Origin of the sequence: Capnocytophaga genosp. AHN8471 (assembly GCF_016806945.1) — a bacterium.
Taxonomy (GTDB): Bacteria; Bacteroidota; Bacteroidia; order Flavobacteriales; family Flavobacteriaceae; genus Capnocytophaga; species Capnocytophaga periodontitidis.
In genome coordinates, this window is the sequence record NZ_JAESPJ010000010.1 from 57,672 (window position 1) to 149,094 (window position 91,423).

General features: G+C 38.3%; 82 protein-coding genes and 4 pseudogenes (1 of these 86 running past the window's edge). 36 read left to right on the plus strand and 50 right to left on the minus strand.

The features are described 5' to 3' along the window. The 11 genes from JMN12_RS04755 to JMN12_RS04805 all read right to left on the minus strand — a co-directional run. Positions 1-967, minus strand: partial view of an FtsX-like permease family protein gene (locus JMN12_RS04755; protein ID WP_198466287.1) — the 5' portion only. The gene continues 218 nt to the left of window position 1, outside the view; only the first 967 of its 1,185 coding nucleotides appear in the window; the start codon lies at positions 965-967; the stop codon falls past the left edge of the window. 25 nt (positions 968-992) lie between these two features. After that, positions 993-1,637 carry an ATP-binding cassette domain-containing protein gene (locus JMN12_RS04760; RefSeq protein ID WP_225879451.1) on the minus strand — a complete coding sequence of 215 codons (645 nt, stop codon included), beginning with the start codon at positions 1,635-1,637 and terminating at the stop codon, positions 993-995. After that, positions 1,627-3,282, minus strand: a complete 1,656-nt coding sequence (locus JMN12_RS04765) for a DUF4836 family protein (RefSeq protein WP_009750802.1) — start codon at positions 3,280-3,282, stop codon at positions 1,627-1,629. The genes JMN12_RS04760 and JMN12_RS04765 overlap by 11 nt, the downstream gene beginning before the upstream one ends. Positions 3,283-3,293: 11 nt before the next feature. Next, on the minus strand, positions 3,294-4,541 hold the full coding sequence (locus JMN12_RS04770; RefSeq protein WP_203084236.1) for an efflux RND transporter periplasmic adaptor subunit: 1,248 nt from the start codon (positions 4,539-4,541) through the stop codon (positions 3,294-3,296). Between the two features lie 75 nt (positions 4,542-4,616). Continuing rightward, a complete protein-coding gene (locus JMN12_RS04775) occupies positions 4,617-5,021 on the minus strand; it encodes a hypothetical protein (RefSeq protein WP_203137576.1) in 405 nt (134 codons plus the stop codon). An 11-nt stretch (positions 5,022-5,032) separates the two neighbouring features. After that, the gene (locus tag JMN12_RS04780; protein WP_203081926.1) at positions 5,033-5,479 is read right to left on the minus strand and encodes an SMI1/KNR4 family protein; all 447 of its coding nucleotides are present in this window, start codon (positions 5,477-5,479) and stop codon (positions 5,033-5,035) included. A gap of 46 nt (positions 5,480-5,525) precedes the next feature. Next, positions 5,526-6,068: a hypothetical protein gene (locus tag JMN12_RS04785; RefSeq protein WP_203081925.1), complete on the minus strand. Its 543-nt coding sequence runs from the start codon at positions 6,066-6,068 to the stop codon at positions 5,526-5,528. A 28-nt stretch (positions 6,069-6,096) separates the two neighbouring features. Then, complete coding sequence (locus tag JMN12_RS04790; RefSeq protein WP_203081924.1) at positions 6,097-6,510, minus strand: SMI1/KNR4 family protein; 414 nt, start codon at positions 6,508-6,510, stop codon at positions 6,097-6,099. A gap of 30 nt (positions 6,511-6,540) precedes the next feature. Further along, positions 6,541-7,383: a hypothetical protein gene (locus tag JMN12_RS04795; protein WP_203081923.1), complete on the minus strand. Its 843-nt coding sequence runs from the start codon at positions 7,381-7,383 to the stop codon at positions 6,541-6,543. Between the two features lie 18 nt (positions 7,384-7,401). Then, complete coding sequence (locus JMN12_RS04800; protein ID WP_203081922.1) at positions 7,402-8,001, minus strand: hypothetical protein; 600 nt, start codon at positions 7,999-8,001, stop codon at positions 7,402-7,404. 146 nt (positions 8,002-8,147) lie between these two features. Next, on the minus strand, positions 8,148-10,409 hold the full coding sequence (locus tag JMN12_RS04805) for a GH92 family glycosyl hydrolase (RefSeq protein ID WP_203137588.1): 2,262 nt from the start codon (positions 10,407-10,409) through the stop codon (positions 8,148-8,150). A 208-nt stretch (positions 10,410-10,617) separates the two neighbouring features. Here JMN12_RS04805 and JMN12_RS04810 point away from each other — a divergent pair, with 208 nt between their 5' ends. Together JMN12_RS04810 and JMN12_RS04815 are read left to right on the plus strand one after the other, a co-directional pair. Then, positions 10,618-11,403, plus strand: coding sequence for a DUF3108 domain-containing protein (locus JMN12_RS04810; protein ID WP_034555623.1), 786 nt, complete (start codon positions 10,618-10,620; stop codon positions 11,401-11,403). Between the two features lie 82 nt (positions 11,404-11,485). Further along, complete coding sequence (locus JMN12_RS04815; protein WP_203137590.1) at positions 11,486-13,909, plus strand: tetratricopeptide repeat protein; 2,424 nt, start codon at positions 11,486-11,488, stop codon at positions 13,907-13,909. Between the two features lie 69 nt (positions 13,910-13,978). On the opposite strand, the gene JMN12_RS04820 is transcribed toward JMN12_RS04815, so the two are convergent. Then, positions 13,979-14,845: a lysophospholipid acyltransferase family protein gene (locus tag JMN12_RS04820; RefSeq protein WP_009750807.1), complete on the minus strand. Its 867-nt coding sequence runs from the start codon at positions 14,843-14,845 to the stop codon at positions 13,979-13,981. 156 nt (positions 14,846-15,001) lie between these two features. Between JMN12_RS04820 and JMN12_RS04825 the strand changes: the two genes are divergently transcribed. From JMN12_RS04825 to JMN12_RS04890, 14 genes are all read left to right on the plus strand, one after another. Further along, positions 15,002-16,888 (plus strand): ABC-F family ATP-binding cassette domain-containing protein, encoded by a 1,887-nt coding sequence (locus JMN12_RS04825; RefSeq protein WP_203137593.1) that lies wholly within the window; start codon positions 15,002-15,004, stop codon positions 16,886-16,888. 3 nt (positions 16,889-16,891) lie between these two features. After that, positions 16,892-18,352, plus strand: coding sequence for a lipase (locus JMN12_RS04830; protein WP_203081918.1), 1,461 nt, complete (start codon positions 16,892-16,894; stop codon positions 18,350-18,352). A 7-nt stretch (positions 18,353-18,359) separates the two neighbouring features. After that, positions 18,360-20,021, plus strand: coding sequence for an MBOAT family O-acyltransferase (locus JMN12_RS04835; protein ID WP_203137595.1), 1,662 nt, complete (start codon positions 18,360-18,362; stop codon positions 20,019-20,021). A gap of 226 nt (positions 20,022-20,247) precedes the next feature. Next, positions 20,248-21,612: a stage 0 sporulation family protein gene (locus JMN12_RS04840; protein ID WP_203081916.1), complete on the plus strand. Its 1,365-nt coding sequence runs from the start codon at positions 20,248-20,250 to the stop codon at positions 21,610-21,612. Further along, on the plus strand, positions 21,599-22,078 hold the full coding sequence (locus JMN12_RS04845; protein WP_009750813.1) for a gliding motility lipoprotein GldH: 480 nt from the start codon (positions 21,599-21,601) through the stop codon (positions 22,076-22,078). Before JMN12_RS04840 ends, JMN12_RS04845 begins: the two co-directional genes overlap by 14 nt. A gap of 83 nt (positions 22,079-22,161) precedes the next feature. Further along, entirely contained in the window at positions 22,162-24,483 is a 2,322-nt protein-coding gene (locus tag JMN12_RS04850; RefSeq protein WP_203081915.1) for a penicillin-binding protein 1A, read from the plus strand. Positions 24,484-24,580: 97 nt separating this feature from the next. After that, positions 24,581-25,891, plus strand: coding sequence for a lytic transglycosylase domain-containing protein (locus JMN12_RS04855; RefSeq protein ID WP_203081914.1), 1,311 nt, complete (start codon positions 24,581-24,583; stop codon positions 25,889-25,891). 30 nt (positions 25,892-25,921) lie between these two features. After that, positions 25,922-26,797 (plus strand): geranylgeranylglycerol-phosphate geranylgeranyltransferase, encoded by an 876-nt coding sequence (locus JMN12_RS04860; protein ID WP_203081913.1) that lies wholly within the window; start codon positions 25,922-25,924, stop codon positions 26,795-26,797. A gap of 288 nt (positions 26,798-27,085) precedes the next feature. Continuing rightward, positions 27,086-28,192 carry an efflux RND transporter periplasmic adaptor subunit gene (locus JMN12_RS04865; protein ID WP_203081912.1) on the plus strand — a complete coding sequence of 369 codons (1,107 nt, stop codon included), beginning with the start codon at positions 27,086-27,088 and terminating at the stop codon, positions 28,190-28,192. 99 nt (positions 28,193-28,291) lie between these two features. Further along, positions 28,292-29,125 (plus strand): carboxypeptidase-like regulatory domain-containing protein, encoded by an 834-nt coding sequence (locus JMN12_RS04870; protein ID WP_203137597.1) that lies wholly within the window; start codon positions 28,292-28,294, stop codon positions 29,123-29,125. Positions 29,126-29,130: 5 nt separating this feature from the next. After that, positions 29,131-29,685 carry a hypothetical protein gene (locus JMN12_RS04875; protein ID WP_203137599.1) on the plus strand — a complete coding sequence of 185 codons (555 nt, stop codon included), beginning with the start codon at positions 29,131-29,133 and terminating at the stop codon, positions 29,683-29,685. A 109-nt stretch (positions 29,686-29,794) separates the two neighbouring features. Next, positions 29,795-31,192: an efflux transporter outer membrane subunit gene (locus tag JMN12_RS04880; RefSeq protein WP_203081909.1), complete on the plus strand. Its 1,398-nt coding sequence runs from the start codon at positions 29,795-29,797 to the stop codon at positions 31,190-31,192. Positions 31,193-31,245: 53 nt separating this feature from the next. Further along, complete coding sequence (locus JMN12_RS04885) at positions 31,246-34,407, plus strand: efflux RND transporter permease subunit (RefSeq protein ID WP_203137601.1); 3,162 nt, start codon at positions 31,246-31,248, stop codon at positions 34,405-34,407. 179 nt (positions 34,408-34,586) lie between these two features. Beyond that, complete coding sequence (locus JMN12_RS04890) at positions 34,587-35,789, plus strand: OmpA family protein (protein ID WP_203137603.1); 1,203 nt, start codon at positions 34,587-34,589, stop codon at positions 35,787-35,789. Positions 35,790-35,886: 97 nt separating this feature from the next. Here JMN12_RS04890 and JMN12_RS04895 read toward each other — a convergent pair whose 3' ends face one another. Continuing rightward, positions 35,887-38,904, minus strand: coding sequence for a VIT domain-containing protein (locus JMN12_RS04895; protein ID WP_203137606.1), 3,018 nt, complete (start codon positions 38,902-38,904; stop codon positions 35,887-35,889). A gap of 58 nt (positions 38,905-38,962) precedes the next feature. After that, a complete protein-coding gene (locus tag JMN12_RS04900) occupies positions 38,963-40,714 on the minus strand; it encodes an ABC transporter ATP-binding protein (protein ID WP_203081905.1) in 1,752 nt (583 codons plus the stop codon). A gap of 249 nt (positions 40,715-40,963) precedes the next feature. Between JMN12_RS04900 and JMN12_RS04905 the strand changes: the two genes are divergently transcribed. Beyond that, positions 40,964-41,356, plus strand: coding sequence for a PUR family DNA/RNA-binding protein (locus tag JMN12_RS04905; protein ID WP_203137608.1), 393 nt, complete (start codon positions 40,964-40,966; stop codon positions 41,354-41,356). Between the two features lie 60 nt (positions 41,357-41,416). On the opposite strand, the gene xerD is transcribed toward JMN12_RS04905, so the two are convergent. The 4 genes and pseudogenes from xerD to rplU form a co-directional block, all read right to left on the minus strand. Continuing rightward, positions 41,417-42,328 carry a site-specific tyrosine recombinase XerD gene (gene xerD / locus JMN12_RS04910; RefSeq protein ID WP_203081904.1) on the minus strand — a complete coding sequence of 304 codons (912 nt, stop codon included), beginning with the start codon at positions 42,326-42,328 and terminating at the stop codon, positions 41,417-41,419. Positions 42,329-42,338: 10 nt separating this feature from the next. Further along, complete coding sequence (locus JMN12_RS04915) at positions 42,339-43,421, minus strand: BT_3928 family protein (RefSeq protein WP_198473719.1); 1,083 nt, start codon at positions 43,419-43,421, stop codon at positions 42,339-42,341. A gap of 132 nt (positions 43,422-43,553) precedes the next feature. Then, positions 43,554-43,814: a 50S ribosomal protein L27 gene (rpmA, locus tag JMN12_RS04920; protein WP_002679833.1), complete on the minus strand. Its 261-nt coding sequence runs from the start codon at positions 43,812-43,814 to the stop codon at positions 43,554-43,556. Positions 43,815-43,848: 34 nt separating this feature from the next. Continuing rightward, a pseudogene (gene rplU / locus JMN12_RS04925) lies at positions 43,849-44,154 on the minus strand (50S ribosomal protein L21); the annotation flags it as partial. Positions 44,155-44,607: 453 nt separating this feature from the next. On the opposite strand from rplU, the gene fmt reads away from it, so the two are divergent. Next, positions 44,608-45,534 carry a methionyl-tRNA formyltransferase gene (fmt, locus tag JMN12_RS04930; RefSeq protein WP_203137610.1) on the plus strand — a complete coding sequence of 309 codons (927 nt, stop codon included), beginning with the start codon at positions 44,608-44,610 and terminating at the stop codon, positions 45,532-45,534. An 84-nt stretch (positions 45,535-45,618) separates the two neighbouring features. Here fmt and JMN12_RS04935 read toward each other — a convergent pair whose 3' ends face one another. The 4 genes from JMN12_RS04935 to JMN12_RS04950 form a co-directional block, all read right to left on the minus strand. Next, complete coding sequence (locus tag JMN12_RS04935; RefSeq protein WP_203137612.1) at positions 45,619-47,145, minus strand: LptF/LptG family permease; 1,527 nt, start codon at positions 47,143-47,145, stop codon at positions 45,619-45,621. A 36-nt stretch (positions 47,146-47,181) separates the two neighbouring features. Continuing rightward, positions 47,182-47,823 carry a LolA family protein gene (locus tag JMN12_RS04940; RefSeq protein WP_034555601.1) on the minus strand — a complete coding sequence of 214 codons (642 nt, stop codon included), beginning with the start codon at positions 47,821-47,823 and terminating at the stop codon, positions 47,182-47,184. Between the two features lie 118 nt (positions 47,824-47,941). Beyond that, positions 47,942-48,976 (minus strand): cytochrome d ubiquinol oxidase subunit II, encoded by a 1,035-nt coding sequence (gene cydB / locus JMN12_RS04945; RefSeq protein ID WP_203137614.1) that lies wholly within the window; start codon positions 48,974-48,976, stop codon positions 47,942-47,944. A 12-nt stretch (positions 48,977-48,988) separates the two neighbouring features. Next, entirely contained in the window at positions 48,989-50,335 is a 1,347-nt protein-coding gene (locus JMN12_RS04950) for a cytochrome ubiquinol oxidase subunit I (protein WP_203137616.1), read from the minus strand. Between the two features lie 193 nt (positions 50,336-50,528). Here JMN12_RS04950 and JMN12_RS04955 point away from each other — a divergent pair, with 193 nt between their 5' ends. After that, positions 50,529-51,443, plus strand: a complete 915-nt coding sequence (locus tag JMN12_RS04955; RefSeq protein WP_203137618.1) for a dimethylarginine dimethylaminohydrolase family protein — start codon at positions 50,529-50,531, stop codon at positions 51,441-51,443. A gap of 151 nt (positions 51,444-51,594) precedes the next feature. Continuing rightward, positions 51,595-52,845: a glutamyl-tRNA reductase gene (hemA, locus tag JMN12_RS04960; protein WP_198473727.1), complete on the plus strand. Its 1,251-nt coding sequence runs from the start codon at positions 51,595-51,597 to the stop codon at positions 52,843-52,845. 107 nt (positions 52,846-52,952) lie between these two features. Here the strand turns inward: hemA and JMN12_RS04965 are convergent, their stop codons facing one another. Next, the gene (locus JMN12_RS04965) at positions 52,953-53,696 is read right to left on the minus strand and encodes a murein L,D-transpeptidase catalytic domain family protein (RefSeq protein ID WP_088594906.1); all 744 of its coding nucleotides are present in this window, start codon (positions 53,694-53,696) and stop codon (positions 52,953-52,955) included. Positions 53,697-53,965: 269 nt separating this feature from the next. Between JMN12_RS04965 and JMN12_RS04970 the strand changes: the two genes are divergently transcribed. The 10 genes from JMN12_RS04970 to JMN12_RS05015 all read left to right on the plus strand — a co-directional run bounded on the left by JMN12_RS04970 (position 53,966) and on the right by JMN12_RS05015 (position 62,407). Next, positions 53,966-55,825, plus strand: coding sequence for a sensor histidine kinase (locus tag JMN12_RS04970; RefSeq protein WP_203137629.1), 1,860 nt, complete (start codon positions 53,966-53,968; stop codon positions 55,823-55,825). A gap of 5 nt (positions 55,826-55,830) precedes the next feature. Continuing rightward, positions 55,831-56,568: a LytR/AlgR family response regulator transcription factor gene (locus tag JMN12_RS04975; RefSeq protein ID WP_203137632.1), complete on the plus strand. Its 738-nt coding sequence runs from the start codon at positions 55,831-55,833 to the stop codon at positions 56,566-56,568. A gap of 293 nt (positions 56,569-56,861) precedes the next feature. Beyond that, on the plus strand, positions 56,862-57,329 hold the full coding sequence (locus tag JMN12_RS04980; RefSeq protein ID WP_096087914.1) for a hypothetical protein: 468 nt from the start codon (positions 56,862-56,864) through the stop codon (positions 57,327-57,329). A 19-nt stretch (positions 57,330-57,348) separates the two neighbouring features. Then, entirely contained in the window at positions 57,349-57,963 is a 615-nt protein-coding gene (locus tag JMN12_RS04985) for a hypothetical protein (RefSeq protein ID WP_203137634.1), read from the plus strand. A gap of 5 nt (positions 57,964-57,968) precedes the next feature. Further along, positions 57,969-59,528 carry a DUF3137 domain-containing protein gene (locus JMN12_RS04990; RefSeq protein WP_203137636.1) on the plus strand — a complete coding sequence of 520 codons (1,560 nt, stop codon included), beginning with the start codon at positions 57,969-57,971 and terminating at the stop codon, positions 59,526-59,528. 77 nt (positions 59,529-59,605) lie between these two features. Beyond that, a complete protein-coding gene (locus JMN12_RS04995; protein ID WP_088594900.1) occupies positions 59,606-60,163 on the plus strand; it encodes a LemA family protein in 558 nt (185 codons plus the stop codon). 84 nt (positions 60,164-60,247) lie between these two features. Next, positions 60,248-60,874, plus strand: a complete 627-nt coding sequence (locus tag JMN12_RS05000; RefSeq protein ID WP_203137638.1) for a hypothetical protein — start codon at positions 60,248-60,250, stop codon at positions 60,872-60,874. Positions 60,875-60,876: 2 nt separating this feature from the next. Next, positions 60,877-61,458, plus strand: a complete 582-nt coding sequence (locus tag JMN12_RS05005) for a hypothetical protein (protein ID WP_009750844.1) — start codon at positions 60,877-60,879, stop codon at positions 61,456-61,458. 113 nt (positions 61,459-61,571) lie between these two features. Beyond that, complete coding sequence (locus JMN12_RS05010; protein WP_096087910.1) at positions 61,572-62,018, plus strand: Panacea domain-containing protein; 447 nt, start codon at positions 61,572-61,574, stop codon at positions 62,016-62,018. After that, entirely contained in the window at positions 62,015-62,407 is a 393-nt protein-coding gene (locus JMN12_RS05015; RefSeq protein WP_096087909.1) for a hypothetical protein, read from the plus strand. Before JMN12_RS05010 ends, JMN12_RS05015 begins: the two co-directional genes overlap by 4 nt. Positions 62,408-62,419: 12 nt before the next feature. On the opposite strand, the gene JMN12_RS05020 is transcribed toward JMN12_RS05015, so the two are convergent. The 17 genes from JMN12_RS05020 to JMN12_RS05100 form a co-directional block, all read right to left on the minus strand. Then, positions 62,420-63,415 carry a sensor histidine kinase gene (locus tag JMN12_RS05020; protein WP_203137648.1) on the minus strand — a complete coding sequence of 332 codons (996 nt, stop codon included), beginning with the start codon at positions 63,413-63,415 and terminating at the stop codon, positions 62,420-62,422. Beyond that, positions 63,412-63,639 (minus strand): succinylglutamate-semialdehyde dehydrogenase, encoded by a 228-nt coding sequence (locus JMN12_RS05025; protein ID WP_203084298.1) that lies wholly within the window; start codon positions 63,637-63,639, stop codon positions 63,412-63,414. The genes JMN12_RS05020 and JMN12_RS05025 overlap by 4 nt, the downstream gene beginning before the upstream one ends. A 41-nt stretch (positions 63,640-63,680) precedes the next feature. Beyond that, positions 63,681-64,901, minus strand: coding sequence for an ABC transporter permease (locus JMN12_RS05030; protein ID WP_095899066.1), 1,221 nt, complete (start codon positions 64,899-64,901; stop codon positions 63,681-63,683). A gap of 50 nt (positions 64,902-64,951) precedes the next feature. After that, entirely contained in the window at positions 64,952-65,665 is a 714-nt protein-coding gene (locus JMN12_RS05035) for an SH3 domain-containing protein (RefSeq protein WP_198474814.1), read from the minus strand. A 156-nt stretch (positions 65,666-65,821) separates the two neighbouring features. Continuing rightward, positions 65,822-66,517 carry an SH3 domain-containing protein gene (locus JMN12_RS05040; RefSeq protein ID WP_198474817.1) on the minus strand — a complete coding sequence of 232 codons (696 nt, stop codon included), beginning with the start codon at positions 66,515-66,517 and terminating at the stop codon, positions 65,822-65,824. Between the two features lie 76 nt (positions 66,518-66,593). Further along, positions 66,594-66,770, minus strand: a complete 177-nt coding sequence (locus JMN12_RS05045; protein ID WP_198474819.1) for a KilA-N domain-containing protein — start codon at positions 66,768-66,770, stop codon at positions 66,594-66,596. Between the two features lie 26 nt (positions 66,771-66,796). Then, the gene (locus tag JMN12_RS05050; RefSeq protein ID WP_198474821.1) at positions 66,797-67,495 is read right to left on the minus strand and encodes an SH3 domain-containing protein; all 699 of its coding nucleotides are present in this window, start codon (positions 67,493-67,495) and stop codon (positions 66,797-66,799) included. Positions 67,496-67,519: 24 nt separating this feature from the next. Further along, a complete protein-coding gene (locus JMN12_RS05055) occupies positions 67,520-68,410 on the minus strand; it encodes a KilA-N domain-containing protein (RefSeq protein ID WP_203137650.1) in 891 nt (296 codons plus the stop codon). A gap of 40 nt (positions 68,411-68,450) precedes the next feature. After that, positions 68,451-69,146 carry a hypothetical protein gene (locus JMN12_RS05060; RefSeq protein ID WP_002668422.1) on the minus strand — a complete coding sequence of 232 codons (696 nt, stop codon included), beginning with the start codon at positions 69,144-69,146 and terminating at the stop codon, positions 68,451-68,453. A gap of 93 nt (positions 69,147-69,239) precedes the next feature. Then, positions 69,240-70,103, minus strand: coding sequence for a hypothetical protein (locus tag JMN12_RS05065; protein ID WP_203137652.1), 864 nt, complete (start codon positions 70,101-70,103; stop codon positions 69,240-69,242). A 40-nt stretch (positions 70,104-70,143) separates the two neighbouring features. Next, entirely contained in the window at positions 70,144-70,848 is a 705-nt protein-coding gene (locus JMN12_RS05070; protein ID WP_203137653.1) for a YARHG domain-containing protein, read from the minus strand. Between the two features lie 128 nt (positions 70,849-70,976). Continuing rightward, on the minus strand, positions 70,977-71,960 hold the full coding sequence (locus JMN12_RS05075) for an alpha/beta hydrolase (RefSeq protein ID WP_203137655.1): 984 nt from the start codon (positions 71,958-71,960) through the stop codon (positions 70,977-70,979). A 33-nt stretch (positions 71,961-71,993) separates the two neighbouring features. Beyond that, positions 71,994-72,833 (minus strand): type II CAAX prenyl endopeptidase Rce1 family protein, encoded by an 840-nt coding sequence (locus JMN12_RS05080; RefSeq protein ID WP_203137665.1) that lies wholly within the window; start codon positions 72,831-72,833, stop codon positions 71,994-71,996. A 12-nt stretch (positions 72,834-72,845) separates the two neighbouring features. Next, complete coding sequence (locus tag JMN12_RS05085; RefSeq protein ID WP_009750860.1) at positions 72,846-73,370, minus strand: TetR/AcrR family transcriptional regulator; 525 nt, start codon at positions 73,368-73,370, stop codon at positions 72,846-72,848. Between the two features lie 116 nt (positions 73,371-73,486). Next, positions 73,487-74,233: an ABC transporter ATP-binding protein gene (locus tag JMN12_RS05090; RefSeq protein ID WP_198466238.1), complete on the minus strand. Its 747-nt coding sequence runs from the start codon at positions 74,231-74,233 to the stop codon at positions 73,487-73,489. Continuing rightward, on the minus strand, positions 74,234-75,463 hold the full coding sequence (locus JMN12_RS05095) for an efflux RND transporter periplasmic adaptor subunit (protein ID WP_198466237.1): 1,230 nt from the start codon (positions 75,461-75,463) through the stop codon (positions 74,234-74,236). A gap of 71 nt (positions 75,464-75,534) precedes the next feature. Beyond that, the gene (locus JMN12_RS05100; RefSeq protein WP_198466236.1) at positions 75,535-76,866 is read right to left on the minus strand and encodes a TolC family protein; all 1,332 of its coding nucleotides are present in this window, start codon (positions 76,864-76,866) and stop codon (positions 75,535-75,537) included. Between the two features lie 291 nt (positions 76,867-77,157). On the opposite strand from JMN12_RS05100, the gene hemC reads away from it, so the two are divergent. Beyond that, the gene (gene hemC, locus JMN12_RS05105) at positions 77,158-78,039 is read left to right on the plus strand and encodes a hydroxymethylbilane synthase (protein ID WP_198466235.1); all 882 of its coding nucleotides are present in this window, start codon (positions 77,158-77,160) and stop codon (positions 78,037-78,039) included. A gap of 21 nt (positions 78,040-78,060) precedes the next feature. Continuing rightward, positions 78,061-79,491: an asparagine--tRNA ligase gene (gene asnS / locus JMN12_RS05110; RefSeq protein ID WP_034555604.1), complete on the plus strand. Its 1,431-nt coding sequence runs from the start codon at positions 78,061-78,063 to the stop codon at positions 79,489-79,491. 65 nt (positions 79,492-79,556) lie between these two features. Here the strand turns inward: asnS and JMN12_RS05115 are convergent, their stop codons facing one another. Both JMN12_RS05115 and JMN12_RS05120 read right to left on the minus strand, forming a co-directional pair. Continuing rightward, positions 79,557-80,138: a hypothetical protein gene (locus tag JMN12_RS05115; protein ID WP_009750866.1), complete on the minus strand. Its 582-nt coding sequence runs from the start codon at positions 80,136-80,138 to the stop codon at positions 79,557-79,559. Positions 80,139-80,290: 152 nt separating this feature from the next. After that, on the minus strand, positions 80,291-80,659 hold the full coding sequence (locus tag JMN12_RS05120) for a DUF1573 domain-containing protein (protein WP_002681708.1): 369 nt from the start codon (positions 80,657-80,659) through the stop codon (positions 80,291-80,293). 168 nt (positions 80,660-80,827) lie between these two features. On the opposite strand from JMN12_RS05120, the gene JMN12_RS05125 reads away from it, so the two are divergent. The 3 genes from JMN12_RS05125 to JMN12_RS05135 are packed head-to-tail and all read left to right on the plus strand — an operon-like array spanning position 80,828 to position 84,444. Then, positions 80,828-81,682 carry a hypothetical protein gene (locus tag JMN12_RS05125; RefSeq protein ID WP_203137668.1) on the plus strand — a complete coding sequence of 285 codons (855 nt, stop codon included), beginning with the start codon at positions 80,828-80,830 and terminating at the stop codon, positions 81,680-81,682. Next, positions 81,675-83,963 carry a DUF5682 family protein gene (locus tag JMN12_RS05130; protein WP_203137670.1) on the plus strand — a complete coding sequence of 763 codons (2,289 nt, stop codon included), beginning with the start codon at positions 81,675-81,677 and terminating at the stop codon, positions 83,961-83,963. The genes JMN12_RS05125 and JMN12_RS05130 overlap by 8 nt, the downstream gene beginning before the upstream one ends. A 4-nt stretch (positions 83,964-83,967) precedes the next feature. Then, on the plus strand, positions 83,968-84,444 hold the full coding sequence (locus tag JMN12_RS05135) for a DinB family protein (protein ID WP_034555607.1): 477 nt from the start codon (positions 83,968-83,970) through the stop codon (positions 84,442-84,444). A 92-nt stretch (positions 84,445-84,536) separates the two neighbouring features. On the opposite strand, the gene hisS is transcribed toward JMN12_RS05135, so the two are convergent. The 6 genes and pseudogenes from hisS to JMN12_RS15175 all read right to left on the minus strand — a co-directional run. Continuing rightward, positions 84,537-85,913 (minus strand): histidine--tRNA ligase, encoded by a 1,377-nt coding sequence (gene hisS / locus JMN12_RS05140; RefSeq protein ID WP_203137672.1) that lies wholly within the window; start codon positions 85,911-85,913, stop codon positions 84,537-84,539. Positions 85,914-85,923: 10 nt separating this feature from the next. Further along, positions 85,924-86,316, minus strand: coding sequence for a nucleotidyl transferase AbiEii/AbiGii toxin family protein (locus JMN12_RS05145; RefSeq protein ID WP_227002901.1), 393 nt, complete (start codon positions 86,314-86,316; stop codon positions 85,924-85,926). A 41-nt stretch (positions 86,317-86,357) separates the two neighbouring features. Then, a pseudogene (locus tag JMN12_RS05150) lies at positions 86,358-86,587 on the minus strand (IS1595 family transposase); the annotation flags it as partial. A 116-nt stretch (positions 86,588-86,703) separates the two neighbouring features. After that, the gene (locus tag JMN12_RS05155) at positions 86,704-87,738 is read right to left on the minus strand and encodes a hypothetical protein (protein WP_088594874.1); all 1,035 of its coding nucleotides are present in this window, start codon (positions 87,736-87,738) and stop codon (positions 86,704-86,706) included. Between the two features lie 53 nt (positions 87,739-87,791). Beyond that, entirely contained in the window at positions 87,792-88,310 is a 519-nt protein-coding gene (locus JMN12_RS05160; protein WP_203137674.1) for a hypothetical protein, read from the minus strand. A gap of 725 nt (positions 88,311-89,035) precedes the next feature. Further along, positions 89,036-89,221, minus strand: a pseudogene (locus JMN12_RS15175) (DUF3828 domain-containing protein); the annotation flags it as partial. A gap of 228 nt (positions 89,222-89,449) precedes the next feature. Here JMN12_RS15175 and JMN12_RS05170 point away from each other — a divergent pair. Further along, positions 89,450-89,677: a hypothetical protein gene (locus tag JMN12_RS05170; protein ID WP_203137676.1), complete on the plus strand. Its 228-nt coding sequence runs from the start codon at positions 89,450-89,452 to the stop codon at positions 89,675-89,677. An 18-nt stretch (positions 89,678-89,695) separates the two neighbouring features. Here the strand turns inward: JMN12_RS05170 and JMN12_RS05175 are convergent, their stop codons facing one another. Next, the gene (locus JMN12_RS05175) at positions 89,696-90,175 is read right to left on the minus strand and encodes a hypothetical protein (RefSeq protein WP_088594870.1); all 480 of its coding nucleotides are present in this window, start codon (positions 90,173-90,175) and stop codon (positions 89,696-89,698) included. 1,057 nt (positions 90,176-91,232) lie between these two features. Beyond that, a pseudogene (locus JMN12_RS15525) lies at positions 91,233-91,418 on the minus strand (DUF3828 domain-containing protein); the annotation flags it as partial. Between the last annotated feature and the right edge of the window lie 5 nt (positions 91,419-91,423).

The following is a 91,423-nucleotide window of genomic DNA, read 5'->3' on the forward strand; positions in this document are numbered from 1 at the left end:
GATAGAATCGCGCAATTTGATGGGGTTGGTAGCCTATATAATATAGATTTACTATTTGTTCTTTGTGTTTTTGAATGATTAGATTTACGCTGAGCAAGATGAAAGCAACCGATAGTACTATGATAATCAGTGCGATGCCTACTACAAAGAGCAAGGCAGAATGGAAAAAGAAACTCATTTTGCTGAGTTCTAATTCGTCTTTATTAATGGAGAGATTGTGAGTGTTAAAATATTGCAACACGCGTTCATCGGAGGGGTTTTCAAACTCTACTAACAATCGGCTGGTGTTACTCACTTCAGTTTTGCCATACTCTTTATTTGCCCAATCTAAAAAACTTTGGGGTACTAATATAGAGTTGATTTTGTTAGAAAATCCTACAATTCTGCTGGCGTAGTTGTCGTTTTTACCATTGCCGCTCACTTCTAAATTGAAACGCACTTGCGAAATAGTATTTTTAGAAAATACGGGTAGTCCTTGGCTTTCGGCAAAGCCAAAGTTATAGAGGTTTAGATAGCTCTCAGGGATGATAATAGGCACAAACCTACTGCCTTCAGTCCATTGCCAATCATCGGGTTGAACATCGAGGTATTTATCGGGGATGCTTTCAAAAAAGAGATCGGTGTAGAAAAGGGGAATATTATCGTCTTTATCAGTATAAGCACCTATTTTGAAAGTTGCAGGGGTAAAGTGTGAAACACTCTTTACAAACGGCTCTTGTTTGAGTTTTTCCATCTCGTTTTTATCGAAGTAAATACCTTCTTTATCAAGAGTCTTGAAAATGGAAATATTTTTGCTCACTACTGCGTATTTACTTGCAAATACATCGGTTTGATGCTGTAGTAACGGCTTTACATCAAAATATAACTGACAAACGGTGAGCAGTATACACACTCCTATACAAAGTGTGAGGGCATAACCTATGACTTGTGATTTAACAAGTGTGTTTTTTTGTAGTTTGTATAACATTTTTTACAATTAACAATTAACATATTTAATTTCTAAAACCTAAATTGAGTTTTTTGTTATAGTGGAAAAAGTTGTTGTCTTCCAAAGAAGTGAGGAGTAGGCTGGCGTTGCGGGCTTGTAGTTCTTCCTCTATAATTTCTCTTAGAATAGCGGTGTTGCTATCGTCTAAATGACTAAAAGGCTCATCTAATAATAGTAACTCAAAAGGCTGACACAAGGCGCGCAAAAGGGCGATGCGCTGGCGTTGCCCTAAAGAAAGTGTTTGTACCAAAGTGTCGCGTTTGTGGGAGAGCCCTACACGCTCTATGAGGCTGTTTATTTGGTCTTCAGTTTTGTAGTGGGTGAGTTTGTTTTTCAAGATGATATTCTCAAAAGCGGTGAGGGTAGGGAAGAGCCTTAAATCCTGATATACATAACTCAGTTTATCAATGCGATAGCGAAGAACTTCTTTTTTGTTAAACACCTCGTTGTAAGTAATTTTGCCATCGTAACTAAAACTTGCACCATAGATGAAATTCAAAAGTGAGGTTTTGCCTTGCCCCGATTGTGCCCTGATGAGGTAACACTGACCCTGTTCAAAAATTACTTCTGGCTGTAAATATATATCGGACGACGGTATTTCGTCGCCCGACATATAGGTGGGTTTTAAATGTTGTAGCTTAATTTTCATAGTTTATTACTTTGTCTATCGACTTGAAGAAAGTATTCAAACTGTTCTTTTCAATCCCTTTAAGGTGATAAATAATTTCAGCTGAAGAGTTGTCGATGCGTTTGCACTCTATGTTAGTGGAATGTTGAGTAAATAAATCGAAAGCTAAACTGCCTTCACGGCTGTTTTTTTCTCTAATTATATCAACATACTCTTGTGGATAATCCTTAGGTTCTAAACTCATATAGAAATAGGCGAGATCTTTGCTTACGTGTTTGCCAAAATCGGACTTCACTGCGTTGTTGCTCACACCGCCTTTTAGGAATGCTTCTACACCTTTAGGAGAATTACTGCCGTAGAAAGCTTTATTGTTATAAGCAAAATAAAGCGTGAGGTCTTTTTGAAGAGGGAGTTTGTAATAACCGTTTTCTAACGCTAAGTGAGCAAGTGCTACCCCTTTGTCGAGGAGCGTTTTATCGCCTATATTGAATGAGAGTCCAAAAACAGGAAACATTCTTTCTTTTTCTACTTCTTTGTATTCATAACCATCTTCACTTTGCTCATCTTCTACTAAATCATAGCTGATATATTTTTGATTTTCAAAACCTTCAATAGCTAACACAAAGCTACCACCAAAGAAGTTGAGCACATTGTCCTTAGTAAGCCCCTGAGTGTTGAGCAGTTTCACGAGGTCGTCCTCATTGAGTTCTTTGCCAAATTGAGCTTTTAAGAACTCGTAGTAGTTTTTCACATTTACAGCGCCACCTATGGCTATAGGTAATTTTTCAGGGAAGTTTTTCAAGATATCTTTATCAAACGAGATATCGTACAAGTCGTATTTTTTTAAGAGTTTAGCTGTTTCTTGGTTGTAGATGCTATAAGTAGTGAGCTTGATATCATCTTTACCGAAATCTATAAAGCCATAGAAATAAGAGTCTTTTTGCATATTGAAGAGACTTTTGTATAAAGAAGCTGCAATTCCATTGAGGAACATACTGTCGTCTTGCATAAAGCCTCCAAAATTCAACCATACGTTGATATCCTTCTGTCCGTCTAAGAAATCAGAAAAACCTTTGATATCAGTAATTTGCTCTGATTTACTTTGTTCATATAGTTTTTTAAGCACTACATCAACTCTTGTACTATAATTATCGTTTACAAGGAAGAGCATTTTCTTGTTGTCCCAACTGAGGGATGCTCCTTCATTAAAATAAACGATGTTTAAAGCACCTTCTTTTTTGATGTCCAACTGAAGTTTTGTAGCTTGAGAGACTCTGTTTAGCAAGTCTTTAAATTTAGCGTCATCGCTTAGTACTGCAGTTACACCTATATAAGGGTTGCGGCTATCACCTCCGTATTTTTTACTGTCGCATACAAAAAAGAAAGCGTTCTTTTTAAAGTCAACTCCTGAAGACTTAGGGTCTTTTAGAATTTCATTAAAAATTTTACCCATTTCCTTGTTGTCGTTGCTGATTTCCTCTTTGAGTTTTTGGAAACTCTTGAGTTGTTGTAATTCCTCTACATCGGCTTTTTGGTAAAGCGATTGCAAGTCGAATGAAACGACTACCATAGCATCTTTAGGGATTACTTTTAAGTTCTCACTTTTCTTAGAACAGGAAGTAAATCCTAAGGCTAATACACCTAATAATAAAATAAACTTTTTCATAGTATTAACTGTTATTTGTTATTTGTTAGTTGAACGGTATCTCCATTTTTTAAACTTTTACTCACAACGTTATAAGGTCCTGTGATGATAATTTCGTCTTTGGTGACACCTGAAAGGATTTCGATATGCACATTGTCCTGAATGCCTGTATTTACAGCGCGAAGTTCGGCTTTACCGTTTTTGAACACGAATACCGCTTCTTGTTTTTTATCAGCGTCTTCTTTAGGTGTTTTAGGGTCGATTTCCGATTTTTTCTTTACAATAATAGCACTGATAGGAACTGCTACTATATCTTTTTTGGTTTTAGTGAGTATATCAACAGTAGCAGTCATTCCTGGGCGGAAAGGAGAATAGCCCGCGGGCTTGCCTTCTAAAAGGTCTTTGTAAGAAGTTTCTTCTATATGTATTTTTACTTTGAAGTTTGTTACTTGGTCTACACTAGTAGTGGCATTGGCAGTGTTCGCAATATTGGTAACCCTACCTTTGAACACGCGTTTGAGGTAAGCATCGACTTCTACATTCACTGAGTCGCCTACGCTTATCTTCACGATATCATTCTCATTTACATCTACTTCTACCTCCATATTGTGAAGGTTAGCCACGCGCATAATCTCAGTTCCCGTCATTTGCATCGTACCTACTACGCGCTCGCCTAACTCTACACTGAGTTTAGAAATAGTGCCATCAGTAGGTGAGTAGATAATTGTTTTTTTGAGGTTATCTTGGGCTTCCGATACACTTGCCATCGCGCTTTGTACATTGAAACGAGCCGACTCGCGAGAGGCTTTGGCAACCTCATAGGCTGATACAGCTTTGTCCCAATCGGATTTAGAGATAACACCCTTTTCGTACAATACTTTGTTGCGTTTGTAACTCTCTTCGGCTTCTTTGAGCGTTGCGGCTGATTGTTGTAAGCTCGCACGTACGGTTTCTAAACTCGCCGCACTGCGTTTTACTACTGATTGGTAAATATCAGGATTGATACGCACCAAAAGATCGCCTTTTTTGACCATTTGCCCTTCTTTTACAGGGAGTTCTATAATTTCTCCTGATACTTCTGACGATAGTTTGATTTCCAATTCAGGCTGTATTTTTCCTGTAGCAGATACTTTTTGGACAATAGTTGTAGGGGTAATTTTTTCTGTTTCAACAGTTAAGACATCGCTGTTACCACCAAACCAGCCTGCTTTTTTCCCGACAATTAGTACGATTAAAAGTAAGACAACGGATAAAATAATGAATATAGTTTTTCTTTTCATAACAATCAAGTTGTTTTTCAAAGGCAAAGATATAAAACAATTAGCAAATGAGCAAATTCTGTGGAATGAGGTTTCTTATTCTATAGGGTAACATATTACAATTTTATCACCCGATAGATAGAAAATAGTATCATTCTTTTCCTCTTTTATATAGCCAATATATTTTTTGTTAGAGTATATAGTGTCAATATCAAAACTATTTAACAAGGCTACATCCTCTTTAAGTTCTGATAATGTATATTTTAAGAAGCCATTAGCCCTATTCCAAGAAATTTCTTTTAACTTTCCGTTCTTATCGTAGCGCGAAATGGTTTTGATAAGCAGCCTTCCGTAATCACTTTTTATAAAACCATCAGGATTATATTGATAAGTGTTACTCATTTTCTCGGCACAGATAACCTCAAAATCCCTTTTAGGTTTGTTACAGCTTATGAGTAAAAGGGTGATAATTAGAGGTAAAAATATTATGTTTTTTTTCATTAATTATTGTATTATACTATTGATATCGAATCTATTATAAAAGATTCAAAGTCCTTTGCTAATAGTTCTTCTTCATTAGTATCGTGATAGAATATTTTTACTTTGTTCTCTGAATCTACAAAGATAATATCCCCATTTCCCTCTATGGATATAACATATCCTGATTGGATACTATGGCAAACATTTGTTTCTTTATAATAGTCTCTTATAGATTTTGTATAATCTAAAATGGTCTCTTGATTTTTATTATTAGGGTCTTTAGAACAAGGTAACAAATCTACCCCTATATAAGCCCCTCCATAGGTCAATAGTACATATTTGAGAGCATCATCTATTGTAATACCCAATTCTTTCTCAGTATAATCAATATCCTTAGCATCATTTTTATAGCGAATGAAAAGCTTTCCTACTTCTGAGGAAAGATAGGAATCTACCTTATTTTTAAAATTGCTTGTCATTACCTATATTTTTTTAGTTGTTTTTCTATAATTCTGCTACTTATTGTTATGAACATTGCCAAAAGCCTGCAACAACCTCCTTAGTCTCTTTATGTTGGTATAAGTATATAGCTCCAAAGCAAAGAATATCCACTAACTCATCTATATATCCTTCTTCATTTATAGAAAGAAAAAAGGAATATGATTCATCTATATTCTCCCAAAACCAAGCATTATTCTGTATAAAAATAGGAGTTCCTTTTACTTTAATAAATTCAAAATCAAACTCATCATCACCATAATCAGAAATAGAAGCTTTTACCCCTTCAAAATCTTCCAAAGATTTTTCTATATTATTTCCCATAGGAGAAAAAGTATGCTCTATTACTTTTATGGCTATATTAGGAAATCTATTATTTTCAAGCAACATCTTGAAATCCTTAGCTATACAAATAGATAACATCTTATTCTCTTTCTCAGGATGAACAAGTGTTGCATAGAAAGCATATCCTTCAGGGATTTCAGTTTCTATATTTATGGGAGGGTTTCCTCCTATACGTCCCTTAATATTTTCGTTATAGGGAATACATTGTGCATATAATGGGGTCATTCTATTACTTGTTACTATGGTTATTTCTCTATAATTCTGAAACTAAGGCGCTACCAAAAAAATCTTTTATGGAATTAGCAACAATAGTTATTTCGTTGATATCTAAATCTCCCAAAGGACATTTGAAAATAGCAAATTCTTTTTCCAAACAAAAGCCATAACAAATTCCTCCTCCATCAGTGCCAATACCTAAAAACTTTTTGGATAGATATTTCTGAATTTGGTATTCTGCATTTAGTGCTGCTAAATCTTCTACTTTCCAAAATGAAATATAGTTTTCCCCTATATATCCCTCCCCACCATTACTCCATTTTAAAAACTCTAAATAATCTTCTGGAAATGCAATATGTAATTGCTTCTCTACTATACCTATATCATTTAAATTCGTTCCTTTGTTACTATTCCAGCCTATTCTTTCTAAGTCCTTTATAATATTTTTCATTTCTATATAGCATTAATTGGGGCAATAAAGCTAAAATACTTTCACCCCTCTTCCTTTCAGAGTTGAAAGAATCTTTTCATTAGGATATATCTTTCCACAGCTAAAAAGACTCAATTTTTTCAAAGATTTCATTTCTAAAAGAAATTCCCAACTGGAAATATATTTGCAGGTATTAATCCATAATTCTTGAAGACTATCCATTTCAGCCAACTCACTTATATCTGTAAGATGAGAGAGTGTAGCTATTTGCAAATATTCCACCCCTCTAATCTTAGAGATGCCTTTGAGAGAGGTAATCTTACCACTATTAATACTCAAATGATTAAGATCTTCCAACCCTGATAACTGATCCAAAACATTTGTATCATTTACAGCATAAAAAATAATATTATCCAATCGTTTGTAAGACAATAGCTCATTCATTACCTCATCAGTATATTTACATATAATGCTTCTGAGCTTAGGTAAGTTTTTTTGCTTGAACTTAATACTACCTTGTAAAACAGATAAGTATAACAAGTTAGGAAATATTTCATCCTTCATTGTCCAATTCAATTTTTCTGTTTCTAATGCAATCAGGTTTTTAAAATGATTCCAGTCAATTTTCTTAATTAATTGAGGTGAGATTATAAGGTATTCCAAGTCTGGGAAGTCATAGATAGAAGCAGGAAGATCCGTTTCATTTTTTCTTCTTATCTCCAATTGTTTTATAGTTGAAGGAAAATTCCTTTCATTCCATTTTTGTAACTGTCCCTTTTCTATAAAATCCTTATACACATACATAGTATTAAAGCTATCTTCATATTCCCAAACTATATAATCTTTCTCTCTAATGTATTCTTTTCTTATCGTAATATCATTTACTTTTTCCATTTAGCTTTATTTTTATAGTTATATTAAATCATTGATAGTAATTCCTTTAGGCACATATTTAGCCGCACTATTAAGCATAAAGTTCTCTTTTGTACCATTATACATCATAATTGCATCAGGAAGGGCTACTAAATTGCTTTGAGGTTTCTCATTTATTTCTTTTCCTCCATTAGGGAGAGAATAGTACCAATACACTTTTTCTCCTAGTTTTCTAAGAATATTATAAACCTTATTTTTCCATTTCTTTTCTTTCTCATCTTCTGTGTGATAAGAATCGGCTATTCTACCGTGTTGCAAGCAACCTTTCTCATAAATATCTGGATGAGAACGTAAAAATTGCATTTGAGCTCTTCCTAAACAATCAAAATGATAATAATTGCCATACATTTTATAGTTTTTCTGTAGTTCTTCTTTATTTATTAAATCAAAGTTAACTATAGAGAAGAATTTGCTATCAAGTATAGAAACGTCCTCAAAAAGTCTTTTTTCTATATCTGCTTCAAAAGAAGGTGTTGTATCTAAAAAATAAATATTAGGATTAAACTCCCTCAGTGTTTTACAAAATAAATGTTCGTCATTAGGAGTCATAAATAGCTGACAATCTCTTGTCTTTTCCATATTTTTCTCAGTTATATTTTAATAAGTTTTTCTACTATTTATATGTGAAAAATACTTCTCTCTTCGGTTAAGTTATCGGGATAGCCACTTTCATCTATTAGGGAAATGAATTTCTAGTTCTTATCTTGTAATTTATCTATCGTGATTTACCTAAAAAACGTCATTTTTCCATTCTCTCTAAACGCTTCAAAAGGAACTTCAAAACCTTCTATTTTCTTGCCATTGAGTTGAACGTATTCTACCAAGTTATCAGTACTGTTGCGAGCTACGGATTTAATTAAAAACTTTTTACCTTCAGGTAGTTGCAAAGTCACTGTTTTGAATAAAGGATTTCCTAAAATATAAGTATCATTAGCAGGAGTTACAGGGTAAAAACCTAAGGCTGAGAACACATACCAAGCCGAAGTTTGTCCGTTATCTTCATCGCCGCAATAACCGTCGGGGGTAGGGGCGTAGAGTTTTTCCATTACCTCACGCAGTTTAGCTTGAGCCTTATGAGGTTTGCCAGCGTAGTTATATAGGTAGATAAGATGTTGGATAGGCTGGTTGCCGTGAGCGTAGTTGCCCATATCCATAATTTGCATTTCGCGTATTTCGTGTATGGTAAATCCGTAGTACGAATCGTCAAACAATGGTGGCATTTCAAATACTTCGTCTATCTTTTTCTCAAAAGCCTCTTTGCCCCCCATCAGTTGTATGAGTCCCTCAAAATCCTGAAATACCGACCAAGTGTAGTGCAAGCTATTTCCTTCAGTAAACGCATCGCCCCATTTCAGTGGATTAAATGGTGACTGGAACTTGCCGTCCTTATTTTTGCCTCGCATCCACTTAGTTTCAGGGTCAAATACATTTTTATAGCGTTTGGACTGTTCGTAGTATTGTTTAGCTATATCGGCTTTGCCCATTTTTTCTGCCATACGCGCAATGCAATAATCGGCATAAGCGTACTCAAGGGTGCGGGCTACATTTTCGTTAATCTTCACATCATAAGGTACATAACCCAAACTGTTATAGTAATCTACCCCTTCACGACCTACTGATTTCACTGGTCTGCCATCGTTTTGGGTAGCATTCTTTAGCATTGCCTCTAAAAGTATTTCGGCATCAGCAGCCTCTATATTTCCTTTTAGGTAAGCGTCGGCAATGATAGAAGCTGAGTTAGAGCCTATCATACAATCCCTATGTCCTGGGCTTGCCCACTCGGGTAACCAGCCCGATTCCTTATAAGCGTTTACCAATCCCTTCATCATCTGTTGGTTCATCTCGGGATACAACAGGTTAAACAGCGGAAATACAGCGCGGAAAGTATCCCAAAAACCATTGTCGGTGAACATATAACCTTTTTCTATCTTACCGTTATACGGACTGTAATGCACCATTTCGCCTGTTTTGTTGTACTCGTAGAAAGTGCGTGGAAAGAGCAGAGTACGGTACAAACAAGAGTAGAAAGTGCGCAAATGGTCTATATTTTCGTCCTCCACTTGTATTTTGCTGAGTTCAGTTTCCCAAAGAGCAAGAGCCTTTTGTTTGGTTTGTTCAAAAGTGTCGTTGCCTAATTCTGTTTGCAAATTCAACAAGGCTTGTTCAGGTGAAATAAACGACGATGCTACTTTTACAGTTACCTGTTCGCCTCTTTTAGTGTGGAAACCTATTACTGCTCCTGTATGTTCGCCCTTACTTTCAGTGTTTTTGGATAGTTTAAAACCGTTACTCCACGTTTGTACACTCTCAAAATCTTTGTCGAAAGTAAGCACAAAGTAATTGTGAAAGTTCTCGGGTACTCCCCCGCTGTTGTTGCGCGCGTAGCCTATAATCTTGCGCTCTTTGGGCAATACCTGTACCATTGAGCCTTTAAAATAAGCATCGAGAAGCAAATAAGCCTTATCGCTTTCGGGAAAAGTAATGCGAAACTGTGCAGCTCGTGAAGTAGGTGTAATCTCTACCGATGTATCATAATCAGCTAAGTACACTTTATAGTAGTGAGGTTGAGCTGTTTCAGCTTTGTGCGAAAACCACGAAGCTCGCTCTTCTTCTTTGATTTTCAAATCACCAACTATGGGCATCAATGCAAAAGCTCCATAGTCGTTAATCCACGGACTTGGTTGGTGAGTTTGCTTAAAACCTACAAGTTTATCAGCGTGATATTGATATGCCCAGCCATCGCCCATTTTGTTTGTTTGAGGTGTCCAAAAGTGCATACCCCAAGGCACAGCTATTGCGGGATAAGTATTACCATTAGAAAGACTAAACTTGGAATCCGTACCCATCAGAGGGTTTACATACTGAGTATAAGAAGTTTCGGGTACAATAGGGGTATCGTCTTGTTGTTGAGGTTGTTTGTTTTCTGAAGTAGGAGAGGAACAAGCAAACAAACTCCCTAAAAAAATGGTTAAAAATAATTGTTTCATAAAGCTGTTTTTTATTTGAAGGCAAAGGTAATAATAAAAATTGAATAAACAAGTTTTATAACTTACTTAATCTCAATATTATCTCTTGTGTAAAACTGGCACATTAATTGCTAACTTTCTCAAAATTGAATCTAACCCCCTGATTATACATCACAAAATGTTAAACAAAGGCTTCATTTTTGAAGGTCAGGGTACTAAAAAGAAACTTATGAAAAACAAATCTTTATTCATTGCTCTTTTCTCTTGTTTGCTGGCACCATTGTCGGCACAAACTTCAGATTTGCCTTTTAAAGGAGGCGAATGGTTGCGTTTTAAAGTAAAATATGGTGTTTTTAATGCGAGTATCGCTACAATGTCGGTCAAAGAAGAGATGTATGGAGGTGAAAAAGTGTATCACGCTACCGGAAAAGGGGCGACTACAGGTTTAGCACGTGTATTTTTTAAGGTAGATGATACTTATGAGAGTTATTTTGGCATCACCGATGGCAAACCACGTCTTTTTATCCGTAATATCTACGAAGGTGGCTATACTAAATATTTAAAAATGTACTTCAATCATACCGATAACAAAGTGAAAATCCACAATATGGAAAATGGTAAAGATACCGAAATTTCCTTCCAACCAGGGCTTCACGATGTGATTTCGGCTTTCTACGCTCTTCGTCATCACCCCGATATCGAAAATATGAAAGTGGGGGGACAAATTTCTTTGGATATGATTTTCGATGACGATGAAGTGTATAAATTCAAACTCAAACTCCTCGGTCGTGAGAAAGTAAAAACGCATTTTGGTACTGTAAATACGCTTAAATTCTGCCCTTTAGTGCAAGATGGTCGCGTGTTTAAAGAAGAAGAAAGTATCACGATGTGGATTACTGACGACAAGAACAAAGTGCCCGTAAAACTGCGCGCCGCCTTACGTGTAGGCTCATTAGTAGCTGAACTCGACGGGTTTAACAATCTCAAAAATGAAACTGATTTGAAAAAAAAATAAGTGCATTGTATAGATAGTTTATTTTTTTTACGTATATTTGTGCCCTCAAACAATATAATCTCAAAAATAAACAAATTATACTATGAAAAACTTGTTTTTAGCAGTCTCTGTTTTTCTTGCCTCTTTAGCGTATGGGCAAGATACAAGTGTGAAAAAACTGATGAAACTCGCCGAGAAAGGCGATGTGAAAGCCCAGTCGGAATTAGCCGAAGCTTATCTGAAAGGCAAAGGGGTAAAACGCTCTTTTCAAGATGCTGCCTTATGGCTTGAAAAAGTAGCCGAAACAGGCGATGCACAAGCGCAATACCAGCTTGCCCACCTCCATCTCGATGGTAAAGGAATGCCTAAATCTGAAGAAAAAGGTACTGAATGGCTCGCTAAAGCAGCCGAAAATGGCAACCAAAAAGCCGAGCAAGAACTCGCACTTTGTTATCGCGATGGTCGCGGTGTTCCTCAGTCTACCGAAAAGTACTACGCTTGGATTGAAAAGAATGCCGATAAAGAAAAAGCTGAAACTTTGCTCGACCTTGCTAAAGCGTATTATGCGGGTGATGGTGTGACTAAAGATGTGAACAAAGCTAAATTTTGGGCTGACAAAGCTGCTAAAAAAGGAAATAAAGAAGCTGAACTTCTCCTCGCTACTTGGGTGTACGAAATCAACCCTTCTAACCCCGAAGCGATACAACGCTTGATGCAAGTAGCTGAAAAAGGTGATACTGAGGCACAAGCAATGATAGGTGAGTCTTACCTCAATGGCAAAGGGGTAGAACAATCTGAAAGTAAAGCGATAGAATGGTTTGAGAAGGCAGCAGCCAAAGGCAATGCTACAGCACTCTATCACTTGGCTAATTTCTACTTCTATGGCAATAGTCCACTTATAGGTAAATTCCCTAAAAAAGCACTCGATTACTACACTCAAGCAGCTAATAAAGGCAATGTAGATGCTCAACGACAATTAGCAGTATGCCTCTATAATGGTATTGGAGGAACTGCTTCTCAACGCGATGCTTTCAACTGGATTCTCAAAGCGGTGAATGCCAACCCTTCTCCTATAACCGAAAACAACTTAGCTGTATGTTATGCTACAGGCAATGGCACACGGCAATCAGTAGCTCAAGCAGTAGAACTCTTCCGAAAAGCTGCTGATGCAGGCGATGTGGCAGCCCAATACAATTTAGGAGCTCTCTTGCTTGAAGAACCACAACAAGATGTGAAAAAAGCCTTTGAATATCTCGAAAAAGCAGCCGCTCAAAACCACCTACTCGCACTTAAAAAATTAGGTGATTTGAATTTCACAGGGAAATATACAAATCAATCTTACGCTCGTGCTTTTGAGTACTACAATAAAGCTGCAAAACTTACTCCTACTCCTGAAAATCAAATGTTAGACTATTTCTATCAAGGGCAAGCTGATGCTTATGCCGATGTGCTTTTCACCCTCTCTCAATGCTATGCCGATGGTAAAGGTGTAAAAAAATCACCACGTGAAGCTGCTAAATGGGCGATGAAAGCTGCCGATTTGTCTCATAAAGGAGCTTTTGATTGGTTACTCAAAAAAGTAGAAGCAAACGATCCTAAAGAAAATCCTGATGAAATCCTTACCGTTGCCGATGGATATTTCTATGGTAAAGGAGTGAAAAAACAAAACGATAAGGCTTTCCCTTTATATGAAAGACTTGCTAAACAACAAGATAACACCCAAGCGCAAAAACGCTTGATTGAATACTATTTCGAGGCAAAAAACCCTCAAAAAGACGAAGAAAAAGCAGTCTATTGGAGCGAACGTGTTGCTAAAAAAGGCGATGCCGAAACACAATCTAACTTAGGTAAATACTATATGACTTTTGTTCCTGATGTAGCTCCTGCACCTAAAGAAAAACCAGCCCCTGCGCCTAAGACTCCCGCTCCTGCTAAAGGTAAAACTACTACAGTAACTACAGCTGCGTCAACTACAACTGCTACACCTACAACACGTACCAGAGTGCGCCCTTCTGCACGCCCTACAATAACAGAAAATACTCCTGTTAAGACGCCAGCAGTGAACAACCGTAAAGTAACACACAATGCTCCTGCACCTAAAACACCTATGAAACGCCTCAATGAACACAAAGGGGTACTTTGGCTCTCTAAAGCTGCCGAACAAAACAATGTAGCGGCACTCACCGAACTCGGTGCCTACTACGAAAGCAAACAAGATTTCGGTCAGGCGGTAACTCAATACCAAAAAGCTGCTCACCGCGAATATGCTGAAGGGCAATACAAATTAGGAAATTGTTATTACAATGGTAGTGGTTTAGAACGCTCTAACGAAAAAGCCGCCGACTATTATAAACGCGCAGCCCGTCAAGGTTATGCCCCTGCACAATTCCGCTTGGGTAATTGCTATTATCACGGCGAAGGTATCCAGCAATCTGATGCTCGTGCTATTGATTGGTTTGATCAAGCCTGCGATAGTGGAGAAAAACAAGCCTGCGATATGCTAAAAGTTGCAGTGGCTAAAAAATAAATATTCACAACACTACAAATAAAAAAGCTGTCCAACTCTGGACAGCTTTTTTATTATTTTCATCTTGTATTACCTCATCCTTTTAAATCTATTGTGTGTCCATAAGTAGAACTCAGGACGGTCATAAATTTGTCGGGTTACACGTTCAAAGAACATATCTGTGATTTGAAAATCGACGTAATCGTTAGGTACTTCAGCTAAAACTTCAAAAGTTGTTTGGTAATACCCGCGTTTTAGTTTTTCTATTTTAGCAAATACAATCACCGTATTCAAAGCCTTACCCAAGCGTTCTGCCCCAGTGAAAACAGGTACATTCAAACCTAAAAACGGACGTAAATAGTTCTTTTTGTTGTTTGGAATCTGGTCGGAAGCAAATCCATAACAATATACATCGTGAGCATCTTTGTGTTTTTTCATCTCGCGGTGAGCAGTGTAGCGCGGTAGCAAAAAGCTGTGATGTTTAGTGCGTATTTTCTGTAAAAGTTTGTCAAAATAAGGGTTGCTTAGCGGGGTATACAGAGCGTACGATTTGTGTTTAAGGAAGTAAGCCAATGAAAGTAACCATTCGTAACTTGCGTAATGACTGCACATAAACAAGATGTTGCGTTCCTCATTTTCGTATTTCTTCAAAACTTCCAAGTTAGGAAAAACCATACGTTTTTTCATTTCTTTTTCACTCATTCCGTACGATTTTACCATTTCTAAAAGAGTATCACAAAAGTGGTGGTAGAATTTGCGTTCGATGTCTAAAAGTTCAGTTTCAGTTTTAAAAGGGAAGGCTGTATGCAAGTTTTTGCGTACCACTTTTACTCTGTATTTCAATAGAGTATATAGTATAAAGTATAAAAAATCCGATATGCCATAGAGCATCCAGAAAGGCATTCGCGAGAGTAGCCAAATAAGTGGGAAGGCAATAATATAAATAAATAAATTCATTAGAGGTTCAGTTTCAAGCCGCAAAGGTAAAAATAATTTGTCAAATAGCCAATTTGCTAATTTGCTAATTCACAAATTATTCGTACTTTTGCCCCCGTTTTTAAATTATTAATTGTCAGTAGTCAATTGTCAATTATCAATTGCTAATTATTCTCTATGCTGAACGTTCACAATCTATCTGTTTCTTTTCAAGGTGAATACCTCTTCGAGGATGTCGCTTTTATGCTCAATGCAGGCGACCGTGTGGGGCTTATCGGTAAGAATGGAGCGGGTAAATCTACAATGCTCAAACTGCTTTCACGCGAACTGAAACCCGATACTGGAGGAATTGCTACCGATAAAGATGTGCGCATCGGTTTCCTTAAACAGGATATCGATTTTGTAAAAGGGCGCACTATCTTAGAAGAAGCCTATCAGGCATTTACCGAAATAAAAGCATTAGAACGCCAGTTAGACGATATCCATCATCAAATAGAAACTCGCACCGATTACGAGAGTCAAGAATACCACGATTTGCTCGATAAGCTAAGCGATTATACACATCGTTTCGATCTCATCGGGGGCTATCAGTACCAAGGTGAAACCGAAAAAGTATTACAAGGTCTTGGCTTCCAGCGTAGTGATTTTGATAAACTCACCGATAGCTTTTCAGGAGGTTGGCGTATGCGCATAGAGTTAGCAAAACTACTCTTGCAAAACAACGATGTATTGTTGCTGGACGAGCCTACAAACCACTTGGATATCGAGTCGATTATATGGTTAGAACAATTTCTTACTACTTATAGTGGGGCAGTGGTAATTGTCTCTCACGATAGGATGTTTTTAGATAATGTTACCAATCGTACTATCGAGATTTCAGTAGGCAAAATATACGATTATCCTAAACCCTACACTCAATTTTTGGCATTGCGCCAAGAAATACGTGAGCAACAACTCGCTTCACAAAAAAACCAAGAAAAGAAAATTCAGCAAACCGAAAAGCTGATTGAAAAATTCCGTGCAAAAGCTACTAAGGCTTCTATGGCGCAATCGCTGATGAAAAAACTCGACAAGATAGAGCGCATAGAGGTAGATGAGGAAGATAATGCTGTGATGAATGTGCGTTTTCCTGTATCGGTAACTCCAGGAAAAGTGGTACTCGAAATAGACGATGTATCTAAAAACTACGGTGAAAAACAAGTGCTTAGCCACGTGAGTTTACTCGTAGAACGCGGCAGTAAAGTGGCCTTTGTAGGACAAAACGGACAAGGAAAAACTACCCTCGCTAAGATGATTGTAAGCGAAATTCCGTACGATGGAACTATCAAGTTAGGTCACAATGTGCAATTGGGATATTTTGCCCAAAATCAAGCCGACTATTTGGATGGTGAACTTACCGTACTCGATACGATGTTCAACGCTGCTAACGATAGCAATCGTATGAAAATCCGCGACATACTCGGCTCTTTCCTCTTCCGTGGTGATGAGGTAGATAAGAAAGTGAAAGTGCTTTCAGGAGGTGAACGCAACCGCTTGGCATTGGCTAAAATGTTGCTGTCAGATTTCAATGTCTTGGTAATGGACGAGCCTACGAACCACTTGGATATCAAGAGCAAAAATGTACTCAAAAAAGCACTTCAGCAATTCGAAGGAACGCTCATTATCGTGTCGCACGACCGTGATTTCTTGCAAGGACTCACCGATAAAGTATACGAATTTAAAAACCAACACCTCAAAGAATATTTAGGCGACATCGATTTCTATTTAGAACAACGTGCTGCCGCCAATTTTCGCGAAATAGAACAACCTAAAGAAACTACTACTACTGCTAAAGCTGCTCAAACTCCCGAAAAACGCTCTTTCGAAGAACAAAAACAACAGAAAGCAGCTCAAAACAAACTCAATAAAATAGAACGCAACATCACCGACCTCGAACAGGAACTCAAAGTGATGAACGAGCAAATGGGGCAAGGCGTACAAACCGATGCGTTCTACAAACAGTACGAACAGAAAAAACAACAGTTGGAGGATTTAATGACCGAATGGGAATCTTTAATGAGTTAATCTATGCAACCTAAGAAAATCTTACTCTTTATCGTGGGACTACTCGCTGCCCTTTTTGCGATGACCTTTTTCAGTCGTTATCACACCACCGCCAACGGTATGGTGCGTGAAGGTATTGCCTTTGGTGATGCAATGTTGCGCTATCCTACCCCCGATATTTTAGGAGAACTCTTCAAAGCTGATGAAAAAGAAAACAACAAACTCGATGAACTAATCAAAGAAACTTCGGGAAGTATCGTTGATGAAAAAACAAAAAATTTAACAACGAACGATACTATCGAAAAAGATTCTCTACACACTTTAGATACCAATGTAGAAGGTAAAATCTATTACCCTGGAAATAAAATTGACTATATCAAACGCCTCAAAGCTAAACTTCGTCAAGGCGTTTGCCAAATTGTACATTACGGCGACTCTCAAATAGAAGGCGACCGTATCACTGCCTATATACGCAACCGCTTGCAACTCTCCTATGGTGGAGGCGGACCTGGTTTTGTTCCTATCAAGGTGGTCTATAGCCAAAATAGTGTAGAAATAGTCTCTTCACCTAACTGGATGCGCTATGCTTTCTTTGATCGCAAACAGCGCAAAACTGTGAAACACAATAGTTACGGACTTTATGCTACTTATTCGCGCTTTACACCTTATGTGAAAGATACTGCTTTGTTGAAACCTACAAAAGCATCCTTTACAATCAAACCTTCTAAAAAATCCTACGCACGCCTGCAAAACTATACCAAATTTGGGTTGCACTATGGTAATGCTACCAGCCGAACTGCTATTAGGGTATACCAAGGAAAAAATGTAATTAAAATTGATACTCTCATCGCCGATGGTAAATACCATAACTACCAACTGAATTTTGCAACTACCCCCGATGAGTTATATATAGAATTGGAAGCACGTGTAAGTCCTGATTTCTATGGAATTACCCTTGATGCTGCTTCGGGAGTGCGCGCCGATAACGTGGCAATGCGCGGTGAAGCAGGACGTATTTTCACCCGTATGAACTATGAGAATTACCGCCAAATGTCTGCCGTTCGTAAACCCGACCTCTTTATTTTTGAGTTCGGAGGTAATACCATTCCTTATATGAAAACCGACCAACAGCTGAAAGACTATGTTGAAGGACTTATTTTCAATATGAAATGGGTGAAACGTGCCAACCCCAATGCAATGTTTATGCTCATAGGTAATGGCGATATGACCACCTCGCGCAACGGCAAGCGCATCACTTATCCTTATGTGCCTAAACTCAACGATTTGATGAAAGAAGAGTGTATGAAAAACGATATCGCCTACTTCAGTATGTATGAGGCAATGGGTGGCGAAAACTCTATGATTACGTGGGTAAAAGAAGGAATGGCAGCTGCCGATTATGTCCATTTTAGCCCTAAAGGAACTAAACTTATTTCAGAAGTGTTTTATCAGTGTTTACACAACGACCTCACAGCGGTAGAATAACAGATTTATGACAGACTTTTTCAACAATTTCTTTATGTTTAATCCTGAGCATCCGCTTACTTTTGTGCGGATAGACTTCTGGATATTCTTTGTCTTGGTGTATGCTGTCTTTGCTCTGATTTACCGACGCCGACACCTGCGCAATCTGTTTTTGCTAATTGCTAGTTTCTATTTCTATTACAAGGCGAGCGGCCTTTTTGTGTTGCTGTTAGTATTCAGTACTGTTACCGATTTTTATCTGGGGCACTACATCTATCGGCAAGCCGAAGAACGCCGACGCAAAATAGCTGTAACCGTGAGTGTTTGTTTAAATTTATTAGTGTTAGCATATTTCAAGTATGCTTATTTCTTCACCGATACTTACAATGCACTCTTCCACACCCAGCACCAAACGTTTAACTATTTAGCCTATTGGGCAAATGGCTTTAGCAATCAAGGCTATTTCACAGTTGATAAAATCATTTTGCCTGTAGGGATATCTTTCTATACATTCCAAACGATTAGCTACACAGTAGATGTATACCGTAACAAGGTAACTCCACTGAACTCTATACTCGATTTTGGTTTCTATGTGAGTTTCTTTCCTCAACTCGTAGCAGGGCCTATCGTCCGCGCCGAAGAGTTTGTACCTCAAATTCTCAAGAAAACTGTTGTTTCTAAAGAAGAGTTCAATAAAGCGATATTCTTCATTCTCAAAGGGCTCATTAAAAAAATGATTTTTGCCGATTTTATTGCTTTGCACTTCTTAGACAAAATATTCGATGCCCCTTCTATGCACACGGGTTTTGCCAATATTCTGGCTCTCATAGGCTATTCGTTGCAAATCTATGGTGATTTCTCTGGCTATACCGATATTGCTATAGGGGTGGCACTGCTAATGGGTTTTCATTTGCCTATAAACTTCAATTCGCCTTACAAAGCCTTGAATTGTGGTGATTTCTGGAAACGTTGGCATATCTCCCTTTCCACTTGGCTGAAAGATTATTTGTACATCCCATTAGGAGGTAACCGCAATAGTACCATAGGCACTTTCGTCTTCTCTTTGCTTTTTGTAGTGATTTTGGTAGTAGCGATCAACAATCTCGCTTTCACCCTCATCACAGGGCTACTTTTAATAGCAGGTTCTGCGGTTGCGTTCTTTTATAAACCCTTTGAACGCTACCTTACTACCAATATCAATATTATGATTACAATGCTCATTGGAGGATTGTGGCACGGTGCATCGTGGAAGTTTGTTATCTGGGGCGGACTCAATGGTTTAGGAGTTGTGGCTTATAAGTATTGGCGTAAGGTGAGCCCGTATGAGAACAGTAACTTGTGGGTAGTACGCGCTTGGAAAATAGCTTTTACTTTTGTTTTTATCACTTTCACACGTGTGTTTTTCCGAAGCAACGATATGGAAAGTATAAAACAATGGTTTGACCAAGTCGCTCATAATATGGACTGGGGTTCGGCTATGCAAGTGATGAAGTACAACAATATTAGTTTAGGAATCATCCTCATAGGCTATATCACCCACTGGCTACCCCAACGCTGGAAAGACTATACCGAGCACGTTTTTGCCGAAAGCCATTACGTAGTAAAAGCCGCCATCGCCTTAGTGGTAGTATTGATATGTTATCAAGCCTATTCCACCGATATACAACCATTTATCTATTTCCAGTTTTAATCAAGAATTAGGTTTTAGAAATCAATAATCAATCCTTTTTATCTGTCTACTTTTCCCCGAGACCCTCCAGAATCTTCCAAGATTCTTCGAGGTTCTCCCTATAATATTCTCTCTACTTTTCTCTAATTTGCTAATTCACAAATTTGCTAATTTCTAAATTATTCGTATTTTTGCCGATTGAAAGGGCTCTTATACCCTCTCTATTAATGTAATAATCCATAGAAAAATGAGTTGCAATACTTGCACACACAATACGAACAATAGCTGTAATACAAACTGCGGAGCGCGAAGCTTTGGCACTGCCAAATTATCAGTTTTTGATTGGCTGGCAAATACCCAACTCCTTGGCGGACAAGAGTATTTTGATTGCGTCGAGGTGCGCTTCAAAAATAGCCGCAAAGAGTATTTCCGCAATGTTGATAAATTGCCCCTCCAAATGGGTGATGTAGTAGCCACCGAAGCCCCTTCAGGACACGATGTAGGAGTCGTAACCCTTACAGGTGAATTGGTGCGCTCACAAATGAAAAAACGCAAAATCGATTGGGAAGGCGATATACCTCGAGTGTATCGCAAAGCTAATCAGCACGATATCGATGTATGGCAACAGTCACGCGCCAAAGAAATAGAAGTCCAAAAACAATCGCGTGAATTAGCAATTGCCTTAGGTTTAGAGATGAAAATCTCCGATGTAGAATTCCAAGGCGACGGCTCTAAAGCAACATTCTACTACACAGCCGAGGGGCGTGTCGATTTCCGCCAGCTCATCAAGGATATGGCAAAAGCCTTTTCTGTGCGTATAGAAATGCGACAAATAGGTTTCCGCCAAGAGGCAGCCCGCTTAGGTGGAATAGGTTCTTGCGGTCGTGAACTCTGCTGCTCTACTTGGCTTACCGATTTCAGAAGCGTTTCCACTTCAGCAGCACGATACCAGCAATTGTCACTCAACCCTCAAAAACTTGCAGGCCAGTGCGGTAAACTCAAATGCTGCTTGAACTTCGAACTCGATACCTATCTCGATGCTCTGCAAGATTTCCCCCGCACCGATGTAAAACTCCACACACAGCGCGGTATGGCATCGTGCCAAAAAATAGACATCTTCAAACGCCTAATGTGGTTCACTTACGACGAAAATCCTATCACTTGGCACAAACTCTCAGTAGATAGCGTAAAAGAAATTATCGAACTCAATAAAGAGGGAGAACCTATTGAAGAGTTAGAAGAGTATGCTATCGTTACTGATTTGTCTTCACGTAAAAGCACTTCAGCTTATGAAGGTATTGAACTCGCTCCAGTAGAAGAAGATAGTATCACCCGTTTCGATGCCCCTAAACGCAAAAAGAACAAGCATAACAACAAAAAAGCGAGCAATAATAACAGTAAGCCTCAGCGAGATAACAAAACCCAACAAGCACAATCCCAACCCCAAGGGCAGTCTAACAAAAAGAAACAATCGCTCAAGCCTAAAAATAACGGCAATAATAACAATCCTAATGCTAATAACAACCCTAATACCGCTAAGAAAAAATCCAATAATAAAAATAACAAACCCAAAGCCTCTAATGCCGATAAACCTAAAAATGAGAACGCTTAGTGTATTACTCCTATGGCTAACCCTCGTGTCTTGCCATAGTAATGTGGAATACAGCCAATATGTGTCTTTGCCTAATGGTTGGACTAAAAACGAACCTGTAACCTTTCTTTTAGAAGCAAACGATACGTTGGCTAAAAAAAACTTGTTCATAATGTTGCGTAACGATGAGCATTACGAGTTTAGCAATATCTATTTGATTGCCAAAATGGAAGTGCCCAATAGCGATAAGGTAATTGTCGATACGTTGCAATACGAAATGGCAACCCCCGAAGGTAAATGGTTGGGAGATGGCTATTCAGCAGTGAAAGAAAGCAAATTGTGGTACAAAGAACAATTCGTTTTCCCTGCTAAAGGTAAGTACAACATCAAAATAGAACAAGCAATGCGCAAAATAGGTGATGATGAAGGAATACCAATACTCAAAGGAATCACCGAAGTGGGGCTACGCGAAGAAACTAATAAATAATTGCCTAATACAAAAGAGTTTTATATAGTCTCAATTTCGTGTAAATTCGTGAAATTCGTAGGAGACTTAAAAAATAATAAACTATGAAAAAAGCAAACAGCACAAACAGCAACAACAACAGCCGCAAACCTAAAAAAGGACTCAGCACAGTCGTGAGATGGTTTTGGTATATCTTTATAGCGGGCGTGGTAGGAGTGATATTACTCTTTACTTCAGCTTCTTTAGGCTTGTTGGGCGAAATGCCCGACTTCCAACACTTGGAAAATCCCGAAACCAATTTGGCTACCGAAATCGTTACCGCCGATGGTAAATCGTTAGGAAAATTCTATTTAGATGAAAACCGTACGCCTATCCGCTTTAAAGATTTACCTAAACACTTAGTCGATGCCCTCGTCGCCACCGAAGACGAACGTTTCTATGAACACTCAGGAATCGACGTGCGTGGTACGTTGCGGGCAATGGTCTATTTTGGCAGAAAAGGAGGTGCTTCCACCATCTCACAACAATTGGCAAAACAGCTTTTTCATAAAGAAAAAACCAGAGGTTTAGCACGTTATACTCAAAAAATAAAAGAATGGGTGATCGCTACACGCCTTGAAAAACAATATACTAAAGAAGAGATATTAGCAATGTACTTCAATATCTACGACTTCAATAACAATGCCGATGGTATCCGTTCGGCTGCTAAAATCTACTTCGATAAAGAACCTAAAAACCTCAAAATAGAAGAAGGCGCAATGCTTGTAGGGATGTTTAAAAACTCTGCTCTCTACAATCCTGTGAAAAATAAAGAAGGAGTAACTAACCGTCGCAATGTGGTACTCGCCCAAATGGCTAAGAACAACTACATTACCCAAGAACAAAAAGATTCCTTGCAAAAGTTGCCATTGAAAATCAAGTTTACCCCCGAAAGTCATAACGACGGGATGGCAACCTACTTCCGTGAGTACCTGCGTTCTTATATGAAAACCTGGATAGACCAAAACCCTAAACCCGATGGTACTAAACACAACCTCTATCTCGACGGATTGAAAGTCTATACAACCATCGACTCTAAGATGCAGGCTTATGCCGAGGCTGCTGTGAAAGCTCATATGAAACAACTACAAAAAGCCTTCGACGCCGAGAATAACCCTAAGAAAAATGCTACCTATCCTTTTGTAAAAGTCTCTAAAGAAGAGTATAAAAACCTAATGGAACGCGCAATGAAAAACTCTAATCGCTGGATACACCTTAAGTATTTAGGCTATTCCGAAAAGGAAATCCGCGAGTCGTTTGATAAAAAAGTAGAGATGCGTGTCTTCAGTTGGAAAGGTGAAAAAGATACCATTATGACCCCACGTGACTCTATATTGTATTATAAAGCTTATTTGCGTACAGGTATGATGTCTATGGAACCTCAAACAGGACACATAAAAGCGTGGGTAGGAGGTATCAACTACAAGCATTTCCAATACGACCAAGTGATACAAGGTGCTCGCCAAACGGGCTCTACCTTCAAACCTTTTGTATATGCCACCGCTATCGACCAATTGCACTATTCTCCTTGTATGGAACTCCCTGATATCCCAACGTGTGTAGAAGCTCATAAGTACGGCAATGTGCAAGCGTGGTGCCCACGTAACTCTACAGGTAATTTCACAGGTAAAATGATGACCCTCAAATACGCTTTGGCAAACTCAGTAAACTCTATTACTGTAAACCTGATGGATAAAGTAGGCCCTATACCCGTGATCAATTTGGTGAAAAAACTCGGCATCACTTCCAATATGCCCGAAATGCCTTCTATCGCCTTAGGTACCGCCGATGCAACTGTCTTCCAAATGGTAGGGGCTTATGGTACTTTCGCCAATGAAGGGGTATATGTAAAACCTGTGTTGGTAACGCGTATAGAAGATAAGAACGGTACAGTACTTTTTGAAAACACCCCTGAAACTCACGATGTAGTAAGTGCTGAAGTAGCTCGTGCTGTTGTAAACTTGATGGAAGGGGTTACACGCTATGGTTCAGGAGCGCGCTTGCGTACCAAAGGTGCAGAAACTTATAATACCATTTACAAAAATGTAATGACAGGATATCCTTATCAATTTACGAACCCTATTGCAGGTAAAACAGGTACCACTCAAAATAATAGCGATGGTTGGTTTATCGGTATGGTGCCTAATCTTGTTACCGGTGTTTGGGTAGGAGGTGAAGACCGCGCGGTACACTTCCGTACTACTGCCTACGGTCAAGGGGCTACAATGGCACTCCCCATATTCGGCTATTATATGAAAAAATGCTATGCCGATAAAGATTTGAACGTTTCTAAAGGCGCTTTTCCTGCCCCTCAAAATAAAGAAATTCCTATAGATTGCAATAAAGAAAAAGAAGGAGATACTGAAGACCCTGAAATCGATTTTTAAAGTTTCTTGAGCGAATATTTGTCTCTTTGTAATATTTTTAGTAGTTTTGTCGCCCTTATTGTAATAAACTAAAAAACGCACTTACATTATTAAGAATATGAAATTTAAAAAATATACACTCACTACCCTCGCCTGTTTGCTCTTAGGTAGTATGCCAATACAGGCGCAAAACTCTCAAAAAGACACAATAAATAGAAATCCTAAACGCGAAGGATTACACAAGTTTAACGATAATCCCAACATAAAAAAATACGATGAAAAATGGCTGAAAGAACTGTCTAATTCCGATTTGTTCTTTCAAATGAGCGAAGATGTAGCCGCAACCCCTACTGATGTAGATTACAGTGAGTTGCCTACTGAAGTACTCAAAGAGCGCTTGCGTAAACTGAATGAAAAAACACCTTTCAACGTGGAGTATAACCCTATATTAGAACAGGTGATCAAATCGTTTTTGAAAAATCGCCGCTCTTCCTTAGAACGCCTGATGAGCCTCAGTGATTACTATTTTCCAATGTTCGAACAGGAAATGAGTAACCAAAAAATTCCTCTTGAAATGAAATACCTCGCCATTATTGAATCAGCCTTAAATCCTAAAGCCCGCTCTCGCGCTGGGGCTACAGGCTTGTGGCAATTTATGTATGCTACAGGTAAAAGCTATGGCTTAGAGGTAAATAACTATGTCGATGAACGCAGCGACCCCGTTCGTTCTACTAAGGCCGCTGCAAAATACTTAAACGAACTCTATAAAATATTTGGCGACTGGGATTTAGCTCTCGCTGCCTATAATTCAGGACCTGGCAATGTCACTAAAGCTATACGCCGATCTAACGGAAAGACTAACTATTGGAATTTGCGCCCCTATCTTCCTCGTGAAACAGCGGGTTATGTGCCTGCTTTCTTGGCAACACTCTATATTTTTGAATATGCTAAAGAACACGGCTTCAAACCTCAAAAACGCGCCAATCATCTCTTCCAAACTGATACCATTCGTGTAAAACAAGCCATTCCTTTCAAGGATATAGCCGAAATTACAGGTATGGATGTACAAGATATTCAGTTTTTTAACCCTTCTTACCAATTAGATGTAGTGCCTTATGTAGAAGGGCGCAACTATGCGGTGCGCTTGCCTATTTCAGAGATAGGTAAATTCGTATCCAATGAACAAGCCATCTACAACTATCTAAACGAACAAAAAGCTCAACGTGAACAAGTTCTTCCTGAAGTAACCAAAGGCGAACAATACGCAGGAGGTAAATCTACTAAAAAAACAGTTTATACGGTGAAAAAAGGCGATAACTTAGGTAAAATTGCTAGTCGCCACGGCGTGACAATCAATAATATCAAACGCTGGAACCGAATGAAAAGTAATAAAGTACGCGTGGGACAACGACTTTCTATATACAAGTAATATAGAAGTTAGAAATAACAGTTAGATAGTATGAAGAGAAGAGCTTTATTAAAATTATTGGGGCTTTTTTCGGTAGTGCGTGGCTACAATATCGCGATGGTTTGTGTAGCTCAGTACTTAGCCTCTATCTTCGTGCTCTCCAAAAAACCTTGGCGTGAAGTCCTTGCCGATACACACTTGTTGATGCTCGTCATAGCAGGAGCTTTGGCTATCGCTGGAGGGTATATTATCAATGGTTTTTACGACAAAGATAAAGATTTGATTAATAAACCTACCCAAACGATGATCAACCACTTAGTGAGTCAGAATACCAAACTTACCCTCTATTTTTTGCTCAATTTTCTCTCAGTAATAGTAGCTAGTTATGTGTCGTTTAGAGCAGTGATTTTCTTTTCAGGTTATATCTTCACAATGTGGCTTTATTCACACCGTATCAAAAAACTATTGCTTTGGGGCAACCTCACTTCAGCAAGTTTAGCTATTATCCCCTTTTTTGCAATATTTGTGTATTATCGCAATTTCGAAACCGTGATTTTCGCCCATGCTATACTCATCTTTCTGTTAATGCTCACCAAAGAGTTTATCAAAGATTTGCAAAACATCAAAGGAGATCTCACTCACAACTATGCTACAATTCCCGTGGTCTATGGTGAGAGTTTTGCTAAAAAACTCATCACCTTGAACGTATTGCTCTGCTTTCTGCCTATCTATTGGCTACTTCATAGTTTCCTCATATTCAAACTGACGTACTTTCTCTACTTCACAATGCTTTATTTATTGTTTTTTGTAGCCTTTCTTTGGAAAAGCCAAACCCAACCTCAATACAGAGCCTTACACAATATGCTTAGAGTGATTCTCGTAATGGGAGTCTTTAGTGTAATATTAGTAAAGCAAATCAAAGGTTAAAAAAATACATCTCGTACTTTACACTTTTCGTCGATAAAATCAGCCTTTCTGTCGATATTATTTGCCTAAATCCTCTCTTCATCTTACCTTTGCACCATAAATTTTAAAACAGTGCATTTGTCTCATTTGCTAAACTTTAACAAAAGATTAACGCCATCCCACACTTGCCTATAACTATTTTTGAAGTATTTTTGCCAATAACCCTCACCCTCCAACTCCATCTACCTCACCCGACTTGTCAGCCCCGTCCGACTTGTCCTAACACTAACAACTAATAATTAAAGTATAATGAATAAAATCTTTTTAACAGCAACAACCGCTATCGCATTGGTAGCTTGTAATAATGGAAATCAACAGCAACAACAATCAAATGGACCTGAGGCTTATCCTGTGATTGTAGTAGGGGAGCAAAATACGGTTTCTCAACTCTCTTATCCAGTAAATATTGAAGGTATTGTAAACAGCTCCGTGCAGGCCAAGATTTCTGGTTATATCACCAAAGTATTAGTAGACGAAGGTCAGGCAGTAACCCAAGGGCAACCCTTGTTTCAGCTGGAAACACAAACCCTTAACCAGTCGGCAGCCTCAGCCAAAGCAGCTGTAGATGCGGCTAAGGTTGAGGTAGATAAATTAGTGCCTTTGGTAGAAAAAAATATCGTGAGCCCCGTGCAATTAGCAACTGCCAAAGCCAACTTGCAACGCGCTCAAGCTGCCTACAACGAGGTGGCGAGTAATATTGGTTTTGCGGTAGTGAAAGCACCTGTAAATGGAGTAGTAGGAGCAATCAACTTCCGCGAAGGTGCTTTAGTAACTGCCAATAATACCGTACTCACTACCGTTTCTGATGTGAAAGAGGTATATGCTTATTTTTCAATGAACGAAAAAGAATACCTCGACTTTTTAGCTAACACCGAAGGCAAAACTACTGCCGAAAAACTCAAAAACCTGCCTGAGGCTTCTTTGGTATTGGCTAACGGAAAAGAATATGCCGAGAAAGGTAAAATTCAAGCAGTAACCGGACAAATCGACCCCTCTACAGGTAGCATACAGTTCCGCGCTACTTTCCCTAACCCTAACAAATTGCTCACTAATGGCAATAGTGGAACGATTAAAATACCTCAAAATTTCAATAATTCACTTGTAATTCCTGAGGTAGCCACTTTTGAACAACAAGGAAAAGTATTTGTATATCGCGTAGCCGAAAAAGATACCTTGCGACAAACCGTCATCACACTTAAAAACCGCGCCGATAACTATGCAGTTGTAGAAAGCGGACTCAAAAAAGGTGATACCATCCTCGCTCAAGGTCTCAATAAAGTACGTACGGGTACCGTGATCAAACCTCAACCCATTTCAATGGACAGCCTCGTAAAGAAAATACAACCCATCTTTTAGTGAAAAGTTGCCCCTCGTCATTCGTAACTCGTAACTCGTCGTTCGTAACTCGTCATTCGTCATTCGTCATTCGTCACTCGTCATTCGTAACTTGTTATTATGAAATATTTGTTGTTATTACTCTTTTCTCTGCCTCTCACAGCACAAGTTAAGGAATCCCAAGGCGGAGGCATAAAGGATATAGGGAGAATTCCTAACGAGCCACCTCTTTATCTCATTGATGGAAAGAAATTGAGTAGATGGAGCTTGAAGACTAAAAAGCTACAACCCGAAGATATAGCCGAAATCTTGGTGTTTTTTAGAGAAGAAGCTAAAAATCTTTTTGGCAGTAGTGCAAAATATGGAGCGGTATATATCATCACTAAGGACACTTTTCGGAAAGCAGAAGCTCTTGTCAATAATCCTCCCAATAAACAACTCAACAGAAAAGAGCAACATTATAGAGAAATTGGAGAATTCTATCAAACGTATCGCCTTATAGTGGTTTCAGGGAAAGTTACTGATAAAGAAGGCAATCCTCTGGCTAATATCAAAGTGCGTAACAACGATAGGGGGACTCGAACCTTCACCGATAGCATAGGCAATTACACTATCAATGCCCACCGCTGGGATGCGATACAACCTGAAAATATAGAGGATTGTTATCTCGTCGTAAAAGAAGCAAGAGAACAAAGCCATAACTTTGTACAACACTCTCCTATTGAAAGCAGGAACAACGACCCAAGAGCCTCTACACCTTCTATAAGTTTGAAAACGCCTTGCGACAAGTTGTTTGTTCTCGACGGATTGCCTATAGAAAAAAAGGAAGAGTTTCTCAAAAAAATACGACGGAAGAAAATAGAGGAAATAATAGAAATAGATGGACAATTAGGAGTTCCTTTGTATGGTGCAGAGGGCGTGTATGGCGTAATCATTGTAAACACTAAAAAATAAAAGTTATGACCCGAATTACTATATTTCTATTCTTTTTTACGCTTTCGGCTATGGCGCAAATTACTATAACAGGCAAAGTTACCGACTATAAAGGGAAGCCTCTTGCTAATATTCCTGTAAGAACAGATGTAATTACTTATACAAAAGACGGGTATTATGCAGCTAATGAGGTAAAAACAGATGCCAATGGTATGTATAAGATACAAGCAAAACAGTGGGATACAATCCACTTTGACAATATGGACTGTTATATTGTGTTTAAAGACACATCTCACCAAGTATACAACCATACTATGGATAGAACCTATAGGAATAGTAATATTTGTATTGAATATACTTATCTTTGTGGAATCCTTTTTATACGTAATGATAAGATAGTTGAAGAAAAAGATAGAGAAGCATTCAAAGAAGAACTCCGAAGCGGACAGTTTTACAAGTATTCTGTAATGGAGAAGCAAGAGTTATTTGAGCAATATGGCTATCTCAGTCAATATGGATTAGTAGCTTATACCAAGGATTACTATAACCAACATAAAAAGAATAAGAGTAAGAAGAAATAAAATATTTTTGATATGACCCGACTTACTATAATTCTATTCTCTTTTACACTTTCATCAGCCCCGTCTGCCTTGTCTGCCCCGTCTGAACCCCTAACCCCTAACAACTAATATGTACAGAATTATTTATAAATCAGTTGCTATAGTAACTATAGCCCTTACCCTTACCGCTTGTGCAGGTCGCAAAACTTACGAGCGTCCCAATGTCGTGAATGAAAAACTTTTCCGTACGGACAATATCCCTACGGATAGTCTTAGCAGTGCCAATGTCTCTTGGCGTAACATCTTCACCGATGCCACTCTCCAACAGCACATCAGCAAGGCGCTTTCTAATAATCTCGATGTGCGTGTAGCAATGCAAAGTGTAGTTTCAGCACAAGCCTACCTCAAGCAAAGTAAGGCTGCTTTTATTCCTACCCTCTCAGTAGGGGCAAACTACACCCGTAGCACCAGCTCTATCAATGCAGCGGGAGGTCTGGGAGAACGTACTTATAACAACCTATTTGATATCACAGGTAGCGCTTCGTGGGAAGCCGATATTTGGGGCAAACTCTCCGCCCAAAAACGCGCCTCCTATGCCTCTTATTTAGCAACGGTCGAAGCTCAAAAAGCAGTGCAGTCCGAAGTGGTAGCAACTTTAGCGACAGCTTATTACCAATTGTTGATGCTTGACGAACAGAAAAAAGTACTCGAACAAACAATTGAGTTCCGCACCAAAAGTTTAGAAACTACCAAACAACTCAAAAATGCAGGTTCTACTACCGAAGTAGCGACCAAGCAAATCGAAGCACTTGTGTACAACGCACAAGCACAACTTATTACAATCAACAATAGTATATGGGCATTAGAGAATACGATATGTGTACTCCTCGGTGAAGAACCTCATCACATAGAGCGAAGCACCCTTGCCGAACAACAATTTCCTACTGAATTTCGTCAGGGATATGCTGTAAGTTTGCTCGAAAATCGTCCTGATGTGGCACGTGCCGAACTCAACTTGCGCAACGCTTTCGAACTCACTAATGTAGCCCGCGCTGCTTTCTATCCTACCCTCACCCTCAGCGCTCGTGGTGGTATCAGCAGTACTGAACTCGACACTTGGTTTTCAGCCAAATCGATGTTTGCTAACTTTATAGCGGGATTGGCGCAACCTATCCTCAATCGCCGACAAATACGCACCCAGTACGAAGTGCAAAAAGCGGCTCAAGAAACCGCTTTGCTCAACTTCAAAAAGGCAATTCTTTCAGCAGGCAAAGAAGTCTCCGATGCAATGCACCAATTCAACTCTCAAGACGAGTTTATCCAACTCAAAACTAAAGAGATGGAAGCCTATCAAAAAGCAACTGATTTCTCTAAACAACTCTTTGATAGCGGTATGGTGAATTATTTGGAGGTGATCACTGCCGAAGTAAACCGCCTCAATGCCGAGCTTAGTGTAGCCAACGCACAATTCACTCGTATGCAGTATGGTATCACCCTGTATAAAGCCCTCGGAGGTGGCTGGAAATAATTGGCAAATTAGTAAATTAGCAAATTAAAAAGAAGAATCTATAACTTAAACTTATGATAAAAAGTTTTATAAACAGACCGGTACTATCAACGGTAATTTCTATTCTGATAGTAATTTTAGGGATTTTAGGGATTGTATCCTTACCTATTTCCCAATACCCCGATATTGCCCCTGTAACGGTACAGGTATCGGCTAACTATGCAGGTGCCAATGCCGAAACAGTGCTTAAAGCAGTGGTGATTCCCTTAGAAGAACAAATCAATGGGGTTGAAAATATGGATTATATTACCTCATCGGCTTCTAATAGTGGTTCAGCAAATATTACTGTGTATTTCAAACAAGGCACCAATGGTGATATTGCAGCAGTAAACGTGCAAAATGCAGTGTCGCGTGCGAACTCTATTTTGCCATCGGAGGTAACCCAATCGGGGGTAACGGTGCGCAAGCAGAGTTCAGGTAACCTGATGTTCCTCACTTTCTTTTCTGAAAATAAAGAGTTAGACGATGTGTTCTTGCAAAACTACTTGAGCATCAATGTGATTCCTGCGATCAAACGTATCAGTGGGGTAGGGGATGCCAGTGCTTTTGGAGGTAAAACCTATTCTATGCGTATTTGGTTAAATCCGCAAAAACTCCAAGCCTATGGGCTCAACCCTACCGAGGTAACTGCTGCAATTTCAGCTCAGAGTAGAGAAGCAGCTGCGGGTACTTTGGGGCAAAACAGCGGTAGTAGCTATGAATATGTAATTAAATATAAAGGAAAATACACTCAAGTATCTGAATACGAGAATATAGTGCTTAAAGCCTTAGATGGCGGACGTGTACTTCGCCTCAAAGATGTGGCTACGGTAGAACTCGATGCCTTGGGATATACAGGATTTTCTGAAAGTAAAGGTCGTCCTGCGGTGGCTATGGGTATTTCCCAAACCCCAGGCTCTAATGCTCACGAAATTATCCAAAATATCGAAAAACTCTTAGAGGAGCTAAAACCTTCTTTCCCTGAAGGGATTACTTATACGATCAACTACAACGCCAATACGTTCTTAGATGCTGCCATTTCTAAAGTGGTGTCTACCCTCTTGGAGGCTTTCTTGTTGGTGTTCTTGGTGGTGTATATTTTCTTGCAAGACTTCCGCTCTACGCTCATTCCTGCTATTGCGGTGCCAGTGTCTATCGTGGGTACTTTCTTCTTCTTGAACCTCTTTGGTTATTCTATCAATATGCTCACCCTCTTTGCCTTGGTATTGGCTATCGGTATAGTGGTGGATGATGCGATAGTCGTCGTCGAGGCAGTACACGCCAAGATGGAGCAAACTCACGAGAAAGCGAAACCCGCTACCATTTCGGCTATGAACGAGATTACAGGAGCGATTATTTCTATCACTTTGGTAATGGCAGCAGTGTTCGTACCGGTAACCTTTATGGGCGGTACTACGGGGGTGTTCTACAAACAATTTGGGGTAACTCTGATTGTAGCGATTGTCATTTCAGCAATCAATGCGCTCACCCTCAGTCCGGTACTTTGCTCGCTCTTCCTCAAACCTCACGGTGATAAAGAATACGAAGAAAAATCGTGGTTTGGCAAGTTCTTCCACAAGTTTAATGTAGCTTTCAATGCAGCAACTTATAAATACGGACAAACTTTTACTTTCTTCCTTCGCCACAAATGGGTAACCTTAGTGCTTTTACTCTTAGCAGGAGGTGGTATCTATTTTGCCAATAAAAGTATGAAATCGGGCTTTGTGCCCAGTGAAGACCAAGGGTTTGTGATGATGGATGTGTCTATGATTCCTGGGGCATCTATGGAACGTGTCGCCAATATTATGCGTGAAGTAAACGAAAGTCTTTCCAATATCCCAGGGGTGGAAAATGTTACCTTTGTAACGGGGCGTGGTATGATTTCGGGCGAAGGTAGTAACAATGGTATGGGCTTCTTCAAGCTGAAACCTTTCGAACAGCGTTCTAAACTCCCTGGTCAAGACATTCAGTCAATTATCAATAATGCCTTTCGTGCAGTAGCTAATGTTAAAGATGCCAATGTGATTTTCTTCCAACCGCCTTCAGTACCTGGTTTTGGTATAGGTGGTGGGGTATCGTTTGTGCTCTTGGATAAATCCGGAAGTGATATCAGTGAGGTGAACAAAAATGCACAACAATTTTTAGGTGCTTTGATGCAACGCCCTGAAATAAAATTTGCTCAAACCTCTTTCAATGTAAATTATCCACAATACCAAATGGATATCAATGTAGAGCGCGCTATGCAATCGGGTATTACGGTGAGTACGATTCTTTCTACCTTGCAGAACTATATAGGTGGTTTTTACGCTACCGACTTTACCCTTTACGGAAAGCAATACCGCGTAATGGTACAATCGTTGCCCGAAGCGCGTAAAGACCTCAATAGCCTCAACAACTTGTTCGTAAAAACAGGTAGTGGCACAATGGCGCCTATTACCGAGTTCGTAACGCTCACACGTACCTTTGGACCTCAATCGCTCAGCCGTTATAATTTATTTACTTCGGTATCTATTTCGGCTCAGAACAACCCTGCCTATAGTACGGGTGATGCCCTAAAAGCAGTACAGGAGGTAGCAGCCCAAACCCTTAATGCTAATTATAGTATCGATTATACAGGTTTAACACGTGAAGAACAAACCGCAGGCTCACAAACCATACTCATTTTTTTGCTCAGCTTGGTATTCACTTATTTTATCCTTTCAGCACAATATGAGAGTTACTTATTGCCATTATCAGTGCTCTTCTCATTGCCTTTTGGTATCTTTGGAGCTTATTTAGGACAGTGGCTTTTCGGCTTGGAAAACAATATCTATTTCCAAATCTCTCTTATTATGCTAATGGGACTCTTGGCGAAGAACGCAATTCTAATTGTAGAATTTGCTGTACAGCGCCGCCGTATGGGTGAGAGTCTCTCTAAAGCAGCCATCAATGCTGCTATGGCGCGTTTGCGTCCTATCTTGATGACCTCCTTTGCCTTTATCGTTGGTTTGATGCCATTGGTATTTGCCTCAGGAGTAGGTGCCGAAGGTAACCGTTCAGTAGCTACAGGAGCTGCGGTAGGGCAGTTGATAGGTACTTTCTTTGGATTGATAGTCATACCCGTACTCTTTGTTGTTTTCCAAGATTTGCAAGAGCGCATAAGTGGTTATCGCCACAAATCCGACGAAATATTCGTGACCCCAACTGATGAATATTAGTCCAAAAAACACTTTATTTTTTAACAAAAACAGAATGTTTTTCTAAATTAAATGTAAAAGAAAAGTTAAAAAAAAGAGATTAGAGCGTTTTTGTAGCTCAAAAATGAGGTAGTTATAAAAAATAGTTATACATTTGCCCCATATTAATCGTGAATAAGTTTTTTTTAAACGTTATTTTTATGAAAAGAACTCTTTTAAGTGTTGCAGCAGTGGTTGCAACTTTCGTAAGTGCTAACGCACAAGAAATGCTAAGTAAGAGCAAATTTTTTGACAACTGGCAAGTAGGTGTAAAATTTGGTGGTTTCTCCGATACTACTCGTGAAGCTTTCTTTAAAAACACCCGTGCTACTTTTGGAGCTGAGATTGGTAAACAAATCTCTCCAGCGTTCCGTTTAGGCGTTGAAGGTATGGCGTATGTACGTCCAGTAAACTTTGACGAATCTCAAATTTATGGTAACTTTGTAGATGCTAGCAATGTAAGTTTAGTAGGTACTGTAAACTTGAGCAATCTTTTTGCTGGCTACAAAGGAACTCCTCGTTTCTTCGAAGTTGAAGGTTTTGCTGGTTTAGGCTGGTATCACTTGTACCCACAAGGTGCTGACAACAGAAAAGCTGATAATGGAGCAAAATTGAACTGGATGAGTGCTCAGTTTGGTTCTAACTTATTGTTCAACTTAGGTGAAAGCAAAGCTTGGGGAATTAAAATTAGCCCTGCTATTGTTTATGGTGTTGAACGCGGAATTAACCCTATTGGTGTTGTACAACACGTTAACACAAATCCATCAGTTTCTCAAAATGAGTTGAATACTTTGAACTCTATGATTCAAGTAACTGCTGGTGTAGTTTACCGTTTCAAAGGTAGCAATGGTGCTCACCACTTCACTACAGCTGCTCAAGCGCCTGATAACAGCGGTGAGTTAGCAAGACTTCGTGATGAGTTGAACAGCAAAAACAAACAATTAGCTGATGACCAAAAACAAATCAAAAAATTGCAAGATGATTTAGAGGCTGCTCGTAACAAAAAACCTGAAGTAGTTGAGAAAGTTGTTACTAAAAACAAGAAAACTTTAGAGTCTGTAGTTACTTTCCGTGTAGCTAAAAGTACTATTGATGCATCTCAATTGCCTAACGTAGAGCGTATCGCTTCTTACCTTAACAAATATAGAAATGCTAAAGTTGTTATCAAAGGTTATGCTTCTCCTGAAGGTGACTTAGAGAAAAACAAAAAATTAGCTACTGCTCGTGCTGAAGCTGTTAAAACTCTATTAGTTAACCGTTACAAAATCTCAGCTGATAGAATCCAAGCTGAAGGTAATGGTATCGGTGATATGTTTAGCGAGCCAGATTGGAACCGCGTAAGTATTGCTAATATTGTTGAGTAATTATTTAGATAATTTGAGACTTAAAAATAGAAATTACTAAAAAAAGTGGGGCTTTTAAGCCCCACTTTTTTGTTATCTATTCTTGTTTATTTGTTATCTATTTTACCTGAAAAGCTCCTACTTCAATTACATCTTTTTCATCGTTGAGACGTATAGTTGTTTCTTGTTGTTTTTGTTGTGGTGTTCCGTAGTGGGTGTAGAAAGTAATGCGTAAGCTTACCGGCATCAATTGCTTTTGGGAATTGCTACCATAGTAATTTACCTGCACTTTGTATTGACCTTTCATAGCTTTTTTTATCATAAACTCTTCAGGACCATAACCTTCAGTTACGTCGTCTGATATTTTTCCACCGAGATAAGTGAGTGTGTTTTGGTAATAACATTTCTCGCCTTTAGGGTCGGTTACCCATAAGTCCATATCGCAATCATTGGTATCCCAAGAGAGTACTACACGCACATCTACGGGCTCTTTTTTGAGCAAACGCTTGTCGATATAGCTCGTTTTTACATTTTTATTACGCGCTACGATACTGTTGATGTCGTTCAGGGTAATGAGCTTTACATCTTCAAATCGATCGTCGTTCCAATCTTCAGTAATTACTTTATAAAGGTTCTTCACTGCTTCATTGTACTGGGTATCATCGGCTAAAGCTAAGCCTAAATCACGGAAAGATTGAGGCTCTTCTGGTCGTATAGTTGCTACTTTTTGGAATACTAGTACCGCTTCTTTTTTGGCATTGTAACGACTGAGTTTATAACCTAATACTCTGAGCAGTTGCGGGTCGTCTAAACCGAGTTCTGCTAAATTAGATACTACCAAAATAGCTTGCTCGCGATTGCCTTTTTTGAAGAAATAATCGGCTACATCGGCATAGAAAGCAGGTGTTGTGTCGTATTCTTTTTTCAGTTTGTAATAGGTTTCTACAGCTTTAGCTTCTTCAGTGTATTCCATTACCTTTAAATAAGGAGTATCGGGGTTGTAGGCATTGAGTTCTATATTTGCCATTGGGGTATTTTCAACTCTCACATCATTTGTAGCTATAACAGAAACAGAGCCTGTTAGACTTCTTTTCATCACAGGAGCGTAACCCCTTACTACTACCTCATTGAGTTCTGATCGGTCAGTATCTTCTGAAACAGAGCTTATCCCTCTCATACTGATTCCTCGCGCTTGAGCTTGAACTTCAGCTTGAGGTACAGACTCTTCCATTTTAGCTATTTCAGCAGAAGCTATAACCTCATCTTTTATCTCAGCACGATTGTCGGTTATTTCATCTACTACTACATTTAGCTGCTTTTTGTTTTTAGTTTTTTTATCTTTTAGAGGATATACGGTTTTCCACCATTCTGTTTGCTCGTTTGATTGCTCAATAAGGTCTTCTAAAATTTCCTTTTTCCTCTCTTTTTTCTCTTCTGCTTGAGAGTTTAGTCTAGCATAGTACTCTTTAGCCAATTCTTCAGGAGGTGTAATGCGGTAGCGCACATAATCTTCTACGGTTTCTAAAACGATAAGTGAGTTACCTTCAGTTACAATGCCATATTCACGCCCTACGGCATCTATTTGCTTTTGTTCAGCGCCTTCGCGTTCTAATTGTGCAATTTGCTTTTCTGCCCATATACGGCGCAATAGTTCAAACTCACTTCCCGAAGCATCGGGGTTGGCTACAAAATGTATTTCTTTTTGTAGTATTACATTTTTAGGGTATCCAAAGCTGAGTACTAAGGTTGCTTCTTTAGTTTGTAATTCGCCGGCAAGAGTGAAATTGCCTTTGCTAATAGCTGTGCCTTTCTGCGGGAAAATATTGGCTATTTTGCCATTTTTCACTTCTATATCCAGCAGTTGGAAAGGTATAGTCTGCGCTACTTTTAGTGCCTGCTCGGTAGTGAGGGTAGTCAAATCTATAAAGCTACCCCCCGTAGCATTGGCGAGGTATTGCATTTTTGGTGTATTGGCAATAGCCGAAGCATTGACTACCGTTATAGGGGTTTTGGCTTGTTTTACCACTTCGTTTACTGAAAAATCTTTACTGCCAAAGTTGAAAATGCCATCGCTAAAGAGGAGTAATTCATCGGCTTTGAGACTGAAATTGATAGCGTTGCCATCGGTAGCACCGTCATAAGGCAAATTTTCTAAATGTGATTTCAACGCTTGCCAATTGCCGTTTTTCACTTCAAAAGTAAGGGGTTTATCAGTGCGAATATTGAAACTGCTAAGAACGACTTTTACATTTTTGAGTGCTTTGAAATAAGCGTCTAAGAAAGCAAATTCTTTTGCTCTGTCGCGATTGGTTGCCGAGTGTGACGCATCCCATAAAAGCCCTATTTCTTTAGGAGTAGCTCTATTTTTGGGTTGGGCAGTAGCCAAGGCGATATTGCCATAGCAATAGGTTTTGTTGCCTTTAGTAGCACTAATGCTTTGTGGTTTCTCAATTTTTGGAAAAATGAGCGCAATGTTCTGGTTGAGCGCAAAATTCTGTTGGCTCACCTCACTGATATAGCTGTTGCGCGCTTGTTTGAAGTCTAATTGCAAGCTGTTTTGAATATCAGCTTTTACAAAGCGCGATACCACCTCAGTGCGTACTTTGAAGTTTTTAAGGGTGGTGTTAGCCGTGATAGGCAAGAAGTAATAATCCTGTCCGTCGCGCTCGTGTAGCTCTTGTTCAAAGGCGATCAGCACACGGCGAGTACCTTTGGCAGGCATAGGATACACGCGGGCTTTGAAGTTATTGCCCTCTGTCTTTTCTAACAAACCAGGGTCTACACCCCTGCGCACGATTTCCTCAAAGGCTTTGCGCCCTGAGGTCTTATCTACTACCACCCCTTCGCGCATTTTGCCGTTGATGTCCAAGGCAAAGCGTGACACCTGCTGACCGTCGGCAAGAGGAAACTGAAATTCGCCTTCCATTACGCGGCTGTTGGGGTTGTAAAAGGTCATTTCCATAGTGGTAACGGCTGTTTGCCCTATTACCAATATGTCTATGGAGAGGTCTTGCAACACCATAGGGTTGGCATTGCGTTCATTTACTACCTTCACCTCGGGCACCACCGATTTCTGTGCAGTGATCATAAAGGGAAGCAGTAAAGCTACTGAAGATAAAAAATGTTTGATTTTCATTACTAAACAATGTTTTGATGAAACTTATTAGCTGTAAATCAAACAATATACCAAAAAATTATTCGTCTAAAAACTGCACTTCGTACAAATTGCGGTAGTAACCGTTCTCTATTTGCAATAACTCCTCGTGTGTGCCCGTTTCTACGATATTTCCCTTGTCTAACACGATAATTTTGTCGGCTTTTTTCACTGTTGTAAGGCGGTGAGCGATGATAATAGAAGTGCGCCCTTCAGTCATTTTATCGGTAGCCTTTTGTATGAGTTGTTCGGAATGAGAATCGACTGATGAAGTTGCTTCGTCTAAAATGAGTATCTGTGGTTTGTGTACATAAGCACGTAAGAAAGCAATAAGCTGGCGTTGTCCTGCCGAAAGCATTGTGCCGCGCTCTTTCACATTGTAGTGATAACCTTCAGGCAAGCTCATCAAGAAATCGTGAACGCCTATGCTCTTAGCTGCTACAATCACTTCCTCTTCACTGATGGCGGGATTTTTCAGGGTGATGTTGTTCAGCACGCTGTCGGCAAACAAAAATACATCTTGCAATACAGTGGCGATGTGTTTTCGCAACGAACTGAGGGTGTATTCCTTAATATTTACTCCATCGATGTAAATTGCACCAGAGCTAAGGTCGTAAAAACGGTTCAGCAGATTGGTAATCGTAGTTTTTCCAGCGCCTGTCGCCCCTACAATAGCAATAGTTTCACCCTCTTTGACTTCAAAACTGATGCCGTGCAAAATTTCTTCGCCTGCTATATATTCAAAATGAACATCTTTAAATTCTATAGCCCCTTTCACTTCGGTAAGTTCCTTGTGTCCTTCAGTTTCCGAGTCGTTTTTAGTTTCCAAAATAGCAAACACACGATCGGAAGCGATAATGCCCATCTGTAAAGTGTTGAACTTATCGGCGATATGCCTGATAGGACGGAAAAGCTGTTGAGAGAGTTGTATAAACAAGAAGATATTCCCCAAGTCGTACACACTGTCGCCTACGATTTGTCGTCCGCCAAACCACACGATAAGAGCAATAGTAATCGATACGCACAAGTCGCCAATAGGAAAGAAGATAGAGTTATACCATATTGTTTTGAGCCACGCTTGCTTATGTTTCTCGTTGATTTTCTTGAAGTTTTCTAATTCTTCGCGCTCTTGGGCAAAAAGCTGTACTACTTTGATACCCGAAATGCGCTCCTGTACAAAGGCATTGAGGTTAGCTACTTCTTTGCGCACTTCTACAAAAGCGACATTCATAGAACGCTGAAACCAACGGGTGAAGTAGAGAATTAGCGGCATCGTAGCATAACTGATGAGCGCTAATTTCCAATCGATTACAAACATTACGATGGTGATAACTAACATTTTGAGCACATCACTTGCCATCTCAAAAAGTCCTGAACTGAAAATCTCGCCAATGCGTTCCATATCGTTCACCGCACGGGTTACGAGCACACCAATTGACGATTTATCGAAATATCTCATCTTTAGGCGCAACAAGTGAGCAAAGAGTTTTTCGCGTATATCGCGTATAACGGTTTGTCCTAACCAGTTAGAATAATAAGAAAAAAGGAATTGCATCAACACTTCGGCGCAGAGCAAGGCTACTAATATATAGGTGATGCGCAACAGCCCTTCGTAGTTTTTAAGGGTGATATAATCGTCGATTGCTACTTTTATGAGGTAAGGCTGAGCCGTTGAAAAAATAGAAGAAAGTATCGCAAAGAGCGCGACGGCTATAAATACGCCTCGATAAGGTTTTACAAAGCGCGATAGCTGATGAAAAGTATGTTTAGTGCGTGATGTTTTTTCGGACATTGTTTTCTTTTAAGGCTGCAAAAGTACAAAACAATTAGCAAATGAACAAATTAGGAATTTAGCAAATTAGCAAATGAAGAAATTAGTAAATTACATTTTAATAACTTTATGTTTAACTCCTATTTTTACACTATATATGTTAAAATTATAATAAAATATAGCTGAAACGATAAAATAATAGCTAAAAAACTTGCATAGTATTCTCTATTTATAGACTTTTGTACGCGAATAATTAAAACAGTATGTACAATGGAAGAAAAAGAATTTTTGGACAATGAGGAGATCTTCTCTAAAGTCCTAAGGGCGGGTAGGCGCACTTACTTCTTTGATGTGAGGGCTACACGCGCTAATGATTATTACTTGACCATTACCGAAAGTAAGAAATTTACGCACGACGATGGGTCTGTACACTACAAAAAACACAAAATCTATCTCTATAAAGAAGATTTTGAATTGTTTAAAGACATTTTAAACGAAATGACTGCTTATGTTTTTGATGAAAAAGGAGAAGAAGTAATTTCTGAACGCCATCAAAAGGATTTTAAGAAAGAGCTATATGCTGAACGATTGGAAAACGTAAGAGTTAATGGTAACGGTGTTACTAATGGCACTTATCGCAGCCTTGATTTTGAAGACCTCTAACTAAAAAACGCTAATAAGGTGGAGCTTCACTCATTGTATATAGAGTGATGACGTAATGGGCTATTGGGTAAAGCTCATCTTCTGGCGTGGGTGGTACTTTATCAGTGCTTCTCGCAAATAACTCTTCTCTACGTGTACGTAGATTTCAGTAGTAGTAATATTCTCGTGCCCTAACATCATTTGTATAGCTCGCAAGTTGGCACCATTCTCCAATAGGTGGGTGGCAAACGAATGCCTAAATGTATGCGGACTAATTGTCTTCTGTAACCCTATATTTTCTGCTACTTGTCTTACAATCGTGAAAATCATCGCTCGTGTGAGCTGTTTTCCCCTTCTGTTTAAGAATACAAAATCCTCGTGTCCTTTGGCTATTTTTAGCTGTCGGCGCTGGTTGTCTATATATTGCTTCACTTGCTTTTGGGTGTAAGCCTCAATAGGTACCAATCGCTGTTTGTTGCCTTTCCCCATCACCCTGATAAAATCTTCATCAAAAAACAAATCGGACAATCTGAGCGAAATAAGCTCCGATACGCGTAACCCGCAAGCGTAGAGCATCTCTATCATCGCCTTGTTGCGATGACCTTCATCGGTGCTTAAATCTATAGAAGCAAGCATCGCATCTATCTCTTGTAGTGAAAGGGTGTCGGGGAGTTTTACGCCTATTTTGGGGCTTTCAATGAGGCTCATCGGGAAGTCTTCACGCCCTTTTTCGTACATCATAAATTTGAAAAAACTCTTCAATGCCGAAATGAGTCGCGCTTGCGAACGTGCATTCAAGTCTTTAGCTACTTCGTATACAAATTGCCGCAAAGTGTCTTCCTCGATGTTGTTGGGTGTTTCGGTGATGTTGTATTTTTCTAAATAGCAGATGAGTTTTTCGATATCCAAACCGTACGACACAGCTGTATTCTGCGACAAGCCTCGTTGCAGTCGCAGATAATGCTGAAAAGCTATATTTGTTTCACGCCACACCTGTTAATTGTTAATTATCAATTGATAATTTTTCACTGTCGTTGTAGTGTTTTTTATCGATGATGGTTCCTTTGGAGAGGGTAATAAGCCCTGGGTTAGAGCGAATCATCGTTTTTAGCGTGGTGGCATCGTTGTAGTAGAAGTTGAAGTTGAGTTCGTATTTCTTTACGATATAAGGCGCTTTTTCCATTTGTGAAGTAAGACCTATTACTGTATAACCGTTTTTCATTGCTTTATCGGTAACGGTTTTAATAGCTTTAAACGCTTCTTGGTTAGCGCGGTCAAGGCGGTAGGAAATCACCATCAAAAGTTTGTCTTTGTTGATGAATTCCTCTAAATAATCGGTGGTTCTATCCTTATCCTGAATGTAGAAATCGTGGATAGGAGGCATTTCGGTTTTAGAAGTAAGACTCACGTACTCACCCGCTATTTTAGGGAAAGAAGGATCCTTAGTTTCAATCACTTTGTTTTGCCCGTCTATTTTAAAAGTCCAATAGTAAGTAACAGCATTGGGAGGTAATTCCATACCCTTAGGGATGTTAGTACCTATTTTGTATACGCGGAAGTCCTTCACTGGCAAGTGGTTGTACACGTAATAAACGAAGATAATGCAGAAAAGCACTGAGAGACAAGTTACTACCAAAGGCAGTTTGCCTTTTGTAAGCGGATGAATATATTTCTGACCGAAGAAAACAACCAAAGTGAGTGCTAAAAGCACTAAATCTTTAGTAAACGATTGCCAAGGAGTGAATTTAATAGCATCGCCAAAACAACCGCAATCGGTTACCTTGTTAAAATACGCCGAATAGAAGGTAAGGAAGCCGAAGAATACTAACATAGCGAGCAAAAGCCACAGTGTGAGTTTCTTTTTGTAACCTACTAATAGAGTTACACCCAATACAACCTCAAAAATGCATACAAAGATAGCAAATGCTAAAGCATAAGGCACGAGGAAAGACAAATTGAGTACACCAGGAGCGAAATAATCTTCTAATTTAAACGAAAATCCCATAGGGTCGTTAAGTTTTATCATCCCACTGATGATGAAAGTAACACCTACTAATATACGGCAAAGTTGCACAAGATATTTCATATTGCTATAATTGATTTTTTTTGACTCGTTTTGCCTCAAAAACTTTGCCAAACTTCTTATCTTTTAGACAAAAAAAGAAGAGTTACTCATAAAATGAATAACTCTCTTTTTAGTTAAATTTAAATTTTACAATTATGCTTCTAATGGAATAACAGAAACATAAGATTTATCGTTTTTCTTTTTCTCGAATTTTACGATACCATCTATTTTAGCGTGCAAAGTATGGTCTTTACCAATATACACGTTCTCGCCAGCATTGTGTTGAGTTCCACGTTGTCTAACGATAATGTTTCCAGCGATGGCAACTTGACCACCGAAAATTTTAACGCCTAAGCGTTTAGAGTGTGATTCTCTACCGTTCTTTGAACTACCGACACCTTTCTTGTGAGCCATTTTCTTTAATTTTTAAGTTTAACAATTATTTTACAACAATGTTCTCGATTACAATTTGGGTGAGATACTGACGGTGTCCGTTCTTCACTTTGTAACCTTTACGTCTTTTCTTTTTGAATACGAGCACTTTGTCTCCTTTCAAATGTTTTAAAACTTTAGCTTCTACTGAAGCTCCGTTTATAGCTGGGGCGCCTACAGTTACAGCTCCGTTGTTATCAATGAGAAGTACGTTAGAAAAAGTTACTTTTTCATCTTCTGCATTAGGCAAACGGTGCACGTAAACTTTTTGGTCTTTGCTTACTTTAAATTGTTGCCCTGCTATCTCTACAATTGCATACATAGCTTTAACGTTTTTAATTATTGTTTAAATCGGCGGCAAAAGTACGAATTATTTTTTATGTGGCAAAATTTTTTGAGGATTTTTTAAGGAAATAGGGGTTAGTTTTGTTTGGCTACTCAGACCAGTCCGACTAGTCCGACTGGTCTGAGGAACATATTATTGTGAGCTCGTTGTTTTTACTCGCTACCAAAAAAGCGCAATACTTTTGGGGTATTGCGCCTTTGTGAATACTTATTGCTTTATATAATTAGATACAACTATTAAAACTTTTACTTCAAAAAAACTTTACTATTAGCATCAAATTTTATACTTTTGCGCGAAATTACCGAGCAACTTATCAAAGCCAAAGATGAACTCATTGCACAGCTTAAACAAGAAAATGAGTATTTGAGAGCTGAGAGATAAAAGGTAAGACTTTGTTAATTGTCAATTGTTAATTGTTAATTGAAGAAAATGAGAATTGTATTTATGGGAACGCCCGATTTTGCTTTAGCGTCCCTAAAAGCCTTAGTAGAAAATAATTATAACGTAGTAGGCGTGGTAACTGTTGCTGATAAACCTTCTGGTCGCGGACAAAAATTGCATCAGTCGCCAGTGAAAGTCTATGCCGAAAGCAAAGGCATACCTGTACTTCAACCTTTGAAACTCAAAGATGAGAATTTCCTCGCTGAACTTAAAGCCCTTCAACCTGATTTACAAATAGTCGTAGCTTTCCGTATGTTGCCTGAAGTGGTGTGGCGATTGCCTAAATATGGCACTTTCAACCTCCACGCTTCACTCTTGCCTAACTACCGAGGAGCTGCTCCTATCAATTGGGCGATTATCAATGGTGAAAAACAAACGGGGGTAACTACTTTTTTTATAGATGAAAAGATTGATACAGGTGCAATTATCGCTCAAGCTGTTACCCCTATCGATGCTCACGAAACGGCGGGTACACTCCACGATAAACTAATGTTGCAAGGGGCTGATTTGGTACTCAAAACAGTAGATAGTATCGCTGCAGGTACTTGTACCACTCAGCCGCAAAACAACGAGATTACTTTTGCCGAAGCACCTAAAATATATAAAGAGACTTGTAAAATCAATTGGGAAGACGATGGGATGACTATCGAGCGCCTCATTAGAGGAATGAGTCCGTATCCTACTGCTTGGGCGGAGTTTCCTCACAAAGGGGAAATGCTTGCTACCAAGGTGTATGATGCTGTGTTTGAGCCTGCAACTCATAATGAACCCATCGGGAAACTTTTAACAGAGAAGAAACAACTGCGCGTAGCGGTGAAAGATGGGTTTATCCAGCTTTTAGAATTGCAGCTTCCCGCCAAAAAGCGTATGAAAACCGCCGATTTGCTCAATGGATTTTCCTTTAGTGAAGAGTAAAAAGTGAATAATAGGTTATAAAAAAGACTTTGTAGCATTTTTGATGTTACAAAGTCTTTTTTTTGTTATTCTTTTACAATCATTTTATTCATTATTCAGTTTAGTAGGTTGGGGAGATTTAATTACTTTCTCCTTATTACCTTTTACTTTTTTAATTTTATCCTTCGTCCATACAATCAGCTTGTGAGTGAGAGGAAAGTGGAATACTTCTTTGTCGGTAGCGACTCTTGCGGTGAGATATACGCCCAAAGGCATTAATATCAAAGCGGGAATCCATGGGGCTAAAGCAGGATTGATAGTGTTGTTCTCGGCTATATTCTTCATAAACATTCCTATAAAATAATAGGATAAGAACAAAATCATCGCAAAAACTAAGGGTAAACCTATACCGCCTTTACGGATAAAAGCGCCTAAAGGTGCTGCTACAAAAAAGAGTACAAAGCAAGCTATGGTGAGTGCAAACTTATCACTGAGGTTCATTATGTGCAAGTTCATCAGTTTGTAGCGATATTCAAGGTCGCTCTGGCGAAACTCAACATTGTCTAACTGTGCTTGGTTGTTGTTCATTGCCATCTCAAGCACTCGTTGTTGCTCACCGTTGTTGAGCATTTTTAGCAATTGCGCCACCGATTTTACCTCTATAGGTGCTGCTGCTTTTTTCTTTTGTGGCAAACTATCAGTAGGTATTGGTGGGGGAGGAGGGGCAGTGCTAAAGCCCGTACGGCGAAACATATTATTTCCGTAATCGGTGATGTTTTGTTTGAAATCAGATTGAAGCGAGTCGATTGCGTAATTCAACTGACCTACATTCATCATTTTATAGGTAGTAGCATCGGTTTTTTCGTTAAAATCTACATTGTTTAGGTGAGAAAGGTCGAGATTGATTACGTATTTTTTGAAATGCACTTTGGCAAAAGGCATTTTTTGTTGTGTTTCGTAGGTATTAGTTTTGATATCTTCGTAATAAGTACCGTCTTCTAAGATGAGTTGTAGGAAGTTAGGATTAGATTTAGCACTTTTCAATTCACCGCGTTTAGCATTGATAACCGTGCGGTTCACTCTATCGGGTGTTTTTTTGTGAATGAGCACACTCTCTAAAAATTGGTCGTTATCACCACTTTTTTTACCTACTTTAATACTGATATCTTCTCCTATATTAGAGAATACCCCTTCGGCTATAGCCATTGCAGGTTTTACTTTGGCGATGTTCGACCTGAGGGTATACACCTCGCGATAGGCTACCGGAATCACATTGTTAGCTAAGAAGAAAGTGCCTATACTCAACAATGCCATTAAGATAATCAGTGGTCGCATTACACGCATCAGTGAAATACCTGAGGCTTTCATCGCAGCGAACTCATAACTTTCGGCAAAAGAACCAAAGGTCATAATTGAAGCAATTACTACTGCCAGCGGCATAATGATAGGGATGAGTTGTGGGATGAAATAGAAGAGGAATTTAAAGATAATCCAAAGTTCCAATCCACGTCCTGCCAGCTCATCGATGTATGTAAAAATAGTGTGGAATACAAAGATGAGAATGAGGATAGAGAGTGCCCCGAGGAAATTTTTGAGGAACTGAACAATGATATAGCGATCTATGATTTTCATACAACTAAAGCTGACGACTAACGAACTAACGACTAACTACATTTCGGTGATAGTGTAACCGTCTTTTTTATATTTTTCGCGGTCAAACTTGAAAATATTAGCTGATAACGGCTGATTGGTTTTGAAAGTATTTACTGTAATAGTTGTTCTTGTGCCGTTTTTGCCTATTTCAATAAGGTTGTAGATGTGTTTGGTTTGAATATCAATACCTAATAGGATTTGTTTTACCTCGCTATTAGCTTTTTGAGGTTTCAATTCTACGTATTGAATTTTGCGACCACGTACATTTTGTTGTATATCCCATTTGTACTTATAGCCTTTTTTGTAGAAGGTAAGCATTTTAGAGGGAGTAATGGTACTGTCGTCGGAAGCTTTTTTTTCTATGGTAATTTCTTCGTTTTCAGGAACAATAGTATAAGTTTTACTGCCGTCGTACATTTTAGTAGCTCCTAAATAGTTTAACACATACTTATCTTTGGCAATAGTTACATTACCTTTAGTTTCCTGATTGATATTTTCAGCAATATTATCGAGGTTGTATTTAAAATCTATATAGATATTGTTGTAAGCCACCATTTTAGCATATACTTCATCTAATAGTTTTTTAGCTTTATCAACCTGTTGGGCTTGTATGGTTACGCTGCACAGAGCGATAATAACCAATAGTATTCTTTTCATTTTCAGCGTTTTTAATGATTTTAGTTCAAGATTACAAGCAATTTTCGTGCCAATCAAAGTAAAAGCCAAATAGCCTTTTTGCTATTTGGCTTTTGTTGATTGTTTTATCAATTGTTAATTAATAACTATTTTCGTCAATCTCTACTTTGCCCCAGAATACTTTGTAAGCAAAATAAGTGTAGATAAGCAATAGAGGTGCACCTATCGCTGTGATAGTGAGCATAATCTCTAATGATTTTTGAGAAGCAGCAGCGTTGTAAACCGTGATGCTATTGCCTGTTTCTAAAGTAGTTCTCAAGAAAGTAGGGTGCAAGTTGAGTGCGGCTACTACCATAAAGAAAGCAATAGTGAGTATTGTGCCTACAAAAGCCTTTTTATAGTCCTTTTTCTTCATAAAGAATGCTATGCTCAAGATGCTGAGGAGCAATAGGGTAGGGAATACTTTTAGCGCGGTACTATTGGCGATGTTCTCAGCCAAATGCGGTGTGAGCATACTGTAAATCGCTACAGCTGTGAACACTACCACAAAAGCGAGATAAGCATAATTGATGCGTTTCTCGATGCGGTGGTGCATATCACCGTGAGTTTTGATGAGTAAATACAAACCTCCGTGTACCATAAAGAGCAACAAAGTCATTACACCTACAAGCAGTGCATAAGGAGTAAGGAAAGTAAAGAGCGCTCCTCCGGTGTACTGAAAGTTCTCGTTTAACGGTAATCCTTGTAATACGTTGGCAATCACAACGCCTAAGAGCACAGGCAATACAATGCTGCACACGCTATATACGGTATCCCAAGTATTGCGCCAACGGTCGCTGTCCTCTTTGCCGCGTACCTCAATGGCTACTGCTCTAAAGATAATAAAAGTGAGGAATAGCATAAAAGGCGTATTCATAGCCGAAAACAATTCGGCATACATTAGTGGAAAACCAGCGAAAATGCCTGCTCCCCCAATTACTAACCACGCCTCATTACCGTCCCATACTGGTCCGATAGCATTCAGAGCTACGCGGCGTTCTTTTTTCTTGTCGAAGAACAAATGCCACGCTCCCGCGCCGAAGTCAAAGCCGTCTAAAATAGCATAGCCTGTAATCAAAAATCCTATAATGATGAACCACCACGTAGGGTAGTCGATTCCTAAAAATGTTTCCATATCTGTATAATGTTATGCTGTTTGTAATTGTTCTTGAGTTTCGTGTTCATCAATACCGTGAACAATTTTCTTGTTCATCAAGTAGATGAATAGAGCGAAGAGGATGATATAAATAACGGTAAATAAGATAATTGCGAAGAGTATTTGGTTCGCCGATACCGATTTAGATAACGCATCGCTGGTGCGCAAGAGTTTGTACACTATCCAAGGCTGGCGACCCATTTCGGCTGCAAACCAACCTACTTGATTGCCTATTTGTGGCAAGAGTACGCTCCATACAAAAATGTGTAAAAGCCAGCGTTTGTCATACAATTTGCCTCTCCACAATAGGAAAGAAGCATAGAGGGTGAGTGCGATGAGGAACATACCAATAGCTACCATTATATGATAGAATTGGAATACAGCGTTCACCTGCCCAGGGCGGTCTTCTACTGGATATTGGTCAAGACCTGTTATAGGAGCTGCTGTGTCGTAATGAATCATATATGAAAGTCCGTTAGGGATTTTCACTCCGTGAGTTACCTCGTTTTGTTTATCCACCCAACCAAAGAGATAGAGATCGGCAGGACCTGTTTGGAAATGTCCTTCCATAGCGGCTAATTTCTCGGGCTGGTTTTTAGCTACACCATCAGCTGAGCTGTGTCCTGAAACCAATTGCAACAAGCACACAACAGTAGCAATGATAAGGGTCACTTTAAAGGCTTTTTTAGAGATTTCAACGTGGCGACCTTTGAGTAAATACCAAGCGTGAACGCTCAATACCAAGAAGATACCAGCCAAGAAAGCTCCTTGCCACACGTGCCATATACGGTCTACGCTTGAGGGGTTGAACACCATCGCCCAAAAATCGGTAATGACAGCTTTAGCTTGCAAACCTTCACCTGCAATTACATAACCTGCGGGGGTTTGTTGCCAGCTGTTGGCAATCACAATCCAAATAGCAGAACACATAGAGCCTAAGAACACCCCAAGGGTAGCCAAGAAATGCCATTTAGGTTTCACTTTGTTCCAGCCGAAAAGTACAATACCAAGACAGGTACTTTCAAGGGCGAAGGCAAAAACACCTTCAGCAGCCAAGGCACTACCAAAAATATCACCTACATAGCGCGAATAGGTAGCCCAGTTAGTGCCAAATTCAAATTCCATCACAATCCCTGTAGCGACTCCTAAGCCAAAGGTAAGTGAGAAGATGCGCGTCCAGAAGCGGGCGAGCGTGTCGTATTCTTTTTTACCAGTGCGCAAGTAGATGCCTTTAAAGACAACCATTAGCAGTCCAAGCCCTATACTTAAAGGCGGATAGATGTAATGGAACGCAATTGTGAGTGCAAACTGCACCCGTGCTAAAATTTCTGTTTCCATGCGTGAGTAATTTAATTAGTAAAATATGCGACAAAAATACGCTAAGTGATTGAAATTCCCAAAGAAAAGTAAAAGAAATGACTTTAATTTATATTGTGTCTAATTAAATTAGTGAATTTGCAAATTAGTAAATTACGAAATTTGCAAATTGATAAATTATTTGTATCTTTGCCCAAAACAAGACAATATCAGTATGATAAAATTACACATCACCAACGAAACCAATAGGTTAGAAGCCGTAATTTTAGGCACGGCTACCAGCAATGGACCTACTCCTAAACTCGAAGAAGCCTACGACCCTAAGTCGGCAGAGCACATCAAAGCAGGTACTTACCCTATAGAAAAGGATATGGTAGCTGAAATGGACGCTTTCAGTGCAGTACTTGAAAAATACAATGTAAAAGTATATCGCCCCCAAATTATCACCAATTGCAACCAAATATTTACCCGAGATATTGGTTTTGTGATTGAAGATACTTTTATCAAAGCGAACATTTTGCCTGATAGGCAAGATGAATTTCAAGCAATTGAGTATATTGTCGCTCAAATGCCTCCTGAAAAAGTGATTACACCTCCCGCCGATGTACATATTGAAGGGGGCGATGTAATGCCTTGGAACGATCATATTTTCATTGGTACTTATAAAGGCGCTGATTATAAAGAACAAGTAACTGCTCGTACCAATATGGCTGGTGTAGCCTTTATCCAACAGCTCTTCCCTCATAAAAAAGTAAAAGAGTTCGATTTGCTGAAATCAAAAACTGAAGCACGCGATAATGCTCTCCACCTTGATTGCTGCTTCCAGCCCGTAGGTAAGAACAAAGGAATTATTTACAAAGGAGGCTTCCGAAGTGAGGCTGATTATCAGTATTTAGTAGACCTCTTTGGCAAGGAAAACCTCTTCCATATAGAGCGCGAAGAAATGTACAATATGTGCAGTAATATATTTTCTATCAGTCCAGAAGTGGTAGTTTCCGAAAAGAATTTCACCCGCCTAAACCAATGGTTGCGCTCACAAGGCTTCACTGTTGAAGAAATCCCTTATGCCGAAATAGCCAAACAAGAAGGATTGTTGCGATGCTCTACACTACCTCTTTACCGAAATTAGCAAATTGGCAAATTAGCTAATTATTTAGACTGCTTATATATTTAGGTATTTTAATGATAAAAGTTCGCTGTATCTTGTGTTATTTACAGCGAACTTCTTATTTTTGCCCCTGCAAAACACAGCTATCAGTAGTATCAATCACTAACAAGCTATGACACAACATTCTATATCTAAGAACAAATCTTTCTACTGCATTGGGCTTAGTTACCAAAAAGCAGATGCAACTATACGTGGGATGTTTAGTCTTACCCCTGAAAATAAAGACCAATTACTCACTCAAGCTAAAGAAGAAGGCTTTGAGGAGTTTTTACTTATTTCTACTTGTAACCGCACAGAACTCTATGGCTATGCCGAACACCCCTTTCAACTCATTCAATTATTATGTAAATATGCCAAAGGCTCGGTAGACGATTTCCAAAAAGTAGGCTATGTAAACAAAAACAAAGAAGCAGTAGAACACCTTTTTAGAGTGGGTACAGGTTTAGATAGCCAAATATTAGGTGATTTTGAAATTATAGGGCAGATGAAACAAGCCTTTGCGCTCTCACGAGACAAAGGATTGGCAAATGCTTTCTTAGAGCGGTTGATGAACTGTGTGATCAATGCCAGCAAACGCATTAAAAATGAAACAGCCTTATCTTCGGGGGCGGCTTCAGTGTCGTTCACAGCGGTACAGTACATTATGCAAAATGTGCCTGAAGTATCACAAAAAAATATTCTCCTCTTTGGAGTAGGCAAGATAGGGCGAAACACTTGCGAAAACCTTATTAAACATACTCAAAACAAGCATATTACCCTTATCAACCGCACACGTGAAAAAGCTGAGCAGGTAGCAGGGAAATTTAATGTAGTAGTGAGAGATTTTGCCGATTTGCAAACCGAAATTAGCAAAGCCGATGTACTTGTAGTTGCTACAGGAGCAGCTACCCCTACTGTACATAAAAAATTTATCAACCCCAATAAACCTATCCTCATTTTAGACCTTTCTATTCCTAAAAATGTAGCGGAAGAGGTTGCGCAACTTCCTAATGTAACCCTTTTGCATATGGATGAACTTTCTAAACGCAAAGATGAAGCCTTAGAACGCCGTAAAGAAGCTATTCCACAAGCTTTGGCAATTATAGAAGAGGTAAAAGGAGAGTTTTTTCAATGGGTAGACAATCGCAAATTTGCACCTACTATCAAAGCGTTGAAAACCAAACTCGAAAGTCTTAAAAATGCTGAAATGGACTTTCATCGCAAGAAGATTAGCGATTTCAACGAGGAACAAGCTGAACTCATTAGCAATCGCATTATTCAAAAAATTACCACTCAGTTTGTAAATCACCTAAAGGACACATCGTCTATCGACGAAAGTATCACTTGGTTACAAGAAGTCTTCCAATTAGAAGTGAGTGCTTAATATTGAAAATATACATAATAGCGAATTATAAACAAGAGAGGCTACCTATATTTAGGTAGCCTCTCTTTTTAGGTTCAAATGTTTTTTCAAAATTCATCTTTAAATTTTTAGAACACTGAGTCGTCTTCTATAAGTTTTAAAACATTTAAGTATTTAGAAGTTTTTAAGTATTTAGCGTCGTTGTAGTAAGCAAAAATCATTGTTTTATCTTTAATGGTGTTAATTACTTGCTTGTAGATGTTAGGAGGCAACACAGGGCAACCCAAACTTCTACCCATACGTCCGTTGCGAGCGATATAGCTTTCGTTAGCATAATCGGCAGTGTGAATTACTACAGCGCGTTTTGCTAAATTGCTGTTGTAACCTTTTTCATCACCGTAGAGCATTAGGCTATAACCGTTGCTACCTTCATAAGTTTCTCCAGTGATATAAAAACCAATGCTGCTTTTGTTAGATTCCACTACATCCGAGAAAGAAGTAGCCAAGCGTTCGCCGCTTTTCTTACCGTGCGCTACATAAGTGTAGTAAACGATTTTCATTTTTTCTAAATCAATGGTATAAAAGCGTTTAGAATTACAATCTTTAGTGAAATCAATAATTGAGAAGAGTTCTTTATCGTTTAAGCGGTGTTGTTTTTTAAGTGATTGATAGCCTATATAAGCATAGCGAAAAGCCTCAAAACTGAGATCATATTGGGCAGCGTTGAGCTCGCTGTATAAATCCTTGATGTTTAGTTCTGCTTTCTTTAAAGCTAATTGGCGTTCTTTACTTAGGTATGTTTGTGCTTTAGCAAAGTACAAAAATGTACTCAAAACAAAGATAAGAAATAAAAAAAAGTACTTTTTGTTCATAGTGTTGTTAAGGGTGTTTTTTTTAAATAATACTAAGAAATCATTGCTGGGCGCAAAAGTAGTACATTTTTCTCATATTGTGTATATTTACACACAAATTTAACAATTATTTAACGTTGTAAGCTGGTTTGTGGTAGGTTTTACAAGCATTTATAAGAGGAAGTTGTCTCTACGGTGCAAGAATTATACCAATCTAATTAGCAAATTGGCAAATTGGTAAATTGGCAAATTATTACTACTTTTGCTTTCTGATTGAAAATAACAACTTTATGCGCATACTGCTTATCGCTCTTTTCTCCTTTTGTTTTAGCACTGCTTTAGCCCAAAAAGCAGATGCCGAAATAGTGCGCTTTATAATGTCGCTTGATACGGTGAAAGAAAACCAACAACCCACTACAATCAAACAATTTATAGCTGAAACATTTTCATCTCAGCAGCGGGGTAACTCTCCTGCTTATTGGCTTACCAAAGAGCGCTTACTAAAAGCCGAAAAGAAAAAAGATAGTATTGCTTATGCTTTAAATGCAGTACAACTGAAAGATAATCAATATGAATTGGCAGTTTTGCACTTTGTGGAAAGCTTGCAGGCAAAAAACGAGTACAAATCGTTAGCGCCTCACCAAACAGTAAAAGCACTCTTGCAACAAACTCAAATAGCAGAACAACATCATTGCAGGAATGTATACAGATTATACGACGAGTTGGCTAAGTATGCTTACCTAAATGCACTGAGTTTTGGCAACTATACCGAAAGCAAAAAATACGTACAACAGTATATAGACCACCACCCTTACAAGCAGCACCCCCGCGTGCGACAACGGTATTACGATATCTGTTGTATGATTGCCCTCAGCGAGAAAAACATAAATGATTTTGAAAAATACTACGCATTAGCAGCTCCTTTAGCCAAAAAAATGAACGAGCCCGAAGCTCTCAATCGCTTGCGTCAGTTTGAAGCCGAATACTACAAACTCACAGGCAAAAACGCACAGTCGCTGGCGATAATGCAACAGAGTTTTCAAGTGGCAAAAAAACGCCATAACCTTTCCCCTCAGTTGCTTCTCAATATGTCGCGTACCTTTCTGCAAAACAAACAGTACGATTCGGCTATCTACTACTCGCGCGAGGCAATTGCAATGAATCGCGCTATCGGTGCCGACCCCGCAAACAGTTTTAACTACTATCGCGCTCTCAACGAGGCTTATAAAAAGAAAGGTGATTACCGCAATGCTTACTACGCACTCGATACTGTACTCACCCTATTTGCAGCTCGCGAAAAATCCATACAAGCCGATAAAAACAACGAATTACTCACTCAGTTCCAAACCGAGAAAAAAGACCTGCAAATCAAAGCACTGAAAATGGATAATGAGCTGAGTGAAAAGAGAATTTCTCAACAGAAGTTCCTTATTATAGCTATTGTATTCTTTCTGGGGATAATTTTAGTGTTGTTCTATCTCTTTTACAACCGTAGGCTGTTGAAAGCTAAAAATAAACAACTCCAAGCTGAAAACAAACAATTGCTCTTGGAACAACAAACCCGACAACTACAACTAAATCCGCATTTTATATACAATGCAATCGCTAACCTGCAAGGACTTATCGGCGACCAGCAAACTGAACGCGCCAATAGTTATCTCGTAGCTTTCTCTCAATTTATTAGAAAACAATTGGAGTTAAACCGCGAAGAGACTATCACCTTACAAGAGGAAATAGAAGCTATTGAAATTTATGTAAAACTTCAGCAAATGCGATATGAGAATCGTTTTACTTTTCACGTGGAAACCGATTTGGATACCGAAGCCTACTTGATTCCGCCTATGCTCATTCAGCCTTTTGTAGAAAATGCTATTGAACACGGCTTTAAAAATATCAACTACCAAGGAATACTCACACTCACTATAGAAGAAAAAGATAACAAACTGCATCTTATCCTTATTGATAATGGCAATGGCAAAGGGGTATTTAACCCTCATAAAAAATCGCTTTCTAAACTGATTACACAAGAGCGTTTAGACCTTTTGTTTAATACCCAACAAAAAGGCAATGCTTATTTTGAAGCTGCCCCCTTGTCCCCTCCCGAAACGGGATACCGAGTAACAATTGTAATACCTGTAATCCCCTCTTAACTGATATGAAAGTTTATATTTTAGAAGACGAAACAAATATTTTAAAGTACCTCATCTCCTTAGTTGAGGCACTTCCGTTTGTGCAAATTGTAGGCTATGCTTCCGAAATTGCTAAAGCTGAAAAAGAAATTCCTGTTTTGCAACCTGAACTCATCCTTTCGGATATTCAGCTTGCCGATGGCAATAGTTTTACACTTTTTTCACGGATAAAAACTGATAGTTTGCAGATTGTCTTTATCACCGCTTTCAATCAGTTTGCTATGGAAGCCCTAAATTTAGGCGCTTTTGCCTATCTGTTAAAACCCATAGACAAAACTACTCTAAACGATACCCTATTGCGCTGTTACCAAAAACAAGAGCAATACAAGTTCAATCAACACCAAATGCAATTGGCAATGCAGTATTACACCGAAAAGAAAGAAGTGACCAAACTCGCCCTCAAAACAGCTGATTGCATACAAATAGTGCCCGTACAAGATATTGTGTATTGCCAAAGTGATAAAGGTTATACTACCTTCTACCTCGCCGATAAACAGCAAATTGTAGTGAGTAAAGTGCTAAAAGAATACGAATCGCTGTTGCCCGAAACTCAATTTGTGCGTTGCCACCAGTCGTATTTAGTGAATAGCACCTATATAAAGAAGTACTACAAAGATGGACTCTTAGAACTTACTACCGGTCATACGCTCCCCGTATCTGACCGCAAACGCGAATATGTACAAGATTTTTTGTTGAAAAACTAATTGGCAAATCAGCAAATTGTCAAACTTCTTCCGCACTTATTTACCCAACTTCCGCGAATATTGAAATTTTTCTTTTTGTAACTATATATCCCATACTTTTGCCTCAAGAAATATCTCCTTTTTCAATTTCTCTTCCTTTATAGATTTTGAGGCTAACCCTTATCTATAAATCTTTAAAAATAAAAGTTTAACAAAAATTTAACTTTGCTTTAACAAATGGGGGGGGGTAAATTCTTAACTTTGCCGCGTGAAATTTATAAACAAATAACAAAAAATTAAAAAAAGTAATATCTATGGGACTCTTAGACAAGAACATCACCATTACTTTTCTCGAAGGAAAAGTATCTTTAGAAGACTTATTTGAGCTATTAAAAGAAAAGCTCGGTAACAAGTATGAGGTAAAATTTCTCAAAAAAGGTAGTGCAGCCGCTCAATTTTTTGGAACTGGTAATGCTGAAGATCGCATTTTTGTAGCCAAAAATGCTTATCACCGTACGCTCATCACCACCAAATATGCTCCAATGACCGATGATATGAGCCGTGAGGATACTTACCTCGGTTTTGACCGCAGTACTATGAAAGGCTGGCTCAAAATGCTTTACTCTGAAGGAGGCTGGATAGGGCAATGGATTATCAGAACCATATACGGTAGCAACCAAGATTTTGATACCGATATCCTCGACGCTATCAACAGCAAATACCCTGTACAACAAAAAGACCAAAACGTAGGCATTTCAGCCTTGTGGAAGAAAAACAATTAATTTTAAATATAAATATCGTATGAAAAAAATCGTATTCGTAGTAGGGATAGTAATAGCCCTTTTGATTACTGCTTGTGGTGGTAATAGCAACTCTAAAAAAGAGGATAAGAAAATAACTTTTTCCGATAAAGATATTATCGGTGCATTGAAAACGGCTTTAGAGAAAAGTCCTTTAGCCGATAAAGAGTTTACCAGAGTACATTTTGGTAGTGAAGGTCCTATGAACGATGTGTTTAAGGATATTTCGGTTGGTTATTTTAACCCAGGTGACAAACAATTTTTCTCTCAACACGTAGATGCTCAGGGAGTAGCTGTGGGTGAACCTCAAGCTCGTCCAAAAGACAGAGATGATGAGTTTATCTTCAAAGCAGCGGATATACCTTATGCTCGCATTGGTACTGAAATACAAGAAGCAAAGAAATTTTTAGCAGAAAACAAAGATTTTACTGATTTTCATAACTTTACTGTTTCCGAAATCATCATTGATAAACAAAGAAGAAGCAAATTCCCCAATCATATAGTAAATTCCATCTATATCGATATGAACAAAAAGGGTGAATCAGAAAGTTATTACTACAGAGTTCATCTTCTAAAAACTGAAGAAGGTGGTAAGTTTGAAGTGTTTGAAAACTAATAAAAATGAATTTAACAGAAGCCCAAGAACTCGTACTAAAGGAATGTGAACGCGAAAAGAAAATCGCACTTCGCAACCTTATTCTCGTAATTGCATTGGTGGTGATTGTAATAACACTACTTGCTGTTTTTGCTTTGCCTTTTATCAGCAAGGCGCTTAGTAGCAGCGATAGTATCCCACCTCATATCAAGTATATCCTCCCCGTTGCTATTTTGCTCTCACTCTACTACCCTATAATGCGCACCCGCACTATCTTCACCCGCGCTAAAAAAGTAGATGAATTTTTCGCTCTTTTGCAACAAGGTCAGGAGGTGCGCATCAATCGCGAATTAGAGTCCTACCTCACTACTATACCTTTAGGAAAAGTGAAGTATCAGTTAGACCCTATTACTTATTTATACGTATCTATAGGAACGCAAAACTTTGAGTTGCCTATTGCTAAATATGCAGCTCCCGAGCTGAAACGCGTGCTCAACCAGCCGCAAAATTTAGCTACTTACAACACTGTAATGCAGGAGCTTTACAGCGACGAAACAACTACTTCACAAGCAACAGCTCCTCAAGAAACAATTGTGCTCAAACCTGTTGAAGAGTTCCGTACTTTTGCCGAAAACGAATTTGGTGCTGAACTCGCTGCTATGGAAAAAGGGCGTACCACTACTAAAAAAATGACTTATGTGCAATTCGCTTTTGCCTTTGGATTAATAGGTTTGATAGGCTTCTTAGTCGCTTCAGGTAGATTGAGTTTTAGCAATCCTGTGAATATCTTTATCGTAATAGGTATCATCACCGTAGGGAGTTATGTGTGGGGTATGCTCTCCAAGCGATACGCTCAAAACCAACTCTCTGGCGCCGGTGATTATACCCAAGTGAAAAAGAAAATCTTTGGCAAATTAGTGAATTATATCAGTCCGCAGTTTGCTTATTACGAAAATGCACACATAGGTATAGCCGAATTTTTAGATTCGTTGTTGTTCAAAGCGGAACGTTATACTCTTAAAGGAGGTGACCAAATCGTAGGGCATTACAACGGAATGCCTTTCCAATCGAGCAATCTCAGTGTTACATTTCGTCCTAATTTCCGCAACGAAAAAGAAGGTGATGATGTAGTTTTCTATGGTAATTACTTTGTAGCGCGTTCTCCCAAAAAGTTTGAACATCCCATTGTAATCCACCCCGTAAAAGGTTTCTTTAGTGACCTTAAAGACAATGAAATAGCTACTTACCTCAACCGCGGTGGAGAAAAAATACGCTTGGAAGACCCCGAGTTTCAAAAACAGTTTGAAGTGTATTGTGACGACCAGATTACAGCGCGCTATGTACTTACTCCAGCCTTTATGCAACGCCTTAAAAAACTGAACGAACGTCACAAAGGACAAGTGTATATTGCTATTAATAAGTACAATATTGTTATCGCTACCAATGAAGGCAATGCCCTAATGCGCACCGATAATTCACCTACCGCGATGCTCTTCCAAAAGATAGACCTCGCTATGGTAGAAAGTGTATACCGCGAACTTATAGAACAATTGCAAATGCTTGACACAATAGAAAATAGGGGATAGGAAATAGTGAATAGTGAATAGGAAATAAAAGCTTTATACTAACCCCTGGCCCCTAAAACCTAAAACCTGACTGCCCTATGATAACCTATATTTTAATCGCAGTAGGAGTACTCCTATTAATTTTTGTGATTGCAGCGTTCAACAGTTTGTCTAAACGCCGCAACCAGATAGAGAATGCCATTTCGTCATTAGACGCTTTGTTTATACAGCGTTCCGATTTGATACCCAACCTCATCGCCACTACCAAAGAGTATATGGCTTATGAGCAAGACACTCTCAGGCAAATCACCGAATTGCGCCGCCCAGTGCAACCCACACTTGCGGAGAATCCTTATCTGCAACCCGATGAAGCGAGCACAACTATCAGGAATATTATGCTACAAGCCGAAGCTTATCCTGAACTCAGAGCCAATAGTCAGTTTGTGCAACTGCAACACGCTCTCAGTGATTGCGAAGAGCAATTGGCAGCGGGTCGTCGTTACCTCAGTGCTTCCATTACTGATTACAACGACCGCATAGTAGTATTTCCTTCCAATGTAATAGCTTCTCTCTTTGGTTTCAAAAAATACGAATGGCAGTATGCCACTGAAGCCCAACGACAAAATGTAGATGTCGCAGGACTATTTTCCAATTAGAAAATTTGGTGATAATAATTTGGATAACCTACAAATTATTAGTACTTTTGCCAAATATTAGTAACAAATAAAAACTGTAATACAATGAAAAAATTTAGTATTTTAGTAGGCACTATCGCTGCCTTAGTAATGACCTCTTGTGGAGGTTCTTCCCTTTTTGGAGATGACCTTATCAGTAAAGAAGGAATAGACAAAGCCAAAGAAGTGTTGTCCAAAGAACCTTTTGCCGATAAAGAGTTCAACTGGATAGAACTCAAAACCAAAGAAGCTTTGAATAGCAAATTCGACGAAGTGGCGACCAGCTACTACGATCCAGCTGTTCAAAAAGATATGAAACAAACTTACAACAGCACTTCTAAATTGGGTGACCCTGAAGCCGACCAAACAGCAAGTATTAGAGCTAATGCAGGCTTAGACAAGGATAAAGAACGTTTCAAAGTATCCGAAATTCCTTTCGATAAACTTCTATCCGAAGCACAAGACGGCCTTAAATTCTTTAGCGGTTTAGAAGAAACTGCCGAGTATGAAGATTTCAACATAAACGAAATCTCTATGAAAAAAGAAAACGGCAAACTTAAAACCGTCTTCAAAATTGATATGACTAAAAAAGGTGAAAGTTCTTATCGCCGAGGAAGAGAACGTATCACTAACTACTACGAAGTGAGAATTTTCCGCGGTGAAAATGGTGAGTGGGATTTAGTAACTGATTAACTATGAAAAAGATATTCACTTTACTATTTGCTCTTACACTCGTGGCTTGTATGCCAGGCGATAAAGGAGCGAACCTCAACAGCCCCGAAGGACTAAAAGTAACCCAAGAACTTTTGCAAAAAAACTTTGCTAAGTACAATAATATTACAGAAGTTTCGTTTGGAACTAACCGAGGTGTGATAGATATCATCACAGTGAGGTTCAACAAAGGTGAAAAAGACTTCTATGCAAATTATGTTACCTATAACGACCAAGTAAATGAAAGTGAAACAGGCTTGTCTTCTAAGCAAGGTCGCACTATTAGTTTGAGCGAGGTCAATTTATCAATAGTACCTAATTTGATAAAGAAAGCTGAAAGCCTTATTCTAGAAAAAGACAATAAGTTCAATACTTTCCGTATGGATAAGTTAAATTATGAAGTTCAAGAAGATGGTACAGTAGAAGTTTCTTTTGTAATAGATGCTATACACCCAGCTACTTCCTACTACGGAGAACGCAAAGGTGATAAAGGGCATCTCAGTTTTGAATTTAAAGCCGATGCTAAAGGCGAAAATGTAAGAGCCACTAAAGGTTTGACAATTTAGTATCTAAAAATAATTTATAAAAACTGCTCAGTAATTTATTATTGAGCAGTTTTTTTGTGATTTGGTATAAAAGTTGTACTTTTGCCTTACAAGATTAACTAATGATATAGAAAATGAGTTATACAGCAACCCAAGTAGCCAATTGGATTATTGATAAAGCAAATAATACGGATAGTGGTGATAATATTACCAACTTAAAACTCCAAAAACTATTGTATTATTTTCAGGGGTATTATTTAGCCGTATTTGATAAACCTTTATTTGATGAAGAAATAGAAGCGTGGCAATACGGACCTGTAGTGCCTCAAGTATATTACAAATTCAATTCGTTTGGCAAAGGAAATTTAGAGGTTACTCCTGAAGGTGTAGCTCCATTTACCGATGAGGAAAAAGAATTGCTAAACGAGGTGTTTGATGTCTATAATGATTTTTCGGCAGTAGGATTGATGCATCGCACTCATAATGAGCCTACGTGGAAAAATACTCCTATAGGTAAAGGAAATGTTATCAGCAAAGAAAAACTTTTAAATTACTTTAAAACACGTGTAAACTGGGAATGAAAAAGAGACTGAAAAAGTTGGATATCAATGAAGAGGTTGAGAAGAAAAAGCAATATCCATTGTTTTCATTCAAGCACTTACAAACTAATATTTCTTACAAAGATTGTAAAGAAACTAAATTCTTCATAGATTTTATAGGGCGTTTACAAAAACTCAGTGAGTTGGGATGGGAAGAAATTAGAAAATCGCAACGACATAGTTTTGGAATGGAGAAAATACCCGTAAAAAATATCAAACCCCAATGCCCTAATTTTATAACTCCTGATGTAACTCATTTAGATGTATTTCGAGCTACAGGTGGCAATAAAGTTTTTGTAGGGTTACAACAAGAAAATGTATTCCATATAATATTTATAGAGGCTGATTTTGGTGATGTTTACAATCACTAAAATCGCTTTTTTTCAATTCTCAATTGTCAATTGAGCAATGTATTTTCCATCTTTTTCTTCAACAATATACTGATGTTTTTTAGGATAAAGAAGTGTTAAGCGTTTCTTTAGGTTTTCAATGCCAATACCTGAACTATATAAACTTTCTTGTTTAGGAATTATAGAGTTCTCACTTCTAAATATTACCTTATTGCCTTCCACTCTCAAACTAAATGACAATTCTGTTGCCTCTGTAGCTGATACTCCGTGTTTAAAAGCATTCTCCACCAAACTGATAAACAGCAAAGGCGCTATGGTGAGTGGGGGGAGTAGCTTCGGGAAATCTACCCGTACAGTAGTTTTATCAGTCAGGCGCAACTGCATTAGGCTGATGTACTGTTGCAAGAAATCCACTTCCTCAGCAAGGCTAATTTGCTTTTGGTCACTGTTTTGCATAAAGTGACGCATCAGCTTGCTAAGGCTATGCACGCTCTCTTGTGCTTTTTTGGGGTCAAAGGCTATAAGCGAATAGATATTGTTGAGTGCATTGAAAAAGAAATGCGGTTGGAGTTGGTATTTCAGTTGGGTGAGGTCGGCTTGTAGCTTCTGAGCTTGGGCTTCTTTCTGAGCAATTTCCAAAGAAAAGTTGCGTTGTGCATAGCGTATTGCCATTGCAAAGACTACTGGTAAGAGGTTCGAGAGGAAATCAAAATAGACAAAAGCGTGAAAAGGAGGCATCCTACGTCCATCTTTGCGGGGATTAAAGTATGAAAAAAGCTCATATTTGCTGTACGAAATACATAAAATGAGTGCCACTGTTACCAATATAAAAAGTATATATCGTTTTTTAAACCACAGTTTATCAATAAGCCAATAGAAACTGATGTAGAACAAAAACATCAAAAAAGGCAATGATATAAGCGAACGATAAAGAGCCTCCTCAAAGCGTTGATTGCCTTCGGAGATAAAGATAAGGGCAGGCAGAATACAAACCACTGCCCAAGAGGCTATGTGTGTTAAAAGTTTCATTCTTTATACTTTGATGTTTTTAAATAACTTTCTGTAAAACTCTTGATGATTTCAGGGGAATAGTCTCCTCCTTTGGCATAAGAGATACCCATAACTTCTAAAGCTATAGCTTGGCACTGCTCATCATTAATAGTAATGGCTTTGCTATCTAATATTTCTCTAACAATAACCATACATTTTTGCAGGTCTTCTGTTGTAGTATAAGGAGGTAAAGTTATATTCATCTGTTTTTCTTTCATATTTCTAATTGCCTGTTTCTCTCGCACTACTCGTATCTGAGGGCGCTAATAGGTTCTAACTCGGCGGCTTTGCGGGCAGGATACCAACCGAAGAATACCCCTGTAATGGTACATACTAAGAAAGATATTACAATAGAATATAAGGTGATACTTACTGGCCAGCCTATAAACAGCGATACGCCTACCGTTGCTAATAAGCCAATAATTACCCCTAATACTCCCCCAGTGATGCTAATAAGCACCGACTCGATGAGGAACTGCGCCAAAATATCCTTCCCCTTAGCTCCAATAGCCATACGCAAGCCTATTTCCTTAGTGCGCTCTTTTACTGATACGTACATAATGTTCATAATGCCTATACCGCCCACGATGAGCGAAATGCTGGCAATAGCTACCAATAAAATAGTGAGCATCTCGCTGGTAGAGCTAAATGTACTGATGAGCTCTTGTTGCGAAAACACATTGAAGTCATTCTCTTGTGTAGCCGAAAGATTATGAGTGCGCTCCAAAATTTTCTTTACTTGGTTTACTGCATTCTCCGACTGACTTTCGTCTATTACCGAAGCCACAATACTCTGCAAGAACGTTTGCGCCAAAATACGCTTTTGTACCGTAGTATAAGGGGCTATAATCACATCGTCTTGATCCTGACCAAAGTTGCTCTCACCTTTTTTGGTAAGTACGCCAATCACTTTAAAAGGGATATTCTTAAAGCGTATGGTTTGCCCAATAGGGTTTTCGCCATTAGTGAAGAGGTTCTTAGCCACCGTTTGCCCTATCACGGCTACTTTGGCAAAATTAGTAATCTCATCTTCACCAAACATACTCCCTTCAGCTACACTCCATTCGCGTATGGGCAAATATTCGGTATTCACTCCGTAGATAGAGGTAGGCCAGTTGTTGCCCCCTGCGATACTTTGTCCGTTACCACTCACTACCGGCGACACATATTTCAGTAGGGTACCTTCTTTTTTAAGGGCTTCGTAATCCGTCATTTTCAGCGATTGCATATCGCTCATACTCATACGCACGCCGCCCATCATACCTGCCCCTGGGCGGATATTGAGCATATTAGTACCCATTTTAGAGATATTCTCCTTGATGCTCTTCTTAGAGCCCTCGCCAATGGCAAGCATTGTTATCACTGAGCCCACTCCAATGATGATACCCAGCATTGTAAGCATAGCCCTTGTTTTGTTAAGCAAAAGGGCGCGCCACGCTATTTTAAAAAGATTTTGTATATTCATAGTGTTAATTAGCAAATTAGAAAATTAGCAGATTGGCAAATTCTGTGAGACTAGAAAGGTTCTCCGATGATACGGGTTTTATACTCGCCTTTTACTATTTGCCAACACACTTCGTAAACATAGGCACCATCACCATTGTGTGCAATGATATAAAGGATATCGTCTTCCTTATCATAATATACCGTATTATTATACGGATATACCCATACTTCGTACAAATCATCATAGGCACTTTTAGGGATAGATACGTTTTTGCCGTTGATAGTTACAATGATACTCTTGTAGTGGTTTTCAGGTATAAAGTCCGCACCTTGAGCTCTCTTACCATCAATGATTAACTCCTCATAACCTCCCTGGTCTTTCTTAGTAATCTTGTGTTTAGTTTTATCAAATAGCTGTCTAGTAAGAGTAACGCTAATGCCCTTTTCAGCAATGGTGATACTATTCTCAGTTTCTTTCTTTTTACCTTTGCCAATAGAAGGAAATTCGTATATCTTCTTCAGGCGACTTTTATGCACATAGCCTTTATCTACAGCAATCCAATTAAAAAATATCTCTTCACCAGTTTCATCATCTGTAGTATCAAATAAAGTATATACAAGCGTGTTGTTAGGCAAAGTGCCTACAATTTTGCTTTTTACGTTTTCTTTAGCGCGAATGTTTACATAGCCGTCTTTGTCTTTTACTACCGCATAATCTCCAAAAGGACCTTGTGCAAAGGCGTTGGTCGTAAGGACGAAGAATAAAATAAGTAAGTGTTTCATATTCAATAGATAATTTATAATGAGTTTTTTTATCAAGTTATTTGTTACTTTCTATACTTATATAAGTATCGTTTGAAAGTTTTTTAATAGATTTCAGATGTACTCTCTACCCAATTTAAAATGCTAATAGTAAATGTTGGCAATCCTACTTCTTTTTTAAAGTGGTTCTCCCACTATACGGGTTTTATACTCACCTTTTACTATTTGCCAACACACTTTATAAGCATTGGCACCATCACCATTGTATGCAATGATATAAAGGATATCGTCTTCCTTATCATAATAAGCAAAATTATTATCCGTATAAAGCCCTATCTCATACAAATCATCATAAGCACTTTTAGGGATAGGTACGTTTTTGCCATTGATAGTTACAGTAATATTCTTGTAATGGTCTTGAGGTAGTGAATCGTCTCCTCCATATATTTCTTTACCATCAATGATTAATTGATCATAACCTCCCAGGTCTTTCTTAGTAATCTTGTGCTTGGTTTTATCAAATGGCTGTTTGATAAGGGTTACGCTGATGCCTTTACCAGTAATGGTGATACTATTACCCTGCTCTTTAGCCCTGCCAATAGATGGAAAGTCTTGTACCTTCTTTAGGCGACTTTTATGTACATAGCCTTTATCTACAGCAATCCAATTAGGAGGAGTAGGTTCATCTTCCCAAAAATAAACATTCATAAGGGTATTAGCAGGTAGCGTACCTACAATTTTGCTTTTTACATTTTCTTTGGCGCGAATGTTTACATAGCCGTCTTTATCTTTTACTACGGCATAATCTCCAAAAGGACCTTGGGCAAAGGCGTTGGTCGTGAGGAGGAAGAATAAAATAAGTAAGTGTTTCATATTCAATTGATAATGAGTTTTTTTATCAAGTTATTTGTTGCTTTCTATACTTATATAAGTATCGTTTGAAAGTTTTTTAATAGATTTCAGATGTACTTCTATTTCTTATCCAGTTTTTTATTATATCAGCAGCTCTTGCTTCATCATTTTTACTTTTAGCCATATCTGTTAATGAAATATAGTCCTGATTGTCTATTGTAGCTAAAGATATTTCAACATCTTGTACTTTAAGTTTATTATTTGTTGGTGTCATATATTTGGTAATTTTTAGTTACATCATTAAAGTGGTAGTCCTATAATACGGGTTTTATACTCTCCTTTTACTATTTGCCAGCACACTTCGTAAGCAAGATACCCATCGCCATTGTGTGCAATGATATAAAGTACATCATCTTCCTTATCATAATACGCAAAATTGTTAGTGTCCCAAATGCCAATCTCATACAAATCATCATAGGCACTTTTAGGGATAGGTACGTTTTTGCCGTTGATAGTTACAGTAATACTCTTGTAATGGTCTTTAGGTAGGAACTCATCATTATCTCGTCCATATATTTTCTTTCCATCAATGATATATTCACTATACTCTTTGTGTTTTTTCTTGGTAATCTTGTGTTTAGTTTTATCAAATGGCTGTTTGGTAAGGGTTACGCTAATGCCTTTACCAGCAATGGTGATACTATTGCCTTGCTCTTTACCTTTGCCAATAGAAGGAAATTCGCTTATCATCTTTAGGCGACTTTTATGTACATAACCACTATCTATATGTACCCAATTAGAAGGATTAAATTCCTCATCAAGAAATTCATATACAAGTGTGTTGTTAGGCAATGTACCTACAATTTTGCTTTTTACGTTTTCTTTGGCGCGAATGTTTACATAACCGTCTTTGTCCTTTACTACGGCATAATCTCCAAAAGGACCTTGCGCAAAGGCGTTGGTCGTAAGGAGAAAGAATAAAATAAGTAAGTGTTTCATATTTAATAGATAATTGATAATGAGCTATTTGTTAAGTTGTTTATTGCTTTCCATACTTATATAAGTATCGTTTGAAAGTTTTTTAATAGATTTCAGATAATCTACTTTGTCTAAAACAGCACGTTGTTCTTTGATGGTTTCTACTAAAATTTTAAAACGTTCTTCTTTGGCAATATTGTGTTTAATTAGAGAAGCATTAAGACTCTCTATATTGCTGAGTATAGCTAACTCATTAATACTGGCGATGTCCCTTATATTTTCACCTTTTAATGCTCTTTCAGGATTAGCTGTTTTCCATTGTTTAGCCGTACAGCCAAACATAGCGAGATTTAGCAAATCGGCTTCATCGGCATATACAAAGGCATCTTTTAGGTCAGAAAGAGTAGGAAGTATATAGTTTTTAACAGCATCTGTATGGATATGATAGTTAGCCTTGCTTAAAATCCTTTTCACATTCCATTCCAAATTGTATTGATTGCTCTCTAACTCTTTGAGACGTTGATATTCTTTTATCAGATATAGTTTAAAAACAGGACTTATAGCTGCTCCAAATTCAAAAGCAATATCTTTATGGGCATAAGTTCCTCCGTATTTTCCTTTTCGTGATAAAATTCCAATAGCATTTGTACTCTCTACCCAATTTGAAACGCTAATAGTAAATGTTGGCAATCCTGCTTCTTTTTTAAAGTGGTCGAATTCGACCACTTTAAAATTAGGGTTATAAAGTATTTCCCAAGTACCTAAAAATTCTAATGTACTTCTATTTCTTATCCAGTTTTTTATTATATCAGCAGCTCTTGCTTCATCATTTTTACTTTTAGCCATATCTGTTAATGAAATATAGTCCTGATTGTCTATTGTAGCTAAAGATATTTCAACATCTTGTACTTTAAGTTTATTATTTGTTGGTGTCATATATTTGGTAATTTTTAGTTACATCATTAAAGTGGTTGTCCTATAGTTGTTCTCCGATGATACGGGTTATGTACTCGCCTTTTACTATTTGCCAGCACACTTGGTAAGCTAAACCAGCTTCGCCATTAACTGCATAAATATAAAGTGCTTCAGCTTCCTCATCGTAATATATAAATCTGTTTAAATATCTGTCATATAAAATTCCATGCAAATCATCATAAGCACTTTTAGGGATAGGTACGTTCTTACCTTTCATAGTTACAGTAATACTTTTGTAATGGTCTTGAGTTAGTGAACCGGATTCTCCATATATTATTTCTTTACCATCAATGATTAATTGTTCATAACTTCCCTGGCCTTTCTTAGTAATCTTGTGCTTGGTTTTGTCGAACTTCTGTTTGGTAATGGTTACTTTTACGTCCTTATCATCAAAGACGAGACTATTGCCTTGCACTTTTCCTTCTATAGCACGAAAGTCAAATATTTTTTTCAAGCGACTTTGATGCACATACCCTTTATCAACTTCAATCCAGTTAGTAGGGTTAAATTCTTTATCAAAGAAACCATACACAAGTGTATTGTTAGGCAAAGTGCCTACAATTTTGCTTTTTACGTTTTCTTTAGCACGAATGTTTACATAGCCGTCTTTATCTTTTACTACGGCATAATCTCCAAGAGGAGTTTGCGCAAAGGCATTGGTCGTAAGGAGGAAAAATAAAATAAGTAAGTGTTTCATATAAAGTAATTTTTCGGCAAAGATACTAATTTCTTTTCAACTTAGTTAAACTATAAAAGATGAGTTATATTGAGATGTTTTTACAAATACTCTCTATTCTTCCTCTGCTGCCCAATCGTAAAAACCGCTTTCTCGCAATTGGGCTTCATACTGCTCAATAGTTTGTTCATCATAGTTTTCTCTTTGGATGAACTTTTCCTTTCCAAAATAAATATCCATTGGGTTCAGTCCATAGAGTTGAGCGATGAGAGTTGCTAAGTTCATACCAGAATAATGCTTGTGAAGCACATAAATCATTAGCCTAAAATCTGTTTCCTCTATTTTCGGAAAAGCCTTTTTGATAAACTGGAGTGATTTCTCAAACCACACTTTCTCTGGGGTTACTACCTTATTCAGCCAGTCGGTATACCACATTTCAAAGGTGAGTTTTTCTCCTTTTTCATTAAACTCAGGCGACAGTCCACCATAATCCTGACGACTATCGAGCCATATATAGCCTTTTTCCTTACCATTCACCACCAAAAGATAAGAAGCTCCGTGCCCTATATGGCATATTTGCAAGCAACCACTGATGCGCTTTGTATCCATATAGGCTTCCAGCTGCTCTTGGGTAGGGCGTTCACCACCGTCCCAATCAATACTATTAAGCCATTCCTCTTCATTCCAATGCTCGGTGTAAGGGAAAGGCATAGAGAGGTCTATAGTCCGGTCTTTCCACATCAAATCTTCCGTTGCTTCTTTAAGGGAACGCAGTCCGTAATCGGGACCCACACAGCCATTGGCGATTTGGGTAATGAAAGTACGATAATCTGCAGGGAGAGTGATACGATTTTCTTTCTCTATTTTGGCTACTTTTGCTTCTTCCAATACGGGGTTCATATATATACCGCCAAATGGTTTTAGCTGTGGAAGCTCTAAGATGATTTGTATTTTCTTTTTGATTTCTTCTATATTCATATATGTTGAATTGTGCGAATAGCGCACGCTGTTTTTCTGTTTATCCTGCTACTCCAGACTCTATAAATACCAATTTTTGATTTCTCCATTTGAATCTCCAATAAGTAGCGCTTTCTATAACTTCGTATTCACCAATATCATATACTTCTTTAATTTTATCTTCAGATACTTTTTCAGAATAGCCATCTTCAAACCACACAATCTCTACCTCATTGCCTTTTATAGATATAGAATATTTGTTACTCCCCTTAAAATTATCAACCTTTATACTATAATATCCTTGATTTTTAATCCAATGAATATCATCTATATCTATTTTAGCAATGGTTTTACTAAAATACTCATTAGAGCTACCTTTGGGAATAGGACTATGCCCTCTCTGTACTTCTGCTTTTAAACTTCGCAATGCTTCTATGAGTTTTTCTCTATCAGCTTTTAGTATTGCCGTGCGTTCTTGAAATAGCTTTACATTCTGTTCTTCCACTGCGTTGAGTTTCACCTTACTATTATCACTTACAGGCTTATACCACGATTTTTCATTAAAGTAATTGCTTATTTCATAGTCTTTAAACTTATAGCCTTTGCGAGCGTAGAGGTCGTTAGTAAGGAAGCGTAATTCATCTATGCTCAATTTGCTGATTTGTTGTTCCTTAATCACTTGGGTGGCACAAGTGGCGCAATCTTTTAGCTGTGCCGTAGCGTTTAGTGAGAACAACACTATTGATAAGAAGTATAAGTGTTTCATTGTAAAGTAATTTTTCGCAAATATACTGATTTTTTTTAACTTAGCTAAAGTTTTAAAGATGAGTTGCGAGAAATGAGTTGAAGGCTATATATCAAAGACATTAGCTTGAGACTTGTTTTTTATACATTTTATTGAAGATGCTCACTAAAAAACGCCTCCAACTTATCAAACGGAATTACTCCAGCTTGATTGTCGTAAAAATCGGTATGACGTGCATTAGGGACAATCAGCAGTTCTTTTTTCTCAGTTCCAATTAACTTGTAGGCATCTTCACTCATATAGCGAGAATGGGCTTTTTCTCCTGCAATCATAAGGGTTGGTACCTCAATTTCGTTGGCATACGACAGTAGTGGAAAATTCATAAATGAAAGCAGCGTAGTAGCTGTCCAAACGTGATTAGAAACTGAACGCTCGTGAAACCCTCGTGGCGTTTTGTAAAACTCAATATAATCATTCAAGAATTCAGGTACTTTATCCGATGGGGTATCGGGCATAGGGTAACCTGGTGTAGGGGTTCCTGTCTCGGCATCCTTCCAACGAATATCATTGAGCGAACGCTTCATTTCCAAACGCATTTCGGGTGTATTGGCATCAAAATAACCTTTGCTAAAAACACGTGACATATCGTACATTACCATTGTAGCCACTGCCTTAATACGTGTATCGATAGCTGTAGCATTCAGTGCAAAACCTCCCCAACCACAGATACCTATAATTCCTATTTTTTCTCTATCGACAAAGGGTTGAATTCCTAAGCAATCTATCGCTGCTGAAAAATCTTCGGTATTGATATCGGGTGATGCTACATTGCGCGGTTCTCCACCACTCTCTCCCGTATAGGAAGGGTCGAAAGCTAAAGTTACAAAGCCTCTTTCTGCCATCGTTTGGGCGTAAAATCCTGAGGCTTGTTCTTTTACAGCTCCAAAACCACCACAAACAGCAAGAGCAGCAAGTTTTTTATCTTCGCTATTTTTGGGGAAATACAAGTCGCCAATAAGGGTGATACCATAGCGGTTTTTGAATGATACTTTTTTGTGTTCAACTTTATCGCTTTTAGGGAAAATCTTATCCCAAGAAGCAACATTTATAGGGTTTTCATTGTTTGTGCTCATATTATTGAAATTTTAGTTTATACGATTTATTCATTATGAATGAAGACACTCTTTACTTTTGCGTATTCTTCTTAAATACAAGCCTATAACCAAGTATATCAATGTTGGAATAAGACCAAAAAGAGGGGATACTAAAAGTGTTTTATAGGGTGAAATAACAGTAAATCCTTCTGAAATGAGAGGATTAAAAACATCTTTCATTGAGTGCATCAAAACTACCAATAGGAGTGAACGCGAGAGAAAGAAAATTTCGGTGTACATTATTGTCCAAACAGCAATAACCACAAAGCTCACGAAAACAAATAACACTTTGCTATAAGGGAAAAAGGTTGCCTGATAAGCATCGTCTAAGAATATGAGATTGTATGGCAAGTGCCATATTTGGCAGACGAATGCTACCACTACATAAATCACCCATTCGTTTTTGGTGAGTTGTTCCATTTTTACAGTGAGATAACCTCGAAAAGCCGTCTCTTCTAAGATATTTTTGATAAAAACGGGTAAGAAAGCAGTAGCAAAAACAGGGAGATAGGTAGCAACACTGAACTTGCTCACATCTACCCAACCTAATAGCTTACCAACAAACAGTGTTATACCAATAACCACGGGATAGACTGCAATAGCAAAGATATACCAGCGAAAGTTTTGCTTGAAACGAGGTTTTAAAGGAAAATCTTTCCAACCATCGCTACCCAAAAGGCGGAGCAAAATCATACACACAATAGGAGAAGCAATAAAAATCCCTGATCCCAAAGACTCTAAATTAGAAGGTTCGCCAAGTAACTGGTTTACCCCAACGCCTATCCATCCGCAAGAGATGGCTACCAAGCTAAATAGGATTACATTCCGAAGTGTTTTTTTATTGGTTCTCATATTAAGGCAGGTTTATTTTAATATTTCTAAAATTTTATCTTCGTCGTAAACAAGCATACCCACTGCGACCAATGAGGCAATACCGTGTGCTAACATCCAACCTTTAGCAATGTCATTCTTTAGCTCTTCATCGGATAGATTTTTGCATTCCTCACTATTTTTCATTATTTCTACCACTCGCTCACTTTCTGGAAAAATGTCAGTAAGTTTTACATTGGTAACATTATCCATATAAAAAGCCTTGAATAGGGCGGGCTCGGTGTATGCCATCCGCACGTATCCAAGTCCTAAATCCAAAAGAGTATTGCCTGTTTTTGAGTAACTGAGCACTACACTTTGCAGGAAGGGCAGTGCCTTTTTGCAGATTTCGGCTTTAAGGTCATCCATATTTTTATAGCACCAATAGATGGGCTGAGTGGAACAACCTATTTGCTTAGCAATATTTCGGGCTGAAAGCACTGCAAAACCCTCTTTTCGCACCATCTCAAAAGCAGTTTCTATAATTATTTCCTGAGTTATTGTTGTTGATTTCGGCATAAAATTTTGTTATAACATCTGTAATATAACACCTGTTATTTTTTGCAAAAGTAGTACAAATTTTCAAACCTGCAAATTTTTAATCAAAAAAGATTTATCCTATACGGCTTGCACCGTCATTCGTCATTCGTATTTCGTAATTGTGCCAACTGTTCTTTGGCGTTTATCCTATCGGTTACTTCTTTATCACTGATGATATGTCCGTCTTTCAGTACAACTGTGCGTTTGCTAAATTGGGCAATATCGTCTTCGTGGGTTACGAAACCTATAGTACTACCTTGGTCATTCAGGCGTTGAAAAAGCTCCATTACTTCGTAGGAAGTTTTGGTATCGAGGTTCCCAGTTGCCTCATCGGCGAGAAGGATTACAGGGTGATTTACAAGGGAGCGCGCAATGGCTACCCGTTGTTGCTGTCCCCCTGAGAGCTCACTGGGCAAGTGGTTCAATCGCTTTTCTAACCCCACACTGATGAGGGCTTCGATAGCGCGCTCACGGCGTTCTTTGGCTGATACTTTAGGGTTGTACATCAGTGGGAGTTCCACATTCTCAATGGCTGAGGTACGGGCTAATAGGTTATACGACTGAAAGATAAAACCTATTTTCGTGTTGCGTATATGTGCTAAATCGTTCTTGCTCATATCTTTCACCGAGATACCATCTAAAATGTAATCACCAGAAGAGGGGCGGTCTAAGCACCCTAATATGTTGAGCAAAGTTGATTTACCCGACCCACTCGGTCCCATAATGGTTACAAACTCGCCTTCTCTGATGGTTAGGTTGATGCCTTTTAGGGCGTGTACCGTCTCGTTGCCCATCTGGAAGTTGCGCTTCATATCGCGTATATCTATAATGGCTTTTTTCATCTATTTAGCTTTTGAATTGTTTCTATTAGGGCGTTTTGGCATAAACGGACTGCTGCTATCGCTGTTCTTACTGTCGCCTCCAGCCACTTGCGGGCGGTCGCCTTGCAGGTTAGTGGCTACTTTCTCACCAACGTTGAGTCCACTCACTACTTGTACGTTGATACCATCATTACTGCCTATGGTTATGGCTTTTTGGGCAAGACTACCATCGGTGTTCACTACCCATACGTATTTTTGTTTGCCCTTGCCGTGCTGTACTTTAGGTACTTCAGCTGTAATACCTTTTTGAGCGTAATATTGTAGTAACACATCGGTATCAGGAGTGAAGTTGATAGCTTTGGCGGGCACGATAGTTACGCCTTTCAGTTCATTGGTATAAATAGCGATGGTCGCGGTAAGTCCTGGTTTCAGTTTTTCATCAGGGTTTTCAGCCTCTACTATCACCGTATAAGTTACCACGTTTGATGAAGTGGTAGGCGATAGACGCACTTGAGTAACGCGTCCCACAAATTCTTCTTGAGGGTAAGCATCCACGGTAAAACTCACGCGTTGCCCCACTTTCACTTGTCCTATATCGGCTTCATCTACATTCACCTCCACCTGCATACGCTTGATGTCTTTGGCTATTTTGAAGAGCGTAGGCGCACTCATCGAGGCAGCTACAGTTTGTCCTTCTTCAACTTCTTTGCTGAGGATAATCCCGTCGATAGGTGAATAGATATTGGCATAGCCTAAGTTCGTTTTCGCCTGATTGAGGGTCGTAAGGCGTTGTGCTACATTGGTCTTCGCATTGTTAAACTGATACAACGCTTGCTCGTAGTCCGATTTGCTAATCACTTGGGCATTGTACATTTTTTGCTGACGCTCGTAATTCTGACGGTAATAATTCAGTTCGTTAACTGCCGAATTGTAGTTAGCCGTAGCATTGATAACGTTTTCTTGTAGATTGGTTTTGTCGAGTTCCGCCAGTAGCTGACCTTTCTTCACTTGGCTATTGTAATCCACATAAATTTTGCTCACCAATCCCGATACTTGGGTACCTACTTCTACCTCGTCTACCGGTTGTACACTCCCCGTAGCGGTTACTTCGGTAGTAACATCACCTTGAGTAACTTCATCGGTTTGGAGGAGAATAAGGGTAGGTTTTTCCTTCATAAAGAAGTGATACACGCCATAAGCCACTACTGCTAATAGGGCAATGATAATGATTTTTTTGATGTGTTTTTTCATTGTATTTAGTTGTTAGTCATTAGTTGTTAGACAAAGTTCTTTAGATTATTTTTTCAGAAATATGAGCATCGCTACATTCCCTCTCCTTGGGAGGGGGTTAGGGGGAGGACTCCCATATAAAACTTCAGCAACTGTACATATAATGCCGACATATATTTGTTTTGCAAATACGTTTGTTCGGCAGTGAGGTAGGCGTTTTGGCTTACCAAAAGTTCAGTATTAGTGAGTCCGCCGAAATCGTGTTTTTTCACTGCCAAATCGTAAGCTAATTTAGCATTATCGCGAGCCGTACGCGAGGCTGCTTGTTGCGCTTGGTGAGTGGTGGCATTCTGCCAAGCAGTTTCTATCTTGGCATATAATTCTTTTTCAGCTTGTTGTTCTTCCAAAATAGCTTGTTGCTGGGTAATCTTGGCGAGTTTCACATTGTTCTTGTTTTTGTTTTGTGAAAAGATAGGAATATTAAGTGTAGCTCCTATCGTCTGACCGAAATTACTATCTAATTGCGTGCGATAACTCAAATCGTTGAGGTTTGAATAACCAGTGTTTACGCCTGCTTGTAGCGATAGGGTAGGGGCATAACCCGCTTTAGCTATTTTGATATCCTTTTCAGCTATCTTTTGCTGTGATTGATAGATTTTTAAGTTAGGAAGCGTTTCTTTGGCTTGAGCAAATACCTCGTCTTTATTAGGGATAATCGCTGTATCCTCATCGTTAGGAAGGTCGAGAGCAATAGCAAAGTCGCTATTAGGAGGAAGCTCCAACAGTTGTTTGAGCGTTAACACACGGTTAGCATATTGATTCTCTGCCTGAATGATAGCATATTCATTGTTGGCGTGACGCGTTTCTATTTCTGCCAAACTCAGTTTAGCTATCGAGCCATTGGCAAACTTGGTTTGTGCTTGCTTGAGTTCTTCAGCCGAGGAGAGCGCTGTGTTTTTGGCTACTGCAATCCCTTCATAGCTGTAAAGCGCTTGCAAGTAGGCTTCCAGCACACTCAGGGTGATGTTGTTCTTCGCTTCTTGCACATAGAGTTCGTTCTGTTCGAGCAACAGCTTGCTGCGGTCTATTTGTAGATTCAGTTTATTCCCTTGATATAGAGGCACAGAGGCTGATACCCCAAAGTTGTTGGAGAACGTACGGCGCGATACCCGTTCGTTAGAAATCTGGTTGATAGCCGACCCGTTGTTGAGGTTTGCTGATGCCGACCCGCTTACCGTAGGCAAGCGGTTATCCTTTGTCTGACTGAGGTTGATTTCAGCCGTTTGCTGGTTGAGTTCTGTTTTCTTTACAGAGATGTTGTGCTGTACCGCATAGTTGATACAATCATTTAGCGACCATTGTTTGGATTGCGCTGTTGTCCATAAAGGGAGAAATAAGAGAGATATGTATAAAATTCTTTTCATAGTCTTTAGTTTTTTTAGATGAAAGAAGAAGGTGAAAAAGATATTAGGATAGTACGATGAAAATTATCCCCCTCTTCTTTACAATTTAATAACCATTTTTTATCATTTAGCTGATGCAAAGATAGCTTGTAAAGATAGGGGAAAACAAACTTTATCGACGAAAAGGTTAATTTTGTCGACGAAAAGGTGAAATCTCTCTATCTCGAAAAAATCTCTTATGTAATTTGCTAATTATCAAATTGGCTAATTGACAAATTATTGCTACCTTTGCCCCCGATAAAGAAATATGTAATGAAAACAATTCGTATAGGTACGCGTGATAGTGAGTTGGCTCTTTGGCAAGCTAAAACCGTACAACACCAATTAGAAGTTTTAGGATACTCAACTGAAATAGTTAGTACTAAGTCTCACGGCGATATAGAACTCAGCAAACCACTCTACGAAATGGGAGTTACAGGTATCTTCACTAAAGCCTTGGATATTGCCCTGCTCAACGGTGAGATAGATATAGCAGTACATAGTATGAAGGATGTGCCTACCGCTTTACCCAGCGGGATTGTAGTAGGAGCAGTACTCAAGCGCGGGAATCCTCACGATGTGTTGGTCTACAAAGGTGATCTTTCGTTTTTAGATGCCGAAATAGCAACCATCGCTACCAGCAGTTTGCGACGCAAAGCACAATGGTTGCACCGCTATCCACATCACAATATAGAAAACTTGCGCGGCAATGTGAATACTCGCTTGCAAAAACTTGCCGATAACCCTTGGAATGGGGCTATCTTTGCAGCAGCAGGCTTGAAACGCATTAATAAACTACCTGAAAATCACTTGCGACTCGATTGGATGCTTCCCGCTCCCGCACAAGGGGCTATAATGGTGGTTGCACGCGAAGACAACGTGCCGTTACAAAATATACTCTTACGCATTCACGATGGTAATACATATACAGCAACGCAGGTGGAACGCGCTTTCCTCCGCGCTTTAGAAGGCGGTTGTACAGCACCTATCGGAGCTTTTGTTCAGTACGACGGACAGGAGAAAGTACATTTTAAAGGCGGATTGTGGAGTGAAGATGGTAAAAAAGCGGCTGTAATAGAAGAAATCCTCACTCAAATAAATGAACATACGGGTGAACAACTCGCTGAAAAAGTAAAATCCAAATTTGAAAATTGACAAATCGACAAATTAATTATTATGTTATATATCAAACAATTATTACAAAACGGAAAAAGCATACACGAGGAAATTACCCTCAAAGGTTGGGTGCGCACCTTTCGCAGCAACCGATTTATAGCCCTCAACGATGGCTCTACTATCGATAACCTCCAAGTAGTAGTAGATTTTGAAAATACAAACCCCGATATACTCAAACGCATTACCACAGGGGCAGCTATTGAAGTAAAAGGGAAATTAGTAGAAAGTCAAGGTAAAGGTCAGTCGGTAGAGTTACAAGCTACCGAGGTAGTGATTTTAGGTGATAGCAACCCGGAAGAATATCCTATCCAGCCTAAAAAACACTCATTGGAATTCTTGCGCGAAAATGCTCACTTGCGTGTGCGCTCTAATACTTTTAGTGCTGTGATGCGCGTGCGTTCTACTTTGGCTTTTGCTATACATAAATACTTTCAGGACAACGGCTTTTTCTATGTGAATACACCTATTATCACCGGTAGTGATGCCGAAGGTGCTGGTGAGATGTTCCGCGTAACTACTTTGGATGCTAAAAATCCACCACTTACCGAAAATGGTGAAGTAGATTATAAAAAAGATTTCTTTGGTCGTGAAACAAACCTCACAGTGTCTGGTCAGTTAGAGGGAGAAACCTTTGCAATGGCGCTCGGCAAGATTTATACTTTTGGTCCTACTTTCCGTGCCGAAAATTCTAATACTTCACGTCACTTAGCTGAATTCTGGATGATAGAACCCGAAATGGCGTTCTACGATCTTATTGACAATATGAATTTAGCTGAAGATTTCATCAAATACGTGCTCAAATATACTTTAGAAGTGCGTCGTGACGACCTTGAGTTTCTCGATAAACGTTTCTTAGAAGAAGAAAAAACCAAACCACAAAACGAGCGCAGTTCTATGTCGCTTATTGAAAAACTCGAATTTGTAATTCACAATGAGTTTAAACGTGTGAGCTATACTGAAGCAATTGATATTCTCAAAAATAGCAATCACAACAAAAAGAAGAAATTCCAATATCCTGTAAACGAATGGGGAGTAGATTTGCAAAGCGAACACGAGCGTTACTTAGTAGAAAAACACTTCGAGTGCCCAGTAATTCTCTACGATTATCCAGCGAATATCAAAGCGTTCTATATGCGCTTGAATGAAGATGGTAAAACAGTACGCGCTATGGATATCCTCTTCCCTGGTATTGGTGAAATAGTTGGAGGTTCGCAACGTGAAGAGCGTTACGATGTGCTCAAACAAAAAATCGCCGACCTCAATATGGATGAGCAAACGCTCTGGTGGTATCTCGACCTTCGCAAATTTGGTACAGCTGTACACAGTGGTTTTGGTCTTGGTTTTGAACGTTTGGTACTCTTTGCTACAGGAATGACTAACATTCGCGATGTGATTCCTTACCCACGTACTCCACAAAGCGCCGAATTTTAAGAAATGATTATAATAAAAAAGAGGGTTATCGCTGCGATAACCCTCTTTTTTTAGTAAAAAATATCTTACATAGAGTATTTGTTTACTTTTTCTTTAGCTTTGATAAGATCAAGACCAAGACTGTTGATTTTTTGCTGTTTGTCAAGCAATTTACCTTTTAGCTTAGCTTCGTCTTGAGGAGAAAGAGTACCTTTAGCTTTCTTCATATCAAATTTAGATTGCTCTTTCGCTAAATCAGTTTTAGCTTTTGCTATTTTAGTTTCTACTTTAGCAACTTCACTGTTAGCTTTGTTCAAATTTTCTTTTTTCTTTTGAGCTTCCTTTTCTGCCTTAGCTTTAGCTTTTTCAGCTTTTTCTTGTTCTCTTTTTGCTTTTTCTTGAGCTTTTTTAGCTTCTTTTTCAGCTTTTTCTTTTTCTTTAGCAGCTTTTTCTTCAGCTTTTAGCGCTTTTTCTTGTTCTTTTTGTAATTTTTGTTGTGCTTTAAGCTGTTCTTTTTGAGTTTTAAGGTCTGCTTCAGAAGTTGTTTGCTCAACATTGGTTACTACTGGAATAGTAGTATCAGTCATAGTGCCCATTTCGTCTACTTGGGCTAAAGATACCTGAGCTACTAAAAGCCCAGCAAATAAAGTGATTGTACGTAATTTCATATTTGATAATATTATTTAGTTTTACAGTGCAAAAGTAAATAAAAAATATTTACAATTGTCTTTTTTACAAAAGTTTAACACAAAAAAAAGTCGCCTACTAATGAGGAGTGGCAGGCGACTTAGGGAGTAATTAAAATATAAATAGTTATGGATTATTGAACATTTCCTCTGATACGCAAACCTTTTACAGGCTCTTTTTTAGCGTTAGAAGTTACAGTAATCGTTTTGCTGATTGGGCCAACACGATTAGTGTCGTATTTTACTTCAATTTTCCCTTTAGCTCCAGGTGCTACAGGTTGATTTGTCCAAGAAGGAACAGTGCAACCGCAAGAAGAAGCTACGTTAGTAATTACGAGCGGTGCTTTACCAGTGTTAGTAAATTCGAACACACGCACGCCGTCGGCACCTTGTTTGATGTTACCGTAGTCAATTTCTTCAGATTTGAAAGAAATCTCAGCGTCTTGGGCATAAGCCATTACACCAAAAAATGCTAAAAATACAAATGTTAAAAACTTTTTCATAGTATAAAAATTAAAATAAATAAGTTTGTTTTACGAATAAAATAGTTACAATAACCGTGCCAAAACACTATCTTCTAAATTCTATTACCTAAATTATATCTCCTAAATCCTTATTTGCATAATAATAAATTAATTTGTACCTTTGCACAACTAAAAACTAAAAAACTGATGAAATATCTAATAACTTCTATGCTATTGGTAGCTACAGCTACTCTCTTTGCTCAACAGCAAAACCCCACCGATTGGGAACTCTCAGGGCTCAAAGCTAAGGTGAAAACGATGCGAAGTATTCCTTATTTAGTAACTGCTCAAGGGAAATCTTTTGCCAAATCTGCTGTCGATGCCGATTTGGATACGGTAAACAAAATCGCTAATCTCGAAAACCTTCAAAAAGATTTTAACCCTAAAGGTTTCCTCTCCCAAACTCGTTTCTTCTTCAAGAACGGTGACCTTTATAGCCGTATGGACTACTACTATAATCCTCAAGGTCAATTGTTTGAAACTCGCTACAACTCCGATAAAACCCTTTATGTCTACAACTCTCAAGGCTACCTCATCAAAGATGCTACCTACTCTCCTGGGGGCTTCCTCAAATCGCATTACACCTATCAGGTAAATGCTGAAGGACAAATACTCAAAGAAGAAACTTATCGCGCTAATCAGTTAGAATCTGTGGTAACTTATACTTATAACAAACAAGGTGATCCTCTGGAAATGCGCTATAGCGATGCGCAAGGTAACTTGTTGCAAATAGTAAAGAATAAGTTTAACAAACAACACCAACTCTTGAGCAATCGTGTGTATGATAAAGATAATAACTTAGTGAGTACCACTACAAAAAAATACAACGCCAAAGGTGATTGTGTGAAACTACAAGCAGAAACCAAACTGCCTAAAAAACAGAAAAATGTAGCAACTTATGAGTATAAATACGATACTCAAGGTAATTGGATTGCCAAAACGACCTTCATCAATGGCGAACCCCGACAAATTATAGAACGTACCTTCACTTATTATGAATAATCTTCACTTCTTCGGTGTACGACACTTGTCGCCATCAGCTACCTATCACCTCTTGGATTTCTTAGAAAAAAACAAGCCTAAATGTATCCTTATCGAAGGTCCTGCTGATGCTACCCCTCTGATGCCTCAAATCGCTCAGAAGGGGGTGAAACCGCCTATCGCAATGTTGGGGTATACCAACGAACTACCCATAGAAACGGTGCTTTATCCTTTTGCTACTTATTCTTCTGAGTACCAAGCGATATGCTGGGGCGTAAAAAAGAAAGTCACCCTTAGGTTTATCGACTTGCCTACCGAAAATATGCTCAAACTCCGCCAAGAACAACCCTCCGACGAGGAAGGCGAAAAAGCACGTGAGTTCTATAAGTATCACAATACACTCTACAAACAACTCGCCGAACAGGTTGACGAAACCGATTACGAAAACTATTGGGAACGCCATTACGAACACAATCTCAATACCGATACTTTCGCCCCCGCTTTGGCATTGCAGTCGGGCGAAATGCGCCAAATGGTAGTAGATAAAGAATGCGAAGAAGCACCGTTTGACTTTTCGTATAACCTTATTCGCGAGGCGTATATGAAACGCGAAATCGAAAAGGCTTGCACCGAGTTCAAACCCGAGGAAATAGTAGTGATTGTAGGTGCTTACCATTTGTTAGGTATCCAAAATAGCCTACCTGCAATGACCGACGACGAGCTCAAAAAGCTCCCCAAAGCTACAGCTCAGCTTACCCTAATGCCTTATTCATATTTGCGCCTCAGCAGCCGTACGGGTTACGGAGCAGGCAATATGGCGCCTTACTACTTTGAACTGATGTGGCGCGCGATGCAAACCAATACAATGGATAAACTCGCGGCAACCTATCTTACCAAGGTAGCCAAAATACTCCGCAATCAAGGACAAAATGCCTCTTCTGCCAGCGTAATTGAAGCCGTGCGACTCGCCAATGTGCTCTCCGCGATGAAAGGCGGTACTTATCCCGTACTCGAAGACCTCCACGATGCAGTTGTAACTTGCTTTGGTGGCGGAGGACTCTCCTCGGTAGCCGAAGCTATCAACAAAGTAGATATAGGTACAGCTATCGGGGCATTGCCTGAAGGGGTGAGCCAAACGCCCGTGCAGGAGGATATGAATCAGGAGCTGAAACGCTTGAAACTCACCAACTACAAATCGGCAGTAGCACAAGACCTCTCTCTTGACCTCCGCGAAAACCTCAAAGTAAAAACCAAAGAAGCTGCTTTCATCGACCTAAACCGCTCTACTTTCCTCCACCGTTTAGAAGTTTTAGGCATTCACTTTGCCACTCAGCAACGCGTACAGCAAGACAAAGCCTCGTGGGCTGAAAAATGGGTCTTGCAATGGAGTCCTGAAGTAGAAATAGAAATTGTAGAAGCTAACCTCAAAGGTGAAACGCTTGAAATTGCCGCTGCCTTTATACTCAAAGAACAACTGAGCGAAGCAACCGATCTTTCGGTAGTAGCCAAAATCATCAGGCAGGCTTGCGAATGTCAGCTTACGCATATTTTTAGCAATGCACTCAGCACTTTGCAAAGCCTTTTGGTAGATAGTAATAATTTTGCCGAAACTGCTTTTGCTGCTCACGAACTCTCAATGCTCATTCAGTATGGCGATTTGCGTCAGTTTAACCTCGAACCGCTGAAACCTATCTTGCAACAACTCTTTTTGCGCGCTTCTCTATTATTGATAGATGCTTCATCTTGTGATGATAAAGCCTCTAAACCAATCGTAGAAGCGATAAATACAATGGAGTTCATCTCCGAACAACAATACGAGCTTGTAGATACCGAAACGTGGCAAAAAGAACTTACTCACCTTGCGTGGCGCGACGATGTAAATACCAAATTATCAGGGGTAGCCTTTGCAATATTGTTAGAACACAATTTAGCAACTGAAGAAGAATGCGCACGTGAGGTATCACGCCGCCTTTCAGCAGGTGTTCCCGCCGATTTAGGTGCTTCGTGGTTTGAAGGTTTTTCTGGAAGAAATAGATACGCATTGTTATCGCGTACGATTATATGGCAAGAATTAGATAATTATGTACGCCAATTAGACGAAGAACAGTTTATGCGCTCAGTAGTGTTCTTGCGACGTGCTTTCGCCGATTTTGAGCCTAACCAAAAGAATAGTATAGCTGAATTATTAGGAGACCTTTGGGGTACTGGAAAAGAAGCAACAGCCGAACTTTTGCAAGAAGTGCTTACGGAAGAAGAAAATACCAAATTAGACGAACTTAACGACTTTGATTTTGATTTTTAAATATATGAAAGAAGTATTTACCTTATACCGAAAATTGCGTGAGCGACAACTCAAATTGCTCAATAGCTTTACCCCCGAAGAATTGGCAATCATTCCTGCGGGCTTTAAAAATAATATCTTGTGGAATCTCGCTCACTGCGTAGTTACCCAGCAAAATTATTGTTATGCCAATAGCGACCTGCCTACTTATCTCACCCCTGAATTTGTAGAGCGTTATCGCAAAGGCACCATCCCCGATGGGCATATTCCTACTGCTGCCGAGATAGAGGAACTACAGCAACTCCTCATCCGCACTGTAGATTTACTCGAAACGGATTATCACAAAGGAATTTTTAAGCATTATAACCATTATGTAACAGGTATAGAGTATGAACTCAATACCATTGAAGAAGCGATTTACTTCAATATTTCGCACGAAGGGGTACATTTGGGAAGCGTATTAGCTTTAAAATGTGCCATCAATACAATGAAAAATAAATAAAATTAGTCTGTGCGACTTACACAAAAAAAACTTTGTCAAAGTTTTGGGACTTTGACAAAGTCTATAAAATTTTCTAATTGTTTGTCGTGTTACTACTGAAATAAAGCATTACTTACTTCATTGAGGCTACATTCTTTTTGAGTGCCCTCTAACATATTTTTCAGTACAAAAGTACCTTTAGCGAGTTCACTTTCGCCTATAATCACCACATAAGGAATATTACGCTTGTTAGCATACTCCATTTGTTTCTTTATCTTGGCGGCATCGGGGTAGAGCTCTGCAGTTTTGCCAAGTTGACGCAATGCTTTAAGCAGTTTCATACTCTGTAGCGCTTCAGCATCGCCAAAGTTGATACAAAGCACCTCTACAGTACTGTTGAGCGATTCAGGGAAAAGATTCAGTTCTTCCATCACCAACCCGATGCGGTCTAACCCGAAAGAAATACCTATCCCACTGATACCTTTGAGTCCAAAAATACTAGTGAGGTCGTCGTAGCGTCCACCGCCACCTATAGAACCCATTTGTACGCCTGCAGGAGCTCCAATCTCAAAGATAGCTCCCGTGTAGTAATTGAGTCCGCGAGCGAGAGTAACATCGAGGTCTAAGATAGCTGTTTGCAAACCAAGCTGATTGATTTGTTGGGCTATAAACTCTAATTCTTCTACACCTTTCATACCTGTTTCCGAGCTTTTGAGAATCTCTTTTAGGACAGATAGTTTTTTGGTAACTGTTCCTTTGAGAGCGAAGATAGGTTGCAATTTTGCAATAGCTTCCTCACTAATACCTCTTTCTTTCATTTCTTTGATCACACCCTCTTCGCCTATTTTATCAAGTTTGTCGAGAGCAACCGTAAAATCGGTGAGTTTATCGCTTTCACCTATCATTTCGGCAAAGCCACTAAGGATTTTTCGGTTGTTCATTTTGATAGTTACCCCTTTGAGATTGAGGGCTGTGAATACAGTGTCGTAGAGTTGTACGAACTCCACTTCCTGCCACAAACTGGTGCTGCCTACTACATCGGCATCACATTGGTAGAACTCTCTAAAACGTCCTTTTTGTGGACGGTCAGCACGCCATACAGGTTGTATTTGATAGCGTTTGAAAGGGAAAGTTAGTTCGCTTTGGTGTTGTACTACATAGCGAGCAAAAGGAACTGTAAGATCATAGCGAAGGGCTTTTTCGGAGAGTTGAGGAGTGAGTTTTTGAGGATTTTTAGCCTCCCAATCTTCTTGGTTTACTCCTTGTGTAAAATCGCCTGAATTGAGTATCTTGAAGATAAGACGGTCACCTTCTTCGCCATATTTGCCCATTAGGGTATTGTAGTTTTCAAAACTTGGGGTTTCTATAGGTTGAAAACCAAAGGTGTTGAAAGCATTTTTTATAGTGTTGATAATGAAGTTGCGTTTAGCTACTTCGGTAGGTGAAAAGTCGCGAGTACCTTTTGGTATACTTGGTTTTTGTATTGCCATTGTAATTATATTAGTGGAGTGCTTTTTTTAGTAATTTGTTATAGACGGTTCTTATATTTTTTTTGATAATATTCCAAGTTTCTTTCTGAAGACTAATGACATTATTGTTTTCAAATTCTTCATTATCGGCATCTTCAAAATAAATAAGAGAACGCATTATCATTTGCATATTATTGATGTTATACTTCCTTTTATATAATTCAAGTATTTCATCAAGATTATATTCTTTTAATAGTTGATGTAAATCATAAAAGTCTTTTTTAGACCCTCTCCCCACGATAGCATTCATTTTCATTGCACAAATATCTTCTTTAGAAGCTAAATGGATTCCATCAATAGTTTCAATATTGAAAAAAGAGTAAGGGTATTCTATAATATCAACTTTGATATGATCAATATACATAAAAACTCCTATTTTAGAAATACTATTTTTGAGGAGTCAAATTAAGAGCATACCAACTGAGATTGGAAAATAGGTTTTCTTTCAATCAATCTTTTTATTAGATTGTTAAAGATAGTCTCTTTGCTCTGTGAGCGCGATTGATTCTAAAACTATACTCAGCTAAATAGCGGTCTATATTAAACTCTGAAACCCAAGAATATATACCTCGTATCCAAGACTTTACTTGATGTATTACTTTGTGTAATGTAGGAAAATTCTTCCCATTATTACTAAGTCTGTTTTAAAGCGTTCAGTAAACTCTAAGAGGCTTTGTCCCTTAAATAATTCCATAACACATTAATTTTCAGAGTGCAAATATATGAAATTATTTTTGACGCCTCAATAGTTTTATTTCATTATTTCTCCAATCATAATATACGCCCCTTTTTCCATAAAGGCAGCTTCAAAAATTATGTATTTATCCTTATAAAAACCATATATACTTGATTCTATTGTAAAATCGCTCGTATTGTATTCTTTCCAAGTTTTTCCATAATCATATGAAAAGCGAATCGTAGGATAATACTCTTTTCTTTTATAGTCGCATACAAAATTTTTATAACGATATTTATATTTTTCATCTTTAGGAGAAAATTTAAATAATTCCCTCTCAGTTAGGTCGTAAATATACACAGTTCCTGTCACTAAATCAATTTCCCCTAAATTAATCTCTCCAAAAACATCAGTTATGGTAGAGTATGTTTTTGTCAAATTTCGTATTGTTGTAAATTTTTCTCCTATAACATTATATCTAATTATTTTATTCTTATCTAAAAAAATTATATTTGCGTCTTTATCTTCTAATATGTAATTACCTTTAGTAACTATATTGGGAATTTTATAATTTACATTATTTAAAATATCTATTAATATAACATCTCCATTTTCATTATATGAAATAAAATTTCCATTAAATTTTATCTGAGAAATACTATTAGGAGAAAATTCTCTAATTTTTTTATATTTTAATGAGGTATTATCTAATAAGTAAATACAATTTTTAGCATTGTTTCCATAACCTCCTATATTAGTTTCTATTAAAGACTTTTTGCCATATGAATGGATAGAAACAATAGATTTTTCAGGAAATATGATTTCTTTGTATTCATTTCCTAAATCTTTAGAGATGAATAAAATGGCATTATCTTCTTTAGTGTCAAAGAAGTAGCTATCTTTTTCTGCTGCAATAAAAATGATAGATTCATTCGAAATTAAAAATTTTGTAACATTTAATCCTCTTTTAGATTCAATCCCTTTTCCATAAATGTTTTCGTATAAGTCATATTTACTAATCCATTCCATTTTTCCTTGATTAATTATATTTGGGGTACAACTATTGAAAATAATAAATATAATAAAAATATAGGTGAGTAGATTGTTCATTGTTCTATCTTGTTTTTAATTTATTATAGATATTAATTAGTTTTTATTCTATATCACTCTTCATAAATATAATATTCTAGTTTAGATTTTTTCACACTATCTTTATCTATACATAAATCTTCATAACCTTGTGTTAGATTATTAGATATAGATAAATATTTCCCCTTTTTCTTTATATAATAAATATATCTATTATTCATTATTTCACCCCATTCATATAATTTAGGGTCATCTTCATATTGAGACTCTTCTCCTATGTATATATTGACAGTTCCTGAAATAGTATCAATCTTTTTGATTTTTAATAAATACCAATCCATAGACAATCTATCTATTAAAATACTATCTTTAATTTCAATAGAGTAAAGAGTATCTATTAATATATTATTATTTTCTTCTAATAAACGATAAAAGAGTTTGTTTAAGATTTTTTTATTATTTATTGAGGTTTTATCATCAAATTTTAAACTTGAAATGTCATCTGTAGGAAAATCTATTTTAGTGTTACTATTAACACATTCACAAGAACTCACTGTCCCTATTAAAAATAAACTAATAAGTAATAATTTCATATCTTGTTTTATTTATTGTTTGCAAAGGTAAGGGTTTTTATTTAAGGTTTATAGTCTTCCCAGCCATATTTATAATATTTTTCATTAGGCATAAATTCCGCAGCACCTATATCTAAATCTCCTGAGCAAGGGATGCGATGAGCCCCCCAATTAGCTACTTTTTTAACACCTGTTTTATAACTTGTCCAAGTACCTATAAATTGATTGTTATTGTAATCATCGGAGAAATTATTAATTGTATCATAGGAAAAAACACCTTTATTATTAACATACCATCTTAATAAAACCTTTCCTTCAAAAACACCAGTAGCTGATAATTTCTCATCTTCTCTAAAATGATAATCTGCAATGATAATTCCTTGTGATTTTACTATTCCATCCATCTCTCCTTCTTCCCCAGTAGAAATATACTTAAAAAAATAAATTTGTCTTATTTGAATTTTTCCTTCAAAAAGTCTTGTATTCTTTCCTACTATAGTTTTCCCTTTTGCTAAGTAAATACTATCATTTATTTCTGATTTAGATATTTTTAAAAATTTAACATCCATTCTTCTTTTAATCTTTGAATCTATAAAACCTAAATAACGAATAGGTTTAAAGAAAATAAAACCTATATTGATGTTTTTTAAATTTAGTTTCCCCTCCATAAAATTTTTTTCTTTTGCGGGAAATTCATTTTTAATAAAACTGTCAAAATCACAATGTTCTTGTGCATTAGATATTAATGTAGCTTCATCAGTTTCTTCTTTAGGAGCTTGAATTGGTGCAATTGTATCCTTATTTACTATTGTATCTCTTTTGATAGAGGAAATAGTAGCTGTACTATCATCGAAAGATGACACTTGGGTGTTGTTATTGTTACAAGAAAATAACAATAAGCACGCTGAAATAAAATAATAAATCTTTACCATCTGAATATTTTAAAAAATAATATCATCAATAATATACTTGTCTTTTTCATAAATAGTATATTGCAGAAAATCAGCTATTTCACCTTTGGAGTCAATACATACGCGTATGGTATCACCTACGCTTATTTTTTTGATTTCATTGCCTTTTTCATCAATAAAATAGGTTCTGGTAATCTCTCCAGTTGATTTCTTTCCACTCTTATCAAATCCAAAGCTGGCTTTGTTGTAGTGGATAGTAACATCAGTCTGAAAGAGATGCGAGGCAAAACGGCTGTAAATCTCTTTGGAAAACCAACGCTCGCCGAGGTTAAAGTCGAGTTCTTCAAAGGCGATAGGCTGTGGGGTTACCTCACGCAGGGCTTGCAGAGAGGCAAGCGTTTCCGCCTGCTCAGGGTGGTTGGGGTGGTTTTCAAGAAAGGCAACAAGGGCGTTTTCCTTTTCAACAACATTGCCTGAGAGCCAACGCTCAGCAATCTAAGATTTTTTTCTATTTTCAAAATCAAAATACCAATTCCATTTCTCTGGACAGTAATGTCTTAATAGATATGATTTCTTTTCTTCTTCACTAATAGAGCTATAAAATTTATACCATAGTTCTATATAACTTTCAGGATACCCACCTAACTGCCAAAAAGGTCCATATCCATATTCAGTAGTGTCAGGAAATACTTCCCAAGGGGCAAGAGGCTCTTTATCCTTAAATTTTTCAAATCTAATTTTAAAAGTATTTAAACAACTTTCTTCTTTGAATTTCACACAGGTATCATAAAGATATGGAGTAACTTCATTAAAACCAACCCAATCGAAAGGAATTTCTTTTTCTTGGAAAAAAGTAGTTAAATTTTTAATAGATACTATATTTAGTTGTGTTCTTATCTTTTCAGGTAAAAAAAAACGTAATTCATACTGGTAAGGGGATTTAAATAAAGTTCTTAAAAAAGTAAATATTTTCATAGTCAACTAATTTTCATCTATATGGTCGGCTACTTTATCAGAGAAAAAATAGCCCAAAAATCCCCCCGCTGGCGCAAGCTTGTAGCTTGTGTCCAATTCACAATTCAAAATTCTCTCCCCGTCCTATTCGCCCCATTTGTCCCACTTGTCGCACCCGTCCTACAAGTCCCATAATCGCCCGTGTGGCTCACACCCTCTGCTGGCGCAAGCTTGTAGCTCGTGCCTAGTATAATAAGAGTGTGTCCTGCTGCTTAGCTTCATTCCGTCTATCCAATTTACAGGATAATGGGTGAGTAGGTTGTTCATTGTTCTATCTTGTTTGTTTGTTTTGCAAAGGTAAAGGGTTTTTTATTTAAGGTTTATAGTCTTCCCAACCATATTTTCTATATTCAGGAGCAGGAGAAAATTCAGCTGCACCCCAATCTAAGTCTCCTGAGCAAGGGATACGACAAACACCCCAATTAGCTACTTTTTTAACTCCTGTCTTATAACTTGTCCAAGTCCCTACAAATTGGTTATTTCTATAGTCATCTGAATATTCATCAATATCATCATATAAAAACACTCCTTTATTGTTAATATACCATCTTAATAAAACCTTTCCTTCAAAAACACCAGTAGCTGATAATTTCTTATCTTCTCTAAAGTAATAATCAGCAATAATAATTCCTTGTGATTTTATTTTCCCCACCATATCATCATCTAATCCTGTAGAATGCTCTGCAAAAAAATATATATGTTTGATTTTTATATCTCCTTCAAACAATCTTACATTTTTACCAACTTTTGTTTTCCCTTTTGCTATATAAAGACTATCATTTGTTGTTGATTTTTCTATTTTTAGAAAATTAATCTCTAATCTTCTTTTAATCTTTATATCAATAAACCCAATATAAGGAATAACCCCATAAGGAAAAGATGGTTTAGAGAGCATTGAACTTATATTAATGTTCCTTAAATCAAGTCTTCCTTTGCTACCAAAACCGCCATTTAAATAGCCAATCTCTTCCTTAATAAAACTGTCAAAATCACAATGTTCTTGTGCATTAGATATTAATGTAGCTTCATCAGTTTCTTCTTTAGGCACTTGAATTGGTGCAATTGTATCTTTTTCTACTATGGTATCTCTTTTGATAGAGGAAATAGTATCTCTAATATCATCAGAAGATGATACTTGGGTATTGCAATTGTTACAAGAAAATAACAATAAACACGCTGAAATAAAATAATAAATCTTTACCATCTGAA

What these genes read in the sequence shown, in the direction of transcription:
- JMN12_RS05160 (WP_203137674.1), bottom strand. Translation starts at nt 88,310, where the DNA reads ATGAAATTATTACTTATTAGTTTATTTTTAATAGGGACAGTGAGTTCT.
- JMN12_RS04790 (WP_203081924.1), bottom strand. Translation starts at nt 6,510, where the DNA reads ATGAAAAATATTATAAAGGACTTAGAAAGAATAGGCTGGAATAGTAAC.
- JMN12_RS04815 (WP_203137590.1), top strand. Translation starts at nt 11,486, where the DNA reads ATGAAAAACTTGTTTTTAGCAGTCTCTGTTTTTCTTGCCTCTTTAGCG.
- JMN12_RS05045 (WP_198474819.1), bottom strand. Translation starts at nt 66,770, where the DNA reads ATGACACCAACAAATAATAAACTTAAAGTACAAGATGTTGAAATATCT.
- JMN12_RS04905 (WP_203137608.1), top strand. Translation starts at nt 40,964, where the DNA reads ATGGAAGAAAAAGAATTTTTGGACAATGAGGAGATCTTCTCTAAAGTC.
- JMN12_RS05130 (WP_203137670.1), top strand. Translation starts at nt 81,675, where the DNA reads ATGAATAATCTTCACTTCTTCGGTGTACGACACTTGTCGCCATCAGCT.
- JMN12_RS04760 (WP_225879451.1), bottom strand. Translation starts at nt 1,637, where the DNA reads ATGAAAATTAAGCTACAACATTTAAAACCCACCTATATGTCGGGCGAC.
- cydB (WP_203137614.1), bottom strand. Translation starts at nt 48,976, where the DNA reads ATGGAAACATTTTTAGGAATCGACTACCCTACGTGGTGGTTCATCATT.
- JMN12_RS04775 (WP_203137576.1), bottom strand. Translation starts at nt 5,021, where the DNA reads ATGAAAAAAAACATAATATTTTTACCTCTAATTATCACCCTTTTACTC.
- fmt (WP_203137610.1), top strand. Translation starts at nt 44,608, where the DNA reads ATGAGAATTGTATTTATGGGAACGCCCGATTTTGCTTTAGCGTCCCTA.
- JMN12_RS04990 (WP_203137636.1), top strand. Translation starts at nt 57,969, where the DNA reads ATGAATTTAACAGAAGCCCAAGAACTCGTACTAAAGGAATGTGAACGC.
- JMN12_RS04970 (WP_203137629.1), top strand. Translation starts at nt 53,966, where the DNA reads ATGCGCATACTGCTTATCGCTCTTTTCTCCTTTTGTTTTAGCACTGCT.
- JMN12_RS04995 (WP_088594900.1), top strand. Translation starts at nt 59,606, where the DNA reads ATGATAACCTATATTTTAATCGCAGTAGGAGTACTCCTATTAATTTTT.
- JMN12_RS05025 (WP_203084298.1), bottom strand. Translation starts at nt 63,639, where the DNA reads ATGAATATAACTTTACCTCCTTATACTACAACAGAAGACCTGCAAAAA.
- rpmA (WP_002679833.1), bottom strand. Translation starts at nt 43,814, where the DNA reads ATGGCTCACAAGAAAGGTGTCGGTAGTTCAAAGAACGGTAGAGAATCA.
- JMN12_RS04860 (WP_203081913.1), top strand. Translation starts at nt 25,922, where the DNA reads ATGAAGAGAAGAGCTTTATTAAAATTATTGGGGCTTTTTTCGGTAGTG.
- JMN12_RS05020 (WP_203137648.1), bottom strand. Translation starts at nt 63,415, where the DNA reads ATGAAACTTTTAACACACATAGCCTCTTGGGCAGTGGTTTGTATTCTG.
- JMN12_RS04830 (WP_203081918.1), top strand. Translation starts at nt 16,892, where the DNA reads ATGCAACCTAAGAAAATCTTACTCTTTATCGTGGGACTACTCGCTGCC.
- JMN12_RS04880 (WP_203081909.1), top strand. Translation starts at nt 29,795, where the DNA reads ATGTACAGAATTATTTATAAATCAGTTGCTATAGTAACTATAGCCCTT.
- JMN12_RS04950 (WP_203137616.1), bottom strand. Translation starts at nt 50,335, where the DNA reads ATGGAAACAGAAATTTTAGCACGGGTGCAGTTTGCACTCACAATTGCG.
- JMN12_RS05050 (WP_198474821.1), bottom strand. Translation starts at nt 67,495, where the DNA reads ATGAAACACTTACTTATTTTATTCTTTCTCCTTACGACCAACGCCTTT.
- JMN12_RS05145 (WP_227002901.1), bottom strand. Translation starts at nt 86,316, where the DNA reads ATGTATATTGATCATATCAAAGTTGATATTATAGAATACCCTTACTCT.
- JMN12_RS04900 (WP_203081905.1), bottom strand. Translation starts at nt 40,714, where the DNA reads ATGTCCGAAAAAACATCACGCACTAAACATACTTTTCATCAGCTATCG.
- JMN12_RS05040 (WP_198474817.1), bottom strand. Translation starts at nt 66,517, where the DNA reads ATGAAACACTTACTTATTTTATTCTTCCTCCTCACGACCAACGCCTTT.
- JMN12_RS04770 (WP_203084236.1), bottom strand. Translation starts at nt 4,541, where the DNA reads ATGAAAAGAAAAACTATATTCATTATTTTATCCGTTGTCTTACTTTTA.
- JMN12_RS04810 (WP_034555623.1), top strand. Translation starts at nt 10,618, where the DNA reads ATGAAAAACAAATCTTTATTCATTGCTCTTTTCTCTTGTTTGCTGGCA.
- JMN12_RS04835 (WP_203137595.1), top strand. Translation starts at nt 18,360, where the DNA reads ATGACAGACTTTTTCAACAATTTCTTTATGTTTAATCCTGAGCATCCG.
- JMN12_RS04855 (WP_203081914.1), top strand. Translation starts at nt 24,581, where the DNA reads ATGAAATTTAAAAAATATACACTCACTACCCTCGCCTGTTTGCTCTTA.
- JMN12_RS04865 (WP_203081912.1), top strand. Translation starts at nt 27,086, where the DNA reads ATGAATAAAATCTTTTTAACAGCAACAACCGCTATCGCATTGGTAGCT.
- JMN12_RS05115 (WP_009750866.1), bottom strand. Translation starts at nt 80,138, where the DNA reads ATGAAATTACGTACAATCACTTTATTTGCTGGGCTTTTAGTAGCTCAG.
- hisS (WP_203137672.1), bottom strand. Translation starts at nt 85,913, where the DNA reads ATGGCAATACAAAAACCAAGTATACCAAAAGGTACTCGCGACTTTTCA.
- JMN12_RS04795 (WP_203081923.1), bottom strand. Translation starts at nt 7,383, where the DNA reads ATGGAAAAAGTAAATGATATTACGATAAGAAAAGAATACATTAGAGAG.
- JMN12_RS05090 (WP_198466238.1), bottom strand. Translation starts at nt 74,233, where the DNA reads ATGAAAAAAGCCATTATAGATATACGCGATATGAAGCGCAACTTCCAG.
- JMN12_RS04890 (WP_203137603.1), top strand. Translation starts at nt 34,587, where the DNA reads ATGAAAAGAACTCTTTTAAGTGTTGCAGCAGTGGTTGCAACTTTCGTA.
- JMN12_RS05085 (WP_009750860.1), bottom strand. Translation starts at nt 73,370, where the DNA reads ATGCCGAAATCAACAACAATAACTCAGGAAATAATTATAGAAACTGCT.
- JMN12_RS05095 (WP_198466237.1), bottom strand. Translation starts at nt 75,463, where the DNA reads ATGAAAAAACACATCAAAAAAATCATTATCATTGCCCTATTAGCAGTA.
- JMN12_RS05030 (WP_095899066.1), bottom strand. Translation starts at nt 64,901, where the DNA reads ATGAATATACAAAATCTTTTTAAAATAGCGTGGCGCGCCCTTTTGCTT.
- JMN12_RS05120 (WP_002681708.1), bottom strand. Translation starts at nt 80,659, where the DNA reads ATGAAAAAGTTTTTAACATTTGTATTTTTAGCATTTTTTGGTGTAATG.
- asnS (WP_034555604.1), top strand. Translation starts at nt 78,061, where the DNA reads ATGTTATATATCAAACAATTATTACAAAACGGAAAAAGCATACACGAG.
- JMN12_RS05055 (WP_203137650.1), bottom strand. Translation starts at nt 68,410, where the DNA reads ATGACACCAACAAATAATAAACTTAAAGTACAAGATGTTGAAATATCT.
- JMN12_RS04780 (WP_203081926.1), bottom strand. Translation starts at nt 5,479, where the DNA reads ATGACAAGCAATTTTAAAAATAAGGTAGATTCCTATCTTTCCTCAGAA.
- JMN12_RS04985 (WP_203137634.1), top strand. Translation starts at nt 57,349, where the DNA reads ATGAAAAAAATCGTATTCGTAGTAGGGATAGTAATAGCCCTTTTGATT.
- JMN12_RS04870 (WP_203137597.1), top strand. Translation starts at nt 28,292, where the DNA reads ATGAAATATTTGTTGTTATTACTCTTTTCTCTGCCTCTCACAGCACAA.
- JMN12_RS04845 (WP_009750813.1), top strand. Translation starts at nt 21,599, where the DNA reads ATGAGAACGCTTAGTGTATTACTCCTATGGCTAACCCTCGTGTCTTGC.
- JMN12_RS05000 (WP_203137638.1), top strand. Translation starts at nt 60,248, where the DNA reads ATGAAAAAATTTAGTATTTTAGTAGGCACTATCGCTGCCTTAGTAATG.
- JMN12_RS05035 (WP_198474814.1), bottom strand. Translation starts at nt 65,665, where the DNA reads ATGAAACACTTACTTATTTTATTCTTCGTCCTTACGACCAACGCCTTT.
- hemC (WP_198466235.1), top strand. Translation starts at nt 77,158, where the DNA reads ATGAAAACAATTCGTATAGGTACGCGTGATAGTGAGTTGGCTCTTTGG.
- JMN12_RS05135 (WP_034555607.1), top strand. Translation starts at nt 83,968, where the DNA reads ATGAAAGAAGTATTTACCTTATACCGAAAATTGCGTGAGCGACAACTC.
- hemA (WP_198473727.1), top strand. Translation starts at nt 51,595, where the DNA reads ATGACACAACATTCTATATCTAAGAACAAATCTTTCTACTGCATTGGG.
- JMN12_RS04895 (WP_203137606.1), bottom strand. Translation starts at nt 38,904, where the DNA reads ATGAAAATCAAACATTTTTTATCTTCAGTAGCTTTACTGCTTCCCTTT.
- JMN12_RS05065 (WP_203137652.1), bottom strand. Translation starts at nt 70,103, where the DNA reads ATGAATATAGAAGAAATCAAAAAGAAAATACAAATCATCTTAGAGCTT.
- JMN12_RS04975 (WP_203137632.1), top strand. Translation starts at nt 55,831, where the DNA reads ATGAAAGTTTATATTTTAGAAGACGAAACAAATATTTTAAAGTACCTC.
- JMN12_RS04885 (WP_203137601.1), top strand. Translation starts at nt 31,246, where the DNA reads ATGATAAAAAGTTTTATAAACAGACCGGTACTATCAACGGTAATTTCT.
- JMN12_RS05010 (WP_096087910.1), top strand. Translation starts at nt 61,572, where the DNA reads ATGAGTTATACAGCAACCCAAGTAGCCAATTGGATTATTGATAAAGCA.
- JMN12_RS04940 (WP_034555601.1), bottom strand. Translation starts at nt 47,823, where the DNA reads ATGAAAAGAATACTATTGGTTATTATCGCTCTGTGCAGCGTAACCATA.
- JMN12_RS04875 (WP_203137599.1), top strand. Translation starts at nt 29,131, where the DNA reads ATGACCCGAATTACTATATTTCTATTCTTTTTTACGCTTTCGGCTATG.
- JMN12_RS04965 (WP_088594906.1), bottom strand. Translation starts at nt 53,696, where the DNA reads ATGAACAAAAAGTACTTTTTTTTATTTCTTATCTTTGTTTTGAGTACA.
- JMN12_RS04805 (WP_203137588.1), bottom strand. Translation starts at nt 10,409, where the DNA reads ATGAAACAATTATTTTTAACCATTTTTTTAGGGAGTTTGTTTGCTTGT.
- JMN12_RS04820 (WP_009750807.1), bottom strand. Translation starts at nt 14,845, where the DNA reads ATGAATTTATTTATTTATATTATTGCCTTCCCACTTATTTGGCTACTC.
- JMN12_RS05175 (WP_088594870.1), bottom strand. Translation starts at nt 90,175, where the DNA reads ATGAAAATATTTACTTTTTTAAGAACTTTATTTAAATCCCCTTACCAG.
- JMN12_RS05125 (WP_203137668.1), top strand. Translation starts at nt 80,828, where the DNA reads ATGAAATATCTAATAACTTCTATGCTATTGGTAGCTACAGCTACTCTC.
- JMN12_RS05005 (WP_009750844.1), top strand. Translation starts at nt 60,877, where the DNA reads ATGAAAAAGATATTCACTTTACTATTTGCTCTTACACTCGTGGCTTGT.
- JMN12_RS05100 (WP_198466236.1), bottom strand. Translation starts at nt 76,866, where the DNA reads ATGAAAAGAATTTTATACATATCTCTCTTATTTCTCCCTTTATGGACA.
- JMN12_RS04800 (WP_203081922.1), bottom strand. Translation starts at nt 8,001, where the DNA reads ATGGAAAAGACAAGAGATTGTCAGCTATTTATGACTCCTAATGACGAA.
- JMN12_RS05080 (WP_203137665.1), bottom strand. Translation starts at nt 72,833, where the DNA reads ATGAGAACCAATAAAAAAACACTTCGGAATGTAATCCTATTTAGCTTG.
- JMN12_RS04840 (WP_203081916.1), top strand. Translation starts at nt 20,248, where the DNA reads ATGAGTTGCAATACTTGCACACACAATACGAACAATAGCTGTAATACA.
- JMN12_RS04935 (WP_203137612.1), bottom strand. Translation starts at nt 47,145, where the DNA reads ATGAAAATCATAGATCGCTATATCATTGTTCAGTTCCTCAAAAATTTC.
- JMN12_RS05060 (WP_002668422.1), bottom strand. Translation starts at nt 69,146, where the DNA reads ATGAAACACTTACTTATTTTATTTTTCCTCCTTACGACCAATGCCTTT.
- JMN12_RS05075 (WP_203137655.1), bottom strand. Translation starts at nt 71,960, where the DNA reads ATGAGCACAAACAATGAAAACCCTATAAATGTTGCTTCTTGGGATAAG.
- JMN12_RS04825 (WP_203137593.1), top strand. Translation starts at nt 15,002, where the DNA reads ATGCTGAACGTTCACAATCTATCTGTTTCTTTTCAAGGTGAATACCTC.
- JMN12_RS05070 (WP_203137653.1), bottom strand. Translation starts at nt 70,848, where the DNA reads ATGAAACACTTATACTTCTTATCAATAGTGTTGTTCTCACTAAACGCT.
- JMN12_RS04785 (WP_203081925.1), bottom strand. Translation starts at nt 6,068, where the DNA reads ATGACCCCATTATATGCACAATGTATTCCCTATAACGAAAATATTAAG.
- JMN12_RS04980 (WP_096087914.1), top strand. Translation starts at nt 56,862, where the DNA reads ATGGGACTCTTAGACAAGAACATCACCATTACTTTTCTCGAAGGAAAA.
- JMN12_RS05155 (WP_088594874.1), bottom strand. Translation starts at nt 87,738, where the DNA reads ATGAACAATCTACTCACCTATATTTTTATTATATTTATTATTTTCAAT.
- JMN12_RS04765 (WP_009750802.1), bottom strand. Translation starts at nt 3,282, where the DNA reads ATGAAAAAGTTTATTTTATTATTAGGTGTATTAGCCTTAGGATTTACT.
- JMN12_RS05015 (WP_096087909.1), top strand. Translation starts at nt 62,015, where the DNA reads ATGAAAAAGAGACTGAAAAAGTTGGATATCAATGAAGAGGTTGAGAAG.
- JMN12_RS04850 (WP_203081915.1), top strand. Translation starts at nt 22,162, where the DNA reads ATGAAAAAAGCAAACAGCACAAACAGCAACAACAACAGCCGCAAACCT.
- JMN12_RS04915 (WP_198473719.1), bottom strand. Translation starts at nt 43,421, where the DNA reads ATGAAATATCTTGTGCAACTTTGCCGTATATTAGTAGGTGTTACTTTC.
- JMN12_RS04955 (WP_203137618.1), top strand. Translation starts at nt 50,529, where the DNA reads ATGATAAAATTACACATCACCAACGAAACCAATAGGTTAGAAGCCGTA.